This window comes from Bradyrhizobium sp. NBAIM03, assembly GCF_020194055.1.
Taxonomy (GTDB): Bacteria; Pseudomonadota; Alphaproteobacteria; order Rhizobiales; family Xanthobacteraceae; genus Bradyrhizobium; species Bradyrhizobium yuanmingense.
Map to the genome: position 1 here is coordinate 1 of NZ_JADYVS010000027.1, position 110,989 is coordinate 110,989.

The 110,989-nt window shown below is 58.6% G+C and carries 86 protein-coding genes and 3 pseudogenes; 58 read left to right on the top strand and 31 right to left on the bottom strand.

What is annotated here, in order from left to right:
• Both I6F21_RS30050 and I6F21_RS30055 read right to left on the bottom strand, forming a co-directional pair.
• Positions 1-376, bottom strand: a pseudogene (locus I6F21_RS30050) (transposase zinc-binding domain-containing protein); the annotation flags it as partial.
• 6 nt (positions 377-382) lie between these two features.
• The gene (locus tag I6F21_RS30055; protein ID WP_225129524.1) at positions 383-1,243 is read right to left on the bottom strand and encodes a site-specific integrase; all 861 of its coding nucleotides are present in this window, start codon (positions 1,241-1,243) and stop codon (positions 383-385) included.
• A gap of 725 nt (positions 1,244-1,968) precedes the next feature.
• Between I6F21_RS30055 and I6F21_RS30060 the strand changes: the two genes are divergently transcribed.
• Positions 1,969-2,154, top strand: coding sequence for a hypothetical protein (locus tag I6F21_RS30060; RefSeq protein WP_225129522.1), 186 nt, complete (start codon positions 1,969-1,971; stop codon positions 2,152-2,154).
• A 787-nt stretch (positions 2,155-2,941) separates the two neighbouring features.
• Here I6F21_RS30060 and I6F21_RS30065 read toward each other — a convergent pair.
• The 9 genes from I6F21_RS30065 to I6F21_RS30105 all read right to left on the bottom strand — a co-directional run bounded on the left by I6F21_RS30065 (position 2,942) and on the right by I6F21_RS30105 (position 13,177).
• Positions 2,942-3,340 (bottom strand): tetratricopeptide repeat protein, encoded by a 399-nt coding sequence (locus I6F21_RS30065; protein ID WP_225129520.1) that lies wholly within the window; start codon positions 3,338-3,340, stop codon positions 2,942-2,944.
• A gap of 217 nt (positions 3,341-3,557) precedes the next feature.
• Positions 3,558-5,675 carry a type III secretion system export apparatus subunit SctV gene (gene sctV / locus I6F21_RS30070; RefSeq protein ID WP_225129519.1) on the bottom strand — a complete coding sequence of 706 codons (2,118 nt, stop codon included), beginning with the start codon at positions 5,673-5,675 and terminating at the stop codon, positions 3,558-3,560.
• A gap of 8 nt (positions 5,676-5,683) precedes the next feature.
• Positions 5,684-6,112, bottom strand: coding sequence for a histidine kinase (locus I6F21_RS30075; RefSeq protein ID WP_225129517.1), 429 nt, complete (start codon positions 6,110-6,112; stop codon positions 5,684-5,686).
• Positions 6,113-6,114: 2 nt separating this feature from the next.
• A complete protein-coding gene (locus I6F21_RS30080) occupies positions 6,115-6,654 on the bottom strand; it encodes a hypothetical protein (protein ID WP_225129515.1) in 540 nt (179 codons plus the stop codon).
• Between the two features lie 33 nt (positions 6,655-6,687).
• On the bottom strand, positions 6,688-7,578 hold the full coding sequence (locus tag I6F21_RS30085) for an FHA domain-containing protein (protein ID WP_225129513.1): 891 nt from the start codon (positions 7,576-7,578) through the stop codon (positions 6,688-6,690).
• 114 nt (positions 7,579-7,692) lie between these two features.
• Complete coding sequence (locus tag I6F21_RS30090) at positions 7,693-7,926, bottom strand: nodulation protein NopA (protein WP_225129511.1); 234 nt, start codon at positions 7,924-7,926, stop codon at positions 7,693-7,695.
• 71 nt (positions 7,927-7,997) lie between these two features.
• Positions 7,998-8,291 carry a hypothetical protein gene (locus I6F21_RS30095; protein WP_225129509.1) on the bottom strand — a complete coding sequence of 98 codons (294 nt, stop codon included), beginning with the start codon at positions 8,289-8,291 and terminating at the stop codon, positions 7,998-8,000.
• A 911-nt stretch (positions 8,292-9,202) separates the two neighbouring features.
• Entirely contained in the window at positions 9,203-10,996 is a 1,794-nt protein-coding gene (locus I6F21_RS30100; RefSeq protein WP_276573629.1) for an HrpF/NolX family T3SS translocon protein, read from the bottom strand.
• A gap of 1,479 nt (positions 10,997-12,475) precedes the next feature.
• Positions 12,476-13,177 (bottom strand): secretin N-terminal domain-containing protein, encoded by a 702-nt coding sequence (locus I6F21_RS30105; RefSeq protein ID WP_225129507.1) that lies wholly within the window; start codon positions 13,175-13,177, stop codon positions 12,476-12,478.
• A 190-nt stretch (positions 13,178-13,367) separates the two neighbouring features.
• Here I6F21_RS30105 and I6F21_RS30110 point away from each other — a divergent pair, with 190 nt between their 5' ends.
• The 11 genes from I6F21_RS30110 (at position 13,368) to I6F21_RS30160 (ending at position 22,476) form a co-directional block, all read left to right on the top strand.
• Positions 13,368-13,889, top strand: coding sequence for a nodulation protein NolB (locus I6F21_RS30110; RefSeq protein ID WP_225129506.1), 522 nt, complete (start codon positions 13,368-13,370; stop codon positions 13,887-13,889).
• Positions 13,890-13,897: 8 nt separating this feature from the next.
• Complete coding sequence (gene sctJ / locus I6F21_RS30115) at positions 13,898-14,761, top strand: type III secretion inner membrane ring lipoprotein SctJ (protein WP_276573630.1); 864 nt, start codon at positions 13,898-13,900, stop codon at positions 14,759-14,761.
• Between the two features lie 21 nt (positions 14,762-14,782).
• On the top strand, positions 14,783-15,403 hold the full coding sequence (locus I6F21_RS30120) for a nodulation protein NolU (protein ID WP_225129503.1): 621 nt from the start codon (positions 14,783-14,785) through the stop codon (positions 15,401-15,403).
• Entirely contained in the window at positions 15,400-16,023 is a 624-nt protein-coding gene (gene sctL / locus I6F21_RS30125) for a type III secretion system stator protein SctL (protein WP_225129501.1), read from the top strand. Before I6F21_RS30120 ends, sctL begins: the two co-directional genes overlap by 4 nt.
• Positions 16,020-17,375, top strand: coding sequence for a type III secretion system ATPase SctN (gene sctN, locus I6F21_RS30130; protein ID WP_345944107.1), 1,356 nt, complete (start codon positions 16,020-16,022; stop codon positions 17,373-17,375). Before sctL ends, sctN begins: the two co-directional genes overlap by 4 nt.
• The gene (locus I6F21_RS30135; protein WP_225129499.1) at positions 17,351-17,887 is read left to right on the top strand and encodes a hypothetical protein; all 537 of its coding nucleotides are present in this window, start codon (positions 17,351-17,353) and stop codon (positions 17,885-17,887) included. The genes sctN and I6F21_RS30135 overlap by 25 nt, the downstream gene beginning before the upstream one ends.
• Before the next feature lie 54 nt (positions 17,888-17,941).
• Positions 17,942-18,997: a type III secretion system cytoplasmic ring protein SctQ gene (gene sctQ / locus I6F21_RS30140; protein WP_225129497.1), complete on the top strand. Its 1,056-nt coding sequence runs from the start codon at positions 17,942-17,944 to the stop codon at positions 18,995-18,997.
• Entirely contained in the window at positions 18,990-19,655 is a 666-nt protein-coding gene (gene sctR / locus I6F21_RS30145) for a type III secretion system export apparatus subunit SctR (RefSeq protein WP_225129495.1), read from the top strand. The genes sctQ and sctR overlap by 8 nt, the downstream gene beginning before the upstream one ends.
• A gap of 1 nt (position 19,656) precedes the next feature.
• On the top strand, positions 19,657-19,932 hold the full coding sequence (locus I6F21_RS30150) for a flagellar biosynthetic protein FliQ (RefSeq protein WP_225129493.1): 276 nt from the start codon (positions 19,657-19,659) through the stop codon (positions 19,930-19,932).
• Positions 19,933-20,626: 694 nt separating this feature from the next.
• Positions 20,627-21,442 (top strand): type III secretion system export apparatus subunit SctT, encoded by an 816-nt coding sequence (gene sctT, locus I6F21_RS30155; protein ID WP_225183946.1) that lies wholly within the window; start codon positions 20,627-20,629, stop codon positions 21,440-21,442.
• Positions 21,439-22,476: an EscU/YscU/HrcU family type III secretion system export apparatus switch protein gene (locus I6F21_RS30160; RefSeq protein ID WP_225129489.1), complete on the top strand. Its 1,038-nt coding sequence runs from the start codon at positions 21,439-21,441 to the stop codon at positions 22,474-22,476. The genes sctT and I6F21_RS30160 overlap by 4 nt, the downstream gene beginning before the upstream one ends.
• 196 nt (positions 22,477-22,672) lie before the next feature.
• Here the strand turns inward: I6F21_RS30160 and I6F21_RS30165 are convergent, their stop codons facing one another.
• Genes I6F21_RS30165 through I6F21_RS30175 form a run of 3 tightly spaced genes read right to left on the bottom strand, consistent with a single transcriptional unit; the run spans position 22,673 to position 25,488 of the window.
• Positions 22,673-23,305, bottom strand: a complete 633-nt coding sequence (locus I6F21_RS30165; RefSeq protein ID WP_225129487.1) for a CpaD family pilus assembly lipoprotein — start codon at positions 23,303-23,305, stop codon at positions 22,673-22,675.
• Between the two features lie 10 nt (positions 23,306-23,315).
• Positions 23,316-24,770, bottom strand: a complete 1,455-nt coding sequence (locus I6F21_RS30170) for a type II and III secretion system protein family protein (protein ID WP_225129485.1) — start codon at positions 24,768-24,770, stop codon at positions 23,316-23,318.
• A gap of 28 nt (positions 24,771-24,798) precedes the next feature.
• Positions 24,799-25,488: a response regulator transcription factor gene (locus I6F21_RS30175; RefSeq protein WP_225129483.1), complete on the bottom strand. Its 690-nt coding sequence runs from the start codon at positions 25,486-25,488 to the stop codon at positions 24,799-24,801.
• A 2,073-nt stretch (positions 25,489-27,561) separates the two neighbouring features.
• Between I6F21_RS30175 and I6F21_RS30180 the strand changes: the two genes are divergently transcribed.
• Positions 27,562-28,002, top strand: coding sequence for a VirK family protein (locus I6F21_RS30180; RefSeq protein WP_225129481.1), 441 nt, complete (start codon positions 27,562-27,564; stop codon positions 28,000-28,002).
• A gap of 1,085 nt (positions 28,003-29,087) precedes the next feature.
• Here the strand turns inward: I6F21_RS30180 and I6F21_RS30185 are convergent.
• Positions 29,088-29,885 (bottom strand): hypothetical protein, encoded by a 798-nt coding sequence (locus tag I6F21_RS30185; protein WP_225129480.1) that lies wholly within the window; start codon positions 29,883-29,885, stop codon positions 29,088-29,090.
• Between the two features lie 2,604 nt (positions 29,886-32,489).
• Between I6F21_RS30185 and I6F21_RS30195 the strand changes: the two genes are divergently transcribed.
• From I6F21_RS30195 to I6F21_RS30215, 5 genes are all read left to right on the top strand, one after another.
• Positions 32,490-33,971: a pentapeptide repeat-containing protein gene (locus I6F21_RS30195; protein WP_225183947.1), complete on the top strand. Its 1,482-nt coding sequence runs from the start codon at positions 32,490-32,492 to the stop codon at positions 33,969-33,971.
• A 202-nt stretch (positions 33,972-34,173) separates the two neighbouring features.
• Entirely contained in the window at positions 34,174-35,055 is an 882-nt protein-coding gene (locus tag I6F21_RS30200) for a pantoate--beta-alanine ligase (RefSeq protein WP_225129476.1), read from the top strand.
• Between the two features lie 332 nt (positions 35,056-35,387).
• A complete protein-coding gene (locus I6F21_RS30205) occupies positions 35,388-36,629 on the top strand; it encodes a cytochrome P450 (protein ID WP_225183948.1) in 1,242 nt (413 codons plus the stop codon).
• A 278-nt stretch (positions 36,630-36,907) separates the two neighbouring features.
• The gene (locus I6F21_RS30210) at positions 36,908-37,261 is read left to right on the top strand and encodes a hypothetical protein (RefSeq protein WP_225129472.1); all 354 of its coding nucleotides are present in this window, start codon (positions 36,908-36,910) and stop codon (positions 37,259-37,261) included.
• Positions 37,262-37,804: 543 nt separating this feature from the next.
• The gene (locus I6F21_RS30215; RefSeq protein WP_225183949.1) at positions 37,805-40,018 is read left to right on the top strand and encodes a hypothetical protein; all 2,214 of its coding nucleotides are present in this window, start codon (positions 37,805-37,807) and stop codon (positions 40,016-40,018) included.
• A gap of 827 nt (positions 40,019-40,845) precedes the next feature.
• Here the strand turns inward: I6F21_RS30215 and I6F21_RS30220 are convergent.
• Both I6F21_RS30220 and I6F21_RS30225 read right to left on the bottom strand, forming a co-directional pair.
• On the bottom strand, positions 40,846-41,055 hold the full coding sequence (locus tag I6F21_RS30220; RefSeq protein ID WP_225129470.1) for a hypothetical protein: 210 nt from the start codon (positions 41,053-41,055) through the stop codon (positions 40,846-40,848).
• A 646-nt stretch (positions 41,056-41,701) separates the two neighbouring features.
• Positions 41,702-43,048, bottom strand: coding sequence for an MFS transporter (locus I6F21_RS30225; protein ID WP_225129468.1), 1,347 nt, complete (start codon positions 43,046-43,048; stop codon positions 41,702-41,704).
• A gap of 1,744 nt (positions 43,049-44,792) precedes the next feature.
• Between I6F21_RS30225 and I6F21_RS30230 the strand changes: the two genes are divergently transcribed.
• Both I6F21_RS30230 and I6F21_RS30235 read left to right on the top strand, forming a co-directional pair.
• Positions 44,793-45,113, top strand: a complete 321-nt coding sequence (locus tag I6F21_RS30230; RefSeq protein WP_225183950.1) for a hypothetical protein — start codon at positions 44,793-44,795, stop codon at positions 45,111-45,113.
• A gap of 847 nt (positions 45,114-45,960) precedes the next feature.
• Entirely contained in the window at positions 45,961-46,269 is a 309-nt protein-coding gene (locus tag I6F21_RS30235) for a hypothetical protein (protein ID WP_225144526.1), read from the top strand.
• A gap of 1,276 nt (positions 46,270-47,545) precedes the next feature.
• On the opposite strand, the pseudogene I6F21_RS30240 reads toward I6F21_RS30235, so the two are convergent.
• Positions 47,546-47,812: pseudogene (locus I6F21_RS30240) on the bottom strand (zincin-like metallopeptidase domain-containing protein); the annotation flags it as partial.
• A 640-nt stretch (positions 47,813-48,452) separates the two neighbouring features.
• Here I6F21_RS30240 and I6F21_RS30245 point away from each other — a divergent pair.
• The 3 genes from I6F21_RS30245 to I6F21_RS30255 all read left to right on the top strand — a co-directional run bounded on the left by I6F21_RS30245 (position 48,453) and on the right by I6F21_RS30255 (position 50,803).
• Positions 48,453-49,517 carry a transposase family protein gene (locus I6F21_RS30245; RefSeq protein ID WP_225183951.1) on the top strand — a complete coding sequence of 355 codons (1,065 nt, stop codon included), beginning with the start codon at positions 48,453-48,455 and terminating at the stop codon, positions 49,515-49,517.
• A 100-nt stretch (positions 49,518-49,617) separates the two neighbouring features.
• Positions 49,618-49,980, top strand: a complete 363-nt coding sequence (locus I6F21_RS30250) for a hypothetical protein (RefSeq protein WP_225129460.1) — start codon at positions 49,618-49,620, stop codon at positions 49,978-49,980.
• 238 nt (positions 49,981-50,218) lie between these two features.
• Entirely contained in the window at positions 50,219-50,803 is a 585-nt protein-coding gene (locus I6F21_RS30255) for a hypothetical protein (RefSeq protein ID WP_225183952.1), read from the top strand.
• A 976-nt stretch (positions 50,804-51,779) separates the two neighbouring features.
• Here I6F21_RS30255 and I6F21_RS30265 read toward each other — a convergent pair.
• Both I6F21_RS30265 and I6F21_RS30270 read right to left on the bottom strand, forming a co-directional pair.
• Positions 51,780-52,238 carry a hypothetical protein gene (locus tag I6F21_RS30265; protein WP_225183953.1) on the bottom strand — a complete coding sequence of 153 codons (459 nt, stop codon included), beginning with the start codon at positions 52,236-52,238 and terminating at the stop codon, positions 51,780-51,782.
• Positions 52,187-53,194: a radical SAM family RiPP maturation amino acid epimerase gene (locus tag I6F21_RS30270; RefSeq protein ID WP_225129453.1), complete on the bottom strand. Its 1,008-nt coding sequence runs from the start codon at positions 53,192-53,194 to the stop codon at positions 52,187-52,189. Before I6F21_RS30270 ends, I6F21_RS30265 begins: the two co-directional genes overlap by 52 nt.
• Positions 53,195-54,120: 926 nt before the next feature.
• Here I6F21_RS30270 and I6F21_RS30275 point away from each other — a divergent pair.
• The 5 genes and pseudogenes from I6F21_RS30275 to I6F21_RS30295 form a co-directional block, all read left to right on the top strand.
• A pseudogene (locus tag I6F21_RS30275) lies at positions 54,121-54,341 on the top strand (transposase); the annotation flags it as partial.
• 659 nt (positions 54,342-55,000) lie between these two features.
• On the top strand, positions 55,001-55,309 hold the full coding sequence (locus I6F21_RS30280) for a hypothetical protein (RefSeq protein WP_225129451.1): 309 nt from the start codon (positions 55,001-55,003) through the stop codon (positions 55,307-55,309).
• A gap of 1,294 nt (positions 55,310-56,603) precedes the next feature.
• The gene (locus tag I6F21_RS30285; protein WP_225183954.1) at positions 56,604-63,053 is read left to right on the top strand and encodes a non-ribosomal peptide synthetase; all 6,450 of its coding nucleotides are present in this window, start codon (positions 56,604-56,606) and stop codon (positions 63,051-63,053) included.
• Complete coding sequence (locus tag I6F21_RS30290) at positions 63,050-64,471, top strand: MATE family efflux transporter (protein WP_225183955.1); 1,422 nt, start codon at positions 63,050-63,052, stop codon at positions 64,469-64,471. Before I6F21_RS30285 ends, I6F21_RS30290 begins: the two co-directional genes overlap by 4 nt.
• A 1,376-nt stretch (positions 64,472-65,847) precedes the next feature.
• Positions 65,848-66,543: a GntR family transcriptional regulator gene (locus I6F21_RS30295; protein ID WP_225131377.1), complete on the top strand. Its 696-nt coding sequence runs from the start codon at positions 65,848-65,850 to the stop codon at positions 66,541-66,543.
• On the opposite strand, the gene I6F21_RS30300 is transcribed toward I6F21_RS30295, so the two are convergent.
• From I6F21_RS30300 to I6F21_RS38905, 5 genes are all read right to left on the bottom strand, one after another.
• A complete protein-coding gene (locus I6F21_RS30300; protein ID WP_225183956.1) occupies positions 66,452-68,149 on the bottom strand; it encodes an ABC transporter ATP-binding protein in 1,698 nt (565 codons plus the stop codon). The genes I6F21_RS30295 and I6F21_RS30300 overlap by 92 nt on opposite strands.
• On the bottom strand, positions 68,136-69,767 hold the full coding sequence (locus I6F21_RS30305; protein WP_225131372.1) for an asparagine synthase-related protein: 1,632 nt from the start codon (positions 69,765-69,767) through the stop codon (positions 68,136-68,138). The genes I6F21_RS30300 and I6F21_RS30305 overlap by 14 nt, the downstream gene beginning before the upstream one ends.
• A 20-nt stretch (positions 69,768-69,787) precedes the next feature.
• Positions 69,788-70,144: a lasso peptide biosynthesis B2 protein gene (locus I6F21_RS30310; protein WP_225183957.1), complete on the bottom strand. Its 357-nt coding sequence runs from the start codon at positions 70,142-70,144 to the stop codon at positions 69,788-69,790.
• A 268-nt stretch (positions 70,145-70,412) separates the two neighbouring features.
• Complete coding sequence (locus I6F21_RS30315; RefSeq protein ID WP_225131368.1) at positions 70,413-70,559, bottom strand: hypothetical protein; 147 nt, start codon at positions 70,557-70,559, stop codon at positions 70,413-70,415.
• Positions 70,560-71,115: 556 nt separating this feature from the next.
• Positions 71,116-71,247 carry a hypothetical protein gene (locus I6F21_RS38905; protein ID WP_275945364.1) on the bottom strand — a complete coding sequence of 44 codons (132 nt, stop codon included), beginning with the start codon at positions 71,245-71,247 and terminating at the stop codon, positions 71,116-71,118.
• Positions 71,248-71,512: 265 nt separating this feature from the next.
• Here I6F21_RS38905 and ald point away from each other — a divergent pair, with 265 nt between their 5' ends.
• On the top strand, positions 71,513-72,625 hold the full coding sequence (gene ald, locus I6F21_RS30320) for an alanine dehydrogenase (protein ID WP_225131366.1): 1,113 nt from the start codon (positions 71,513-71,515) through the stop codon (positions 72,623-72,625).
• A gap of 446 nt (positions 72,626-73,071) precedes the next feature.
• Here the strand turns inward: ald and I6F21_RS30325 are convergent, their stop codons facing one another.
• From I6F21_RS30325 to I6F21_RS30345, 5 genes are read right to left on the bottom strand one after another with little or no spacing between them, the layout of a single operon-like run.
• On the bottom strand, positions 73,072-74,046 hold the full coding sequence (locus I6F21_RS30325) for an ABC transporter ATP-binding protein (protein ID WP_225183958.1): 975 nt from the start codon (positions 74,044-74,046) through the stop codon (positions 73,072-73,074).
• Entirely contained in the window at positions 74,033-75,010 is a 978-nt protein-coding gene (locus I6F21_RS30330) for an ABC transporter ATP-binding protein (RefSeq protein ID WP_225131362.1), read from the bottom strand. Before I6F21_RS30330 ends, I6F21_RS30325 begins: the two co-directional genes overlap by 14 nt.
• Positions 75,007-75,885, bottom strand: a complete 879-nt coding sequence (locus I6F21_RS30335; RefSeq protein ID WP_225131360.1) for an ABC transporter permease — start codon at positions 75,883-75,885, stop codon at positions 75,007-75,009. The genes I6F21_RS30330 and I6F21_RS30335 overlap by 4 nt, the downstream gene beginning before the upstream one ends.
• Positions 75,885-76,901 carry an ABC transporter permease gene (locus I6F21_RS30340; protein ID WP_225131358.1) on the bottom strand — a complete coding sequence of 339 codons (1,017 nt, stop codon included), beginning with the start codon at positions 76,899-76,901 and terminating at the stop codon, positions 75,885-75,887. The genes I6F21_RS30335 and I6F21_RS30340 overlap by 1 nt, the downstream gene beginning before the upstream one ends.
• Before the next feature lie 36 nt (positions 76,902-76,937).
• Positions 76,938-78,563 carry an ABC transporter substrate-binding protein gene (locus I6F21_RS30345; protein ID WP_225183959.1) on the bottom strand — a complete coding sequence of 542 codons (1,626 nt, stop codon included), beginning with the start codon at positions 78,561-78,563 and terminating at the stop codon, positions 76,938-76,940.
• Between the two features lie 52 nt (positions 78,564-78,615).
• On the opposite strand from I6F21_RS30345, the gene I6F21_RS30350 reads away from it, so the two are divergent.
• The 23 genes from I6F21_RS30350 to I6F21_RS30460 all read left to right on the top strand — a co-directional run bounded on the left by I6F21_RS30350 (position 78,616) and on the right by I6F21_RS30460 (position 102,355).
• Complete coding sequence (locus tag I6F21_RS30350; protein WP_225131354.1) at positions 78,616-79,485, top strand: IclR family transcriptional regulator; 870 nt, start codon at positions 78,616-78,618, stop codon at positions 79,483-79,485.
• Between the two features lie 44 nt (positions 79,486-79,529).
• Positions 79,530-80,606 carry a DUF917 domain-containing protein gene (locus tag I6F21_RS30355; RefSeq protein ID WP_225183960.1) on the top strand — a complete coding sequence of 359 codons (1,077 nt, stop codon included), beginning with the start codon at positions 79,530-79,532 and terminating at the stop codon, positions 80,604-80,606.
• Complete coding sequence (locus tag I6F21_RS30360; protein ID WP_225183961.1) at positions 80,603-82,186, top strand: hydantoinase/oxoprolinase family protein; 1,584 nt, start codon at positions 80,603-80,605, stop codon at positions 82,184-82,186. Before I6F21_RS30355 ends, I6F21_RS30360 begins: the two co-directional genes overlap by 4 nt.
• On the top strand, positions 82,168-82,488 hold the full coding sequence (locus I6F21_RS30365; RefSeq protein ID WP_225131341.1) for a hypothetical protein: 321 nt from the start codon (positions 82,168-82,170) through the stop codon (positions 82,486-82,488). The genes I6F21_RS30360 and I6F21_RS30365 overlap by 19 nt, the downstream gene beginning before the upstream one ends.
• Positions 82,489-82,551: 63 nt before the next feature.
• Positions 82,552-83,592 (top strand): LLM class flavin-dependent oxidoreductase, encoded by a 1,041-nt coding sequence (locus I6F21_RS30370; RefSeq protein WP_225131338.1) that lies wholly within the window; start codon positions 82,552-82,554, stop codon positions 83,590-83,592.
• On the top strand, positions 83,589-84,464 hold the full coding sequence (locus I6F21_RS30375; protein ID WP_225131336.1) for a xanthine dehydrogenase family protein subunit M: 876 nt from the start codon (positions 83,589-83,591) through the stop codon (positions 84,462-84,464). Before I6F21_RS30370 ends, I6F21_RS30375 begins: the two co-directional genes overlap by 4 nt.
• Positions 84,461-84,955, top strand: coding sequence for a (2Fe-2S)-binding protein (locus I6F21_RS30380; RefSeq protein WP_225131379.1), 495 nt, complete (start codon positions 84,461-84,463; stop codon positions 84,953-84,955). Before I6F21_RS30375 ends, I6F21_RS30380 begins: the two co-directional genes overlap by 4 nt.
• The gene (locus I6F21_RS30385) at positions 84,952-87,225 is read left to right on the top strand and encodes a xanthine dehydrogenase family protein molybdopterin-binding subunit (RefSeq protein ID WP_225183962.1); all 2,274 of its coding nucleotides are present in this window, start codon (positions 84,952-84,954) and stop codon (positions 87,223-87,225) included. The genes I6F21_RS30380 and I6F21_RS30385 overlap by 4 nt, the downstream gene beginning before the upstream one ends.
• Entirely contained in the window at positions 87,222-87,455 is a 234-nt protein-coding gene (locus tag I6F21_RS30390) for a MoaD/ThiS family protein (RefSeq protein ID WP_225131332.1), read from the top strand. Before I6F21_RS30385 ends, I6F21_RS30390 begins: the two co-directional genes overlap by 4 nt.
• Before the next feature lie 200 nt (positions 87,456-87,655).
• Entirely contained in the window at positions 87,656-88,318 is a 663-nt protein-coding gene (gene npdG, locus I6F21_RS30395; RefSeq protein WP_225131330.1) for an NADPH-dependent F420 reductase, read from the top strand.
• Between the two features lie 28 nt (positions 88,319-88,346).
• Complete coding sequence (locus I6F21_RS30400) at positions 88,347-88,823, top strand: Lrp/AsnC family transcriptional regulator (protein ID WP_225183963.1); 477 nt, start codon at positions 88,347-88,349, stop codon at positions 88,821-88,823.
• Between the two features lie 247 nt (positions 88,824-89,070).
• Entirely contained in the window at positions 89,071-89,835 is a 765-nt protein-coding gene (gene cofE / locus I6F21_RS30405) for a coenzyme F420-0:L-glutamate ligase (protein WP_225131318.1), read from the top strand.
• Complete coding sequence (gene cofD, locus I6F21_RS30410; RefSeq protein ID WP_225140371.1) at positions 89,832-90,839, top strand: 2-phospho-L-lactate transferase; 1,008 nt, start codon at positions 89,832-89,834, stop codon at positions 90,837-90,839. The genes cofE and cofD overlap by 4 nt, the downstream gene beginning before the upstream one ends.
• Complete coding sequence (cofC, locus tag I6F21_RS30415; protein ID WP_225183964.1) at positions 90,836-91,543, top strand: 2-phospho-L-lactate guanylyltransferase; 708 nt, start codon at positions 90,836-90,838, stop codon at positions 91,541-91,543. The genes cofD and cofC overlap by 4 nt, the downstream gene beginning before the upstream one ends.
• Before the next feature lie 68 nt (positions 91,544-91,611).
• The gene (cofH, locus tag I6F21_RS30420; protein WP_225172921.1) at positions 91,612-94,068 is read left to right on the top strand and encodes a 5-amino-6-(D-ribitylamino)uracil--L-tyrosine 4-hydroxyphenyl transferase CofH; all 2,457 of its coding nucleotides are present in this window, start codon (positions 91,612-91,614) and stop codon (positions 94,066-94,068) included.
• A 567-nt stretch (positions 94,069-94,635) separates the two neighbouring features.
• Positions 94,636-95,145, top strand: coding sequence for a nuclear transport factor 2 family protein (locus tag I6F21_RS30425; protein WP_225131310.1), 510 nt, complete (start codon positions 94,636-94,638; stop codon positions 95,143-95,145).
• Positions 95,146-95,371: 226 nt separating this feature from the next.
• Positions 95,372-96,157, top strand: coding sequence for an alpha/beta hydrolase (locus tag I6F21_RS30430; RefSeq protein WP_225131308.1), 786 nt, complete (start codon positions 95,372-95,374; stop codon positions 96,155-96,157).
• A complete protein-coding gene (locus I6F21_RS30435; RefSeq protein ID WP_225172920.1) occupies positions 96,157-97,074 on the top strand; it encodes a DUF1028 domain-containing protein in 918 nt (305 codons plus the stop codon). The genes I6F21_RS30430 and I6F21_RS30435 overlap by 1 nt, the downstream gene beginning before the upstream one ends.
• A gap of 149 nt (positions 97,075-97,223) precedes the next feature.
• Positions 97,224-97,964, top strand: coding sequence for a GntR family transcriptional regulator (locus tag I6F21_RS30440; protein ID WP_225183965.1), 741 nt, complete (start codon positions 97,224-97,226; stop codon positions 97,962-97,964).
• A complete protein-coding gene (locus tag I6F21_RS30445; RefSeq protein ID WP_225131302.1) occupies positions 97,961-98,749 on the top strand; it encodes an SDR family oxidoreductase in 789 nt (262 codons plus the stop codon). Before I6F21_RS30440 ends, I6F21_RS30445 begins: the two co-directional genes overlap by 4 nt.
• Before the next feature lie 23 nt (positions 98,750-98,772).
• Complete coding sequence (locus tag I6F21_RS30450) at positions 98,773-99,651, top strand: SMP-30/gluconolactonase/LRE family protein (protein WP_346656695.1); 879 nt, start codon at positions 98,773-98,775, stop codon at positions 99,649-99,651.
• Positions 99,652-99,806: 155 nt separating this feature from the next.
• Positions 99,807-100,739 (top strand): 3-keto-5-aminohexanoate cleavage protein, encoded by a 933-nt coding sequence (locus I6F21_RS30455; protein ID WP_225183966.1) that lies wholly within the window; start codon positions 99,807-99,809, stop codon positions 100,737-100,739.
• A gap of 404 nt (positions 100,740-101,143) precedes the next feature.
• Positions 101,144-102,355 carry a dienelactone hydrolase family protein gene (locus I6F21_RS30460; protein WP_225183967.1) on the top strand — a complete coding sequence of 404 codons (1,212 nt, stop codon included), beginning with the start codon at positions 101,144-101,146 and terminating at the stop codon, positions 102,353-102,355.
• Positions 102,356-102,458: 103 nt separating this feature from the next.
• On the opposite strand, the gene I6F21_RS30465 is transcribed toward I6F21_RS30460, so the two are convergent.
• On the bottom strand, positions 102,459-103,010 hold the full coding sequence (locus I6F21_RS30465) for a MarR family winged helix-turn-helix transcriptional regulator (RefSeq protein ID WP_225131295.1): 552 nt from the start codon (positions 103,008-103,010) through the stop codon (positions 102,459-102,461).
• Positions 103,011-103,340: 330 nt separating this feature from the next.
• On the opposite strand from I6F21_RS30465, the gene I6F21_RS30470 reads away from it, so the two are divergent.
• The 6 genes from I6F21_RS30470 to I6F21_RS30495 all read left to right on the top strand — a co-directional run bounded on the left by I6F21_RS30470 (position 103,341) and on the right by I6F21_RS30495 (position 110,504).
• Complete coding sequence (locus I6F21_RS30470; protein ID WP_225183968.1) at positions 103,341-104,861, top strand: porin; 1,521 nt, start codon at positions 103,341-103,343, stop codon at positions 104,859-104,861.
• Positions 104,862-105,159: 298 nt separating this feature from the next.
• Positions 105,160-105,894, top strand: a complete 735-nt coding sequence (locus tag I6F21_RS30475) for a GntR family transcriptional regulator (RefSeq protein ID WP_225131290.1) — start codon at positions 105,160-105,162, stop codon at positions 105,892-105,894.
• A gap of 215 nt (positions 105,895-106,109) precedes the next feature.
• The gene (locus I6F21_RS30480) at positions 106,110-107,735 is read left to right on the top strand and encodes an ABC transporter substrate-binding protein (protein WP_225183969.1); all 1,626 of its coding nucleotides are present in this window, start codon (positions 106,110-106,112) and stop codon (positions 107,733-107,735) included.
• A gap of 338 nt (positions 107,736-108,073) precedes the next feature.
• A complete protein-coding gene (locus I6F21_RS30485) occupies positions 108,074-109,129 on the top strand; it encodes an LLM class flavin-dependent oxidoreductase (RefSeq protein ID WP_225144543.1) in 1,056 nt (351 codons plus the stop codon).
• A 149-nt stretch (positions 109,130-109,278) separates the two neighbouring features.
• Positions 109,279-109,725: a hypothetical protein gene (locus I6F21_RS30490; protein ID WP_225183970.1), complete on the top strand. Its 447-nt coding sequence runs from the start codon at positions 109,279-109,281 to the stop codon at positions 109,723-109,725.
• The gene (locus tag I6F21_RS30495) at positions 109,722-110,504 is read left to right on the top strand and encodes an SDR family NAD(P)-dependent oxidoreductase (protein WP_225183971.1); all 783 of its coding nucleotides are present in this window, start codon (positions 109,722-109,724) and stop codon (positions 110,502-110,504) included. The genes I6F21_RS30490 and I6F21_RS30495 overlap by 4 nt, the downstream gene beginning before the upstream one ends.
• Positions 110,505-110,989 lie beyond the last annotated feature (485 nt).

The window sequence follows — 110,989 nt, forward strand, 5'->3', positions numbered from 1 at the left end:
CGCGCAGCGGAACAGAATGGCATAGACCACCGCCTTGTTCTGGAAAGCAATCTCTCTGGCCGGCGCCGGCAAGGTGAAGACGACGTGGAAGTATGGCACGGGAAGGAGTTCGGCTTGTCGCTCGGCAGGCCATTGCGCGCGCGCCGAGCCCTGGCACTTCGGGCAATGCCGATTGCGACAGGAGTTGTAGGCGATGCGGGTGGCACCGCAGTCGTCGCATTGCTCGACGTGGCCGCCAAGCACAGCCGTCCGGCATGCCGTGATCGCGCCCATGACGCGCCGCTCGACGCGGCCCAGATGCCCGGCACGGGCTTGCCGAAATTGCTTCGCCGTAGCGGCGGAAGATATCTGCCACTTCCAGAACCGGAGCCATCAGGTCCGCTCAGCCGGGCGGCACGACCTCCAGGCGGAGCCGGTCAAGTGGACTTGGGGTATTGCTGATGGTCTTTGTGGCGACTTGGGTATAGCGCGCCGTGCTGGCCACACTGGCATGGCCGAGCAGCACCTGGATGATGCGTACGTCGGCCCCGTTCTCCAGCAGATGGGTCGCGAATGTGTGCCGAAGCGTATGCACTGTCACCGACTTGCTCAAGCCGGCCGCAGCACAGGCTGAGCGGCAGGCGGCGTGCAGCACATTTGGGACGAGCGGACGCTCGTCGTCGCGGCGGGGAAATAGCCATCGTTTTGGCCGAGTGAGCCGCCAATATGTCCGCAGAATCCTCAAAAGCTGCGGCGAGAGCATTACGTAACGGTCCTTGCCGCCCTTGCCGTGCTCGACCCGGATCAACATCCGTTGGCTGTCAATGTCGACAACCTTCAAGAGGACCACTTCCGATACGCGCAAGCCTGCGGCATAGACAGTGGTCAACGCGGTACGGCTCTTGAGGCTCGGGATTGCTTCCAGGAAGCGGACGACCTCGTCGGCGCTCAGCACGACCGGCAGTTTGCGCGGTTTACGCGCATAGGCGATGCGCTTCGGAACGGTGTCATGACCAAGCGTCACAGCGTAGAAGAACCGCAGTGCGCAGACGATCTGGTTCAGCGCCGGCCAAGACATCCCCGTCGCAACCAGATGAACCTGGAAGGCGCGGATATCCTCCAGGTCGAGGCGGTCGGGAGAACGACCGAAATACCGGCTCAACTTCGCTACGGCGTTGAGGTAGGATTGCTGCGTCGCCGGCGACAGATTGCGGACCGTCATGTCCTCGATCATGCGGCGGCGAAGCGGGCTGATCTCAGCCATCGGAAAACCTCCTGTCTAAAGGGTTGGGCTTCGAAAACCCGCAATCCTCTCAGACAGGAGGCAATCCTTGCTATGCCTCCCTACATGCCGCGCCAGCGGCTTCGTTCAATCCCCGACGATTCAGTCAGATGGCCTAACGCTCTAAATCAAGTAAACCGAGCCGCGGAAGGTTATGCGATTACCTACACGACCTGGTAGATCGCCTAGGGTTGCGAGATTAAGAGGATCTGTCTCTAAGCAGCATTTCGGTTGTCGACCGGCGAGGTAAACAACTGCTCAGTCTCGCTAGCGTCGATGAGACGGAGGAAGTCACAGTTGCGTGCCGTTTGCTGTTTATGGAGGCAAAGGGATGCCGACAAAGCATCGGCCCTCTTCGTCCTTCAAATCACCAATAAACGGATTACTCATTACTTCTGAGGATTCGAAGACAGGCCAGATCACAGTCGTCTGATTGAGATTGCAAGCCGAAACGTGCTTCGTTGCCGTTAGCTATTTCTACATTCCGCTATCCAACCAATAAACTGAGACAACGGGGTGCAGAAGCGCCCGGATGGAGCACTGCCGAGCCGGGTGGATGTGCGCCTTGTGGAAGACGTTCATTATCGGTCCCCCTCATGCCGACAAGATTCTGCCAACCATTCACGCCTTCCACTCCGACTGCTAACGGATCGAAAACGGTTTTCGAGCAAGTTCTTGCCCGGGATAGCAGGGGAGGAGATCCACACATGACCGGACTGGCCGTTATGGAAAACGTGCGCCGCTATCGCGCGATAGCTTCGTTGTGCCGTCAGTCCGCCGCATTTCGGCCAATCCAACGGGACTCATTACTAGTGCAAGCTGCGGAATGGGAGGAACGCGCGATCGCGGAGCTCGAGAGATACTTTAGTTCCTCGGCCGCATGTTTTCGTTAACGGCAGCGGGCGCTTCGCAGATTTACGATCGAACAATAAGTAAGGTTCACGAGGGAGAACGGTGGCCAGGTGATCCGGTTGCGCAAGCCAGCCGTCGTGAAATCATGTCGGCGTTGGCGCTACTGTCTTCAGCTGCGGCAAAGATACAAGCTGCCTGCTGGCGCATTTGGCATCTTTGTTTCTTGTTCCACTTGTTGCCCTGCTTGGCGGGATCAAGCGCCATCATCGAGTCGCTTACCTCAGCAAAACCAAACGCTGCTGCGCGAGCTTTCGCTGGGCGATTGGATGAGGACGAGCGGTTCGTCGCCATTGAGCCGGAGCTGACGTTCCAGGAGGATATCGCCTGGGTTGTTGGCCAACGGTGAGTGACGCTGAGATCTATCGTCGAGGTGCTTTCATCTCATCCAGCAAACTGAAGACTTTGAGATATCAACCCTGGCGGCTTGGAAATGAGCGAGTACGGCGGGGTTGCCATCGAAGATCGACCCGGAGGAAGAATTCGATAGCGCCGAATTCTTAGTAGAGACTATGTCCTGGAAACGTTTGGCCATCAGTTCAGTACGAGACATTGTTCGTGAGTCACCTCATTCATCCGTCGCGGATACACTTGGCGTGTGGTTGGGTTACTGATCCTGGTTATACATGTCGGTTTCATTGTACGAAATGATGTCGCTTCGCAGGATATTTACGTCTTGAGCCTCCACGGCGGCTAATAATCCGCTAGCTGTCGGTAAGCTGACAGACAGGCACTGAGCAGCTGCGATCGGCTCTTGTTCGTTGACTACCTCTAACGGTACGGTGCGTGCCGGCCATCCGCTTGCAGTTGTGGGTCCGGATTGCCGTTCTGCGTCGTCCCTTCAAGGGCGAGCGACAGCTTGAGATTGTTGCTCAACATCGGATTTTCTGGGTCAATTGCCAGAGCTTGGCGGTATAGCGTTTGCGCCTCGTGATGGCGGCCCTCGTGATCGAGCACAACACCTTTGGCATTCAGTGCGCGCAGGTCGCCGGGTGCTGCAAGCAAGATGTTGTCGAGCACCTCAAGCGCCTCATCAGGGCTTTCACGCATCAGCAGGCCCCGCGCAAGAGGAATTGCCGCATCGACATTGTCCGGTCGTTGCTTCAGCGCATCGCGCAAAGCCTTCTCGTCAGCATCCCTACCGAGGGCGTGTGAGATGCGATCGCGCATAGCTGGATCGACCTCCTTGGCCCCAACGAGCTCTGCCGTAGACGTCGGCTGCTGTGAAAGTCCCGACGTGTGCGAGTTAGCGCAACCCGCGAGCAGCACAATAGCAAGCATGGGGAGAAAGGCCGAGCACGAATGGCGACGAAAGTTACGCCAGCGCCGCAGAACATTAATCTTACATGAATTCATAAGCGACCTCACGACCCCACACCTGTGCTCGTCAGCCGGCCGCAGGCAGGAGGTCACGATGCCCGCCTGTAGGAGTCTTGTCCTTGCCAGGCGCAAGTTTGACGGAGCCAATCGGCTGGACGGTGAAATCCGAGGCGAGATCCTGATACGAGAGAACAGGTAGGTCTATTCCATTGCGGGTGAGAAATCCGCGGACGAAGCGGCGGATATCCATCGAGCCCAGGATAACTGGCTGGTTCTGACTGCGCGCGATGCTCGAATGAATCTGGCGAAATTGTGCAAGTAGCATCTCGCTTTGCCGATCCTCCAAAACGAGGTAGGGACCGACAGCGGTCTCGCGCACCGCACCTCGCACGATATCCTCGGTCTCACGCTCGACGATAAAGGCCGCCACAACACGATGGGCGTTGGCATAGCGGTGACAGATCTGCCGCTTCAGAACGGAGCGCACATATTCGGTGAGCAATACGGCACTTTGCTCCCGTTCGCTCCATTCTGCAAGCGCCTCCAGAACCAAACGGGTGTTCCGGATCGGGATGCCCTCGTCCAGCAAGCGACGTAGCACATCCGCGATGCGAGGGATCGGTGTCGTGCGCAGCACCTCCTTCACCAGATCGGCATATTCCTGCTCCATCCGGCTAAGCAACTGACGCGTTTCCTGAATGCCCACCAGGCGCTGAGCATAGCGTGTCAACGTCGACTGGACGCGCAAGGCGATGATTTCGCTCGGACGGTGGTGCCCTATTCCGGCAGCTTTGAGAGCGGGCGCGTGGCCTTGTTCGATCCAGATCCGATTCGTGTCTGGATCCTGCCAAAAGGGGATCCCGCTCAGTTCAATGTTCGCCACGTCGTCGTTAAGTAAGAGTTGTGTCGGGTCAATGGCGCCCTCTTCCACCGGCACTCCTTCGACATCCACCCGGAATTGCGATTGGGCGAGGTGCTGTGCGCTTTGGGCGGGAATGCGTGGAATTGTGATGCCAAGATCAGCTGAAACCAGTGCCGAAACCCGTGCGACGCACTGCTCGAGTTCCCCTATGTCGATTGCCTGCATCAGGCTCGGCGCTAGCAACAGCGTAATCGGAAGTGCCTCCGCGGGCACGGTTTGCTTCTGACCTTGTGCGGAAGCGGCGGCCGAACCGGTGGGACCGGCGCCGGCCTTGGGAGCGGTCTTGCCCTCTTGCACGCCAACCTTGAGAAAGCTGGCGGCGGAGAACAGCGCGGCCAGTATGACAAAGGGCGGCAAAGGGAAGCCAGGAACGAACCCCATCACAAGCAAGACACAGGAGGCCAAGCGTAGCGCTTGTGTGCTGGCCGTAAGTTGCTTGACGATATCGGCGCCGAGATTGAGTCTAGAAGGACCGTTGACACGAGTGACAATGGTTGCGGCTGTAATTGACAGCAGCAGGGCCGGAATCTGCGAAATGAGCGCATCACCGATCGTCAGGATGGTATAATGATGCATCGCCTCCTCGAGGGACATGCCCTTGGAGAGCGATCCGATCGTGATGCCACCCAGCATGTTGATGCAGATGACTATTAGTCCGGCTATGGCATCGCCCTTCACGAATTTCATAGCGCCATCCATCGCGCCGTGCAGTTGGCTTTCTCGCTCCAGCGCGCCGCGCCGGCTGCGGGCTTCGTGCTGATCGATATGGCCGTTGCGCAGCTCCGCGTCGATCGCCATCTGCTTGCCCGGCAGCGCATCGAGCGTGAAGCGCGCCGATACCTCCGCCACCCGTTCGGCGCCCTTGGCGAGAACCATGAACTGCACCATGGTCACGATCAGGAATATGACAATGCCGACGGCGATGTTGCCGGATATGACGAAATCGCCGAACGTATGAATGATGCTGCCGGCATCGCCCTCGGCTAGGATCAGTCGCGTCGTTGCAACGGTAAGAGCGAGACGAAAGACGGTGGAGATCAGGATGACGCCCGGCAGGGACGAAAAGTCGAGCGGCGTGTTGAGATACAGGGCTACCATCAACAGCAATATGGCAAACCCCAGATTGAAGCCGATCAGCATATCGATCACGACGATCGGGATCGGCATGATCATCATTCCGATCGCCAGAAGAAGCATCAACGCGACCATCAAATCCGGGTGAGCCGGCGCGCGCGTGATGAGATTTCGTAGAAGGTTGGCCATGAGAAGCCTTATTGTTGTTTGACTGCAGCTGTGCTGCCCCGCAACAAAACATAGCGTTTGAAGGCGGCTTGCGCTTCGGTCATGCGGCCAGCGTGGCGCAGGGCGTGGCTGCGCATCAGCATCAAGGGCGGACACGAAGACGGCTCGTCATCCAGTTTGTCAAGCCTGTCCAATACCGACAGTGCTTCGTCACCGCGACGCTCCGAGATGAGAGCGTAGGCCAGGATGCGGAGCAGGCCGATGTCTTGAGACTGTTCGTGAGCGACCAGCCGCAACAGAGCCAGGCTCTTGGCGCTCTGTCCGCACGCAAGGTAGACATAAGAAAGCACGCAGAGCAAATCTCGCTCCGGCCCGGAGATCAGCTCGATAGCGCCGGGTTCGGAAACGATCGGCGGCTGTGTAGATGTGAAGTGTTGCACTTTGTCTGGCCCGACCATTGCTAGCCTTTGATCAAGCCGTTGTGACTCTGCCGGAGCAGGATTAAACGTTGCAGCTCCAGTTGGAGAAGGGCGGCCCCTTCACGTGGCACCAAATCCTCTGGCGCGGCTGATAGCGTATCAGCCAAACGCTCCAGAAGAAGGCCGTGTTGCTCTGGACGCAGAACATGCGAATGACGTAAGCGCGGCGTCACGAAGGAGAGCAGACTGTGCGCGAGATTGGGCTCGTTAAGCCAAGCGAGTTCCGAGCTTGGCTCGATCTGACCTGGCGGGGCGCGCGCCTCGTCTAGATTGATGCGCGAAACTGCATCGATCGAACTGAGCTCGAGCGCGCTCTCGATCGTGGCGTCCACCAACCGATCCAGCACGTCACTATGGCGAGAAATTGAGGTGTGGCTCTTGTGATCATTGCCGCGCGTCCGGTCGATCCCGATGGACTTGGCTCGAGAATTGACCCGCGTGATGGCAGATGCATGATGATCAACGTTTGGCTCCTGAAAAGAGGTGGCGGGCTCGACGGGATTGGGGGGCAGCCTAGTCATGGCACTTTGCTTCCTTACCTGCGGCCTAAAACGCTAATAGGGCAGAGTGGCAAGCCGGCCATCCCGGCTCAGCAGAACACGCCCTTCCTCAATCGCGTAGACGGTCCATCCATTGCTCAAGAGCGCGCCGACGAAATACTTTTGACCAGCAATGACAATATAGGGGTCGCTCCCGCGCCAAACAGCTTGGACCCCAATTGCGGGAGGCGTCTTCTCATCCTTGATAGCCACCGCATTGACGAGCGTATAAGCGCCATTGCTATTGTGATCAAACCGCTGCTGGACGTCTCGCCATGTGGCGAGCGAGGCGGGCGTAACTGAGCCATCGGCGGTGACAACGCCCGCCCCAGAGCCGACCTTGATGCCGACAAGTCCCGCTCTGTCAACTTCCTTTTGCAACCGTTCGGCAGCTGCATCGGTGGCCAGAGCATCAGGAGCGCTGAGCGCCAGCTTGGGCGCAATGTCCGGAGCAGGGGACGACGGACTTGACGCCACGGTGGTATCGGTCTGGACAAAACTGGATGAGACTGCGCCAACCGCGGCAGAGCTGATCAGGACCAAAGCGAGAAAGGCGAGCGATATATGCCGGCAGTCGATGGAGCCAGCTTGTTTGTAGTCCTCGATCGTCCAGCGAATGGACATCGCCCCGGCATGCAAAACGACAGGAAGAGGGACAACAATGGATTCGTTCGGTAAAACAGTCTCGTGCCCCTCGATCCTAACGTCCCTCGCAAGGGCCTCGATCTCGATTGAATTGGAATGAGGGGTGACACGAAGATGGTGCGGTTCGAGGCCTTGTTCGACGAAGATTAAGTCAGCATCGAGGCTGCTGCCAATCAGACACGATCCGACCCCCACTTTACTTGTCAGCCCGGAGTAACACCCCGACAACACTTCGAAATGCGGGCAATTTGGTTCATTCACGATCGGTTTCCTGAACAGCGAACGGAACCGTACGGCAAAACCGTACGGCCCGTGCGACTTCACAGACTAAGCAGCCGGGGAAAGTGGGGCGGCGACGTCGCCCCATCTCATCCCTTACTGCACCCGCTCATCGGCCGCTTTCTTGACGGTCGAGAGCTCGGTCGAGACGACGCGAAGTTCAACATCCCTCTCAGCAGCCTTTGTGCTGGTCAAGGTCAGAGCGGCGATTTGCCGTTGGAATGCCGCCTCTCCAGCAACTTCAGCAGCCGTGGAACCGGCTGCAGCAGTAGCGGTGCCGGCTGCCCCACCTGCAGTCGAGGTATGAGACGCACCAACGTTTTTAGACATACTATTCTCCTGTGTGCTCGAATTTCGCCGCGACGTGCGGCTCCTATTTCCTAACGTCGCAATATGCGACGTCAGGAATCCTCCTCTGTCTCGGCCATGACATCGTCGAAATGGCTCATTGCACTATTCGCAAATTGGAGAGCAACGGCTCCCAAAGCGACGCTGAACGCTTGCTGCATAGCGGCTTCTTGCGAGTTGCCGCCCATGGACGCGCCGCCATTTACGGGAATGTTTGCATCAGGCGATCCGGCATGATCGTCGCGCTCGCCAGGCTTGTGAGATCCTTTTTTGCCGCCGCTTTTGCCGCCAGCCGCATGGAGGTCAGCATCAACGTGCCCAGCGACGCTAGAGCTCGTAACGCGCATCGGGTTCTCCTATGTCAATTCGATCGTGCCAATGGAGGCAGTTTCCGCCCTCCACTATGCAAGTATTAGCTTTCGACAAGCTGACGAGTCGTAGAAAATGTAATGAGCCGATGGTCGATCATCATTATATGTCTTCACCAGCCGACCGTATTTGAACAAGTTGCCCGCGAAAGCTGGAGATCAGATGGTTAAGACAAACAATCGTTTGTGGAGCTTGATCGGGTGAGCACGTTGCTCATCGTTTCGAAAGCTTCAATAGCGAAATATCAAAGCCACCACTAACAAAAGCGTTTTGAGGCCGACGTGCTGCAATCTCGAACTCACGTCCCTTGCGATGCCTCCGAGCTCTTTCGACAATTTGCTTGGAGTCAGGCGAAGCGGCATGGAGCTTGACCTGGTCGGAGCGAGGCGGAAAGCCAGAGTGTTGACGGCCGATTCAGCGGCCAAGAGCGGTCTCTCGGTCCTGGCGGGCCCATAGCAGATCCGTCAATCGCGACTTACTTTCAGGGAGACCGAGCAGAAGCCCGCCACTCGAGAAAGAGCCCTTCGGACTTCTACCCGCTCTGGACCAATGTGCTCTCGATCCTTGCGCAACCGGCAGGCTCCGCGGCTGCGGCCGGTCTGTCGCGTAGTGTTAATGCATCGCGGTCTTGACAGGCGGCGTATGCAGTCGATGTGAACTTCACAGCGGCAGACTGGAGTTGAGGTCGGATTCGAACGATCGAGTGCGGCCAACATAGTTTGTACGCAGTGAAGAAGCCGAAATAAGTTCCTCGGATTCGGAGGCGGTCTCAAGTATGCTAGTAGAGCTTGCGCGACCTACTGCTCGGCAGAGAGGCCCAACCGCGCGGAGGCCGCGCAAGCTCGATTAGCGTTTCCAGCGTGATCCTGAGAAGATAGCGTCGCTCCGCCTAGGCATTAGCGCCTGCAGCTTGCAAGCGCTCGGATTCGATGCGAGCCTTCAGGTTATTCAGATAATCCTCCGCGTAGGACTGGGCCACCGAAACCGGCAGGTTGACGCCGGCCGTCGCGGCTTCTTGAATTGCCTGCTTCACCAAGCCTTCTCGCATTGCTAATTTGACTTCAGGTCCGGCGATGCAGCCCACCGCCTGTGCCGCAAGGCTCAGCCCGGCTTCTTCCAGCGCTTGCTTTATGTTGCCGCCACTGATGGCAGTGTGAAGAAGATTTGCAGCTTGCGCCTCGGCTTCGAGCACCATTGACGCCAGATCGGCCAATTCACCCAAGCCTGGAATGAAGCCAAGTACACCGACTGCTGTCGCGGCCCAGTCGAATACCTTAGAGCCAACTTTGAGCACGTCATTAAGTGCGTGCATGAAGGCGCCACCGTTCTTTTTGGGAGACTTGATGTCGGGCTGGTCTGCCACTCCCATCGTCATGTCCGCGACCGCGTCCTGCTCGGCAGGCGTTCGGACGGCATGCGTCTTCACTTGGTGAACGGTGCGGTTCGCACCCGACATGTTGTTGAAGAACTGGTTGAAGTCGGTGTTGCTGATGTTGCCGGAATCGACCGTATGGCCGCCGCCGAAGTCGAAGAACTTATGGTGGGTTTTGTAGCCCGTAATCGCGTTGTTCATCAACCCGAACAACACAGGATCGGAGAGCAGCTGGGAGGCCGCCTTTCGCACCTCGGGCGCGAGGCTCTTGTCATCCACCATGCTCGCCAGCTTTTCCCGGGTCAGATCACCCTTCCCGAAGAAAGCGTCTTGGTTCTTGCTGATCGTATTGAGCGTATCGAGCTCGGCTTGCGTGAGATTCATCGATGATGAAGCAACCTGCAGGAAGTCCTCTTTGTGGACCTTGTCTATCGAGCCTCCGTACAAGTGCTTCCATTCATCCGGGTGGTCGAGGAAGTATTGAGCGGCCGCGAGGACCTGTGGCGGGCATTTGCCGGTCTTAGCTTCGCCGTCGACGATCCGCTTGAAATCCGCAAGGCTCAGGTTCTTAGGCAGGTTGTCGGAATACCGATAGAGCTCGCGCAATGCATCGGTCTGGGTCATCACCGATGGCTCGCCATTCCGGGTGCCGTCGGAAGGGATGTAGTTTTGCGTATAGCTCTTTGCCCGCTGCTCCTGGAAAGCAGAAACCTGAGGGTGGTGATCGGAGAAGCCGGAGAGATCACCTGCTTTGATCTTCCCGCCGCAGCGGCCGTCACCTTGCGAGCCTATCGCATAGAAGAGCTCTGGGTCCTGTTGCAGAGCCTCGATCGCCGCCTTTAGATCCGGCGGTGTGGAGGGATCGTTGGCCAAATCTCCAAGAGATTTCCAATCCAGCGGGCATTTGTCTTTGTGTCGGTTCAGCACCGACACAATCTGCAGCTCGGCATCAGTCAGCGTGCCGCTGTTCCACGTGATCCTGGAGCTTTGTACGGGTGCCTCTGCAATCTTCGGGGCGCTCGCAGCGGAGGAGGACTCCGCGGAGGATGGCTCTGGGGCCTGCTGACATGCGTCCAGTGCAGCCTTGATCTCCGGCGGGAGGATGTTCCGCACCTCCTGCGTGAGTTCCTCCGTCAGCTGCTTGGCTGAGTCTGCAGCCGGCGGATCCTGTGCAGTCGAACGGTCATCGTCTTTCAACGAGAAACTAGCCAGCATCGCCTCGAAGTTTGAAAGATCCCGCGCCGATGAGGGTCCGGGGGCCAGCCCGGACAAGCTCGAGTTGGCGGTTAGTGACAGGTTGTTGACTGACATTATACGTCCTCTGATTTGAGATCGCACCACAAGCCGGTCATGTGGCGCAGCCCGAGAATCGCGACGAACAACGAGCAAGAAATGTCGATGGGCTTCGATGGCTCCTACCACTTGCTTCCGATTGCTCAGTGCGCCCCCAGCGCTCAGTTCCGCTACAATCTATAGGCACATCGCCGTCTAGATATTCACGCCACATGGTAGGTTCGATTAGCTTTCCAAAAGCTGACGGCGCTCAGAGGTTTCACAACGAGACGCGCAATGATGGTGTGAGAGGCGGTGATGGGTTCTCGATATCGGAATTGCCTTGCTTGTTATGCTCGATCGCTCGCCTCCGGGCCCACTAGCTCAAATTACAGAGGCCGAGTCTGCCGCTCTGCGGATGGTCACGTGCGATGATTCGTGAAACAAGGTCGCAGGTCTCCGCAGCATCTTATGGTGGAAATCACCCACGCGTAGCGACCTCGCGCCTGCGCCCCACCAGTTGGCGCTTGCGTAGATGCTCGAAGAGTCCGACGGTATTGTGCGGCCCCTATTGCCCCGAGCGGATCGAAGCTCAGCTGCACTCGGCATTCTTCATGTCATCATGCTTAGCCGCTTGGCGAGTGTTCGCTCGAACCCACAGGCCAAAGGGAAGGGTCCAGCGACGGTATGAGACGAATAAAACCTTCTTCTCGCCATTCCGCCGTGTGAGGCACACCCAGGATGGTGAACGTTGTTGTCCGGACACCCCTGGTAGGTATGAGATCGCGGCTTCTTAGCATTTCGATCTGAGCGGGCGTAGCTGTTTGGCCAGTGAAGACCCAGTCGTCCTTGGCGCGACGACCGTTCGCCATGGCGAAATCTCCAATTTCCGGCGGAGCAACCCCTGCGTGCAACGCGGGCCCAGCTTGAGACGGTCCAGCGTGAGGTGACCCGGCCCGCATGAGCCAAGGCTCAAGATCTTGCCAAACAAGGTCGTTGCCGAAATCGGAGGCGTCCGCGCGGTGTTGAGCGATCGGCTGTTGGGAATTGGACCGCTCGCCGCCGCTCAATGATGGCTCGACACGCGATGATCTGCCTCCGAGTTCCTGCCAAATTAGGTCCTGGCTGTATTCGGGTATTTCATGCAATGCCATTAGTTCACGCTCAAACTCCCTTGGACCGGCGGGCGATGAGGAGGAGTGGGACGCTGGGCTGTTGTCCGCCCGGCTTAGCGCGTTGAAGTCCATCCTGTTCCTCCTTTTGGACAGCGGAGTGGCTTTCATTCTTATGCGACGAAGCTCGTTTGCATGACGGACTTCGTGGAGTTGTTCAAAAGCTCGCATGAGGCGCTAAAGTGGAAAAGCACGCTCACCGATGCTGCTGGCATATTGCGCCACCCTGCGGCATCGGCCATCTACACATCCGCGCTCTGACAATGGCAGCAGTAGCTTTCGAAAAGCTGACAGAGGGCATAAGCAGACGCATTGCATCTCTTCGAGGCCATCTGTTGTCATCAAGTCATTTCTTACCTGCATCGGGTGTTTGGACCACGCCGTCTTGATGTGGTGCCTCCGGCGAAGGAGCGTCATTCGGTCGTCCTTCGCGAATGACCACGCTGGAGGATCCGCGAAACAGCATCAAAACCGACTCGTGCGGCGGCTTTTCGGCACCGCTCGGGTTTCGCCGTGCCTGTGCCTCCGCCGCAAGTCCTTTTACTGTTTGCTCCACAAGCGCGACAAAGCGGGGTGGACCAGAGGCGAAGACGAGGCCATCTCCCGGTACGGGTCTCACGATGTAACGCTCGTCGGAGATGTCGAGCGCATCGAGTGCCGCCTTGAACGCATCAAAGCTGATTGGACTCAAGACCAAAAGGCGGCTTTGCGCCTCATGCGCATCGGATACGTAGAGCACCAGCCCATCGTAGTACCATTGAAGATTGTAGAGATTAATCAGCCGTTCGAGGAACTCTCGCGGTGGTAGATCCGGCATTCGCCCCCGAATCCGACCCTTCACCCCGGTGCTGATATTGACTCTGATATTTAGGTTGTTGCCGAATTCCTGCAGTGCGGCCGCGAGGTCCTGATCCAGAACTGTGTAACTATAAGGCGTCGATGGCAGCGCCAGGGGAGCGCCGAGCGCCTCGACGACGCCAAAGCAAATGAAAACACCAGCATAGAGAACTTTCTTCAAGATGTGCAGCCTTGTGGATGGGATGAGCATTCCTGCTATTTTTACACTTGAGAACAAGCACCGGAATTTGTCCCAAAATTTGGAAGCCGATGCTTCGTCCCAAATTGGAAGCTAACCGTGATCATTAGATGACAGATGCTCGTCAGTTTTTGGTCAGCTTGCTTCTCTAAGGTGCGGCCCATTCGTGTGAACGAACGGCTCATCTCACCACGTGACAGAAATGATTTCCTCCATGTTGTTTGGCGTTACGTCGATCCCTGCCAACTCCGTAGAGTGTGCCTCTAACGGCTGTTCGCCGGCGCACACTCAGTTTGGCGAGAGTCTTGCGCAGGTGGCCTCGAACCAAGGTGTCGTCTCTTCTGTGACCGAGCACGCGCCAGCTCCATCGCTGCCGGAAGTGCAGCGCGCAGTAGCGCCGGCGAGCCCGCTAGGCGATCGCGTCCTTCAGAGCATTTCTGCTATCCACCAGGGCAAACCATTTCCGTCGGGTGCAGTTTCGCCGACGCTCGTCGGCGAGCCTAATCCTACCAAGAGTCTGCAGCTTGGGCCGGCCGCACAACCGGTCTTGCGTGTGCAGCAAGTGGAGGTGCATCCAGTGGGAAAACCGGAGGGTGCGGATCATTTCGACTCGGCGCTGGCGAATCTGCGGGATGTTTACAGCGGCGTCATCCAGGTTTCGCTCATCTCCAAGGGGACAGGTGCTGTCAGTTCGTCTCTGAATAAGCTTCTATCGGCGGGCTGAGCGGGCCGTTGGCTGTCTTGACGAAAGACAAGATCGGTAATGGCCGGCCCGCAAGAAAGCGGCTTGATGCTCTCGTCCTGTTGCTGCTTTTGCTGACCCTCGCCGGTTGCAAAGCTGATCTGTATACCAAAGTTCAGGAGCGTGAAGCCAACGAGATGCTTGGGCTGCTCCTGAGCAAGGGCGTCGATGCCATCCGTGTGGTCGGTAAGGATGGGACCAGCACGATTCAGGTGGAAGAAAGGCAGCTCGCCTACTCAATCGAGCTGCTGAATGACCATGGCTTGCCGCGCCAATCCTTCAAGAGTCTTGGTGAGGTGTTCAAGGGGGCGGGCCTCGTTGCCTCTCCGGTTGAGGAGCGAGCCCGCTACGTCTATGCTCTCAGTGAAGAATTGTCGCGCACGATCAACGATATCGATGGGGTTCTCTCCGCCCGTGTTCATGTCGTTCTGCCGAAGAATGATCTTTTGCGACAGGATGCAACCCCGTCCTCGGCGTCGGTTTTCATTCGACACGCCTCGAACGCGAAGCTCTCAGCCTTGCTGCCGCAGATCAAGATGCTCGTCGCCAACAGCATCGAAGGTCTATCGTACGACAAGGTGGCGGTCGTGTTCGTGCCGGTTGAGCGAGCTCAGCATGAGGTCTCCGTTGTGCCGGCGGCAGCTTCCGCCGCACCAACCAAATTCATCGCAACTCACATTGCGATCGGTGCAGGAGGTGCGCTCGCCGCGTTGGGCATTCTATCTTACGTGCTGCTGAGCACACGTGGGCGACAGCTTCGTCAATCCTGGCGCAAAGTGACAAATCTCGGCAGAGGTGCCAGCAAGCGAGCGGTCCAGTCCGCCGGCAAAAAACCGTCCTCCGATTCGAAATAGGCGGCAAGCAGGTCCGTATCGATGGCATCCACTGACCCAAATCATTCACTCAACCCGCATCCCGATCGCCTGCGCGAGCTTGCCGCTTTGATTCATCCCGGCCGGTTTGCCGGCCATCTTGATGAGCTCCTGTCGGCCGCCACAGTGCTGCAGCTGCAGAAGACTCCGAGACTGCAGCAAAGACTGGTCGAATTGCTAATGGGCAGTGAGCTGGTCTCGAACGGAACCGACTGGGGTAGGGACGTTCTGCTCGGGCATGATCCGCGTCGGGCGGCCCTGCTCGCCGGCAGTATCTGGCATGCCCGTTCGGTGCTCAAGCTTGTGTCAAAGCACGATGTAGCGATTCTGATCGAAAATATTGGTGCGGAAGCTCATGCTTTCGCAATCCGACACTCATCCATCGCCGTCGCAACCACATCGATTGACGATCCGCAGAAGCTCGCGAGCCAGATTGAACATGACGGATGTGCCTGCCTTGGTGCTTGGCTCAAGGACGCATCAGAGCTTGACCGTGTGCGCGTTCTTTTCCGCTTACCTGTGGGGACCACCGCCGAATCCCCAACAGCCGAACACCACAATTCAGCGGGTCAGTTACTGTCTTTGGTGGTGGCCCACTTGGCCACGGAGGAGCCAGCGGCATGACGGCCAACGAAACAGACTTGCCAGATAGCCCGCGGATACGGCCGCTTGGTCCGCTGATACCATGCGCGGAACTTGGTATCTGGTACGATGCGGTGCAGACGCTCGCGCTAGCCGAGCGATATCTGCGGAGGGTTCGCAGTTGGGCAAGGAGAGCCTATCAGCAGGAGCGGGAGCGCGGCCATTGCGAAGGTCTTAGGTCAGGCTCGGACGAAATGGCACAGCTGGTCGCCCGAGCTGCTTCCGATGTGGCCCGGCGAAAAGCCGTTCTGCAACAGGAGTTGCCACAGCTCGTGATTGAGATATTGACCGGTTTGTTGGGCTCCTTTGATCCGGGTGAGATGTTGGTAAGGACCGTTCGTCACGCCATCGAGCAAAGGTATGGCAGCGCAGAAGTATGCCTTCACGTGTCTCCTGTGAATGCTGATGCACTAAGGCGTGAATTCGTGGCGTTCGACGGAACGGATAGTCGGCCGAAAGTCAGAATTGATCCGGACCCGGCCGTGGGGCCTGACCAGTGCGTCCTGTGGAGTGAGTTCGGCAGTGTCGATTTAGGACTTGCCGCGCAGCTCCGCACATTGCGTCTCAGCCTTAATCCATCTTCTCAGGAAAGCGATCCGTGACGACGCAACGATCAGGCCATGATCAATCGGCCGGAGAAGGAGATGTGCATGCGGCGATAGCATCTCTAAGATTCGCAGCAAAGGATGTCGATACGCGTGCCGTGCGGGGACGGATCACGCGTGCGATCGGCACCTTGCTCCATGCCGTGTTGCCGGGGGCCCGTGTTGGAGAACTTTGCCTGTTGCAGGATCACGCTTCCGGATGGTCACTTCAAGCGGAAGTCATCGGTTTGCTGCCGGACGGGGTATTGCTGACGCCCATTGGCGATCTGGTAGGCTTGTCCCACCGCGCGGAAGTGCTCCCGACCGGGCGCATGCAGGAGGTGTCAGTCGGGCCCGACCTGCTCGGCCGCGTAATCGATAGCTTCGGCCGTCCACTCGATGGCAAGGGGCCGATAAAGACGATCCACACGCGTCCGCTCCGCGGCAAGGCGCCCAACCCGATGAGGCGGCGTGGCATCGAGCAGACGTTTCCGCTCGGCGTTCGCGTGCTGGATGGACTTCTGACGTGTGGCGAAGGGCAGCGGATCGGAATCTATGGAGATGCCGGTTGCGGTAAGTCGACGCTGATGTCGCAAATCGTAAAAGGCGCGGCCGCAGATATCACCGTGGTTGCGCTCATAGGAGAGCGTGGACGCGAGGTACGCGAATTCATCGAACGTCATATTGGAGATGCCCTCGCTCGCACGATCGTTGTCGTTGAGACATCCGATCGATCGGCAATGGAGCGGGCGCAATGCGCTCATATGGCGACCGCACTCGCCGAGTATTTTCGTGATCAAGGGCTGCAGGTCGTTCTGATGATGGATTCGCTGACGCGCTTTAGCCGTGCGATGCGCGAAATCGGCCTTGCCGCAGGAGAACCTCCTACCCGGCGCGGCTTTCCTCCTTCCGTCTTTGCGCTGCTGCCTGGTCTGTTGGAGCGTGCCGGTATGGGCGAGCGGGGCTCGATCACGGCATTCTATACCGTGCTGGTCGAAGGTGACGGCACGGGCGATCCGATCGCCGAAGAGTCGCGCGGCATTCTCGATGGTCATATCATGCTTTCGCGCGCGCTGGCCTCGCGAGAGCATTTTCCCGCCATCGATGTGCTGTCGAGCCGAAGTCGTGTCATGGATGCGGTCGTCTCTGGTCCACATCGCAAGGCGGCATCCGTCTTCCGCGATCTGCTCTCGCGCTACAATGAGGCTGAGTTCCTGATCAAGGTCGGTGAATACAAGTCGGGCAGCGATCCACTGACCGATCGGGCAATCGATTCGATCGAGGAACTGCGCGCATTCTTGCGCCAAGGACAGGACGAGCCGTCTAGCTTTGAGGAGACCGTTTCATGGATGTCGCGTCTGACGGCCTAAATCTCGTGCAAGCGTCGAAATTGCGGCTGGTGAAAGACATGAGAGAGCGAAGCGCGCTTCGTGAATTATCCAACATGGAAGCCAGGCGCCGAATTGCGGTCGAAGCGCTGCAGCGAGCGTCTGAGAATCTTGAAGGCGCGGAGAATCGTCGCGCCAAGGTCGAAGCTGAGCTTTATCAGGAGCTGGCGTCGCTCAAGACGATGTCCGTGACCGAGCTCGATCGTCGCTGTCAACTCGTCCTTGGGCGACTGGCAGCACAGATCGAATCGGCACGCCAGGCGCGTGAGCAGGCGCGCGTCGCGCATGACCAGGCTCAGCGGTCAGTGAATGAGGCGCGGACCATATGGGCCAAGCGTTCGGCGGCGAGCCAGAAATGGGAGGAGATTGAGGGCGATGTCCAGCGCACCACCGCTGTCCGTTCGGAGTGTGCAGCCGAAATCGATGCCGACGACGAGGTTTTGCTCCGATATCAGGGTGGTTCGCGCAGCCAAGCGGTCGGTGGCTCGAACTGATGGCTTGTTCTCTTATGACGTCGCGAGCTGCCGTGGAACCTGTCGGTAAATGCCGTGGGTGAACCCGCATTATTTCAGCCAGCGGTAAAGTTGTCGCATGGCGTGGTCTCGTGGCTCAACGAGGTCGCCGCACCACGCACGGTTCTGCAGAGCCGCCTTCGCGATAAGCCGCTATCGATCCGTATAAGCCGGCTTGTTTGGCAGGCCGAGCCATATGCCATGTCGATGCTCGACTGCGTATTTTGCGCCGGAGGCGAGACCGCTGTCTTGTCCTTGCCCCGCCTTCTCGTCGAGGCGCTGATTTCAATGGTCCAGTATGGCCTTACTTTACCTTCCGACCCAACCCGCTCGCTGCTTCTAGAACTTGCTCTGGAACCTTGGCTCGCTCGATTAGAGATCATGCTCGCGCGGAATTTGCAGCTGATCCGCATCGAAGACGCGACGGCCAAAGACCCCTATTTGGAGTTCGACGTTACTTTCGGACCGCTGGCAGCCAAGGCCCGCCTGTTCTTGTTCGCGCCACTTGACGGTCTGGTTCCGTCTGCGTTTCGTGTGTTAGGCGAGTTGATCGGCCAATTACCGCGAGACTTAGGCAAGATTTCTTCGGAATTGCCGGTCGTGATTGCGAGAGAGATCGGCTCGCTGCGGGCGCCCGTCAGGCTTCTTCGTCAAGCACAGGCCGGCGACGCACTGCTGCCCGACGTCATTCCATTTGCCCATGGCCAGCTCATCCTCGCTGCGGACAAGTTGTGGGCGCCGGCGCAGGTCGCGGCCGACAGACTTATCCTTCGCGGACCATTCCGCCTGCAGTCCCATCCTCTAAGGTATGCAAATATGACGATACGACCCCAAGCGGAGCAAGCAATCCCGCCCTCGGAAGCCGACATCGACAGTGTTGAGATCACGCTTGTGTTCGAATGCGGCCGCTGGCCCATCCCGCTGGGTACGTTGAGAAGCATCAGCGAGGGGCACGTGTTCGAGCTTGGCCGGCAGCTGGACGGTCCGGTCGACATTGTCGCCAACGGTCAATTGATCGGCCGCGGCGACATCGTACGTGTCGGTGAAGCGTTGGGCATCCGGTTACGTAGCAGGTTGGCGGTCAATGGTTGACATTCAACCGAGCATCCTTGCGCTTGTTGCGACGACCGTCGGCCTTGGCCTGTTGACGTTCGCAGTCGTCACAACGACGGCGTTCATCAAGGTTTCCGTTGTTCTCTTCCTGATCCGCAACGCGCTCGGCACTCAGTCCATACCACCGAACATCGTTCTGTATGGCGCTGCATTGATCCTCACCGTGTTCATAGACGCCCCGGTATTCGAGCAAACATACAACCGCGTGACCGATATGCAACTTCGTTACCAAACCGCCGACGACTGGTTGACCGCCGCCAAGGAGGGCAGCGAGCCGCTGCGCGCCCATCTCAAGAAGTTCACCACTGAGGAGCAGCGCACGTTCTTCCTGTCGTCGACGGAACATATCTGGTCGGCGGAGATGCGCGGCAACGCAACAGCCGATGATTTTGCGATCCTCGTGCCGTCCTTTTTGATCTCGGAGCTTAAGCGCGCGTTTGAAATCGGTTTCCTTCTCTATCTTCCGTTCATCACAATTGACCTGATTGTGACGACAATTCTGATGGCCATGGGCATGTCAATGGTGTCACCAACAATGATATCCGTTCCTTTCAAGCTTTTTCTGTTCGTCACAATCGACGGCTGGTCACGGCTCATGCACGGATTGGTCTTAAGCTACGCATCTGCGGGGAGTTGAGATGCACGAGGCCAGCATCCTCACCCACCTGAGCCGATCACTGGTCCTGTTCATGATCTGGGTTCTACCGCCGCTCCTGGCAGCCCTCGTGGCGGGATTGGGTATCGGCATCGTGCAGGCAGCAACCCAGCTCCAGGATCAAACCTTGCCGCTTACCGTGAAGCTCCTCGTCGTCGTCGCCGTGCTCGTTCTGTTTGCTCCGGTGCTGAGCGCGCCGCTGATCGAGCAAGCCCAGCAGATCTTCACTGAGTTCCCCGCGCTCACAGCGAGGTATTAGAGCGCGGAACGCACGGCTGTCTGAGTTTTAGCTATAGCGCGCGTTTGTCGGCCTTGATCGTGAACCACAAAAGGGCGAGTTCGTCAGCTTATCGAAAGCTCGCCTCACTAGCATGCGACGGATAGGTATCCGAACTGTCCTGTTCGGCTCCGTGAGCCTGCCTTATTCGGAGGAAGAATGACCCTATTTGGAAGTTCTATCCATTCGATTTGGGTTTTGCTTACGACGTGACGGAATTACCTGCTGAGACCTGGTCCTCGATGCATTGCCTGGCGAGTTGTCGACGCAGTGAACGGGCGAACTGCTTTGATTGCAAGCGGCCCCACGATTCTGGCGTTCTGGTGAATGAGCCTGCGAATGAAGGTGCCGCTCGAGCCGATCTCCATAGACTGCGAAATTGATGGAAGCTTTGAGGCCCTCAGATCTCCAAACCGCGCTGCGGCCGGTGAGAGCGGAAGAAGCGTGGCTTGTAGGCGCGCAGCGGCTTTCGCCGGTGCTCTCATCGAATGGTCATACCTCTGCGCCGGATGGCTGTAGTCATATGGATGGTTGAAGCCGAAGTCATCTGCCTTGTGGGAGACCTGTCGCTCTGCAACCGCTCGGACACGAGATCTGCAGAGTTCTTGACGTCTCACATCATGGCGACGTGAGTGCGACGGTTGCATTGGCTGAAGGAACGCCGAGCTGAGCTCAAATGGATGCCTTGTCACCTACCGAGACGAAAACTCTGATTCAGACTGCTGTCGAGTTCGTCGTTGCGGCCGGACTTGGTGGGGCCCGGGCCCTCGGCATTATGCTGGTTCTTCCGGTATTCACGCGACCGCACATTAGCGGGATTATCCGCGCAAGCGCGACGGTTGTGATTGGATTGCCTTGCTTGATGCAGATCAGGAACGGCTTGCAGACACTAGATCCGGGTACCCGTATGGTTGCGGTCTCGCTCCTCGGCTTGAAGGAGATATTTATCGGCCTGCTGTTCGGTTTTCTGCTTAGTATACCACTCTGGAGCATCCAGGCCGTTGGTGACATCATTGATACCCAGCGCGGCATCTCCAACCAGGTGGACGATCCTGCCACACGCAGTCAAGCCGCCCCGATGGGGCTCTTTCTCGGGACTGCCGCGGTTACGATCTTCGTTGTATCAGGAGGTCTGCAGACCATGGTCAGATGCCTCTATGGAAGTTATCTGATCTGGCCCGTATATCGGCTGCTACCGCCCCTGACCCACCACGGGGCAATGGAGTTTATCGGGCTTCTCGACCATATCATGCATACGACCCTCGTGGTCGCCGGGCCCGTGCTGGCTCTGCTGCTTCTGATCGACGTATCCCTCATGCTGCTCGGGCGCTTTGCGCCGCAAGTCAAGCTGAACGATCTCTCTTCGACCATCAAGAATGCCGCCTTTGGCATCATTATGGCCAGCTACGCCGTCTTCCTGATCGAATATATGGGAGCAGAGATCATTCGGTTCAACGGCGTGCTGGAGTGGCTCGAGAAGTTCTTGAAATGAACGACACGAGCGAAGAGAAAAACCTTCCACCAAGTCACAAGAAGCTGAGGGACGCGCGGAAGAAAGGGCAGAGCCCGCGGAGCGCCGACTTTGTTACCGCGGCAAGCCTTTGCGCTGGTTTCGGCTGCCTGTGCTTCAGGGCGGGCCCGATCGAAGACGGATGGCGCGAAGCCGTGCGGTTCACCGACAAGCTGCAGGAACAGCCCTTCAACAGTGCGGCCCGGCAGGCGTTGGTCGGATTGATGGACCTTTCTATAACAGCCGCGGCTCCCATCCTAGGTGCGGCGGTTGCTGCGGCGATTGTGGCCGGTGTCTTGGCCGGCGGCGGGCTGACGATTTCGGTTGAGCCGCTTAAACCCAGCTTTGAGAAATTGGACCCCGTCAAAGGGCTGAAGCGGATTGTCTCCCAGCGGTCGGTTGTCGAGCTTGGAAAGTCTATCGTCAAAGTTTTGGTTCTTGGCGCTACGTTCGTTTTCACTGTGCTCGCAAGTTGGAGGGCACTGGTATACTTGCCCGTGTGCGATTTGAGCTGCTTTGGTTTTGTCTTTAAAGAGCTCAAAGTGCTGATCGCGATTGCTGCCGGCGCTCTTCTGATTGGCGGCTTGGCCGATCTGCTCATTCAGCGTTGGTTGTTCTTGCGCGACATGCGCATGACGCAGAGCGAAGCCAAGCGCGAGTCCAAGGAACAGGATGGTAATCCGCAGATCAAGGGTGAACACCGCAGGCTCCGCCGGGAGTCGGCGAACGAGTCTCCGCTCGGCATTCATCGGGCGACAGTGATACTGACGGGGCGAGCGACATTGATTGGACTGCGCTACGTTCGGGGCGAGACCGGCGTCCCGGTACTGGTGTGCCGCGGCGAGGGCGAAACGGCTTCACAGTTACTGGCGGAGGCGCGCGCCCAACGTCTGAGCATTGTCGAGGATCATGTGTTGGCGCGTCAGCTGATCCGGAAGGGTGCGATGGGCAAGGCCGTTCCGATGGAGTGTTTCGAGAGGGTTGCAAAGGCAGTCTTTGCCGCCGGCCTAGTTTAGCGTCGCGCAAAACAGCGATGCGCTCAAATCTCTGGTCAACGACCCAACTGTCCCAGAACCTGATCGGCAAGCTGCACGATCCCAAGAAAAGGACCGGGCAAAGATTGGATTCCAGGAGGCTCGTCGGCCGATTCCAAGACTGATATGGACAAGAATGGCCAACCGATGTTCATGCTGCTCGGGTCTTACGAGCCGCTTATTGGATTTCTGGCGCAACCCTGCTATGCGTTTCATTCTCCAAATTGCTCCTGTTGCCCGCCGACGTGGCCCCAAGTGCGGTGAAGGGAAGCACTGCACGATCACCACTGGTCGGCATGACAGCGCCATTGCCTAACAAGTCGCCAGGTTCATTGACCATAACCGCAAGGTTATTCCGGACTGAGCAGCCAAGGGTTGGATTGAACGAATTGTCGTTCACTGTAGGAGCGACGATGGAGAGCGAGGGGCAGACCGGAGGATGGGCTTCGAAAGTGATCGCTTCAATCCTCCCCCCGGAACGAGCCGGCAAATCCACACGAGAAGCGGACAGGTGGATGTTGTAGGTGGCAACGCCCATGGCGCGAGCCTCGTGGGCCACCTGTGCAATGAGTCTGGGTGGGCCGATGACACGCACATGGAGGGCATCTCGCCGGCCGCGACTGGTCGCTGCAATAAAGCTTCGCAGCCGATGCCGTTCGGGGCCACGAAGGCTCTGCAGGAACAGCACGCTACTCTTCTGCTCGACCCGGATCTCTTGGTCAGCCGGCGCGGGCTGGATCGAGGCAGTATTTGCGCAGCCCCCCAATGTTGCTCCAATAACGATCGGGTAGCACAGATGTCGCAAAGTCATTTGGCGATCCTCATTCGATAATAAAGCCGGCGCTGCCGGTCAATCCTGGTGTGCTGGCGCGAGGCGCATCGCGATCTCGCGGCGGCCGGGCCACCGTGTTTGTCAAAATCCGCCCCGCATCTGAGGGCGGTGCGATGCGGTCGCTTGGCGCACTCATCTTGTTCGGGTTCGATGCGGGCCGTACGATGTAGGGCGTGACAATAATGACCAGCTCGGTTTCACGTTTTTGAAACGATGAGGAGCGAAAAAGCGCGCCCAGGATCGGCACATCGCCGAGCCAGGGAAACTCGCCGATATCAGTGTTGAAGTTGCGCCTGATGAGGCCGCCGATTGCAAAGCTCTGACCGCTGGCGAGCTCGACCACGGTGCTGGCCCGCCGAGTCGAGAGGGCAGGGACCGCCATGCCATTGATTTTGACCTCGCCTTCGCTCGACAATTCGCTGACTTCGGGCTTCACACGGACAATGATCTGATTATTGTTGAGAACCGTCGGAACGAACTCGAGGCTCACGCCGAACTGGCGAAATTGGACGGACACCTGCCGGTTGTCCTGCATCACCGGAATGGGGAATTCGCCGCCGGCGAGGAAGCTTGCGGCTTCGCCGGACATGGCCGTTAGATTCGGCTCAGCCAGGATTGAGGCGAGGTGCTCGCTCGCGAGAGCGTCGAGAACAGCGCTCAGGTTGGTATTGCCGGCGCTAAACCCAATCCCGATCGTGCCGCCGCCGCCGGCCGCGCCGGACCCGCCCCCTTTGCCGGTCACAAGGAAAGCGCCGTTTGGGCTCGAGGCCGTGAAGTTGATGTTGAGATCCTTGACGGCGCTGCGGGAGACTTCTGCCACCCGTACGCTGAGATTCACTTGCAATGAGCCGGCGACCTGGATCTTGTTGACAACCAGCGCGCCCGCACCAAGAAACTGCTCGGTGACCTTCCTGGCGGTCTCGACGACATCGGCACTAGGCGCCGTACCGCTAAGGATCGCGCCGCGCGGGGTATAGCTGACCTGAATTGGATAGTCGCCGACCTCGGCCTTAAGCGCGGCCCGCAGATCCTCGATCGGTTGGGTAACGACAACACGCAGCTCGGCGAGAGCCTCTCCGTTGTCGTTCAGGGCAAACAGGCTCGTCCGTCCGGCCTTTTTGCCAAACACGAAAATCGTGGTGTTCGATGGCGCCTGATAATCCGCAATCGCCGGGTCGGCTATAAAAATGCTCGCAGCCGGTCCGGTCAGATGAACTGTTTTACCCTGTGAGGAGGTTAGGTTGAGCGTGCCGGTGGTGCTGCCTGGCGCCGCGCGTGGCGGTTCTCCCTTGCCATCCCGCTTTGTCTGAGCTGTGACTGCAAGCGGAAATAGCAGAGCGACTGCGCACAGCACGTAGCAGAGGCGGGGAAAAGCGGCACACTGCAACCCGCTGGCGACCATCGACGGCTCATCAGCGCCGGCGGCATTGTTAATGACGTTCAAGGGAGTGTAGCTTTCAAGTTGGATCGGCTTAGGCAGCCGATGCTGCGCCAATGAGTTCAAGAGTGTAACCGACACCGCGCGCGGTCTTGATCCTTAGCGTTGCACCGGCCTGGCTCAAATGCGTGCGTAAGCGATAAATCCCGACTTCCAGCGCATTGGTCGAGACCTCGTCGTCAAATGCATACAAGCTATCTTCGAGCGATGCGCGCGGCACGGTACGGCCGGCGCGGTTGAGCAGATGTTCAAGAATGCACACTTCGCGGCGCGCAATTCTCAGTATTCGACCACCGACCGAGACCTGTCGCGCGATCGGATCGAAATGCAGATTCCCGAATGTCACTACCGGCGCCATCATCTGCGTTGACCGTCGCAAAATGGCCCGCATGCGAGCAATGAGTTCGTCGATAGACACGGGCTTGGGCAGAAAATCATCCGCGCCCGCATTGAAAATTGCAATCCGCCGTCCGAGATCATTGAGACTGCTCATCATCACCGCCGGCATTGACCGTCCCTCGCGCCGCAGCTGCTTCAGCCAGTCCAATCCGTCTCCATCGGGCAAATCCGTTTCGACCAGGACCATGTGGTAGTTCGCGCAATCGAGCGCGGCCGCCGCCTCATCCAGCGTGCGTGTCACGTCGACGGCGAAGCCGCAATTTAAGAGCGCTTCCTTCACGGCGCGGGCAAAGTCCGCATGATGATCAACCAGGAGAATTCGCATTTCATCGCCTCTCGTCCATCCACGTCAAGACCTGAGCGCGTCACGATTGACCATGGGCTCGATGGAACTGAGAGGCGGCTGGATTGGTGTGAATTTGAACAGCCCGAAACGAGAGGGCGGAACATGTTGACAGTCGATCCGTCTCTGCCGGTCCATTGTCGTCAGATGGACCACGGACCCCTCGGGGCTGCTTACGACCTCGGCGCCGCTCAACATGCCGCTCATGCGAGCAAGAGAGCTGATTCTGTTTGAACCGCGGCAGCTCGCTGACGCGTTCGCAGGCCGATCACAGCCGTTCTTGCGTGCACTGAGCCAACGCCTGCAGTGCGAATAGCGCCAGGCCGCGCAATCTTAACCAAAGCGCGGGAGACGATCGGATTTGTGACTGAACAGATGAGCGAAACCGACATTTGGAAACTTCCCCAATTCGTCTTGGTCTGCGGTCAGTCTTGCTGGGCTGTTGAGCCTGTCGTGTCGTGAAGTCACGACAATGCAAGTCTTTCCGCATTCGAAGACACATCACGCGACGCACCTGGCCAATGGCTTCACAGGCTGAGATGCTCGACGAAACGATCAATGCCCCTCCCGGTTTGAAGAACACCCTCTCGCAGCCGACTCTTTGCACGCAAGACGTCGACCGCCCTGAAGTTCCGTCGCGCCCGAGGTCCCCTCGTCCGCCGCAGCCCAGCGGAAGCTGCGAACGATCCAATCGAGCTCCTCGTGGTTGTCATCGCGCATAGATCCAGGTGACTACACCAGCACCATTTCGTCTTTCGGGGTGCACGGCGCCAGAATGTTCGGGTCTCGCCCAGTAAGGGCCAGATGGCGACCGCCAGCGTTCCGGAGAGGAGCAGTCCAGCAGCGTGAGGGACGGAGCGGCTTAGCATTGTGCTTTTGAGACGTTCGCAATTCTTGCTACCTGTCAGGAAGGGTACACGCGAGCTGGTTCTGTGTCGCGGGGCTGTCGGAAATCCTACAATCTGACGCTAGGTGAGATTCAAGTGCTTTGACCGCTGGTCGTAGCAGTGCTCTCGACCTCGCAAGCATTCTGAAACGATGGCGACCTCTGAAGCCAGACTATCGACCTGCGGAACGCTCGGCCCTCTCGCCAGGGTCATGAGCGTTTCGTCGGTCCAATAAGGCGTAGCTTGAGCCAAAGCCGATGACAGTGTGTGAAGGCAGTCGTCTTTGCTAGGCCTTAAGGCGTGACCTCACGGTCGTCAGAGATCTCATGCGTGTCAATCTAGCAAGGAGACGGTGGCGAGATGCCTCTATGTGACGCACAGGGACAGCTAACTTCTGGGATGCAGACGCCGGAGCGCGCAAGCCGATTTGACCGGAAAGGGACTGAAGAAGGAATCGATTGCCAAGGGACATTCTTGAATGCTGCCTCCATACATCACGAGAGATTATGGGGCTTTAGGCGCGATCGACAAAATCGATTGTTTTGATGGAACGCATCCAGGTAGCGAATAGCTTTGGAATGAGTCGAATAGATTCCGTCAACGACGCGAACGGTCAGCTGGACGGAAGCCGCGCGAAGCGACGGATCATAATAGGGTGCTACCTTGTGCCTTCCGACATTGGTGTTCGATCAGGCCGAGATCGGGTCCCCTGATTGAGCTTTTTCGGACCGCCGCGTCAGGTTCGCTCCACCACCTCATTGCGGACGCGTCATCTAGGGAGACGGTGCACAGCAAGGCGGACGAACTGGCGCTTGCGGCTGGTCGAATTTCTTTCCTGGATCGTCTCCTTATGCAGATGTGAGAACAGCATTCTCTCGCCCGTTAGGACTGCGACGGACAAGCGCAACCGGCTGCCGTTTTGTGGTTTCCAAGCGGAGGAGACGCTGCATCAAATCGTTCAAGTCGGCGCGCGAAGCTAAGTCACTCCAGCAAACCTGACCTACGAGGTTGTGATGTCGGAATAGCCATCACGGCGACTTGCGCCTCGTTGCGACAGGCTGCTTTTGTACCGGCGCGAGCGCGCGTGTGTCTGGAAGCAGACAAACGGCTTGCGAGCACGACGTCCTTAAAAGCGCAATCTGCGGTACTTATCGAGGGAGAAGAGCATATGAAGTTTACTGGCCGAGCACTACCGATCCTATTGTCCTTGCTTTCGGCCGCGAGCGTGAGCGCGCCGGCGAGAGCCGATGAGCCCTCGCCGAAATACACTGAGGTGCTCAGTGCCCTCCAGGCGGGGAAGAATGTAAAGCTCATACTGGACATGAGCCGCTGTACCACAGCGGAGGGTGTCAAGCCTGCGTCCGCGACGCAAGCCGGTCTGGTCATCACTGCCTTCAGGGTGACCGTCCATAACGGCATCAGCTTCGCCAATGCTCATCAAACGGTCGACAGCTCCGGGCATGCCGTGACCGAGTACATCCGCCATAGCCTTAGCCGCGAAGGCAAGCTGACGGTGCGAGCCTCGAAACTTGTCGTCGGGACCACCGAACTCGTGAACCAGGGAGAATTCATCTGCGAACTGCCGGATGGCGCAAAGTTCATCTGGTAACGAAGAGCACAGAGCAGGGGGCGCTTCGAAGACTTAATCCTTTCGTGCGGACACCTTCGCACGGATACCAATCCTTTCGATCGTCAGGAAAGATCAGAGTGTTTCTGACGGTCGTTTCGTCGGACGAGGATCAAGTTGTACGAACTTGCTGCTCAGGTAACTCATGAGGGCCGCCGATCTCCATTCCATCTCAGGGATTGGAAGGTCGGCGGTTCAGGTAGTCGTCTTATGGGCGGACCCAAGGCTCTCAGTTGAACGCTTCAGATGAGTTCGAAGGACGTCCTCACGGCTGCGGTTATCGTAAGAACATTATTCCCAAGTCGCTCCAGCCGCGGGCCCGCAATGATGACGACCTTAGGCCCGGGTGCGCTCTTATCTTTCATCCGCCTCTTTTTGGGATCCTTTCACCTGAAATCTCAGTACTGCCGAATGCAGCCACAAGGTGAATGAACGATCCCGCTTAAGATCATCTGGGCTGGCTGCTATGGGTTTGCTCACCGCTCGTAAACTGCGTTCGGGCGCAGATCTAAGCTCTCTGAGCAAACGATCCGTGGTTTCGAAAGCTTGAGCATCCGCCCGAGGTGCCGACGAGCACCTCGTTCAGCCAAATTGCGGCCAACGGAAGAGAAGAGCGCGGCCGTCGGTTGGGCTGATTTCGTTGTATCGATCCATGCTGCGGTCGGCGGGCATGACTACCTCGTTCTATCGCTACTCATGTTAGCTTCGCAAAACCTGACCTGGCCAGACGGAAAGCTAAAGTGAATAATGATCGGCACGGGCCCTTCCAACCCGAGGATAAGTGGGCGAACTTTAGAGACCATACAGGTTTGGGCTGAAACTCTCATTCCAAGCGCGGAACGCGGCCGGTCGCCCGCGCTGGCCAGTTGGACCGGAGTATTATTGGTAGCGCGAAACGCTGCGTTCGATGTTTCCGAGCGCCGGAAAAGGCAAATCACCCTTTCCGTAGCCCGTACCTCAGCCTTTTGTTCCTGACTTTCTATATGGATTAGATGCGCTAGCGGTCCGATAGTCGTCCAAGTTTCCGCCCAGAAATAGTACCTCACGCTCCTCAGTCGGGGTATCACTCATCCATGCCAGAGCGGGTTCATCATTCTCAGTCCGTCCTCGAGAATACTGACGATCTCTTCCGCCGTCCAAGTTGTGACCCTCGGCACCGTGTAGGTGTGCAACTCATTCGCGTTTTCCGCGATGACTTTGGCGCCATACTCGTTGTCATCGTCCGGCGAAAGGAGCAGTTGTGAGGCCTCCTCTGACAGCGACACAAAAGGCGAACAACTGGTATCGCCCCTCACGTGCTCTGCCGCTGCGCGACCCAGATCAAGTCGTTGGCCTCCCCAGATATTCCAAGGGGCGGCGTCGTAACGCAAAGCCGCCATGGAACGCAAATGGGCCATCGCGCTTAGACGGTCCAACGCATGTGGTTTGCAATGACTGGCGTGGTTTTGAAAGCGCTGCAGCTCCAGGTATGATGATACCATCACGTCGTCGTAAACGCGGCCAATATCGACGCGGTCGACTGACGATCCACTCACTCGTGACCATTTTGCTGATCTTTGCGCAGCGAGTTCGATTTCTCTTCTGAGTTCCGCAATGTTCGCGCACGTCAGCGTTGCGGCAAGTTGAGCGCGCGTTCTGACAAAGGATGGAGCCGTGCACCGTTCATTCTCCAGTATAGCTTGCGCTCTCTTGTTACCATCCGTTACCGTCCGGTTCGATCCAGCCACGGGTGAAGCCGATGCTGCGAGGATTGGCTGAGACTCTTTAAGCCGCTGCTCAAAGTCTGCTTGCGCTGTCTCTTCCTGTCGCGGCTCGAGGTGATGCATCCGAGCCTCGGATCGGTTGACGTCCTCAAATGGGTCCATGCCCTTCTCCCTTTGGTAGCCTTGTCAATATCATTCGTACGAAGTTGATCCGATAAGGATCAGAAACCGCGACCCGCGCAATGTCGATAAAACACACCGAGGCTGTTCTCGAGCGGATCGGTGTGTTGAGGGCGTGCGGGCCGGACTGACCGGGGATCCAAGTCATTCTTCTGTTCCAGAGTTTGGGCCATCAAGTCGGCCTCCTGTCCGGACAAAGTCTTGCCATGCTAGAAGGGTTAGCTGTCGAACACCTGACCAGCCTCATTGAAGAAAATTCGGGGCCCTTCCGACTATGCCAGCGAGCCTGTTGTTCATTGCAGAGCGGAGTTTGGAGATGGGGCCATCGTCGGTATCCGCTCCACGGCAGCGCCGTGTGAAGGTCCGGCAGAAGCAGCGCGGCGGAAGCGCGGCTATCGGTGGGCTTGAGCGGCGTGGAGAAGTATGCCTGGGCCAGCTTGCATCGGCTCCCAGTGGAGCTCCTTTAAATGCTCGTCAAGATGCTAGCTGTGGTCCGAACAGCTTAGTCTGGCCGCAGCCGTCGGGCTCGTGTCCGGGCTGGGATGGCTGAAGCTCATTGTCCTCTGTCGGGACCGCTGATGCGGGGCCTTGCGTCGGTACGCGGGGCGCTGGCCGTAAAACAAGAGCCGGGCGTGCGGCTCCGATCCAGGCATCCGCAACACACGGTTAGTGGCTTAACTCGCAACGTTAACAGGCTGTGCGGCCGCGAGACGTTGAACTGCCAACCAGACGTGGCTGGGGCCACAAACGATTCGGGTGTATAAAGAACGTGGCGGCAAGGACTGGCGCTCGGGCGCCTCAGTTCGGAAAAGAAAAATGGGGCGTTGACGCTTGCAGCCGATGCGCCACACAATGCACCACAACGTTAGTCGCGCCTTATAAACATCTCGCCGCGCAAGCCGTTGGTGTGACCTGCAGGCGCAGCTGAACAAAAAGACCTAGGGCAATCTCGCGGTCGGTCGTATCGGCCCCTCCTTCCTCCGAGCCCGGCGCGTTTCCGGTCAAAGTAGCGATAGATACCAGGCACCGACGCATGAAAATTTGACAAGCATCAGTCTTCCTGGGTTGATCCAAAGCCGGGATGGCCGAAGGAAGCGGCTCTTGGCGCTCGCGGGTTGCACTCCTGTTGCTAATGGCAGGACGGTGATGGCTTAGGTCAGAACGCCGGGGGTGCGGTCGGCCAAATCTGTCGTGTGTTCTCGAGCGCATCAATTCATGTTCCTCGCTTTGAGCCGGCGCCGAGCCTGATCAGAGACCATTTGGGCTAAGCGATGGACAGATAGACGTCGCAATAGAAGGGATGCCAACAGACGATAGTAGATTGAAATACTCAACTATTGCGTTTGCGTGGTTTCGACCTGTAAAGATCCTCTATCGATCCTTGCTCGCTCGCTCGCGAGTCCAAACGTTCCGATCGCGAATGGGCATCAGAACTCCTTCCTGAGAAGCAGCTGGCTTGTTGATGAATTCTGGAGCGCCGACCACCTCGGCATAAGTTATCTCTTTATCTCGCATGATCTTAGTGTTGTTCGTCATATCAGCGATCGCGTCATAGTTATGCGCCGGGGGAGAATCGTCGATAGTGGCCCCACTGAAGAGATATTTCGTAATCCACTGTCTGAATATACCAAGAGCCTTATCGCCGCCATGCCGCGTCTTGTGCGCGAGCAAGAGATAGGTCAGTTATCTACGATCCTCGAAGAAGGCATCGCGTGAATGCCTTCGAATTCGATCCTCTACGGGCATTCGCCTTGCGCGCCGATTTGGTGACGATTGCGCGCTCGATCATCGCTCGACGAGGACAGCTGTGGCCCGGGCTCCCATTTAGATGGACCGGCGGGCGCGCGGAGCAGGACTAGCCGAGTTCGAACACTCGCTAACCGTGAGGTCGGCGATCCGCAAGTGTTGCATTGCAAGTCATCGATGGGTGCCCGCAAGGATTCGCGGCTCTTGCTCTCCGGCAAACGAGCTCGGAATTGTCGCTTTCACGATAGCCTTGCGATGATGGTGCGGTCTCTGACAATGAGACCGTGTTTGTCAGGTTCAAAACATTCGGCGTCAATATCGATTTCATGACGCCTACTCAGCCATTAATACGACTGATGCGGCTGGCACGGTCATTGCTATCAAATTGATGTAATGCCGAGGAAAGGCTGAGAGCAGCGCTGTGAATGGTCACGTTTCAGCCGGCAAGCCGTGGGTCCATTTCTGAAAAAGAAGCAAGACCTTGAATTCTTCGCATTCGGTTTGATGGAGAGCGATGTGGATTTGCCTATAAGAGCTGACGAGCCAAATCGCAACTTCTGGACATATCGGCACTGTCAAACGACCGTTGCGCTGCCAGCGTTAGCCGGTCTCGGTAAACAATGGCAGCGAGCGGCAGTGGGGACGCAAGACGAGAATTCGGCTGACGTGCTCAAGCGTGCCGGCTGCGGAGGCCACCGACACAATAGGTGTCTCACCGACGCATCTTGTCGCCATTTCGCCGACGAGTTCGCCACAAATCGCATAGCGTAACTCCAAGGACTACCAAAAAAGAGGTCAATAACAGGCCCCCCCTAATCCGGGCAATACGGAATCGTCGACATGTCGCAAACAATCGGCGCTGATAGCGAGTGCACCGCGAATGAAGGGGCAGAGCACTGGTCAGAGTCGAAAAACAAACTTTCATCAGATGGCGAGTTTGTTCGGTACTGGAGCCGAGCTGCCGATCGGCTGCGCGCAGTGGCCGCTGTCGGGAGGCGAACCGAGGAGGCGATCAGAATGACTGGAATTGGTTTGCAGCTATCCTCCGAGAACTTTAACGGTCACGACCTGTCAGATTTCCCGTTGCGACGCTGTACCCTCAATCGTGCGCAGCTCTACGGAGCAAAGTTGGATCGGGCAGACCTTTCTGGGGCAAACCTTATCTGCCCAGGGCTAGAGAGGGCAAGTTTCCGCGGGGCCAAGCTCGATTTTGCGTATATGCACGCGATTGCAGCGCAGGTCTGCAATTTCGATGATGCCAGTCTGCGCAGTGTAATTGATGCAACCGGAAGTCTGTTTCACGGTTGCAGCATGAAAAGGACACGCTTTGACAAGGCGATGCTAAGCGGACTTCTCATTTACCAGTGCGACGCGAGTGATGCTGTATTTGATGGCGCGGAATTACAGGGTTCGACCATCAATGAATGCTTCCTTCCTTCCGCTTCCTTCCGCTTTGCCAAGCTGAGCCAAGTCACGATCACGAAAGCGCACCTGGCGGCTTGCTCGTTCTTCCAGTCAAAGGGGGACTGTTTATCGATCTTGCGTCCCACCTCGGTCGACGGTCTCACCCTAGAAGGCGCTCATCTTCCGTATCTGAGACTCTCAAAGGTGAGCGGCCGCATTGCGGCGAGGGCTCTGAGCGCTCCCTTCGCTGATGTTCACCTGTCAAATCTTTCAAGTGCGGAGCTTGAGCAGGCAGACTTGACCAAGGCGCGGCTTCTGTCCGTAAGCTTGTCCAACGCGAACCTAATCGGTGCTGTGTTGGACGGTGCCTCTATTCATTCCTGTCAGCTCGATGGAGCGGACCTGTCTCGGGCATCAGGCGAAAGCATTTCGATTACAGAGAGCACAATGCGAGCCTCCAAATTGACGGGCTTTCGTGGCCGCTGTGCCTTTGTGCGCGACTGCGATCTTGAATATGCCGACTTATCCCAGGCTTACCTCTACAGGTCGATGATGACCGGTGACCCCCCGCAATCAATGGCATTGGATCACGCAAATCTCGAAGGATCCAATCTCGTTCAGGCATATCTCGCCGCGGGAATGACCGACACCAACCTGGAGGCAACGCGCGTCGCATACGTTCGCATGAACCAATCGTCCTTGCGCGACGCGAATCTGAGTGGGATATCGCCGTTCCAGGCCAGCTTCGTAAAGGTCGACTTTTCGGGCGCTAAGATAACCACATTCGAGCCACCGTTTTTTGCCGACCGATGTCCGGGACTGCAGACCGCTTTGAAGGCTGATCAGCCGCGCGAGTCATCAAGCTATCTGGCTGAATTCTCATCGTTGATCAGACGTGGTCGAGAGGGCTCGACCTGACGGCTTTGGAAATCGCAAAATAGAAGGGCGTACAATGTCGGTGAGCTTAGAGCAGCTTGGTGCGGTGGTCCGAGCTGTGAGCGGGCGTTAAAGCTCTTTGGGGCTCGGAGGCGTGCGCGGCCAATACGACACCAGGGCCTACCTTCTGCGATCCGACCGATCAGACCACTCTTTCGGGGTCCAAAAGAACTGGAGTAAGAAAATGCATCTGGGATGTCTTTCCGCAGGCAAAGCGTTCATCCGGGAGGTGGCGAGAACAGGTCAGAGTATTGGGACGGTACACACCCTAGGCGCCCTGCATCATGGGCATGCAGAACTGATCAGAAGAGCGGCATCGGAGAATGACGTCGCGATTGTCACAGTCTACCCGAACAAGACTCAGCTTAGACCAGGTGGGAGCTACGATTTCGATTTGGACGCTGATATTGGACTTGCCCTACGTGCGGGAGCAACTGCCGTGATTTCCTCGAACGACACCGAAATGTTCCCGCCTGGCTATCGAACGTTCGTATCGCAAGGCGACTATCATTTGCGTTTAGATGGGCCTGAGGCGTACTTGAAGGAAGCCGTTACGGGGGCAATCCGCTGGATTTGTTATGCGCGACCAACTCGCAGCTACTTCGGTCTCAAGGATATCGGTCAGGCGATCCTGGTGAAGCGCGCTGTCGCAGACTTGCTTCTTGATTGTGAGATACGATTTGTGCCGACCGTGAGATACAGGAACGGAGTTCCCATTTCGTCGCGCTTGCGAAGATTTAGCCGATCCGAGCTTGATGAGCTTTCGTGTCTCTTCACGGCCCTCAACCATTCGAGAAAAGAGATCGCCCAAGGGGCGTCGAGCGTCAAGGATCTTGTCGCGTCGGCTACAACTCAAATAGCGTTCCGACAGTTTAAACTCGATTTTGTTCGCATTGTTGGCGCTGATAGCTTCGCAGACCTGGAGCAGGTCAAGCTCCCCTTCATAATTGTTGCAGCGGCAACGGCTCATGGCCTCAGGGTCTTCGATAATATCTACGTTCCGGATCAGGATACACTCCTGAATGGTGCTCCGGATATCTGGATCGATCTACCTGAAAAGTCCTAGCCAGACGATTATGAATGTCGTGATTTTGACAAAAGTAGTCACTCCGGCCGCGCCTGAACGCAGCGCCTACGTTATGACTGTGCATTCCGCTTTGCGCTGCCCAAGCGCACAGCCATCGTCCCACCAGCGGTGAAGCTCTCACGATCCACTGAGTAGATCAACTTGAAAAGTCAATCCATACCGAACTGCCCAATATGGTAGGGTCGGCTAGCCGCACGTTGAGATAGTCTGCTCGAGCGGCCCGTCGCAGCCAAACGTCACGGCAGCTCGAAAACGGTGAATCGCGACCTTTGGATCCGTAAGCTCTCGAGAGCAGAATCTGCGGAGATGATATGGAAAGGCGATTGGAAGATTATAGAGCTGACGACGCGTGTGTTGTCCCGCTAAGAAATCTGGATGTAAGCGAGGCCAAGCGCTTCCAAGACGACAGCATATGGGGGTGCTTCGAGCGGTTGCGAAGGGAAGATCCCGTTCACTACTGTCAAGACAGCCCTCATGGCCCATATTGGTCCCTGACGAAATACCGGGATATCGTAGCGGTAGACACAAACCACAAAGCATTCTCGTCAGAGCAAGGTGTCACTATTGTTGACGTGCCTGCCGAGCACTGGACCCAGAGTTTCATCAAGATGGGACCTCCTCAGCACGCCGAGCAGCGTAATACCGTGAGTCCAATAGTCGGACCGGAAAGCTTGGCGAAACTCGAAATCTTGATCCGCTCTCGGGTCAGGGCGATTCTAGACGGCTTGCCGCGCAATGATGCCTTCAATTGGGTGGAGATGGTCTCCATCGAGTTGACGACGCAGATGCTCGCCACGTTGTTCGACTTTCCATTTGAGGATCGGCGACTCCTGACCTATTGGTCAGACGTAGCTGTTGGAACTCCGAAAGCAGGGCATGCGATCGACAGCTGGGATAAGCGAAGCACAATCTTATCCGAGTGCCTGGATTATTTCACACGGCTTTGGAACGAGCGCATCAATGCCGAGCCGCGCCTCGATCTGATTTCCTTGATGGCGCATTCGCCCGCCACACGCCATATGGAGCCGAATGAGTTTCTCGGGAATCTGATTCTGCTGATCGTTGGGGGGAATGACACCACGCGCAACTCGATTACCGGCGGCCTCCTGTTCATGAGTCAGCACCCCTCCGAACTGAGAAAACTAACCGACAATCCCAAGCTGGTCTGGAGTGCCGTGTCCGAGATTATTCGATACCAGACGCCGATCGCACACATGCGCCGCACCGCCGCGACCGATAGCATCGTAGGCGGGAAGCAGATCAGGAAGGGCGACAAGGTCGTCATGTGGTACATCTCCGGCAACCGAGACCAAGAGATCATTGAGAACGCCAACAGTTTCGTCATCGACCGCAAGAATGTACGGCAGCATCTCTCGTTCGGATTTGGTATCCATCGCTGTCTTGGTCGACATCTTGCGGAACTGCAGTTGAGAGTCCTCTGGGAAGAGATTTTGGGTGCGGGACTGGAGGTCAAGGTTGTCGGCGAACCCGAGCGAATTGCGTCCAACTTCGTGCACGGCTATTCCGCTCTCCCCGTGCGGATTGCAGCCTAGGCCCTGGTCGCTCCCGGTCTGGCAGCCGGCACGCGGTGGGGTGGGCCGTCCTGAACCATCTTCGCTTCTGCAAGCAGCGAAGATGGTTTGGTCGGCGCGAAACAATGGCTGCATGTAGGAATCTATATCAGCCGGGCAGATGTTCGAAGTACACGTGAGGAGCGATAGTGTAGCGCGCGGACGACTTGCAAAGCGCCTGACGCCGAAAAGCCAACCGCCACGGTAACTCCGATGCCGCGTCTCCGGGCTGCCTTGGGTAGCCGGGACCGCAGAGACTGATGAATTTGATGTTGAAGATTGTAGCGGTGGCAGCGATTTTCCTTGGAGAAGCGCTTTCGATATTCGCCGAGCTGATTGCCTCACGGCAATTTGGAAAGGCCGGCGGTGATCTGGCAATGCTGTTGCCGATGTTTCTCCTGATATCGTTCGGCGGCATCCTCCTCGTGTTCGGATACGCGCTGGGCTACATGCATCTGAAGAATATCTGGATCATTGTCGCGATATCGATGGGAGCGATTCTGGTAGTGGAACCGATGCTCACCCTCCTGCTCTTTAGAGACGTGCCGACAGCCGGTTCGTTGATAGGTTTGATGTTCGGTGCGATTGGTACCCTCGCTGCCATATTTCTATGAGTGTGATTTAACCGGCCTGGGCGCGGCCCGGCTTTGGCGAGATGTAGTTTGAAGGCTGCGCAACGTCGATTCTGCTCAGTTCGGACCTGGAGAATGTTGTTGCTGACGGCCTCCGGCGTCTCGCCACGCCCGTGTATGGCTGGTGACTTGGTAAGCTCTTCGGTCGAAGTCTGTTTGCTGGATAGCGGGACGCGTGTTGCGAGCGCAGGTCTGCCGATAGACATACGCTAGCCATTCCTGCTTGGCCAAAATTGCCGTCCAGGAGGCCGTTGGGGATGACTTGGCCCAGTTCGCGTGCACCGAGGCACCGCATTGGGGCGGGACTATCTCGCGGGCAGGGCAGGTCGGGCCCCGGTCACGTCCTAGCTGATCACGCCGGCACTGATGCGGCTAGTTCAGCAACACGAGGAGCTGCGATGGAAGTCGAACACAAGGCGAGATCTTCTTTCTTGTGCATCCAGATGAATGCTCTTGGTCAGCTAGTCGTCAGCTGGGGGGCCTATCCAGACAGGCTGCGCACTCTCGACTATTCGGAGATGAAGTATGAAAGGTATTGGCCGAGCTGATTCATCACAGGGTGAGGCGGCGGGAGCCGACAGCGCCGGGGAATTGAGCCGTTCGAGCCTGGAGCCTGGTCTCTTCCCTGGGGAACGCGGTCAATCCTTCGATGCCGTCCTGGAGCGGATGCGCTCCGGGCCTCAAGACAGAACTGCGGCTTCAGATATGGCGGCGCCAACGCGCAACGAGATCAAGGCGGCAAAGCGAAACTTGGACAGCCTGCTTGAGAAGTTTGAAGCTTGCCGTCGAGCGGCCACGCAACGCTGCAACTTGGAAAAGGCGCAAGAGCTGATCGATCGAGTGGTCGAAGCAGGCTCAGCAGTTCTGGAGCATTACGCGAATCTGCCTGCCAATTTGGCGCGTCGTATCCTGCCTGACGATCAGGCTCGCCGGCTCCGCGACGACACGCTGGATGCGGGGAACCAATGTAACAAAGCGGCCACCCATATCATTTACCAACTTGAGAACAGGAGAGAGCAAGCAGCAGCCCTGCTCGACCATGTCAAAGACACCGCTCCGCCCGAGCAGCTGAGCCGCGTCGTTGCGGGCGTCGCCAACCAATATGCTGCCTGCATGGAGTGGTGGGGAAAGAAGGCGCTGCGCTTCGAGCGGATGCAGTCAGTCTGTGCGGCTACTGCCCACTTGCCAAGCAGCACGCCCGAGATGCGCAAGGCCGAAGAGGCGGAACTCAGGCTCAATACGGGCTGGGCGCTCACTACCAAGTGTATGTATCTGCAATCGCGGATCGCTCTCGCGCAGCTCTTGATTGAGTCGCAAGCGAGCACGTTAGCACCAGAGGCGCGAGCCGCCCTCATGGACGAGAGCGGGAGGGTGCGTCTGCTCGGGACTTTTGTTGGAGATGTTTTTCCGGCATTTGTTTCGACGGGCGACGCCGTTCGCGGAGGAGCGGTGCTCGACGCCGAGCACCGCGCCGTTCTGGAAGGAGTGATGGAACGGCTTTCGGAATTTGCATCCCAACTGAGGGGCATGCTTGCCCCCCTGAGGGAGGCTGGAACGCAAGCTGACCTTCCTTTGCAGTTGCTTGGCGAGATCGTGGACGGTGCGTGGGTGACGGCGAACGACGTCATGCGGCTGCTGGCATTGCAGCCAAAGACGGAAGTGACGATTGAACCGCCGGCTTGGGCTGCGCTGCCAGAAAACACTGCCCTGGTGGGTGAAGGCACTCCAGTGCGCAGAAAGGGCAAAGCAAGGCGCGGAGCAGCCGCAGGCGAGGGGAGTTCGACGGCCAGCCCGCCTGCGGCGCAACTCGCCAGGCCCGATGTCACGACGGCCCCCACGGGCAAGGTCATCGTGCTCTCGGATCTCGGTACAAAGAAACTCGCCATGCCGGAGGAGGCAGCTGCGTCATCCTCTGCGACCGATCACCTCCAGATGTGGCAGGCTCCGCCCTCCAGGAAGGCACTGCCGGGATTACTTGAGCGATTGGACGAGCTGCTGCAGTTCGATCTGCGGGCTCAGCAAAGCGCCGTCTCGCAAGCGCGCCAGATGAAGCCCGAGGACGCCGAACATGTCCTGAATCGCGTGATCAAGCGCTTGCAGACGCAGTCCTCCGAGATTGAGGCCTGTGTAGTCGCGCTGGAGGAGCCTCGCCGACGGGGCATGCTCACGGCTGCGCAGGTGCCCGAAGTGCACGAAAAGATAGTCCGGCTTCAAAGGATGGGGTCCGAGGTTCAGGGGCAGGCAAAGTCATTGAGCGCGCGAAAGGCAGCAATCACGAGCGATTGCATGAAGACCTATGCGTTTCCATCGCAGAAATACCTTGCACAGTTGCGGGCAGCGGGGGAACTGGCGTCAGTGGATCCACCTCGCGCCTTGAAGGGAGAGCCAGGGACGCTGTTCGAAATCAAGCTACAGCCCATGGCGCTGAGCAATGGCGGGACGCCAAGGCCGACGTGGGTACACATCCATACCAAGCGGCCGGTACATGCCTGGCAATTGGCAACGCTGGGCGATCGCGAATTCGCCGCTAGCCACGTGAAGTCTGACGAACAGCGCGGCTACAATCAGCACTGGCAGAACGCTCGAGCCGCCGAGGGGCACGAGAACGTCGTGGTCCACCGCGGCAAGCTTACTCCTGCGTTCTGTAGGTCCTTGTTGAGCACCGCCGCTGGCCAGCCGTGGCAGCCCCTTCCCGACCCGGAGCACGCTTCAGCTCAGATGGCTCGACTGGGGATCTAGTGAGCTGGTTGTCTTGCGGCGGTGAGCCGTCGGCGTGAGTTCATGCCTTTCGGACCGGCTCGGCGGATTGCCTGAGCTGCGCTGAGCGTCGTCGGGCTCCAGCTCACAGAAGGCTGGAGCCTGGGAGAGAACACTGCTTACGGGAGGGGTATCGGCTGGCGATCCGGAGGATGGTGGGTCGTCGTACAAGCAAGCTGCCATTCTCTGCTGTGGCGAACATCGGCGCTCGGACGAGAAGCTGGGCCGCTGACTATTGCAGGCGGGAGATATACCAGATGCTGGCGGCGATACGCCCGGTGTCACAGTGCTTTCACCAGCCTGCCCGCGGCGAACTGGCGCGCAAACTCTTCGGGCGAGCTTCAACGGATCGCGGATGGTCCGGATGTACGGGAGCTGAGCGTCCCGGCCGCTTTGACGAATCAAACCGGGCGGTGCACAACAACGCCGCCTGTTTGCTACTCTAGCATCAGCCTACGACGGCCCCAGCATCACGCCTCCTTGGCCCCCCCAAAAGATGCTGGGCTTGTCGTTCTTCGTTGAGCGTCTCAATCCGAGTAAGTCGGAGCTTCTTCGTTTCAACTGCAATGGCGCCGGGCGCCGCGGAGACAATTTCAGTACACCGGCGTATGGTCAGTCATTTCCCTGCTTTTTTCACTCGCCGCCACGAGTGAGCAACGGTGGCACCGTCGGAAGAGCAGGCTGCGCCGCACGATCAGCTTGGTGGGACTGTTCATTGTGTCATGGCGCGAGCTCGCGACAGCAATCCGTAAGACGGGCCTGGCCGAGCTTTTACAGCTGGATGCCGTGCTCCCTAAGCACCCGGTGCATCACCTCGCTTTTGATCTCGCAGGCGATCTCGTTGACGATTTAACCTCGGCATCGTCCGTCAGACCCGCTTCGGCCAGCCGTTGCTTCAGCCAAATTTGAAACTCGTCGCCCATCGCATCGATGAGCCGATCGTCGATTGCTGCATACTTATCCATTCGGTCAATAGATCTGATCAAGAAAATCAATTTTACCGCTTGCAGCGTGGTCATATAGACCCTCGAGGGCGGCTGGGGCTAACCTAGGGAAGCGATATCTCGAATGAAAAAGTCTGTGTTAGTGACTGCGAGCGCCCTCGCGCTTGCAACGGCGGTAATGCCTCCTTTTGCTGCAAACGTTGCCGCGCAGCCGGTTGCGGCGAGTGCGCCGGTAGCCGATACATCATATCCTGAGTGCGTGGATGACCCGTTGAATGGTATCTGCGATCTGTTTTTTTGCTTGACGGATCCCTCGTGCGTCCAGCACTGACAGCGGGAAACATATCAAGCAGAGATGAGGATTGACCCTCGTGCGGCCGCTGCTCCGACAGCGGCCGCATCCTCATGCCGTACTTGCGCTAGTAGATAGTACAAGCCGCGCCTTCTTGTTCTCTAAACGACGATCAGAGTGACGGCTCACTTACAGCCTTTCGGTGACATCCGCCGATCGTGCAACTGCCGCATCGACCAAGATCGGGTAAATGGGGAAAAGTCATTTCAGACGGAGACGCTGCGCTCCGACAGGAGCTGCTGCTCGATGTAAAGCTGCTCGAATTTTCAGGATAGATTCTCTTTTACGTGCTGGCCCCATACCCGTCCTCCGGCTCGATGTTTCGCATTTCGGACATCATAGATGTCATCCTTACCTGTTCGGGCATGACTAGGGCAGCGGTCGTGCCGGTACGGCCATTCGTCTATGGTCGGGCACATAATTGAGTGGCGCCGTCTCCGGCATCATAAGCATGGCACAAAGCGCGGCCGCGCCCGCGAAGAGCATGTACCAGGCGGGCACGAGTGCACTCCCGGTAAGGTGGATGAGCCAGGTGACGATCGGTTGAGCTGTGCCTCCAAAAATCGCTATCGCAAAAGCGTAGATCGTCGCGAACGCGCGACCACGAATGTACTTGGGCAAACCTTCGGCCATGCTCACGTAGAAGGCGCTATACGGAATCGTTCCGATCAGGGTGAGGACGCCGAGACCTCCTAGAAGTGCCAAGGCACTGCGGCTCTCTGCAATCCACAAGAATACCGGATAGGTCATCAGTAATGCAGTGACCTGCGGCCATATCATGATACGCCGACGGCCTACGCGGTCGGCGAGCAGGCCGCCCAGCAGTGCTGCAGAAATTCCGACCGTGTTGCTGATGAGCGTAGTAGCAAAGGCGAGAGGCGTGGAAACGCGGAGGGTGTTCAACGCGTAGGTCGTCATGTATCCCGTAACATAAGTCGTGATCGTGCAGCTGGCCAAGATGACAAATCCCAAGCTCATGATGCGGCGATCGGTAGGTGGTCGCCCCTCGGGCTGGGTGACAAGAACCGGCGCCTCGGGGCGGTGCAGCGTTTCGGGCAGGACGCTCCGCAACCAAAGTCCAAACGGCAACGTAGCCGCGCCGAGCAACAGCGCGACCCGCCATCCGTACGCATTGAGCGCTTCGCTTGTCATGGTGAGCGAGAGTATTTCTCCAACCAACGCTCCGGCCGTCGCAGCTACCTGTTGGCTCGCGGGCTGAAAGGAGACCGCAAGACCGCGGGCTTTGGTGGGGGCCGCCTCCATCAAGTAGGCTGTCGTTGGACCGACTTCACCTCCGAGAGCAAAGCCCTGCAGCAAGCGTGCGAAAATGGCTAGCAACGGAGCGGCAAGTCCTATTGTCTCGTACGATGGCGTGATAGCCAATAACAGGACCGCGGCGCTCATCATGGCAAAGCTGGCGGTCATCGCGGGTCGGCGGCCGGCCCGATCCGAATACGAGCCGAGCACGATGGCTCCGATCGGCCTGGTCACAAAACCTGCGCCGAAGGTTCCGAGTGACAGCATGAGGCTGACGAACTGGTCAGTTGCCGGGAAGAACGCCTGACCGATCTGTATTGCGAAAAAGCTATAGGTCCCGAAGTCGTAGAATTCGATAATGTTGCCGATGGTTGCGCCCAACACCGCGCGGCGTGTCAAGCGTTCGTCTGCCGGACCGAGGACCGGCTCCAGCCCCTCTGGAGTAAATTGCCTCGCCATCCTCGACCTGATCTGGAGCGCGATCCATGGCCCGAACATTTCGACCAGACAGGTCGCGCAAAGTTGCATTCCACTTGCCCGAGCTCGTCCTCACGGCCATCGCCTGTTCACATGTAGGCTGAAGCGTGTCACGACGAACCTCACGGTAAGCTCTGCAATAAAAATGCCCGCCTTTCGTGGCCCATTTTACCCTTGATCTGATCGCTGGCCTTCCCGGCAAGACAAATATGAGACCTGCTATAGTTGTCGGGCACCCAGACATCGCGCTGCTTTGGCGAGTTTGGGACAAATTGGCGGGCGCCGAACACGATTGGCGATGTCTCGCGCCCTTTCAGCCTCGGCCAGGTTGCGTCCGCTCCTTAAGGAGTCAGCGTGCCACGCCCTTCGTCGCCAAGGCGCTTGCCGCCGCTCAGCGCTCCTGCCGCTCTCTCTCGCGCGGCGGACAAGATCCACCAATCATCAGTGCTCCACCTTTGCGTCCCGGCCGGGTCGCCGGCGAGTGGGCGAACGCCTGCTCGCGGGACGCTCGCGTCTGGCGACCATCAAGACCTAGGTCGTCCAGTCATAACGTGCGTTCGGCGCCGCTCGCCCGCATCTTGGCTATCTCCTGCGCGAGGGCATCAGCCGGGACGGGGAGAAGGCCCGGCTATTCGGCCCCGACGCCGACGAGGCCGATCTCAAGTCGTTCGGGGAGCGCTGCCAAAGGTTCAGGGGGCGTACATCTTGGTCAACCACTTAGAGAGCTGTTAAGGCAAACCAGTGACGCATCCCCAGGAGCTACTGTTCGTGCGCCCGCAACGGGCGAGCACGAATGTGGCCTACGGTTCTTCGCCAACGGACGCTTGGAGGAAGCGGACATTTCAGCGGCGACCTCGCCACCGCGCGCACGAATTACGACGATTTTCCTTATTCAGGACACCAGTGAATTCTCTTTCCAACGCCCTGACACGAGTGCCATCTGCATGACGCAGAGCGTCGATAGCAGCCGGGACAAAGTTGGCGGTTCGTATTGCCTCACCTGAGAACGTAGCGTTCCGCTTGACCGATGTAGCTCCGGCTGTCACTCGGATGTTGTATCATGGCGCGCAGGGTTCGAGGCACTGGGGACTTCGCGGACTACCCACTACACGCAGCGGCGGCCGCAGTCCCCGGATCACCGGCACCGCCGCACCTTTAGCCGTGCTCGGGATGATCGTCTCGGCTGGTTTGCGTCTCAGCGATTTCGTTATCTCAGGTGAACACTTCGCTCCGCGCTTGCCGGACTCTCACGTAGGTCTCGCTCTCGTCTGTTCTCGCGCTCGCGCGACTATCGTGGCCATTCTGGTTAGCGGCCCCGAGCATAGGCTCGAAGCGTCAGCCAGAACGACGGGTCGAGGGCAGAGGTCGAAATGCACATGTTCGGTGCAAGACTGAGTCTGGTCGCGGTCCGCATCACCTGGACCTCCTAACCAGCTTTACGCTCAGGTGAACGCAATGCACGACGCAGACCCGCGCGCCGACTGCGAGGCCAGGCGGAATGAGACTTGGCCCGGAGATGATCGCATCAGAGGGGGCAGCTGCGGCCGCGGGTTTGTCTCCTTTCATGAATGAAGCTGGACCATCATCACCTGCCGCACCTGAGGAAGCGGTAGATGTCTCATTCGCCGCTCCACAGAGATTTTCACACGGTTCGCAAATCGCCCCTGACGCCATGGTTGAGAGGCTATTCCACCACGGTCTCTTGCCGGACTCGGACCAGCCGACGATGACCTATGAAATCCAAGGTCACCGCTACACGGCCGGTTTGGATGAGTCCAATCGCGTTCGTCTTGTTCATAACCCCGCGGAGGACCAAGTGGTTGGGGCCGGCCGGGCGGGAGTACCGGACTTCGGAGCCTTCTTTGCGGAGAAATGGCGCTACGGAATGCCGCTAGGACAGCAATGGGCCACACCTGCCCTAATGGACAAGCTGCGCGAAGAAGGTTTCATGCCGACCGCAGATAACCCCGCCACAATCCTACTTAACAATCGGGCCTACAAAGCCGAATTAGTGGAAGGAGGGTTCGTTAGGCTTACAAGGGTATGAGACGCAACCCGACGGTGAAGCGATCGCGCCGGACTGGAGGCCTGCGATCACTTCGGTTGTCCTTACCTGGAGAGACATTCGCCGCTTAACAGTGGACTGTTCGCGCCGCCAGTGGGTACGCATCATTGGACCCCCTGGCAGCCCACGAGATGCACGGTCATCCTTGCCATTTCATCTGCGTGGTGCCGGCCTGTCATCCGGCCTGCCATATTGCGCCCGTATTGCCTCCCCTGCCGGTGTGACTTTCGCTTAAACGATGTAGCTCCCGCTGTGGGCCAGTCCGAGATTCCACGATGGCGCGCAGAATCGGAGGGACTGGAGACGTCGCGGAATGCCCATTACACGCGGCCAGCGTCGCAGCTTTGCGCCGTGCGGGATGATCGTTTCGGCTGATTTGCGTCGGAGCCATCCCAACAAGCGCTGCACGATGGTGTGCTGCGGGCCGAACTGTTTGGGGCGTTGCTCAGCGAGGCGACCGAGAATTGCCAGCGCCCTCAGACGGGGCTCGGCCGCCAACCAGCGCTCGACGTCGGCTGGATTCGCGCAAATTGGGCAGCGAAACCGGTGACCGTGGAGGGCTTACTCGGAAACGGCGTAGGCCCTGCCTGTGCGAGCGTCAATAACTTGCGGACGCGGAGGTATTCTCAAGGAGCTCGCAGCAAAGGTCGCGTAACCGAGAACGACGGTCGCAAGTGGCTTTGCGTGGCAGTGCAATCGCGTGAGCGTATTTATCGGATGGAAATCCTATCAGTTGGCACTACCAGATCTGGGCGTTTTGCAAGCAGCACCTGAACCGTAGGATTACGACACAGATCGCATGCAGCTTCGAAACGCGGAAAAGAACGCCATGGCGAACATCAATCTTAATTCCGAATCTCTTGCAGGTGCACGCGCCGGACAGCGGGCCATCACCGCCCTAAAAGTCATTGAACGGAGAGCGCTGGCCCCGAGACGCCGAGGTTTCCAGATGATACGCGGAATGAACCCGATGGCGCGGATGGTCGCAGCAACGAGGCGCGCACTCGCCATGTACGATCTCGACCGGTGCTGCGCAATCTGGTGGCTCTATTGTCTCCATTTCGGATTCACCGGCGACGTGATGTTGGGGCTCGCCGCGGTCTCGGTTGCCCACGAGAGATCCCGCTGCGGAATTTAGAAATCGTGCATCGAGCGCATCCCAGCCCGATGGCGCGCGCAATCGACTTTGAATCGAGTTCGTCCGGAGCAGGCAGCGGCGTCAGCAAGCCCGTCTTTGCTCATTCTCGGCGGACGATGGTATCTCCCCGGGGATGAATCTGAGCGATCAGCTACGCCCTCAGTCTACCCTATCAGTCCAAGGCCGATTTCTCGTTAATACCCACCAGGCATTTCGTGTGAACAGCCCTCAAGGCAAAGCCGGTGCGTTAGCCTCTCGATCTCCTGGCTAACTTCATTGGCAGTGCGGATGCGGATAGGGAGGACATCGAGTAAGAAATCCGACACCGGCTGTGACGGTTCGGTGAAGAGCGGCGGTCTGGCGGCAGCCCCACCCACCGGCGCTGACTGAGCATCGTCTCGCATCTGCTGCGGTGTGTACGGCAGATCAACGAAAGAGTTGAGTGCTCGTCGAGGCGAACGCTGCGCTAGGCGTCTCCCCTGAACAGGTGGGTGGGGCTGCCGCCAGACCGCCGCGGTTCACCGGACCATCGGACGCGCCATCCTGCCAATCCTCGTCGAGTCGGTATCCGATGTCCTCAAGCTCCTGGAGTACGCCCGACCGCGCGACGAAGAACGCGGGTTTACCGGCGGGGCTGAGCACCGGCGCTGACTGAGCATCGTCTTGCATCTGCTGCGGTGTGTACGGCAGATCAACGAAAGAGTTGAGACCGCGGTAGATGTCTGATGACTGAGCTGGCGCGTCTGATGGTTCGGTGAAGAGCGGCGGTCTGGCGGCAGCCCCACCCACCGGCGCTGACTGAGCATCGGAGCTGATCCTATTATGGATAGGCTTTCCAGAAGCTGACGAGGCCGTCGCTCGTGAGGCAATGCATCGCGACATCTGCAGAACGAAACGGCCCTGCGGCTCTCGATCGTCGTGGGGCTTCATGGGTTTCAGGACCCGCCTTCCTCCCGGCCGATGAAGTCTTGCGGCGGCATGGGAGCCGACGACTGGTCATTGCTCGGGTTGCAAAACGGCATACCGGCGGCGCCGCAGGTGCACGCACGGGTGCCAAGCCACGGTTGATCCGAATCGTTCTCGCAAATCCGCCTTCCGCGATTCGTTCCTCGTTCATTCGCTCTCTCATCGGCTATTCACCAAGGAGAGGGTAATCCTTTTCGCCGAAGGGGCTCATGGCGCGAGCTTGTATTCACCCCCGACTTTCATGGCGAGTTTGATCTGAGCTATTTGGAGTTAAAATGACGAGGTCCAGATCGATTATTTCCGCCGCGGCTCAGGCCGCGGCGGAATTTTTGGCCTGAAACCGATACAGGAAGTCCGCCGCCCGCTGGACGAAGTTTGAAGATCGCGCGTTTGTCGTTCTTCAGCACCTTGATCTAAGAGGGCATATAGGAGGCGTGCCCCTCCCTCACCTCCGGTATCAGGCCCAATCGGCGGACAGAAAGGCCGCGCCAAGCTCTGCGACCAACTTTTCCATGGCATAGCCTTCATCGCCGAAGCGCTTGCGGCCGAACTCGCGATTCAGGCGGCTCTCGTGGCGGTATGTAGTGTCCAACGCCACTCATTGCGCGCGTCGCGGCAGAATGGAAGTACGTGGCCCTCACCTTTTCAGGTGATGTACCGACCTTCGCCAGAGTACCCGCGAAGCTTGTCGGAGATAGCAGCGGGATTGGTCGGGGCAAGATGTAGAAACAGTGCGGGCGCGGCTCGGTGCTAACCGACCCGGGGGCTGAAGCCAGGCCAACTAGTCCCTACCACATCCGCACTGCCGTTGAGACTAGCGGAAAAGTGACTCGGCGCCGATCGATCTGGAGCGATAACGCTGTCCCTGTCACATCCCGTTAATCCCAAGGGCTCTGTATCTGTCATAGCTTACCGCAAGCTGACAGGCCTTTTGCGCAGTCGGTCAATAATAATGGGCTATCAACACCCCTCAATCCGCCACGGAAATTCCTGCAACCACTCAGACGTGCTGTCTGTGCTGTCAGTCGTCACGACTTCAGGATCACCCGGACGGTTTAGGCTGCTGATCAGTGAGACATTGTCGGTTGAGGACCACACCATCGTAGATTGTCGGGCGACATGGGAAATTGCCCCCCATATTGCCTCGCTAAAAATGTTACCGGACAACTTCCCTGTCGTGTCTGGGGCGGAGCTGCCGAATCAGATCGGTGGCGGCTATGGCAGGGAAGATCAGCATGCGCGCAAAGCGCGAGATCACATCAGCGCTGGCCGAGCGTTATCGGGCAAGCGGGCGGCTCGAGAAGGGACGGATCCTAGACGAGCTGTGCGCCGTTGCGGGATGGCATCGCAAGCACGCGATCCGAGCGCTGTCAGCGGACGGGGCATCGGGGTCGGCCGTGCCGCGGCGGCGGGGCCGGACCTACGGAGCTTCCATTCGTATGGCACTGATTGTGCTATGGGACTCGTCTGACCGGCTCTGCAGTAAGCGGCTCGTCGCGATGATCCCGTTCTTGCTTCCGGCTCTTGAACGGCACGGCAGATTGAAGCTTTCTGCTGATGAGCGGTCTAAGGTTTTGAGGGTGAGCGCGGCGACGATCGATCGCCTGCTGAGCGACGTAAGGATCGCAGCAGCCGGAGGACGCCGACGGCGGGCGGGCTTTTCCAGTGCCGTACGGCGGCAAGTCCCGGTGCGTACATTCAATGACTGGGGATCACCTCCGCCGGGGTACTGCGAAGCGGATCTGGTTGCGCACGGCGGCATGTCCGTATCCGGGGCCTTCATTCAGACGCTAACAATGGTGGATGTCGCAACGGGGTGGACCGAATGCTTTCCGCTTGTTGTGCGTGAAGCAGCGCTTGTGGTCGAGGCCCTCGAGCGCGCCCAGAACCTATTTCCCTGGCCCGTTTGCGGGCTCGATTTTGACAACGACAGCGCCTTCATGAACGACACGGTCGTCTCGTGGTGCCGTTCTCACGATGTCGAAGTCACTCGTTCCAGGGCCTACAAGAAGAACGATCAAGCGTTCGTTGAACAGAAGAATGGAGCTATCGTTCGACGTCTGGTGGGCTACGGGCGCTTTGAAGGCATTGATGCCGCTCGCTCATTAGCTCGCCTGTTTGCCGCGGCACGGCTGCACATCAATTTCTTCCAGCCCTCGTTTAAGCTGAAGGAGAAGCACCGCGAAGGTGCCAAGGTGATCAAGCGTTATCTTCCTCCCGCTACACCGTACGAAAGAGCATTGGTCCACCCGCAACGAGGCATTCAAACGTCGGCTGCGTGAGATTTACCGCACGCTTGATCCGGTGGCATTGCTGGCACAGATGAGGGACGCTCAAAATGAGCTGGGCAAGCGTGTTGATCAGCGGGCCGGAAAGCCAGCCATGACCGTCGCGCCGGTGCAAAGCGACTTGACCGCCTTTGCCCGAGAGCTCGGCGACGGTTGGAAGCAGGGTGAGCAGCGCGGCATTCATCGGCGCCGCTATGTGCGGCGCAAACCTGCGCCACGTCGGCCATCGATGCTCGACCCATACATTCCCATGATCGAGGAATGGCTCGCCGCGGCTCCGCACTTGTCCGCCGTCGATCTCCTCTCCCGGCTGGCAGCGCATGCGCCGGGTCAGTTCAGTGGCCATCAGCGGCGTACGGTGCAGCGGTTGGTGAAGAATTGGCGATCAAAGGTCGCTCGACAGCTCATCAGCAGCACCGAAACCATACTATCGTTCCAAGCTTCCCTCGCTGTCTAAATCCCACGTGTTGCTTTGCCGAATCACCGCAAGCCGCTCTCTCGCTACGGCGCTCTGGAGGGCGCGCTTCGCGAGCGGCTTGCTCGGACCCGCGGGGTCCAATTCGCGCGACAGCTGGGGGCGCTCGGTAACATTGTCATCTGAGGCAATATGAGGGGGCAGTTTTCCATGGCGCGGCAGTCCAGAAGACAAAGACTATATTCACTCGGTGCTACAATACCCCCCAAACAGAGCTGACGTGACGGGCCGTCTTGTCTGTACAGCTTGTATCTCACAACGCCTCGCTATCTTTTTAAACGGACTGGAGACGCACGGTATTGGCGGCGTTGTGGCTGGTTGCTCGATAAGTAAGGAAGGGTTTCGATGGTCCCCTGACACGCTGCACGTGATACTCAGAGGACAGAACTATCAGCCGTCGAACGATCTTCTTTCGAACATTACGACCTGCACACGACATGATGTGTTGGTTGTTCGCAATAATCTCAACGACGATAGAGTCGACTGTTTTGCAACCGGCTTTGCCTCAAACTTTGGTTTAGAGCGAAAAGAAATCGTTCAGAAGATACTAGCTGACCAGGATAACCTACCGTCTTTTCACACCGGCATGAAAGTTGGCTATGTCGTCTTCCACGATGTCACCACTCAACTCAGTACGATCTTTGATGTTCGTTCAGGCTCACACCCGAATTTGACATTTTCTGTGCAAGAAATGAATGGGCGGCTCAATCTTCACTTCGCGGTTTCCGGAAATGGCCGGGGCGCTTTACGGCGATCGTCTGGGCCCGAGGGTAATATCGCCTTTGTACCGCTTGATTATTCCTAATCTAAAGGGTCCTGGCTGTGCTGAAAGCATTTTTAAGCGCGACGGTATTTTTTAGCAGCATTGTCAGCGCTACCGCGATTGAGGAGCGACTACCGCAGCCGCTGCAAACAGGCGTGGCAGGACGGCAAAATCAGTGAAGTCATTGAGACTACGGTGTTACGACCTGTCCCGCCCTTGTCATCAAGCTGTTCTGGCTCGCATCCGTGTACGGATCGTGATGATCATTTCGTGAATAGATCCGGTAGGGCGCAGCCGTTCGCTAGGGGCGTCTTGTGGATCACGATCCTGATGTACGGCTTAACTACCGGATTGGGAAACGCGAACAAATCTGTCGAGCCTTCGACGAACATGTTTGCTCCGACCGGCGTGAGGGACGGCAGATGATCTTCAAGATAATCCAGATGAGCTCGATTTGGAAGCAAGCCCGTCCGACGGATAGAACGTGTAGCGCCCGCTCAAATCGGGCGCGATAATCTCAGCCGCTACAAAGTACGTCTCGACCCCGTGAACATCCTGGGTAGCACCCGACGCGACTGCAGCATCTTTAAGATGCTTCCATTTTCCGCGACCAGGAATCAGTTCAGTCTCTCAGGTAATTGAGCATACTATTGCAGGCGTCCTCGGCCTCAGCCAAGCTCTGCAGCGGCGAGCCGAGCACCCTGATCGCGCCACGGCTCTGGTCAAGCGGACGCCACGAAGCGACGTAGCCGAACCTTCCGCGGAAGCCAGGACCGGTCGGGCTCTGCAAGCTTATAACGAACGAGTAGCCGCCGCTGCGCGCACTCCAAATTTCCATGTTTTCGACAGCGCGGTGGAACTGCAGGGGCATCACGCACCGTTCGCCTGGGCAACTCGAGAATGAAATTCTTCCGGCGGACTCACTGGCGTACAAAATCCGAAACTCTAACCGCTGCCCGATGAAAGCGCAGTAACAGGTGAGCTGGTCTGCCAGGCGAAGCTGTCGTCTAAGTCCTCTTCAATCACCCCCGGCCGTGCATAACTGATCGAGCAGGTCGGCTACTGCGAGCACGCTCGTTCCGTCAGTCGTGACCTGCCTAACCAGCTCCGACGCTGTGCAGTTGCCATAGGCGATTAGATGGCCAACGGAAGTCGGAGCGATGTCGTCCTGCACCCGGTGTTCCATGTTGCGTGACCGGAGATGAAAGCATCGGTTCCCAGCCTCGTATTGCAAGTCCCTGCGGAAGCGGATCGGCAATTTGGGAGCTGGAATCTCGAGCACATGCTGGTCGATCATGCGCTGCAGCCCCTCGCGGAACTCGTCAGACCTCCTAAAGAAGCGTTCACTCAAGACGCGGTAGCCAAGAGGCCAGCGTTCGCTACCGGGCACCGGCGTCACCAATTGTAAACGTCCCTGCAGCATATTTACGAGAAAGCCGGAAACAAAGGCGATGGTCGTGTGATCGCTCTCCAGCAAGGCGATTGCATCATCTTTGTTGCCAGCCCTAAGTTTCTCGCTCCGGGCGCGCGCCCGGCAAAAGCCTTTGCAGTCAGCGCCTCCTTGCCCTGCAGGACGAGTTCGACACCGATCAGCTCCTCAGGCGAAAACGCCATGTGAATCTGGTCGAGATGTGTTGTGCTCAGCACGGAGAAACGGTTCGTCACGGTGCGATAGCGCTGGAACAGTTCGAGCACGCGCGTGGTGAGTGCGCGATCCCTGAGCGGGGCCGCCGTCGTTGTTTGTGGCAATGCGCCCGTGATCTGATAATAGTCGAATAGAAAGCGGTCGTAATGGGGGTTGTCCATAGGCTCTGTGGCCCAGTAGCAGAAACCAGTACGGGCTGCCGAACCAAACATCTCGCTCGCAATACCGACCACGGCGCGCCAAAGCGCTGCATGCTCTTCGCTATATTCGTAATAGCCTTTGAAGCGGTCGGCCGAGAGGCCGCAGAACCAGCAACCGATGGTGCAGCCGTCGCTCAGCTCGAAAGCGATGATGGGGTACGTGACCGAGGCCGCCGTTCCGCCCAATTCGTCGTTGCAGCGCCGGATGTGGCGCTCACGCCAGGCATGAAAGCGAGGGTTGATCGTCGACATTTCGCCCTCTTCGCGCAGGAGGTCGCGATCGCGCAACATGTCGCAGATAAACTCGTCCCACATCATAGCCAGGGGCCAGGGCGTAGACTCCGGCTTGAAGCGATATTTCAGGTAGCCGCCGCGCCAGAGAGGAAGCATCTTCATTGGGGCAACTTCGATGCCGTAGCGCTCTGTTACCGCTCGAGGAGAATGAACGTTCTCCGAAAGCGCCCTGCGGAACTCCAAGTCACCGGCCAGCCGCTCCATGAAGCGCTTGACGTGTGACAACGTGCGCAGTTGCTCGGGGGTACGCCGGTCAAAAATCCGTCGGCAGTGTTCGGTGGCAGTGTGCGTCATACGGTACGGGTACGCCCTGAAGCCGCATCTCTAGGCCTGAAAGCAATGATCTCACTCCTGACGAGGCGTGCTTTCAGTTCTGTTCGCACCGGATCGTTTCCTTCAGGACGAGCCAATGCGATCAGAGTGAAAATACGTCAGGCCGTGACAGCGACAACAACTACAATAAGCAAAACGATAGCGACTAGGTCACGGCCCGCTTCCGCGGCTTGCACGGCGCTCGTAGGTGCCTCCGACGTGGAACTAGCCAACGCAGTGGTATGCACAATCCTCCTCAAGCCTACACCGCTCAAATCCTGCTTGCCGCCGACAATCGCGTCGAGCTGCATCAACGCATGTCGGCGTGGCACTCGGATGCTGCTCCTAACCTCATCAAGCGTGAAATCGTAGCCGTGGCTCTTTCCGATCGCGAAGACCTGTAGCACTCTGCTTAACGTGTTCGAGCAGACTACCCTCTTTCGCTAGATTCTTGACAAACCGTTCTACCTCAGCCTGCGACATAGCCCGGCCTCTGCTAAATGTTTCTACCTAGCCGTCGCCTTGGAAGCGATCGGTGATGACACCTTAACAAAGCAATCCGCATACCAAACTGACATCGCTGCTTTTGCGCTTTGTCTGAGCGTGCGTATCGTCAACTTTCCGACATTGGTCTCGAACATAACAAGCGCTCAGTCGAGCGGGATGAAAGCTCGTTGTGGGTAGCTAACCCAGCAGCAAGCGGTTACCATCTACAAAAGCTCGGTCAGAACCGTGCTCAGCAGCGTCTGCTTGCGGATTAGAAACGGCGCGCATTCCGTCCAATACGCCCGGTTCTGCGAGAGGCTGGAGGTGAAATCCCGCCGGCCTTTTCACCACACCATCCGTATCCCGGCGAAGGGCAAGGTACAACCGGGCGGTTCTGCACTTGTGTGTGGTGGCCGGCCACCGGGCCTGCGCCGGCGGCGGCAGTCTAGTACGCCTCGAGCAACCGACGAGGCGAGCATCTCCAGAAGAAGCTGGCCGCGTTCGCCGGCATGCTGTACGCCGGTGCTTCAGCGGGTTCGAACCGCTGTTCGACCCGCAGAAGAAGGTGCGGCCGATTACACTGGCGTTTTGCATTGCCCATGCGCGGCGGGGCTTCTTCGAGCTGGCTGACATGGAGAAGAATGAAGTAGGCGGGCAAGTACAGACTTCAACAGACCCGGTCATCGCGACCGGGAAATTGGTCTTAGAGCATGCGTGTGCCCACAGCATGATAATGCATTGGTAGTCTGTTCAGTTGAAGGATCGTCCTCAGAGAGTGGGTGGTGCGCGCCAAATTTGTATTCGCTCGGCCTCATATTCGAGAAGGCCGCAACAGGCTGCGCAACGTGCTGTCGACCGTACCGAACTAGTGTTGTGGGCGGGTAGCTTTGCTACCCTGGCTATGTCGCGTGTCAATCCGTTAGGTGGTCGGCTGGCGAGTTGTTCAAATGACGAATTCACATTCGTTGACTGCATCCCCACAGCGGCAGGAACTCGCAGTGCATCACCGTCTCTCTCAGGAGCTCTACCTGCCATCGATGAGTCGAGGCAATATCACATGGCTCCGGGCCGCGCCGCCCCGTTTTCCGAGGTGCAGCCAACGCCATCGACTCCGATCGCTTCGATGCGACAGCATCGGGTCTGCGAACTAACGCGCGCCACCGCGTAACTACCGCATAAGAGTGCTGTCAATTGTCGCTACCAGATCTGGGTGTTTGGGGAAGCAGTACTTGCCTCGTAAGATTACGGAAAGGCCGGATACGCATATGCGTGTTCCCATCAAGCTTCGAGACGCGCAATGCCATGGCAAACATGAATCTCAGCTTCCAATCCTTTGCCGACGCACGCGCGCGACAGCCGACCGTCACCGATCAAGAACTCACCAAATTTAGAGCACTGGTCCCGAGACGTTCAGGTTTCCAGACGAGACGTGTCATGAAGCCAATAGCGCGGGTCGCAGCAGCAATAAACCGCGCTCGGGCACTCTCCGATCTCGACCGGTGCTGCGCAATCTGGTGGCTCTATCGCCTCCATTTCGGCATCAACCGCGACGTGATGTTCGGCCTTGCCGCGGTCACGATCGCTCAGGAGAGGTCCCGCTGCGGCATTTAGGCCTCGTGACATCGGTCACCGTTCATGCGAGCGCTGGCACTGCCCCACCAAACCTGCCACCACGTTGTGTTGGCTGGCGGACAAAAAATCTCAGTCTAACGCCAAACGTCTCAAGTCTCCCCCAGGCCACTAAGGTCGCAATCACATCTAGTACCGGCGGACTGCCCGGGGGCACAAATGGCGCCTGGAAATACGCTGAGCAGACCGCACAAGCCGAACTAGTGCTCGCCGTTAGCAGCATCAGCAGGATGAGATTTGTGGCGTGGATGATGCTGCTCATGCAGCCCAACATCGTCAATTGACGGGCCCGAATAGCTGAGCGGAGAGCGCAAAATCGGAGTGCTTGATTGGTAAAGTCTGCCGATCGGGAGCAAGGACGCGACGCTCGCATTTCACCAGATGATCTTAAGCGGAAAGGAATTTGCCGCGCCCGAAACCGCAAAGGTCGTGGAAAATGGTCGAGTAGCTCATCAAGCAAGTCTGGCGAGCGCATTGCGATGGATTAATCCTCACGCAGAGGGCCCGTGGGCAGGCTGCGTCTCTGTCGATCGAAGTCTCTGTGAGCCATTCGTCGCTGCGGACGGCCAGCCATTCAACCGTTCGCTGCCCGGAAAATGTGCCCTCGGCGCCTATCCACACCAGTTTGGGCGATGACACGACGCCTCAATTTCCAGCTCGCGTTGTCATCGTCATAAATAAATCTCCGTTGACTAACGGCCAAATAAGCGGAGCTATTCGGATTTAGGTGACGAGGTGATCGGGCGCTTTGTTTGCCGGTGCCAGCACTTGGATGACCTCAAGGCCGTGCTTGGGACTGCTGCTGCGAGCTTCGATAACTCGTTGGAATGTTGAGGCGCCGCCGGGTCCCTGTGGCGACGATCACCGGCTTGAACACCATCGGTCTGGCGGTGGTTACGGTAAGAAGCCTTTCGTCCGTACAAGCTGTATCGCCGGGGTGGCCTACACGCTCTCGATGGGTTGGTGGTGCCGGCTCAAGTGCCGCGAAATCGGACAATTACGCTAATCACAAGCCGTAACGAGCCTGTGGGCGCGTCGATCGCGAGTGCCATGCAGACGATGGCAGGTCCATTACAAGAGTAGGTAGGTGCCAAAGTGGACGCGGGGTCCTAGCGTCCTCCTGTTCCTCTGCCGATCATCGAGCCAGAAGCGAACAGCGAGAAGGTCATACGGACAAAACCGACGTGCGGAATCAGGGTGGCTGCGCATGTCACCTCGATGACGAGCTCCGGCGTTCCGATTTGGGCGCCGAAGAAGGCGACGAATGGCGGGGCGCGTGCCTACGGAAAATCAATCAGGCAAGGAGCAGTCTATGGAACGTCAACCGGTTGACGCGGTCACGGCGATCGATCGGCTTGCAGATTCGGATCCGGAGAGAGTTGCGCTGAGGCACGGCGCAGACGAACTCACATATGAGGCGCTACGATCAAGATCGGATGCCCTTGCAAGGACCTTACGAGAGCAGGGTGCTCGCGGCGCGGTTGTCGGCTATTGGGGAGGGCGGGACCTCGACTGGGCGACGGCGGTCATCGCAATTTTGAAAGCTGGATCAACGTACCTACCGCTCGATCCATCGCTGCCGGCTTCCCGTACATCATTCATGATCGAGCAGAGCCGCTGCGCTTTGTTGATGGGCCGAGACCGGCCGGATTCGCTCAGCCTATTCCAGAAGAGCAGCAAAGCAGCTCCGCAATTTGTAGCTATAGAGGCGGCACTGCGCCGGGTGCAGATCTCGTCTGTTGTGCCATCCCCGAACGCGGATGGACTTGCCTATATTCTGTTTACGTCTGGTTCGACGGGCCAGCCTAAGGGCGCAATGATCGAGCGCGACGGCCTAAACAATCATTTGGCGGCAAAGATCGATGCCCTAAGTCTCACTCGGACGGATCGCGTCGCGCAAACGGCATCGCACTGCTTTGACATCTCGCTTTGGCAGCTTCTTTCTGGGCTTTGCGTCGGAGCCTCTACATCAATCATCGATGATTCGACACTGAGATCGCCCTCATCGCTCCTTCAAGCAATTCAACGATGCGGCGCTACGATCGTCCAACTCGTTCCGTCGATGCTGGCAGTGTTTGTTGAATATCTGCAATCGCTTGCCGCGGCAGAGCGAGCCATGGACGGCTTGCGGATTATTTCTACGGTCGGAGAACCTCTAACGCCCGGATTGGCGCGTGCGTGGCTGGCCTTGTATCCCCGCGTTTCCATTCTCAATCATTACGGGCCGACCGAGTGCGCCGACGGCGTGACGCATCATCTGGTTTCCGTTCCGCCTGCGCTGGCTGAGCCTTATGTGCCGATCGGCAGGCCAATTCAAAACGTTGAGGTTTATGTCGCGGACGGACCACGGCTCTGCAGTGTAGGAGAAGTCGGCGAAATCTGTGTTAGCGGCGTCGGTGTCGCTGCCGGTTACGTCAATGACCATGTCCGCACCAAGAATGCGTTTGGGCCGAACCCGTTCTCAAACGACCCGTCGTTCGGGCGCCTATACCGGACAGGTGATCTTGGGCGCGTTCGTTCCGACGGGCTTCTGGAATGTCTCGGTCGACGGGATCGTCAGGTTAAAATTCGCGGGCACAGAATCGAGCTGGGAGAAATCGAAGCTCGTTTGTCCGCTCATCCCTCGGTGCATGGCGCCGTCGCAGTTGCCTCTGTCTGCGCAGGTGTAAAGCTTACGGCGCGAGATATAGCTGGGTCGGAGGCGCAAGCCGAATCGCGGCGTCTGGTCGCGTATGTGTCGGCTCCAGCTGAACTGGCGGAAAGCGATCTTCGGAAGTTTCTTGCTGAGGCACTCCCCAGCTACATGCTTCCGGAAAGAATCGTCCATGTGGACGATATTCCACTGACCAGGAACGGAAAGGTCGATTTTGCAGCGTTGCCTGACCCGGCCAGTGTTCGGCCGTTATTGTCAACGCCCTTCGCGGAGCCGCAATCAGACCTCGAAGTCCGGCTACGTCAAATCTGGTCCGGCATTTTGCGTATCGAGAACATAGGTGTAAATGACCAATTCATAAGCCTTGGCGGAGACTCGCTCCGCGCAATGCTTATATTGGGACAATTGCAGACCTTGCTAGGAGTGAGAGCGGATTTCAGACTGGTCCTGAATGGCACAATTCGATCTCTTGCCGCTTCGATCGAGGGGCGCACTGAGCTCAATCCGTGTACGGCTTTGACATGCCGAAAGCTAAACCGATCACCTCTGACGCACCTCCAGGAGCACCTTTGGTTTTTGGCGCAGCTCGATCCATCTGCCCGGAACTACATCATTCAAGGCGGGCTGCGCATTAAGGGAAACATCAGTTTAGCTCGGTTCAATCGCGCCTGGACCGAGGTCATTCATTCCCACCAGGCACTTTCGGCGCGCTTTATCGACAAAGACGGTCCGGTTCAATGCTTTGATGCTCCGCCATGCACCAATCTTGAATTGATCGATGTATCTCATCTCACCTCCTCCGAGGCTGAGGAGCTCATCGCACAGTTTCGGCGAACGGAGCTGAAAAACAATTTCGATCTCGGACAGGGCCACTTGTTTCGCGCGCGCATGCTCCGGCTTGGTCCTGACAATCATCTCATATTGATCACCGCTCACGAAATCATCCTCGATGCCTGGTCGATTTCTGTTTTGCTCAGAGATCTTCAGCAGAGATATTTAGATCCCGTGGCGCCTTGGCAAGAGAACTGTGCGTCACTCTCGGGCTACGCGGTGTGGGAAAAACAACACGTTTCTCCAGAGGCGCTGGAGAACCAACGTCACTATTGGCGTCGTCAAATTGGTGATGATCCGCCAGCGCTTTCGCTTGGAAGGGCGCGCCCGCAAACAAATTCATACCGCGGCGCCTCGCATCCAGTGCTGCTTGGCAGTGATCTCTCCAGTCGCGTAAGAGAATTCGCGCGCCGAAATGGCTGCACCACGTCGACAACACTGCTGGCGTGCTTCCAGCTGCTGCTACGAATGTATAGCGGTCAGGACGATATTGTCATCGGCATGCCACACGCTGCACGGGATCAACCTGGCAGCGCCGACATCATCGGCTTTTTCCTGAATATGCTACCGATCCGTGCCGCGATCGATGCCGGTCAGTCCTTTTCTGCTCATGCCACGCGCATCCAGGGCCTGGTCAGCGATGCCATCGCAAATTCGGCCTATCCATTCGGATGGATGGTCAGGGATAGTCGGTTATGTCGCGAACCGGGGCGATCACCGATCTTCCAGGTCATGTTCAACATGTACTCCGAAGCTGCCGAACCCGTTGGTCGGGACGAGTTGGCTCTGACATTCCGCGAGTACGACACAGGCTATGTCAAATTCGACTTAACACTGTACGCGCAAGATCAGGGCGATGAAATTGCGCTCCAGCTGGCGTATGCGGAAGACATATTGTCGAGTGATCTAGTTGTTCGCATGGCCAACAATCTGCGCTGTCTGATTGCCGCCTGCGTTGACGAACCGCTTGCGCCCATTGAGGAGCTGAGCTGCCTCAGCGCGTCAGACGTCACTCTACTGAACTCGCTGAAAGGATCCAGGCAGCCATATGACTCTGAATGTCTGCTTGTTGAAGCTTTCGAGCAGATCAGTGTCTCCAATCACAGCAAGGTAGCATATTTTGGCGAGTTCGGGGAAGTCACATTCGGCCAGCTGCGTGAGCGCGTAGCAGCTATCAGGTCCTTCCTACGGGATTTGGACGTGGGCGCTGGCGATATGGTCGCCATGCTGGTCGACCGGTCGCCTGACGTTGCCGCTGTAATGCTGGCGGCGCGAGCTTTGCACTCTATTGTCGTGCCGATACCGCCGGATTATCCGCCTGATCGGATCCAATATATCCTGCGAGATAGTCAGGCAAAGGCTGTGGTTCACGCAAATAGCACGGAGACTGGCTTTGACATACCTTCGATTTGTCTATTGACTTTAGACAGGTGCAGGGCGCTGACGGATAATTTCGAATCCAGCGACTCACCTTCAGATCACCAAATTGCGAACCTTATATACACGTCGTCCTCAACAGGGCGGGCGAAGGGGGTTCTTATTCCGGAATCGGCCATTCTCAATCGGCTGAACTGGATGTGGCGACGCTTTCCCTTCGATGGTACCGACGTGATGGTTGTCCAGAAGTCCGCTTCCCTTGTTGCGTCCGCTTGGGAGTATTTTGGTGGGCTTCTGAGAGGTGTGCCCACGCTGATCCTCACCCAAGGGCAGGTGCTAGATCCCGATCTGTTGTTGTGCAGTTTGGCAAAACATCGTGTGACACGCTTTTTTGCCTCTCCGCCACTCCTGTCCGGTATCATTGGGTCCCAGGAACGGCAACCGCAAAGGACCGCCTTGAGATTGGTCACAAGCAGCGCCGAACCGATGCCTTCCTCGCTGCCCGCTCGCTGGCGCGGGTCTTTTCCGGGCGTGCCGTTGTGGAACTTCTATGGTGCGACGGAATGTGCGTCCAATGCAGCCGTGCACGAAACGTCGGATGCCAATGACAACTCGGCGCTTGTGCCGGTGGGGCGGCCAATCGACAACGTCAAACTCTACGTGCTCGATTCACGATTGAAGAGAGTGCCTGTTGGAGCCCCCGGCGAACTGTGCATCGCGGGCCGCTGTCTGAGCGCTGGGTACTGGCGGGATCAAGATCGGACTGACCGCTGTTTCGTGCCGAATCCGTATGATAGCGGACAATATGACGTGCTCTATCGAAGTGGGGACATCGCACGCATCTCAACCAGCGGCCTTCTCGAGATTTGCGGCCGATCGGACAACCAGATCAAGGTAAGGGGCTTTCGCATCGAGCCGGAGGAGGTCGAAGTTGCCCTTGAGTCTCATCCGGCAATCGCAAAGGCCGCGGTCTTCGCAGAAGGCATCGATGAGGATCGCCGCTTGACGGCGAGCCTGGAGCCCGCTCAGGAGAATCTAAGCTCTCGAGAGATTCTCGCCCACCTGCGCAACAGATTGCCATCTCCCATGGTTCCCACAGCCTTCAGATTGGTTGACAGTGTTCCCCTGACGACAAGCGGAAAGATAGACCGTGCTCGCCTATCCTCCGTTCCTTACCGCGAGATAGAAACTAGTCCATCTGCTGAGCCCCGCACCAGGAACGAGCGAGTTCTTGCTCGCATCTGGGAGGATCTATTAGGCGCCAAAGGGATAGGAATCGACAGCAGTTTCTTTGATATCGGCGGCGATTCTCTTCTCAGCGTACGTTGCGTCACGCTGGCGCGCAAGGCCGGGCTGAATCTCACCGTCAACCAGCTTTATCGAACACCGACCATCAGGGAGTTGGCGGCCGCGGAAGCGGAGGCGGCACCCCACAACGCGGCTTCCGCGGACGGCCTACTGCCTGTGCCCCCCGTAATATCGTTTTGGAATTCTCTTGTCGGCTTTGACGAGCATTTTAACCTCGGCGATCTGTTCTTCTTGCGCGGCGGCATCCTGGACATCAAGATCCTGGACCGCGCTCTGGCCCATGTCATCGAGAGGCACGAAGGCCTCAGGCTCCGCGTTGCCCGAACCCAAGATGGACTACGGCTGGGGATTGGCCCTTGTCCGGCCGAGCGCATCGTGGAGGAGATCGATCTCGTCCGGATGACCGGCCCAGACCAGCGCAGGACAATCGAGAGCGTCTCGGCAAGACGTCAACACATGTTTCGGTTTGACGGCCACACGCCTCTCGTTCACGTCGTGGCCTTCCGTGCTTCGGAAAGCGGCGATTATTATCTGCTGGTACTGGTGCATCATTTCGTAGTGGATGGGATGGGCTATCGGCTATTCCTGGAAGCATTGGAGGACGCATACAACGCTCTTGCTGCAGGCCATGATGTGAATGGTGCCGAGGCCGTACAAAGGCTCTCTCCCTGGTTGAAGCGGCTCGAGCACTACGCGAACAGCGAAGCACCAGACGAACTCAAGCACTGGGAAGGCATTGACTACGATCAATTCAACTTCCGTGTCAACGACGCGTCATCGGCCCGCACGAGTGTTGCCGAAGAAAGCGCGAGAGAGCTTCACGATGCAAGTCTTAAAGGTCGTCGCGAGGATGCGAACGGCCGTTCGCTTCGGGCCAAGTATCATCTTGAGATCGACCGGGAAGCGACAGCGAGTCTCCTCAGTATTGGAGCCAGATCAGCGAATTGTCAGGACTTTGATGTGTTTCTTGCTGCCCTGTCGGGTGCGTGTGGAGCCCTGTTCGGCAACTATTCGCTTTGGATTGATAGCCTGACCTCGACACGAGGCCGGCTGTTTGACGATTTCGATTCATCTCAGATCATTGGTCTTCTCAGCGAGCTCGTTCCGCTTTCACTGAATGTCACAGGAAGGGAGTCGCGTTCCGACCGGGCTCGTTTGATATACCGGCAGCGCAATGCGCTGCCGCGCGGGGGAATAGGCTTTCGGGCCCTGAAATTCCTAAACCGAGATCCAGCCGTGCGGCGTCGGCTCGATCGCCTGCCACTGCCCAGAATTGGGGTGAATTATCGCGCCCGCTTGCAGCGCCATTTCCCACGCCGTTTTCTAGACACAGAACCTTCTCCACTTTGGATCGGCGAACACATGCATCAAGCGGCGGCGATCCACGTCTTGTGGTTCGATGTCGGATATCAATCGGGCGATCTACAGATTGACACCACGTATGATCCGAGCATGGTCGATTATGAGGTGACCCGCCATCTTTGCACGGTCTTGCAACAGGAGCTGTTGCAGACGATCAATGAAATTCGGAAGATCTCGGGACACCTTCATCCATGAATGAGCCCGATGCGGAATTCGCCGCCGAGGCCGATCACGATGTGATGCCGAACAAGAACGCGCGCATCGATCTATCAGACCCCGGTCTGTTCAGACTTATCCTACGGCTCGCCATTCCGTCTGTTGTTGGCTTGTCGATCAACGCGTTGCAGCAGGTCGTCAACGCAATCTTTGTTGGCGCACTCGGCGCGCCGGCGATCGCAGCCGTCAGCATGACCTTGCCGATCGTGGTCCTGCTCGCGGCGGCCGGACAGGGGATAGGAGTTGGAGCAGCGTCGTTCATATCTCGTCATCTTGGTGCTGGTGAGTACCTAGAGGCGAGTCGAGGCGCCAGTACTGCTCTCGCGCTCGCCGCGCCAGTCGGCATCACGGTCACAGTCGCTCTGTTTCTAAACATGCGAGAGATCTTCCTAGCGCTCGGCGCAACTCCAACCATCATGCCCCTGGCGCTCGACTACGCGACCACACTTTTGTTCGGATGCACCCTGATGCTTCTGAATATCGTCAACGGCTTCATCGTCCGAGCCGAAGGCGATACACGATTTAGCATGTGGACGATGATGACCGCCTTCATACTGAACGCTGGCCTTGATCCAGTGCTCATATCCGTGCTGGACCTCGGTGTGCGAGGCGCCGCTCTCGCAACGCTTGTGTCTCAGACTGCGGCTATTAGCCTCTATATCGCGTATTTTACCAAGCGACGCGGAATGGTCGTCGTCAGGATGTCTCACATCTCGTTGCGAGCAGATCGCATCAGACAGATAGCGTTCGTGGGGGCGCCAGCGACCATGACCAGCATCTTATCTGCTATTACTGTCGTGCTCTTGTACGGAGCAGCTGCGCCCTTCGGCGAAGAGTCCATCGCGGCCGTGGGAATAGCGGTGCGACTCTTAACGATTGGCGCACTGCTTATCAGCGGTTTCTGTATGGGGTCTCAAGCTATCCTGGGTTTTGGCTGGGGCGCACGCGATTTTGCTCGCGTACTGAGGGCTGCAAAGGTCATGCTCTCTATCACGGTTGCGCTTTCCTTTGCGTATTCCGCGACCGTTATGGTTTTTGTCCGTCCTTTGGTCGGGCTGTTCAGCGATAGCGATAGCGTCAGGGAAATTGCCGTTTCTGCCTGCACCGTCTTCCATCTCTTTTTTGGACTGTATGGTATTGAGACTGTCGTCACGGCGATGCTTCAATCGCTCGGGAGAGCGCGTCTCAGCGCGGTTGTGTGTTTCGCGAGACATTATCTCTTCATTCCGGCTGTACTGTTCTTCCCTGCCATCTCTGGCTTCAGCGGAGTATTGGCCAGTCAAGCCATCGCGGAGCTAGGCGCCGGGATGATTGCACTGTTTATCATGCGCCGTCAGTTCGTTGAGCTCAGGCGATGCGGCCGACACATTCAGCCTGGAATCGAAAGTGCTCTTTGATCTGATCATCGGAGCCGGCATTTAAGCCTGCATGGCCGGCGACGGGATGGCTCCAAAATTAGGTGTGATGTGCAAGAGCGAGTCGCTATGTATCGGTCTATATCGCTGCGATTGCGATGAAGGCAAAGCCGTCGAACGTCGTGCGCGGGTGGCGCAGCGCGGCGAGGTCGACGTCACGCCTAGTCTTGGCGAGCACTCGAGCTCAAGCCAAGGATAAGAGAGACCGATCATGAGGAAGCTACATCCGTGGCTTATGATCTGAAATCCGACCGCCCTTCAGTGTCGTGTCGCTCATAGTGAGGCAAGTAGGCAGCCGGAATTTGCGGCTTGCAGTCTGAGAACGCAAAGACGCCTTCGGAGCGATATTCCCGGCTGTGGGCGCTCTGTTTCGATTGTGTGTACTCAACTACCGCGAGGCCAAGCGGCATGCACGCCGTAAGGAAAATCTACGTCTCCGGGTAGAACGAAAGACACGGCATCACGGGGACGACCTGCATTCGTGCCGAGTGCAAATTTCGAAAATCGAGGGATTAAGTCCGTTGTTAAGCTCCGAGCCGAGAGGATTCGGCGGCGAAAACTCTAGCCAAGAATGGTCCAGTTTGACGGCCTCAGATCCCTTGAATCGTACGTAGCGTCAAGTTGTATCTCAGATGGGTGGGACGGCCCCCGACCACGCCAAGGCTATCCAACGAGCGAAAAGGATTGCGAATGTTTCAATTCTTAGACTCACGCCGCAGGACTTCCGTGATCAGCGAAAGCAGGGCGGTTTGAACGGCACGCTCTTCTTTAGCGATGGTGGCGGTGTTGTTCACCCGATGCAGGCCCGTTCCCCTTCGGATGCACCTCGGAGCACCAACACGCCATTGCGCAAGTGGCGGCTTACGAATCGCCGATGCTGATCTCGTTACGAACGCGGCTGCGCGACGAGCGGAGCTGGAGCTCTCCACCGATCCAACAAACGACTAACATTTTGATGAACGAAATGGGAGCCATGATGACCGGCGAATCTATCCTGATTTTGGGCGGCGGACCGCGAGTGCGGACGCAATATCGTGAACAGCGAAACCAACATGTTGGCGCCGACGTCGGCACCAGTGGCAGCGACGCTGCTTCTTGGGCGGGTTGCACAATGGCAGAAATGCCGCTCGATCATCGCCTCTACCCGTTGCGACCGCCTATTCCGCTTTGGACATACCCACCTCCTACTCGGCAGCAGAGCTTCGTGGCCCTAGCGGACGGCCTGCCATGGCGGCCTATGCTAGCAGCCATTTCGCCGCGGACCGGACCGCGCATGGTTTCCGGGGCGGCATGAGCTATGCCAAGAGGTGAGGCTCCCTTGACCGCCTCAGTCAGGCCGCTTGAACGGGCGAGTAATCATGGCTTTTGAGACACAGCATCCAGTATTCCAGGCCTTGCGCGAGCGTCTATTACTGGGCCATTGGCTACCCGGCACAGCCTTGAAGCCTGCCGACATTGCCGATGAGCTTCGCGTCGGAATTTCGCCCGTACGAGAGGCTTTGATACGGCTGACTGAGCGCGATGTGGTGCAAAATGTCGACCACAAGGGGTTCAACGCCAGGCCGATCGACCCACATCAAGCCATCCTGTTCTGCAACATGCTGTCGCAAATGTATGTCGATAGCATCAGCGATTTCACCAAGGCGAAGCTGATTGATGAAGTGGCGGCAAGCTTCTGCGGTGAAATTAAGCCCATCTACGCAAGCAATGAGGATCCCGCCAAACTCTTCTTGAAAGCAGGCGAGTGCTATCGGCGCGCGTTGCTGGTCAAACAGCATCGCCACATTGCGGATCACGTCGCGGACGTCGTTTATGTCTACCTTTCACGCGCAATGGGAACACGTACGTACTACAGCGAGTTGCTTGTCGAAAGTCAAAGTATCAGTGCGTTGATGGTCGAAGGGCAGCACAAAGGCGCAGCCCGTGCCATCCAAGACTTTTTCAGGCGCCGGGTCACGGAAGTTATGCGAGCACAAGCGAGGCTCTCGCGGATGCCGACCACGACAAATCTAGCACGTAGTCACGTGGACTTATCACGCCCCGGCGATGCGTGATTGCTATGATCGTCGTGTCCGACGCGAGTTGCCGAAGTTCGTCGAAGATTCCGCGCTCGGTCTGCTCGTCCAACCCGGAACTGGCCTCGTCGAGGAGCAACAGCCGAGGCCTTGCGATGAGGGCACGGGCGATCGCAAGGCGCTGCCTCTCGCCGCCGCTTAGCAATTGGCCCCGCTCGCCGACGCGGTAGTCCAAACCGTCCCGCAAGGAGGTCACCTTATCAGCCAGATGGACGCATTCTAGTGCGTGGAACACGTCCGCATCGGGAAACGGGCGGCCCAGCAGAACGTTTTCGCGGATACTCAGATTCATCATCATAGGCTCTTGGGGCACGTAACCTACGTGCGCCAAGTAATCTTCCGGATCGATCGTGGCCAGGTCCAGAGAGCCAACGCGTACCAGGCCGCTGTAGCCTTGATGCATTTTTAGCAGGAGCTGCATAAGCGTCGATTTGCCGGCGCCCGAGCGTCCGATGATGAAGTTGATGACGCCGGGCTTGAACTCGCCCGTTATCCCAGAGAGAAGCGGCGAGGCGGCGCGCTCATAACCAAACGAAAGCGCGCTGATGGAAATGGCGAGTGAGCCCGATATCGGCATAGTACGCTTGAGCATAGCGGGTCGTGCCGCTGGGGCATGGGCATCAAGCAGCGCCTGCAGCGGCCGGGCCATGCCACGCGCAATGATGATGTCTCGAATTGACATGCCAATAAGCTCGAAGGGCCGGTTCAGTTGAACCAGGATCATGCTCACCATGACGAGCCCACCTATCTCGCCTGATCGGTCATAGAGCCACAGCGAAAGCCCCAAGATCGAGGCATACTGAACGAACAAGAGGGTCGCTTGCAAAGCGCCATAGTGCAACCGGGCGCCATAGAACGAGAGCCAGGCTCGGCGCGTGGCGGCGGCCTGGCGGTCATACAACTCAGCTATCCAGGGTTGAGCGCGGAACACCCTGATCGAAATGATGTTCTCGATTGCATTTCCTAAAACGTTCGAGCCCTCGTTACTTGAGGCCTGCGCCTCAGCCTGATACACTTTTGTAACTCTATTGCTCTTCCACGTTATCAACACGAGGACGGCGCCGTAGGCTAGAACGAACAGCGCCACAAACCAATTTGCTGCTCCACCGACGGCAAGGAACGAGAACGCAACATCGGCGACCCCGCCCATCAGCACCATCAAATAGAGCTGAATGTAGATCTTATTGGACTGGTGCCAACTCTCTACCATTGCCGAAATCTTGCTCGGATTGTTTTGAGAAAACAGCGAGCCCTCGGCGCTCACCAGAGCGGCCATGATCTTCTTGCTGGAGAGATTACGAACGTCCTGTTCCAGCCTGTTCGACAGAACCGCCTTGACCTCCTGCAAGCACCGAGCAAGTGCGGTCGTAACGGCAAACAGCAACAACAAACTGAGCGTAAGAAGCGGCGGCGCGCTGGCCAGCCGGGCGACGGCCCGTGAGAACAAGAGCGGCCCGGCGACCGTGCAGGCAGACGCTGCAATGGTCGTGAGCAAGAAGCCCGCGACAAGAACGCGGGAAGATTGCAGGCTCGTCTTGATGATGTCCCATTGGAGCGGGGGCAAGAGCGGCTTACCCCAGTTCATGAAGGTCCATCCAATCGGCAACAGCGCAGAGACGAACGAGTGCAAACGCTGAGTCGTATGACAAATTGTCGATAGCTGAACGGAGGAGATCGCGGGAGATCAAGCCTTGCCGATACAATGCACTACGCTCGACACGTGACACTAAGGCACCATATTCGTACCGCATTAGCATGTCGCGCCCGGCACCTTTGCCAACCCGATAGTAGATCACGTCGGGCAAATGTTCCCGGAAGGCCTCGCGCTCAAGTGCACGATCAATTCCATTTGAGTGATGATGTCGGCGAGCCGTGACGAGACTTGCCTTGATGAGCGGCCAGAACACAAACGCCTTTCGCTCTTCTACCGCAATGTCTCGTAGTGCGATGCGATTGAGCTCCGCATGACGCATGCCGAAGAACTGAAACAGTCGCGTCGTCGGCAGGTGGCGTAGGGACCTGGCGCCTGGTACGAGCTCTGCACCGAAATCCGGCCGCACTGACGCGACAGGCGACTGCGGCCGATGATCACCGAGCATATGGCGGCGTAAGTCCCGGCCGCTCCGACCGGTGATCACCTCGCGAAGAACACGCCAGACAGACGTTCGAGCCTGAATCGCAAGGCCGGCGAGCTCGCGCAATGCATCTTGTGGCGATCGGGATTCGGCAAGCAGCTCTCTGGCCATCGTCAAGCGGCGCATTCTGAGAAATAGTTGATCGCCTCCGTCTCCTGTGAGCACCAGGCGCGATCCTGCGGCCTGCGCAGCCTCGTGAAGTTGAGCCGTTGTGGCGATCGTGGCCGCTAGCTTACAAGGTCGCGGCGTTGGAGCCAGCAATTCTGACGATAGATGGGTCATCGACGAGCGAGCATTCGTTTCGACATAGGTTGGCGCGCCGCCCACCTGCTCGGCTAGCGCGGCAAAAAAGAAGCGTTCGTCACCATTGACGTCCGTCTCTGAGTAGCTGTTCAGGAGGGAAAGGGGCCTGCCTCGATGGAGGTCGGCCGCAGCCAGCGCCACTACCGACGAATCAAGGCCCCCGGAACATTGAATACTGAAAGCACCGCCATAGTGGCGGGTTTTGTGAGCGACGCTCGCTGAGATCAATTGGCGAAAACTGGCCACGTCATCCTTGAAAGAGAACGCCGAGGTGTTGAGCCTGGCTACGGCGCCCGCCAGAAAATCGACTTGCCGAAAAGTCCCCCTTGAGACGATGAGCGCCGCGCCACTCAGTAGCTCAAAAATCCCACACAACCCTGTTTCCGGGGTCAACCAAGACGCGTTGCGTATCAGGCCAGTCAAATAGCCAAAGTTGAAGGCGTGGCGTTGCGCCAAGGCGGCATCTGGCAGCTTCAGTCCTGCCCAGCACTCAATCTCATCATTTCTGACCTGGTAGAAGATGGAGATCTCCGAGAAAGGTGGGCGTACGATCGCGATGCCACTTGGCGCGCGAACAATGAACGCCGCGTCGCCAGCGTACCGCTCCTGCAGCAAGGCGACAATCTCCGGCAGAGACGTGTCTTTGAACTGTGTTGGTTCCAATTCAGTCGGCATGCCGGTCTCGGCGTCAACAATATCGTTGAGCACCGTGATTTCCACGCGGCCGTCTACAATGATGGTGGCAAGCTCCTTCGCTGAATCCAAGAGCCCATCTACATTGAGTCTCATTTCGCGAAGCTCAAGATGACGCTGTAGTCCTCCACAGCACGCTTCGCGTCGTTCAAAATGAGGTCACCAGATTGCAGCCAGGCGTGGGCTCTGAACGGGGGCTGCTTCACACCAACGAGGAGCTCGAGCGATGCGATGTAGGGATAGAAAAACAGATACCCCCCTACGGAATCCTCAAGGCAGCGCGGGCGGCGGAACCGAAGATTGCGCAGATGTTGGAATACGCTGGCGTAGTAATCGATTGTTTCGACTCCCATTGACGCCGGTTCCCCGACGCGAGGCACGTAAAAAGTCGAGTTGACGAGCGATGGTCTGGCTGCGAACGAAGCGAGCAGCATGAGCCGCACGCGCATAGTGCCACACCAGATGGAGGGGTGGGAGAAAGGCTGGCGGTGAACTCAGGCAATCGCGCAACTTGGCCGTCGTCTCGGTTAGCCGTTCACGCTCCTCCGGACAAGCTGCAGAAGTGCTCGCCATGCTGTAACGATTGGATTGCAGGTCGAGGCTGATCCAACGCCCGTTAGACCACGCATGAAATATGTCACTCACAGCAGCGATCCCTTGGCCACCGCCTCAAACTGATGGGATGGGCCGAAGCCCATCCCATCAAGACGGTCCGCGTCAATCGGACTCATCCACGAAATAATAATCGCCGGTCGTGTGTTCTGCGCGCCACGAGCCCCCAAAGCCTTTTGTGAGCTCGGTGGCGTCCCCGAGGTCCTGCACCGTGTCATTGATAGCGGTTTCATTGATAGCGGTTGTATTCATCCACTTTCTCCAGAGTGACCGGCATATCGCCAGCGCGCGGAAGCTAGCATCGTGATATAAAATAGGGCTTTTATTTTCTGAGTATGATCTCGAGCGATTTGAAAAATAGTTTGACGTTGCGGAGGATGCGGGATGGGCGACGAGGCAATTAGGTGGCGCGTTTGCGGCCAGCGGCCGAAGGGACGATGATTCAATCACCTATAGCGCCTGAGTAGAGTTACCGGCACGGAAGGCGTCTAGTTCAATGGTAGCAATTCCATGGCCAGCGACCGCTTCGCGCTGACAGACAGTACCAGATCCAGTGCAGGCAGCCGATCTGACTTAAGCAAAGTCTAATCCGACTTCGTCACCGCGCAATGCCGCGACAGTTTCCGTCGCCGTGCGAAAGCTTGCTCAAAATGATCGCGATATTTGCCGAATCAGGCACCATGCTGCTGGGCTTGCAAGCCGCCAACCACTTTTGGCTTGGCATCGGGTCCGGCGCAGCAGCGCACCGACCCGTCTAACCGAACATAGATCTCTCAGCCGGCTTGGCGTTCTGGTAACGCTGCGTGATTTACGGCAGCAACTCCCGCTGAGGCGCGTCACGTTGCGCTTTGAAAGCGACGACGAAGACCTCAAGCCCGGCCGAGGTTAAACCGTTCTCAGTGACGAGACCCAGCCGCATGAGGTTGACCGCTGTCTCCATACATGGAACCTCCGCCAGCCGAGCGGACGCCCAGCGGTCCGCTTGCAGGACGCCTTCCAACAATGATGAGAGAGCTTTTACTGATCGTGTCGCCCCCGTGCAGTGGATCGTGTGACTTTGCCGGGCTGGCCGCGTTTGTTTGGAATTCTGCAGAACGATCTCGGTCAGCGCATATTGTCGCCGTTATGTCGCCCATTCTTCGCGATTTTGCAGAGAAACAACCTGGCCTTTCGATTAAAAGGAGGGGCCAAACAGGAGATTGCATATGAAGGTCGGGGTCCCTAAGGAAATCAAGACGCACGAATACCGCGTGGGTCTGACCCCTGGCGCCGTCCGCGAATATGTGGCTGCCGGTCACAATGTACTGGTCGAGACCAATGCGGGTGCCGGCATTGGCGCGAGCGATGACACTTATCGCAAGGCCGGCGCGACGATTGTCGGCTCAGCTCGTGAGGTCTTCGCATCCAGCGAGATGATCGTAAAGGTGAAGGAGCCGCAACCTTCTGAATGGACTCAGCTGCGCGAGGAGCAGATCCTTTTCACGTACCTGCATCTGGCGCCAGACCCGGAACAGGCGCGGGGACTCCTCAAGTCTGGATGCACCGCTATCGCCTATGAGACCGTGACGGATGCGCATAGCGGGCTTCCGCTGCTTGCGCCGATGAGCGAAGTCGCGGGAAGGCTTGCGGTCGAAGCGGCAGGCAGCGCCCTGAAGCGCTATAGCGGCGGGCGAGGGCTGTTGATCGGCGGCGTTCCTGGCGTGCAGCCGGCCCGCATCGTCGTGATCGGAGGCGGCGTTGTTGGGACACATGCGGCCCGAATGGCCGCTGGCCTGGGCGCCGAGGTCACGATCCTCGACCGTTCGATCCCCCGCCTTCGCGAGCTGGATGAACTGTTCGAAAGCCGCGTTCGTACCAGATTCTCGACCATAGATGCCCTCGAAGAGGAGGTCTTTGCAGCCGACGTTGTCATCGGCGCGGTCCTCGTCCCCGGTGCAAGCGCACCGAAACTCGTGAGCCGCAGCATGCTAGGCTCAATGCGCAAGGGATCCGTCATCGTTGACGTCGCCATCGATCAAGGCGGCTGCTTCGAGACATCGCGCCCGACCACGCACGCCGATCCAACTTACGAGGTGGATGGCGTCATTCACTATTGCGTCGCCAATATGCCCGGAGCCGTCCCGCTCACATCGAGCCAGGCACTGAACAATGCCACACTGCCCTTCGGGCTGGCGCTCGCCAACAAGGGTTTCGCGGCGGTGCTCGAGAATCCGCATCTGCGGGCAGGCCTCAATGCGTATCGCGGCCGGCTTACTTACAAGGCTGTAGCCGAGAGCCTCGGCCTGCCATTCTCCCCGATCGAACAGGCTGCGGCCTGATCCCAGAAGTCCCTATGGGACGTTTCCTCCCTCACTTAAGGGCCGCTCCTTGGAGTGGCCCTTTTTTTGTGCCCGGCATGTTCGGCAGCTTGGAGGTGGAAGCCCTCTACTTTTGGATAGCTATGAAATCCCCCACGGGATCGAATCAACGTGAATCATCCCCTGAGCGAACTCGCGTGGATGACTAGTAAGTGCATTACAACCCAAAGATCCGAAGGAGACGCACTCAGACCAAGCCCACGCTTCGCCGGGGGTGTTACGGCTCGATACGTTCCGACCAGAGCGATATCGTCTTCGATTTACCCCGATACTTCTCGCTGGTCGATCAGTTCCTTGCCGGCGAGGGCGAGTTCAGCTTCGTAGACCGCGCGATCAGTCACCTCGATACGCTCGATATAGTCCCACGGGCTCCTCAGTATCGCGGCTCTAACGTAAAGACATCCGTCTCAGACCAGGTGGCAGGCGACGAACCGGCCGGGCGCAACCTCCTTCAAAGGCGGTCTTTCCGCGCAGACAGGCTTGGCTAAAGGACAACGCCCTCTCAGCTTGCATCCAGGCGCGATATCGATAGGGTTTGGAATTTCCCCGGACAAAGCGAAATCGTCGCGCTTTGCGTCGGGATCCGGAACTGGAATGGCCGCCAGCAAAGCGCGCGAGTAGGGATGCAAGGGCTTTGCAAACAGATCCTTTGTGCCCGACATCTCCACAATGCTGCCGAGATACATCACCGCAACGCGGCTCGCCAGGTACTTCACAGTGGCCAGGTCGTGGGAAATAAAGAGGTAGGACAACCCGAGTTGTTCACGCAGCTTCTCCAACAGAAGAATTGCCCGCGAGCGTAGTGATACGTCCAGTGCGGAGGTTGGCTCGTCAAGAACAACGAAGCGGGGATTCGTTGCAATGGCCCTGGCTATATTGACCCGCTGGCGTTGACCGCCCGAAAGCTCGTGCGGATAGCGGTCCAATAGATCGCGGCCGAGCCCCACCTCCTGCATGAGCTCCTCGATGCGGTCGCGCCGCTCCTTCGCCGGAAGCTTGGTATGAAGCGTGAGCGCCTCCTCCACCATCCGTCTCACCGATAGTCTGGGATTGAGCGAGGCAGTAGGATCCTGAAACACCATCTGGATGTCGCGGCGCAAAGGCTTCATGGCATGCGCATCAAGCCTCGCTATGTCCGTGCCATCATAGCAGACAGATCCCGCCGTCGGCTCGATTAGCCGGACCAGGCACCGCGCGACTGTCGATTTTCCACAGCCGGATTCGCCGACCAATCCAACCGTCTCGCCGGCTTCTATATAGAAGGAGACAGAGTCAACTGCCCGCACGACGGGCTGATCCTGACCTCGCAGGCGTGCGAGCGTCCCGGCCATCCCGCCGAGCGGAAAGTGCATTTGCAGATCACGTATCTCAACAAGTGCCACGGCGTTCCTCGAATCCATAACATGCTACAACATGGCCGGGGGCGGCCTCGATCATCGCAGGGCGTGCCGCGCGACAGCGATCCATTACCCACTCACAGCGTCCTGCGTAACGGCATCCGCTCGGCGGGTTGACCAGGGAAGGAACCGACCCCGGTATGGGCTCTAGGACGACGTCCCGATCGACCCTCGGTATCGATCGGACGAGCGCCTTGGTATAGGGATGGGCGGGATTATGGAACAGCTCCCGCACGGGGGCGCATTCCACCACTTGGCCCGCATGCATAACGGCAACGCGGTCGCATATCTCGGCAACGACGCCGAGATCGTGCGTGACCAGCATGATCGCCGCACCTGTTTTCGCGCTCAATTCGCGCAGCAGATCGAGAATCTTGGCCGCGATTGAAACGTCGAGCCCGGTCGTTGGCTCGTCCGCGAGCAGGAGCTGAGGTGAGGTTGCAAGAGCCATAGCGATCATGATCCGCTGGCACATCCCTCCCGAGAGCTGATGCGGGTATTGCTTGGCTCGCTTTTCCGGCGCCGGAATGCGCACAAGGCGCAGCATCTCGAGCATTTTCTTGTCCGCCTCTCGTGCCGACAAGCCGGCGTGGACCATCAGCAAGCGTGAGATCTGCTTTCCAACGGTCAGAAGCGGGTTGAGGGCGGTTCGCGGCGTCTGCGATACCATCGCGATCTTTGCGCCGCGCATGCGCCGCATCTGTTCCTCAGGGAGCGTACCCAGATCAACTCCGTCAAAGTGAACGCTTCCGGAGACGACGCGCCCTGGGGGACGGATCAGGCGCAGAATGGCGAAAGACGTGACTGACTTTCCCGACCCGGACTCGCCGACCAGCCCGAGAACCTCGCCCCGGCGGATCGTCAGGTTGATGTGGTCGACTGCTTCAATGGCACCCTGGTTTATCTGAAAGTGGACGGTCAGATCAGAAATCTCAAGCAGCTCGGTCATCTCAATCCCCTCATGCGCGGGTCAAGCAAGTCACGGAGTCCGTCGCCGATAAGGTTGAATGCGAGAACGGAAATCATGATGGCAAGGCCAGGAAACAGGAACAGCCACCATTCTCCCGTGACGATCTGTGAGGCACCTTCCGCGGTCATCACGCCCCATTCGCTCTGTGGCGGCTGAATTCCAAGGCCAATGAAGGAGAGCGAGGCCATCGTCAGAAGCGCAAAACCCGTCGAGAGGGTCGCCTGCACAATCAGCGGGGGAAGGCAGTTCGGCAGCAGGTGAATGAACACAATCCTCCAGGTCGGATTGCCGAGCGTGCGAGCAGCATCGGCATATTCCATCTCCCGGAGCCGAAGCATCTCTCCACGGGTCAGCCGCAGATAAGCCGGGATTTGTGTGATCGAGATGGCAATTGCGACATTGGTGGTGGAATTGCCAAGCCCTGCCGTGATGCCCATGGCCAGTACGAAGGCCGGGAAGGCCATCAGAGCGTCGACGACGCGCATCGCGATCGTATCAGCCCACCCCCGGCTGTATCCGACGACTGCTCCAAGCAACCCTCCGATTGAAACGGCAACAAACGTTGCTGCAAAGGCAACCAGCAGGTCGACCCGGGCCGCAAAAATGATTCGCGAGAGTTGATCGCGGCCGAACTCGTCAGTTCCAAGCGCATGCTGCCAGGAAGGCGGCTGCAAAGAAGCTGCAGGGTCGGTGGCATCGGGCGGGTAGGGCGCCACGATCGGCGCCAATATCGCAGCCGCCGCGATCAGCACGATCACGCACAGTGCCGCAAAGGAAACAGGATTGCGCTGAAGCCGCTGCCACACCAGAGATGAAGCCGGTTGCGAAATCGAAGAGGAGAATGATGAGGACATCAGCTGAACCTAATCCGGGGGTCAACGAGGCCGTACGCGATATCGACTGCCAAATTGACCATGACACACGTCACTGCGACGAAGAGGATGAAAGACTGGATCGGAGCCGAGTCCTTCGTAAGCAATGCAGTCACCGCGTAATTGCCAATGCCGGGCCATGAGAACACGCTTTCGACGACCGCATTTCCGGCCATCAAGAATCCAAAAACGATTCCGGAAATAGTGATGACAGGTATCAGCGCATTTCGCAGCGCATCCCGATAAATCACCGTTCTTCGCGGCAATCCGGCCGCCCAGGCCGCCTTGATGTAGTCGGACTCGAGGATCTCAAGCATGGTGGACCGCACCATGCGTGCGACTGGCGCGATCGCGCTGAGCCCGAGGGTCGCTGCAGGCAGCATGAGCTGATGCAGACTTGATCGTAAGGTGGTCCAATTGCCGGTAAGCAGGGAGTCGATCACATAAAGTCCGGTTATGTGTGCGGGAGGTTCTATGCCGGATCCGAGGCGCCCCAGCGGTGAGGGGGCCATGTTGAGCATGTAGAAAAAGACGTAAACGAACAGGAGCCCGGTCAGGAAGCTCGGCATGGCGACACCCATGATGCCGACCACTCGTCCGATATGGTCGATCAATGTGTCGCGATGCACCGCTGACAAGACCCCAAGAGGCAGTCCGATCACGATCGCGATGAGAAGGCTCGCCAGATTGAGCTCGAGAGTGGCGGGCAGGCGCTGCAGAAAGTCCTGAGACACCGGCCGTCCCGTCGAGGCACTCTCGCCAAGATCGCCTTTGAAGATGCCCGAGACGTAGCGGTAGTATTGCTCTGGAAACGGGCGATCCAGGCCCATTTGGTGCTCCATTTCAGCGAGATGTTCGGGCGTGGCAAACGGGCCCGCCTTGACCATGGCCGGATTGCCCGGGAGTAGGTAGGTGAGGGTAAAGCAGATCACGCTGACCCCGAACAAGGTCGGCAGAGCCAGCGCAAACCGTCGCATGACATAATTGAAGAAACCCATTGGAGCGCTCTCCCGTTTAATACGAAGATGACGTGCTCAGGCGAGCTTCATGCTGAAAAAGCGCTCATAACTATCCCAACGCTTCTCAATGCCAACGAGGTCGGATCGCATGACGCGGGTCCAGTTTTCGTACCAGAGGTGCCCCCAAACGGCGTCGCCGATGATGATCTCCTGCAGGCGTTTTGCCGCCGCCAGACGCTTGCTGGTGTCGGTTTCATGCATGTTCTCATCGATCAGCTTGTCGACTTCTGGATTGGAATAGAACGAGGTGTTCGTGCCCTTCGCTGTGCTGTGGAAGTTGAAGAACAGGTGATAGAAGGGATCGTTGATCCAGGACTGCCAGGACTCGATCGAAAGCTGGTGATCGCCTTTGGTTGCGATTTGGCGGAAGGTGGCTTCGGTTTCCTTGACGATGTTCACCTTGAAGCCGATCTTCTCCAGCTCGGTCTGGAGCCAGATCGAGGCCTGCTCGTGCGGCTGCCATCCAGCGCGTACCGCAAGGTCTATCGGAACCGGATCCTTGCCGAAGCCCGCCTCGCGCATCAACTCCTTGGCCTTTGCGATGTCGTACTTGTAGGGACTGATCGTGTTGTCGTAACCGGGCGTCAAACTAGGTACAGGGCTCTTCATCTCGGTGCCGAAACCATACAGCACGCTCGGGATGATCGCCTGGACCGGGATGGCGTAGTTGATGGCCTGCCTCACTTTGACATTGTTAAGCGGAGCCTTCTGCGTGTTCATGCAAAGCCAGTGACACAGGGTGTCCGGCACGGAGACTGTCTTCAAACCTGGCTCCGCCTCGAGGCTCTTCACATTGCGCGGAGACAGCGTTGATCTGCCGACGACCATGTCGATGGCTTTGCGCTTGAGCAGCAGCACGCGATCGGCTTCGTTCGGCACATATTTGAGAACGATCCGATCGAAATAGGGGTGACCACGCCAGTGATCAGCCTGCGCTTCCAGGACGACTTCGACGCCCGGCTGGTTCTTGACTAGTTGATACGGCCCGACGCCGGCCGTATTTCGCTTCAACCAGTTGGCGGCCCAGGGATCGTCTGCGTTCGCATTCGCCTTGACCTCATCCGGATCAAGCAGCGCGTTGTTCATAAGCGCCATCATGTCCAGCGCCATCGGGCTTGGCGAGGGCATATTGATCTCGATCGTGAAGTCGTCGCGCACCTTGAACTGCTCGGGCTTGGTTACCCCAAGAAGGCGCGGAAACAGGAGGCGCATATAACCCGGCGACTGCAGCCCGCGGTCGAGGAGATACTTCACGGTCGTGGCGTTGACGTCGCGGCCGCTCGGTAATTTCAGGCCTTTGCGGATGTTCAGCACCAGCGTGGCGTTGCCATTTTCGAAGGACCAGGACTGAGCGATGCCGCCCTCGATCTCGCCAGGCTTTGCTTGCGACACTCCCGGCTTTCCCTCGACCGGCTGCACCTTCCACATCAGCGGACTGTCGTAAACGTTTGCCTGCACCGTGTAGCCGGCCGACGTCTTGAACGAGGCCGGATCGAGCGTGTCGATGTCGGCATCCCAGGCGACTGTCAGCGTTCGCTTATCTTGTGCGGCAGCTAAACGAGCTGTGCCCGTGAATGTGAGCGCCGCGACGCTGGTTGCGGCGAACTTCAAGAAATCCCGACGGCGCGTGTCCCTGTTCATCTCATTCCCCTCCTGACTGTGCGCGAAAGATTTGCCGGTCGTCCGGTGCGCGATGGCTTGCATTATTGTCATCGTCCTGCTATTGTCAACTAAGTTTCAATATACGAAACTAGGTGATCAAAAAATGGGCGCAATTGAAAATGCCGCGCAAATCCTTAGACTTTTTGGGCCCGGCAGGCTTGAAGTCTCCGTGACAGAAGTCTCGCAGTTATTGAGTATGCCCAAAAGTTCAGCATCTCGTTTGCTGAAGACGATGCTGGTTGAGGGGCTCCTGTCGCGCTCGGAAAATCCTCCGCGCTACAAGGTTGGAAATTTGCTTTTTGAGATTTCGCGCCTCTACAAGCTGAACTCCTCCTTGATCGACGCGGTCGATGAGGCCGTAAAGGAGATCACCCGGGAGACTGGGCATACCGGTTATGTCTCGATCCTTGATGGTGCGGATGTTCTGGTCATCCGGATGCACCAGGGGTCTCATGCCTTGCGCGTATTCACGCCGCTGGGCCAGCGTGCTCCTGCATTTGCGACTGCGATTGGGCGCAGTCTGCTCTCGCGCTTTCCAGATAATGTGGTGCGCTCCCTTCATCCTGAAGGCGTCACGCCGCCTTCGCCGCGCGCCCCTCAAAATGTCGACGAGCTGGTGGCGGCGCTGGATCAGCCGCGCCGGTTCGGCTGGGCCGAGGCCCTCGATGAAGCGATCCCCGGGGTCGGCTCAATCTCCGTGAGCGTCTCCGATCCAGAAATCCGCGAGACGGTGGGCTTCTGTATTTCCTATCCAGCCTCGCACATGAGCGATGAGGAGAGGAATCGTGCGATCACGCTGCTTACGACTGCCGCTGAGCGTATCGCGCACCGCTTCGGCGATCAGTTTCTCATGCAGCGTGCGCAGCGCGCCCTTGGTGGTGGCGGCCCGGTTGCTGCTTGATCCGGTTTTTTGTCGCCGCAATTGACGCGGCTCGGAGGCTATAGATGAGACAATTGAGTCCGGAGGATATCGAGGCGCTCTCCGTCGGCGCCTGGATTCTCGGAACGGGTGGCGGCGGGAGTCCGTATCACGCGCTCTTGAGCATGCGGAGTTACTACAATGAAGGCGTTCGCGTAGATCTGATCGATCCCGACGAGCTGGACGATGATGATGCGATCGCGGTTGTCTCCATTATGGGCGCGCCGCTTGTTTTCCAGGAGCGTCTGGTCGACAGCAGGCTCATCGCGCGCGCCGTGTCGGCCATGGAGGAGCATCTTGGTCGCAAGTTCAGGGCGGTGATGGCAGTCGAAATCGGTGGCGGCAACGGCATGCAGTCCTTGCTCGCTGCCGTCCACCTGAAAATTCCAGTTGTCGACGCCGATGCGATGGGGCGTGCCTATCCTGAGGCGCAAATGACGAGCTTTGCGGTGGGCGGTCTCGCTCCCTATCCGCTGACCTCCGTAGACCCGCGCGGTAATGAGGCGATCGTTGGCAAAACCTCCTCCTGGAAATGGATGGAACGTGTGAGCCGAAAGCTTTGTACCGAGTTCGGGTCCATCGTCGCGACCTGCAAGGCGCCGCGCACCGGTGCTGAGGTGAAGAAATGGGCCATTCCCCGTACCACATCCAAAGCCATCAATCTCGGGCGGGCGGTTGCCGAGGCCAACCGGCAGCACGCTGACCCGATTGCAGCCATTCTGAAAGCGGAATCCGGCAGGTTCCTGTTCTCTGGCAAGGTCGTTGAAGTCGAGCGGCGGACAACGGAGGGCTTCCTGCGCGGCCGCACAGTCGTGGAGGGGCTTGGCGATGATCACGGCAGCCAGATCCGGATCGATTTCCAGAACGAGTGGATCGTCGTGTGGCGCGATGGGCGGGCGCTCGTCTCGATGCCCGACCTCATTTGCGTTCTCGACAGTGAATCCGGCGAAGCGATCGGAACGGAAACCATTCGCTACGGCCAGCGGACAACCGTGATCGCGCTGCCGGCGGCTCCGGTCTTCCTCTCGCCGCGCGGGCTCGACCATGTCGGCCCCCGCGCTTTTGGTTATGACATCGATTTCAAGTCGGTATTCTGCTCATGAGACGCATTGGGATTGACGTAGGTGGCACCAATACGGATGCCGTGCTGATCGACGGCGGAAAAGTCGTTCAAGGCGTGAAGGTCGCCACCACGGCCGACGTCACCAGTGGTGTGGCTGCGGCCATCGGGGCGCTCGATCTGAGTGCCGAGCATGCGAGCGGTCTCGACGCGCTGATGATAGGTACGACCCACTTCATCAATGCGGTCGTTCAGCGCCGTCATCTGACGAAAGTGGCAGTAATCCGAGTTGCACTCCCCGCCACGAGCTCCCTGCCGCCCTTTACCGACTGGCCGGCTGGGCTTGCCGAGCTCGCCAATGGCGGGGTCTTTCAAATCGAAGGCGGCCACGATTACGACGGGCGCAGGTTCGCCCCTCTGGATATCGCGGCAGCCAAGCGAATTGCGCGCGAAATCGGCAATCTCGGCCTCAAATACGTCGTGGTCAACGCACTGTTCTCTCCGCTTGATCCGTCCGACGAAGAAGCGGTCGCCGCCATCCTGCGCGAAGAAATCCCCGATGTGTCGGTGACCTGCGCACATTTGCTCGGCGGGATCGGATTGCTCGAACGTGAGAACGCCGCAATTCTCAATGCCTCTCTCATTGCGCTTGCTCGGGAGACCATCACGGCTTTTGAGCAAGCCAAGTCAAAGGTCGGGCTGAACGCGCCGCTTTTTGTCACGCAAAACGACGGCACCGTCGCGGAGGCCTCGCGTGCCGCCGCATACCCTGTGTTCAGCTTCGCCTCCGGTGCGACCAACTCGATGCGCGGTGCGGCCTATCTTTCCGGGCTCAAAGATGCGGTGGTGGTTGACGTCGGCGGAACGACGGCGGACTTTGGCTACTTGCGGAACGGCTTTCCCCGTGAAGCCAACACGGTCGTTCATATTGGAGGCGTCAGGACCCTATTCCGCATGCCGGACCTCGTTTCCATCGGACTTGGTGGCGGCAGCCATATCGACCTTGGAGCGGCAGCCATCGGGCCGCTCAGCGTTGGGTATCGCCTGGCCACGGAAGCGCTGGTGTTTGGCGGCAATCGCGTGACCTCGACCGACATCGGCGTTGCCGCCGGACTGATCGACCTTGGCGATCGCAAGCGTGTGGCACACATCACTGCCGATGACGTGAAGAGGGTTCTGTGCCGCTGCAAGGAGATGCTGGAAGAGAACGTCGACCGGATGAAGACAAGCGCTTCAGACGTCACGCTGATTGCGGTCGGGGGCGGCGCGTTTCTTGTTCCGGAAGAATTGCAGGGCGTCGGGCGTGTCGTTCGGGTTCAACACGGGGGCTGCGCGAATGCGGTTGGCGCAGCCATTGCGCAGGTCAGTGGTGAAGTCGATCAGGTGTTCCAGGGGCTGACGCGAGACGAGGCGGTTGCTTCAGCACGCAAGCTTGCCGATTCCCGGGCAGTGGAGGCCGGCGCGGATTCGGAATCGCTTGCCCTGGTCGAGGCAGAGGATACGCCGATCGCCTATCTGCCCGGAAATGCCATGCGCGTGCGCGTCAAAGTCGTCGGCAATATCCGATCAACCCGAATTGGGCAAACAGCCAAGGAGAAAGTCACATGCCAGTCCGTTTCCTGATCAGCACGCTCAAGGAAGGGGTCGACCCAGCGGAATATGAGGCCTGGGTCCGCGAGCGCGACTACGCTCTCGTGCGGAGCCTCGACAATTACGTGAGCTACAAGGTTCATCGCATTCGCCGCCCCATCCAGGGCGCCGAAAACTCGACGTGGCAATACATCGAAAGGATCGAGGTCAAAAGCCTGGAGCAACACGACAGGGACCTTGCCTCACCGGCTGGTGTTGCGCTGCGAGAGGAGCTCTATGGCAAGTTTCTCGATCGCTCGAAGAACATCTATTTCGTCAGCGACGAGATAGAATGATCTGTGCTCCGCGTTGAGCTCTGCCTAGTCCAAGAACGTAAGCGCAAACAGGACACCAACAAGATGACCCTCGACCTGCTGATTCTCGGCAACGCGCCAATGGCCAAGATGCTTGATCGCGTGAAGCTCGCCGAAGCGAGCGGATACGACACGGTCTGGCTTGCCGATGAACGGTTCTATCGGGAGGTCTATTCGTGTCTTGGATATTTTGCACAAAATACGTCTCGGGTCAGGCTCGGACCCTGCGTGACAGATCCCTACGCCAGACATCCGGCGCTGACGGCCATGGCGATTGCGACGCTCGACGAGATTTCCAACAAGCGCGCAATTCTCGGCCTCGGCGCCGGTATTTCCGGTTTTGCTGAGCTTGGCATCGATCGGAAGAAGCCGGCGCGCGCTATCAGCGAAGCGATCGAGGTCATTCGGATGCTCCTGCGCGGCGAGACCGTCACCTACGAGGGAGAGGTCATTCGGTTCAAGGAGGGCAAGCTGAATTTCACCCCTGTTCGCGCCGATATCCCAATCTATGTGGCCAGCAATGGTCCGCTCGGCCAACGGACGGCAGGCGCTTGCGCCGATGCCGCGTTCATGGAGGCCGGCGGCAATGCTCCGGAAATCAAGGCCTTCCGCGCGAGACTGGACGATGGGGCCAGGAAGGCGGGCCGCGATCCCAAATCCGTCAGGCTGATCGTTCGGCTCAATGCCTGTGTTGCCTCAGACGGTCAGGCCGCCCGTGACGCGCTTCGGCCGACGGTTGCAAGACTGCTCGGGGCAGGGCGTCTCAAGTTTGAAACAGCCGAAGAGCAGGGGCTGACCTTGCCGGAGGACGTGCTCGCCTCTGTCCAGGGCGCCCATTACGCCGCCGGGGTGACGCCTTACCTTCCTCTGCTGCCATACGTGACCGATCGCCATATCAACGCCTTCACTTTGGCCGGCAATGTGGAGGAGGTGACCGCGCGTGTGATCGAACTGCGCCAGGCCGGCGTCGACGGGATTATCATCATGCCCTTCGCTCCCGAAGGAGGTACGATCGAGGATACGATCGCCAAGATGGGCTCCGAGGTGTGGCCTGCCGCCCAGGCGCTGGAAGGGAGCAAGCCATGAGCTTTGATCTCCATCGGCCGGCCACGGTCACTGAAGCTATCGACCTTGCTCAACGCTTTGCGCCGACCGCGCGCTATGTCGCCGGCGGGACCGATACGGTTATCCAGATCAATCGGAAGAAGATCGATCCCGTACATCTGATCGATGTCGCCTGCCTGGCCGGAATGAGCGAAATCACCGAGACTACCGAAGCATTCACCCTCGGCGCGTTAACGAGGTACCGCACGATCGAAACGCATTCTGCGTTTCGGGGTAATCTGCGAGCGTTGGTCGAAGCTGCCAGCGTCGTCGGTGGCCATCAAGTACGAAACATCGCAACCATCGGCGGCAACATCGTCAATGCTTCTCCTGCCGCCGACTTTGTGCCGCCACTGCTCGCGCTCGATGCAAGCCTCGACATGACAGGTCCCAATGGACGGCGCTCCGTCCCCTTGCGCGACTTCATCGTCGGCCCGGGAAAGACTGATCTCTTGCCCGCCGAGATCGTGACCAGCATCCGATTTGCCAAGCTTCCGGCCGGATCCGCAACCGCCTTCCTGAAAGAAGGGCGCCGGCGGGCCATGGAGATATCGGTGGTTTGTGTTGCAGCTTGCTTGACGCTGGATGCCTCCACCTCGCGTTGCGCTTCAGTGCGCCTGGCAATCGGAGCCGCAAGCCCAAAGGCGTTCCGGCCCGAACAGGCGGAGAGTTATCTCATCGGCAGATCTGCCGGAAAGGAAAGCTTTGTGGAGGCGGGCAGGATCGCGGCAGAGGCTTCCAGTCCCATTTCTGATGTTCGCGCGTCGGCCGGCTACCGCCGCGGTCTTGTCGCGGTCATGGTCGAGCGCGCGCTCGGGACATGTTTGCAACGAATTCGGGAACAGGATCAATGAACCGGAAAATTCTCAATATCGTTGTCAATGGCGAGAGCCATCAGCTGCTCATTGAGCCTCATTGGACGCTGCTACAGGTCCTGCGCAACGGGATCGGCATGATGGGCACCAAGGAGAACTGCCTGGAAGCAGAGTGCGGGGTCTGCACGGTGCTGCTCGATGGAAGGGCCGTCAATTCCTGCATCCTGCTCGCGGGGCAAGCTGAGGGATGCTCGATCACCACGATCGAGGGGATCGGCGATCCTGAGCATCTGCATCCCCTTCAGGAAGCATTCATCGAATGCGGCGCCGTTCAGTGCGGCTACTGCATCCCGGGCATGATCCTGACGGCAAAGTCATTCCTGGACGAAAATCCGGGCTGCCGCCCCTCGCGCGACGAGATCAGGGAAGCTATCGCAGGTACCCTTTGCCGCTGTACCGGCTATCGCAAGATCATCGATGCCGTGGAAACCGCGGCAGAGCGCATCGCACTTTCGGGAGCCAAGCAATGAACGCTCAAACCCATCGCGTTGCCGGTCACCGCCTGCCCCGGCGGGATGGCGTCGGCAAGGTTACCGGAAAGCACGTTTACGCTGCGGATTTCAAGCTGCCCGGTATGCTCTACGGCAAGATCCTGCGCAGTGCTCGCGCGCACGCTCTGATCAAGAACATCGACATCTCGCGCGCGGCTGCGATCGCAGGCGTGCGTGGCATCATCACCGCCGCTGACATCCCGCAGGTCCGCTATGGAACGGCGGTGCGCGACACGACCGTGTTTGCAACCGATCGCGTCCTGTTCATGGGACATGCGATCGCCGCGGTCGCTGCCACGTCATGCGAGATCGCCGAGCGCGCGATTGAAGCCATCAAGGTTGAATATCAGGATCTACCGGCACTGTACGATCCGGAAGAGGCGCTCACAAGCGATATCCGCATCCATCCTGATTGGGAAACCTACAAGGCGCTCCCGATCATTTCGCGCAAGGACAACATCGCAGGTCACGCCCGTATTCACGTCGGCGATGTCGAAGGAGCCTTCGCAAAGGCTCATAAGGTCTATGAGCATCGGTTCACGACCTCGCTTCAGCATCCAGGATACACCGAGCCGCGCGTTGCGACCGCGGATTGGGATGCGAACGGGATAGTGACGGTCTGGTGCAACACCCAATTGCCGTTCGACACGCAAACGACATTGGCCGAAATCCTCGATTTGCCGGCCGCGCGGGTGCGCGTCACCGTGCCGGGAATTGGTGGTGGCTTCGGTGGCAAGCTGAGGATCGGTGTCGAGCACTTCGCAGCTCTCCTGGCGCGCAAGACTGCCCGCCCGGTCAAAGTGATGTCGACGAGCGAAGAGGAGCTTACAGCCGCGCTTCCGCGTCAGGCTTCCATGGTTCTGCTCAAAACTGCCGTTGACAAGGATGGGCATCTTCTTGCCCGAAGCGGTCGGGTCATCGTGGATTGTGGCGCTTATGCCGGCTCAGGTCCAGGCACGGCTGCTATCGCACTTCAGGTCATGGCAGGTCCGTACAAGACAGGAGCGCTCGCGTTCGAAAGCATCGCTGTCTACACGAACAAGGTCCATTCTGGCTCCTTCCGTGCTCCGGCGGGACCGATGGCGAATTTCGCGATGGAAAGCCAGATCGACATGATCGCAAAGGATCTCGGCCTGGATCCTCTCGAAATGCGCCTGCGCAACATCGTCAAGGAGGGGGATCCGGGCCCTTCGGGCGAGACGCACACCTCTGTGAGCATCGAGGAATGTCTGCGCAAGGCAGCCGATGCGATCGGCTGGCAAGATCGTAATCCCGAGCCAGGACGGGGCAAGGGCATCGCCTGCAGCTGGTGGATGACGACGGGTGGCTCGTCTGGTGTCTATGTCAAGATCAATCCCGATGGGAGTGCGACGCTCGTCAGCGGCGCCGTTGAAATCGGCACCGGCGCGATCACGGGAGCCGCTCAAGTGCTCGCCGAGGAGCTGTCTCTGGACTTGACGGACATCAACGTCACCGGGGTGGACACTCAGGCCGCGCCGTTCGACTACGGCGCTCAAGGCAGCCGTACGACCTTTTCTGTGGGCAATGCGTGCCTTGCGGCAGCTAAAGAGCTGCGGCGTCAGATGTTCGAACTCGCGGCCAAGCAGCTGGAAGCACCGATTGAGGATATGAAGCTGCAGGACAAGCACGTGGTCGTCGGCAACAAGTCGATTTCGATTGCGGAGCTGGCACGCATCTCGCGTCTTGCCGGTGGCGGGCTCATTGCGCATGGCACAGCCATTTCACCGGCACCAGCCTACGATCCGACACGCGTCAAGAACCATCCGCTCCCGGTCTGGAATACGCCGAGCTACCATGCCCACGCCGTCGACCTTTCCGTCGATCAAGCCACGGGCAAAGTGACGATCAATCGCTATGTCGTGGCCCAGGACGTCGGATATGCGATCAATCCGACCTATATTGAGGGACAGATCGAGGGTGGCGTGGCGCAAGGTATAGGCCAGGCCCTGTCGGAAGAGATCGTCTATCAGGACGGTCGCGTCATGAATGCGAACCTGACAGATTACAAGATGCCGACGGCGATGGATGTCCCGGAGATCGAGAGCATTATCGTCGAATGCCGATCCGCTGCCGGTCCTTACGGTGCCAAGGGCGTTGGAGAGCCACCATGCATCGAACCACCGGCTGCAATCGGCAATGCGATCGCGGCGGCGACTGGCTGCTGGCCGAACTCGCTGCCGATGACCGCTGAAAAGATTGCCGCCACAATGCGAGCCCCGCACTCATGATCCGCGTCGAGGTCAATATGCATGGAAATCTCCGTCGGTTCTTGCCCGGCGGGGTTGGATCCATTCAGCTTGACCTCCCCGAGGGAGCGACGATTCTCAACGTGATCGGCTCGTTGAGCGCCGAGCATGATGTCTGGCTGGCCTCGATTGGTGACATGGTCGTGCCGTTGTCAGCTGAAGTCAAAGACGGAGCCGAGCTCAATTTCTTTCCCTATCTTGAAGGCGGCTAGTATGAACTTCTTTGTTCGGCGACGGACCGAGAAGTGTTGACCCGCGATCGAGCCGTCTTTGAACTAATTCGTTCACGTGAAGGAGCGGTGCGACTGATCTATTGAGTGTTCGGCCTGGTGTGAATACGGTCAAGCACGCTCGAGCGAAGCAGAGTTTCACTGTCAAGGCGTCATGCCGCAAGCAAAGGAGTGTAAGCCAAATGTCGAACGCGCCCCTTCCGACTTTGTCGATCGTCGGCGGCACTGGAGATCTCGGATCCGGCCTTGCCCGCAGCTGGAGTCGCGCCGGATATTCCGTCATTCTTGGATCGCGCTCGATTGAGCGCGCTCAGGATGCAGTCGCGCTCTTAAAATCCGACGGGTTCGCCAATGTGACTGGCGAGGCCAACGCTGCCGCCGCGGCGAAGAGCGATATTGTTGTCGTTGCGGTGCCATTCTCCAGTTATGAGACAAGCCTGGCCGAGATCAAGGACGCGGCCAAGGGCAAGATTGTTGTCACCGCGGTCGTGCCGCTCGTGCCGCCGAAGGTCTCTGTTGTTCAACTCCCGAGCGCCGGGTCGGCTGCGCTGATCGCCCAATCGCAGCTTGATCCGAGTTCGCGGGTGGTCGGAGCGTTTCACAATGTCGGCTCACAGAAGCTCCATGCCGGAGGAAAGGCGGACTGCGACGTTCTGGTGTTCAGCGATGATCCTGAGGCCCGCAAGGAGGTGATGTTGCTGGCGGATGCGGTGAGCAATCGCGGGATCGATGGCGGTGCGCTCGCGAACTCCGCTGCAGCCGAGGCCCTCACCTCCGTCCTGATCGCGATCAACCGCAAATACAAGGTGAAGGGTGCCGGCATCACGATTTCCGGCCTGACCTGAATGGAAAACCACACGGGCGTTCGCAACGATGCTCACAGCCCTCGATCCTCTAGACCGCAAAATCCTAAGCGAACTCATTCGGGATGCCCGCATAAGCCAGCTGGCGTTGGCCGAACGGGTCGGCCTCTCGGCAACGTCTTGCGCAAGGCGCGTGCTGCAAATGGAGAAAGCCGGGATCATCAAAGGCTACTCGGCCGATATCGATGCAAACTCGCTTGGCTTTCCCCTCACCGTGATCGTCCACATCACGCTTGACCGCCAAAGCGAGGGCGCGCTCAGGGCTTTCGAAGCCGAAATTCAGAAATGCCCCGACGTGATCGCCTGCCATCTGATGTCCGGTACGGACGATTATCGGCTTTCGGTACTGGCGCGCGACATGGAGGACTACGAACGCATTCATAAGCAGCACCTGTCACGCCTGCCGGGGGTGGCAAGACTGCAATCGAGTTTCGCAATGCGCACTGTCATAAAGCGGTCAATTTCTCCGGCGGCGCTTCATGGCTAGCCTCTCCGTTGCGAAGCGGAGTTCGGAATAAGGGCAAGAGATAGCACGGAAACGCGCGTCAGCACGCTTGAAGGATGCGAACGTCGAAGACTTATCCAGGAGGTGTGCCAGGGTCTGCTTAAGGGAGAAGCAGATAGGATACAGAACTGATTTCGGGTACGGCGCGTAGAGATCGTATTCGAGGAGAGATGCCCCGCGCCAGAAACAACAAGACGTGTGGGCAGCGGCGAAGGAGGAAAAAGTCGCGATGACGAGGAGCATCACATACAGCGCCCTTCCCGGGATCCCTCTGGTGGGGCCTGGCGACGATCTGGTTGGTGTCATCGCGGATGGCGCGAAGACCGGAGAGATCGCCGTGGCATCTGGCGATATTTTTGTCGTCGCACAAAAGATCGTGTCGAAGGCGGAAAACAGGTACGTCTATCTCGATGATGTGAGGCCTTCCGACCGCGCTGTGGAGCTTGCAAAAACGGTCGGCAAAGATCCCCGGCACATCGAGGTGGTACTCTCAGAATCCACCGAGGTCCTTCGCGCAAGACAGAATGTGATCATCGTTGTTCACCGCCTCGGCTTCGTGATGGCGAACGCCGGCATAGATGAATCCAATATCGAGCAGGATCGCGGCCATCGCGTGTTGTTGCTGCCTGAAGATCCGGATGACAGTTGCCGGCACCTCAAGCGCGGCCTCGATCGACAATTCGGGGTCGATGTCGGCGTCATCATAAACGATAGCTTCGGCCGTCCATGGCGCAACGGCGTCGTAGGTGTGGCGCTTGGAAGTGCTGGAATTCCTGCCCTTCAGAGCATGATCGGCAAGCCCGATCTGTTCGGCCGGCCCATGCAGGTAACAGAGATCGCGGTCGCGGATGAGCTGGCGGCCGCCGCCTCGCTCTTGATGGGACAGGCGGCCGAAGGCCAACCAGTAATCCATGTTCGTGGATTCTCCTCTCGTGCGCCTATCAATTCGGCGTCCGCGCTCGTGCGTGCGAAAGAACGGGATATGTTCAGATGAACGGGCGGTCACATTTGCCGGGAAAAGGGCGTGTTGTGGCGCTCTGCGGGGGCGTCGGAGGAGCAAAGCTCGCTGTTGGATTACAGCACGTTCTCGGAGAACGATTGACCGTGGTCATCAATGTGGCCGACGATTTCGAGCATCTCGGACTCCATATCTCGCCGGACCTCGATACAGTCCTTTATACGCTCGCCGGTCTCAGCGATCCCGAGCGCGGCTGGGGCCGATCCGATGAGACCTGGAACTTCATGGAGGCCCTGAAGCAGATCGGCGGCGAGACCTGGTTCTTGCTCGGGGATCGCGATATGGCGATGCATATCGAGCGGACCCGCCGCCGCTTAAGGGGAGAAAGTCTCACAGCGATTGCGAGCGACATTGCACGACGGCTCGGGATCGCTTCAGCTGTGCTGCCCGTCACCAATGACAGGCTTTCGACCATCCTCGACACCACGGAAGGCGAGCTCGAATTCCAGCGCTATTTCGTCGAGCGTCGCTGCGAACCGGTTGTCAAGCAGATCCGGTTCAGCGGGGCGCAAAACGCTCGCCTGAGCGAGGAGGTGCTTGCGTCATTCGATGCCGAGGATCTCCGCCTCATCATCCTATGTCCTTCCAATCCTTATCTCAGCATCGATCCAATCCTGGCTGTTCCAGGGATGGCTGAAAAACTGCGTGCGACCAGCGTTCCCGTTGTGGCCATTTCCCCGATTATCGGCGGTCAGGCAATCAAAGGACCGACGCGCAAGATCATGGACGAACTCGGCCTTGAGCCGTCAAATGCAGAGATTTCCAGGCATTATGCGGGGCTGCTCGATGGCCTAATCATAGATATTGCCGATGCGGCAGGGGCGGGCGACCTGGGGGTCGATGTACACCCGGCGCCTACGCTCATGACAGACATGCAGTCGAAGTTCATGCTCGCAGAGCATGCGCTTGCCTTCGGCGAAAACCTTCGCGCAACGCACGAGCGGCGGGGCAGGGCCCCTTCAAAGGGAGGCGCATCATGACGACACGTGATGCATGGGTAGTCATCCCGGCAAAATCGTTCTGGTGCGCGAAGCAGCGGCTCTCCCCATTGCTGACGGCATCCGAGCGCGCCCTGTTGGCCCGGTCTATGCTGTGCGATGTTCTGAGCGCGGCATGTGGCGTGATAAAACTAAATCATATCGCTGTGGTAACAAATGCTGAGGATGTCGCTCAAGAGGCGGCTCGTCTGGGGACTGTCGTGATTGATGACGGCGGTGCGGACGGAACCAATGCGGCAGTGGCAGCCGGGCTCGCCGCGGTCGAAAATCGTGGGGACGAACTCATCCTTGTTCTGCCGAGCGATGTGCCGGCTATCTTGAGCGAGGACGTTTCGACGCTCCTCCAAGCCGCGCAAGGCAACGCCGTGATCGTGCCGGCGCCGCGCGATGGCGGCACCAACGCGGTTGCATTCACCGTAGCGCGAGCCTTGCAGCCGTGTTTCGGCCCCGATAGCTTCGCCCGCCACATCGCCGCAGCCGATAGGCTCGGCATTCAGCCTATCGTGTGCCGCAATGCAAGGATTGGGCTTGATCTCGATGCTCCCGCCGATGTCTTTGATTTTCTTGACCTGAACACGTCCACAGCCACCGATCGCTATTTGCGTTCGATTAATCTCGGCCAAAGGCGGCTGGGGATGGGAACGGACGGACGGGGCGCGCAAGCGTCGATGCGGCGGCCGAAGTGAGCTCGGGGTTGGTTGCCCAAAATGCAGAGAGCTCCGACGTTTTTCGCGGAGCGTGAGGAGTTCTGAGAATGGTGGATCGGATGCTTCTGGAATCCTTGAGGCGAAGTGACATTTCCGCTTCCGAGGCCATGTCTCTCGTCAGCGACGTGTCCCTTCCCGATCTCATGCGGATGGCGGCATCAAAGCGGGATGAGGCTCACGGCAGAAAGATCTCCTACTCGCGAAAAGTCTTCATTCCGCTGACCCAGTTATGCCGGGATGTCTGCCACTACTGCACATTCGCCCATCCGCCCCAAAAAGGGCAGCGTGCCTACCTCACCATCGATGAGGTGCTGGCGATCGCGCGTGCCGGTCGTGAGGCCGGCTGCAAGGAGGCGCTGTTTACGCTGGGCGACAAGCCTGAGCTGCGCTACCGCCAGGCCGAGCGAGAGCTGCACGAGATGGGCTTTGCATCGACGCTCGCCTACCTCCAGGAAGCCGCGCGCGTGGTTTTCTGCGAGACTGGCTTGTTGCCGCACCTCAATCCAGGCTTGATGGAGGCCGACGATATCGCAGCTTTGCGCAAGGTCTCCATCTCGCAAGGGATCATGCTCGAGAGCGCCTCGGCACGACTGTGCGAGCCCGGGGGGCCACATTTCGGCTCACCTGACAAGGAGCCTGGAAGTCGGTTGCGGACAATTGAACTGGCAGGCCAGCTCTCGGTCCCATTCACGAGCGGATTGCTCATCGGTATCGGCGAGACGCCGCTTGAGCGCATCTCCTCATTGCTTGCATTGCGCAATTTAGACGAAAGCTACGGGCACATTCAGGAAGTCATTATCCAGAACTTCAAGCCGAAGCCGGATACCCGCATGAGGGGCGCGGCGGCCCCAACAATGGAAGAGCATCTGTGGACCATTGCGCTCGCGCGATTGCTGTTCCGGCCCGACATGAACATCCAGGCTCCCCCCAATCTCAGCCCGGGCGTACTGGACAAGATTCTGGCCGCTGGCATCAATGACTGGGGCGGCGTATCCCCGGTTACACCGGACCATGTCAATCCGGAGGCGCCATGGCCGCATCTGGCACGTCTCTCCGAGGCCACCGTTCAATGCGGCAAGACGCTCGTCGAACGCCTCGCAGTTTATCCGCCCTATGCGCGTCAATATGCTCGCTGGACTGACATGTCGCTGCAGAAGAACCTGCTCGGTCTTGTCGACGGACATGGCTGGCCGCGCCGAGACGAATGGTGCCCTGGAGCGAGGTGCGAGCCGCCTGCCGGGGACCTCGCGATGCTGCGTGAAGATGCCAGCTCGCCCGCCGTCCTAACCGGCAGCTTTCGGAGAATCGTCGCAAAGGCTCATTCTGGGGCACGACTCGACGAGGCAGAGATCGTGTCGCTGTTCGAAGCCGAGGAGTGCGACTTCACGGCCGTGTGCCGCGCTGCTGACGAGCTGCGCCGCTCCGTCAATGGGGATTCCGTTAGTTATGTCGTCAACCGCAACATAAACTACACTAATATCTGCTACTTCAGGTGCCAGTTCTGCGCGTTTTCGAAAGGAAAGCTCGCCGAGAACTTGCGCGGGCGGCCGTACGATATTTCCATGGATGAGATCGGGCGGCGCGCGCGCGAAGCCTGGGAGCGTGGCGCGACCGAAGTCTGCATGCAGGGCGGCATCCATCCCGCCTACACCGGCGCAAAGTATCTTGAGATTTGTCGGACCGTAAAGCAGTTCACGCCCGAAATGCATATCCATGCTTTCTCGCCCTTGGAGGTGTTTCAGGGGGCCAAGACGCTCGGAGTTTCGGTCGATGAGTTTCTGCGCGAGTTGAAGGACGCCGGTCTTGGTACATTGCCCGGGACCGCCGCAGAAATCCTGGACGACGAGGTCCGCGCGATTCTGTGTCCCGACAAGATCAACACCGCGCAATGGCTGCAGGTCATGGCAGCGGCCCATAGAGCCGGATTGCGCAGCACCGCAACGATCATGTTCGGTCATGTCGACCGTTACGAGCATTGGGCAAAGCATCTGTTGCGCATCCGGGATCTTCAGACCGAGACCGGCGGCTTCACTGAATTTGTCCCATTGCCGTTCGTGCACATGGAGGCCCCGATCTACTTGAAAGGGCGCTCGCGCAAGGGACCGACCTTCCGCGAAGTCGTTCTCATGCATGCGATCGGGCGGCTCGTCTTCCACACGAAAATCTCCAACATCCAAACCTCTTGGGTGAAACTCGGCGAACAAGGCATTCGCGCCTGCCTTGAGGCTGGTGTGAACGATCTCGGCGGCACGCTGATGGACGAAACGATCTCGCGTTCAGCCGGTGCTCAGCATGGCCACGAGATGGCTCCAAAACAAATGGAAGAGCTCATCCGGGCCATGGCACGCCTGCCGCGCCAACGTACGACGCTCTATGGCGAAGTTGCTGACGCTCGTTATCTCGCGTCGCTGAACCCTCCGGCGCTCACTCCGATTGTTACGGGACTGGACGACCATCGCGAGGTGCGAAACATCCCTCGGTCCCGCGCGCTTGAAATGACGTAATGGGAGCGCGTCCCGCGCGAGCCTGAGACGATGCCGAAAGGCGTCGGCCGGGAATGCTTGACGCTGAATTTGATTTGTGATCACATATCGAGAACGGAGGGCCCCTAAAGTGAGCCGCATTATCGCGCCAGCGCACGCTTTCGGCCGGGCATTGATCGCGCATCCAGCTTCGATCGGCCGGCGCTTCGCGCCATCTCTTCGTGTTGCTCTCAGCTCAAGCTTGTTGTGGGCGCGCAATGCGCTGTGCCGCAAGAGTCATTGGATCAACTATTCCGCGGCCTATGAGTTGGCTCAGCGTTGCAGGCCATCCAAGTGCATTCTTGGCGTCGTCCGCGTCAGTGGATCACGACGAGCAGCGGCAACGCCCTGCTTCAGCGCTCGAAATTTCGCGTTTCTGGCGCGCGCTCAGCTGAACCGCTCAGAACTGCTGTCCAGAGCGACTGCTAGTGGCCGAGGCGTAAGCACAAGAATCTGCCTTGGTCTTTGACCCGAAGGCCGATGAGGTCGCCAATCTGAGGGGGATTTTCCCGGCGGCCAATTTAACGATCACACCAATCAGGAGCATTCATGCCGACTTTAAATGAGGACCGAGCAGCCATTTTGAAAGTGCACCGCGACTGGTGGGTTGCCAATCACAAGTGGGATATCCCCTTGATGCGAACCTGCTTCCCGAGTGGCACCGCGTTCTTGAATTTCAACCTTAGCGGCGATCCGTACTTTGGGCGGGAGGAACTGACCGCTTTTTGGGAGTCGTTCAAGGACAGGCCGCGATCGAAGCCTGCGGTCATGCACATCTGGCGTCTGGATCTCCATGGCGACATGGCCTACCTGCTTTGCGAAGGCAATTTCGAGGAAGCCGACAAACCGGACCAGTACCTGCGCAGCACCGAAATTTACGTGCGCAACGACGGAGAGGGAAAGCCGGAGTGGAAGATCTGGCACTTCCACTGCTCGGAGATGGCGCCCAAAGACAAGATCCGGCAGCCGTTCGGCGATAGCTACGCCAGCCGCGGCGTGGGTTATCTGCCGCCAGGCTTCGGCAAGAGCTTCTCGGTTACGGACGACCAAAAGCTGTAATCAAAGCGAGCGCCCCGCCGGGCTGGCCGCGCCGCCTACATCCGGCGGACAGGCTGATCCCGCCGGGGCGAAGAACGTCCAAAGAAGATTTTCCAGCTGAACTTGCCGCCCGATGTGACCGCCGAGAAGCGGATGGACCGTAGTGCGCGAGCCTCACTGGAAAGGGAGAGCACACGCAATCGAGCGTCCCTTCGGCCGTTCGGAACGTCATGACCGTGGAGGACTCATGAGGCGGCTCACTATCAAGCGACCGGTCGGTCCGATCGCCGTTTCTTACCATGGCGAGACCGACGCGAGCAGGCCACCAATCCTGTTCGTGCATCCTATCAATCTCAAGGGCGCGGCGTGGGCCGAAATTGTTCCGGCATTCGCCGACCGATTTACGATTGTCCCCGACATGCGTGGATTCGGTGACTCGCCGCCGGCCGAACAGTACGACCTTGCGCGGTGGGCGCAGGACTGCATCGATGCCGTGGACCGGGCAGGCATCGATCGCTTCCACGCCATCGGCGGTTCGCTTGGTGGAGCAATTTCGGTCTATCTCGCCGCAGCAGAGCCCAAACGGGTCCTCTCGGTTGTTGCGGTAGGCAGTCAGCTCTACTCGCGAGATTCTGACAATGCGGCTGTTCTAGCCACCCTCGAGTATCACACCGTCACCGAAATGTTTGAGCTTATCTTGCCGAAATATGCGCTGGGTCCACACGCGTCTGCCGAAGTGGTGGCCAAGACCATTGCGCTGCGCAATCCAAACGGAAAGGACGACATCCGTCGCGTGTGGAGAGCCGCCTGCGCGGCCGATATCCGCGCCCATGTGGCCAGCGTCAATTGCCCTGTGACGGTTCTGACCGGGGAGTTCGACCTGACTTGCCCTCCCGCAGCCGGCGCAGAAATGGCAGCCTCGCTGCATGCTCCGCACGTTCTCCTGCCAGGTATCGGTCATTTGCCGATGCTGGAGGATCCGCTGGCTTTGATCGCGGCGATCAAGGCGCACCTCGAGCGTGTGGAGTCTTGATGATGACGTACTCGATTGTCGCCCGGGATTCGGTTACGGGTGAGTTGGGTGTTGCGAGCCAATCGCATTATTTCGCCCTCGGGCGCGTTGTGCCGTTTGCGCGAGCCGGCGTTGGTGTTGTTGCGACCCAATCGTTCGTTGATCCAGCTTACGGGCCGAACGGGCTGGATCTCATGGCCTCCGGCGTGTCGGCGCCGATGGCGCTCACGAGCCTGCTTGCGAAGGACGAGGACCGAGAGCTGCGCCAAGTCGCCTTTCTCGATGCCGCTGGCGGCAAAGCCATGTTCACTGGCGATCGCTGCGTTCCCCACCGCGCTCAGCTCGAGGCCAGCAACGTTGTGGTGCTGGGAAACATGCTGGCCAGCGACGCCGTGGTTCCCGCCATGCTGGCAGCTTACGAGGATACTGCCGGCCCACTTCTCGACCGCATGCTCGCGGCGATGGATGCAGCTGAAGCCGCTGGAGGTGACGCCCGCGGCCGGATGTCGGCCGCGCTCCTCATTGTGTCCGCCGAAATCGCTCCAGCGCCCTGGGCTAACCGGCTCATCGATGTGCGAGTTGACGACCATCCGGAGCCGCTTGCCGAATTGCGCAGGCTCACCAAGCTCTCTCAGGCCCACACGATCTTCGGCGCATCTGTCTTCACACCCGGGCTGCTCTCGGGCGAGACGGCAGCGACAGGTCCGCAGCTTGCAGAGGCGCTGCGCATGCTCACGGACGCCCAGGGATTGATCGGCTTTGATCCAGAGCCAACCTTCTGGAAGGGCGTGCTGCTGATCCGCGCCGGCGAGATCGCTTCAGGGAGGAGACTCGTTGCCGCCATCGTTGCGGCGCGACCGCAGTATCGGGCCTTCGTCGATGGGCTCTACGCAGTCGGCATCCTTCAGCTGTCATCGAACGAACTCCTCGGTGCGTGAAAAGCTCAATCCTCTTGCCTCCTCTGCGAGGCATTCTGCCGCCGCCAGCCGGGCGGCAATTGCCTCAACGCGCGATTCGGGAATCCCCGCCGACGAAGCTTGACGGGTTTTTCATAATGTGATCACATATCTCATATAGGAGAGGGAACTTGGAATCGCGCAACCTCATTGCCCTGCTGCCGTTGCCGTCCCTCGTCCGGGACTCGATGGCGGATCAGGTTTACCGGCATTTGAGAGATGGTCTGATGGCCGGACGCTTTGCGCCGGGTCAGAAGTTGACAATCCGGGGCCTTGCCGAGGCGCTGGGCTCAAGCCCGACGTCGGTACGGGAGGCGCTCCGCCGCCTGCAAGCCGAGGGCGCCTTCGAATTCCGCGATTCGGCGCGACTGAGCGTTGGGAGCCTGTCCGAGGCGCAGCTGCGGGATGTGCGCGATGCGCGCGTGGCGCTCGAGGGGCTGCTGGCCGAGCGCGCGGCTTCGCGTATGACGCGTGTCGACGATGCCGAGGTGGCGCAACTCTACGGCCGGCTGCAGAGCGCCGCTGATGCAGTCAATGGACCCGCTTATCTCTGGACCAACTTCGCCTTTCATCGGCGGATCTACCAAATTGCACAGGCACCGGCGATTCTCGGCGCCGTCGAGCATTTTTGGCTGCTCATTGGTCCGTGCTTCGTGCTCGTTGCTCCCGACGCTGCCCACCTGCAGCGTTCTATGGACGCGCACCGCCAGATCCTCGATGCGCTGTTGAACCGCGATGCGCCCGCCGCTCGTGCCGCTGTGACAGACGACATCATGCAGGCCGCCAATTGTCTGTCCCGCTTTCTCGACAATGCGGGCATTGGGCGCTCCGTGGCCGTTCCGAGACGCGGCCGGGCAGGTGCACCGGCATGAGCGTGCTGCAGCGTCTTGTGCCTCATCCCGAGCTGCGCGTCCTGATCTCGGCGGGCGCATCCGGCATTGGCGCCGCACTTGCGGGTGCCTTCGTTGAGGCTGGTGCGTATGTGCATATCTGCGACGTCAACGACGATGCGCTTGCAAGCTTCTGCAATCAACATCCGCAGGTCCTTGCCACAAAGGCCGACGTATCGGACCGCGGTGCGGTCGCGGCCGTCTTTCGCGCGCAGGCTGCGCGTTGGGGTGGGCTCGACGTGCTCATCAACAATGCAGGCATTGCCGGACCGACGGGCGGAATCGATGCCATTGCAGAGTTCGATTGGCAGCAAACGATCGATATCAATCTCAATGCACAGTACCGCTTCGCCCGTCATGCGGTCCCGATGCTTCGCCAATCTCGCTATGGACAAATCCTCTGCATGGCCTCCGTTGCCGGCCGCCTCGGTTATGCCTGGCGTACCCCGTACGCGGCAACGAAATGGGCTATTGTTGGGCTCGTCAAATCGCTTGCTGCCGAGCTCGGTCCTGACGACATCCGCGTCAATGCGCTTTTGCCCGGTATCGTCGAGGGCCCGCGCATGGAGGGCGTAATCCGCGCGCGCGCCGAGCAGCTCCATACCAGCTACGAGGCGATGCGCCAGGAATACCTCAAGAAGATCTCGCTGCGTCGCATGGTGACGGCTGAGGACGTTGCGGCCATGGCCTTATTCCTCTGCTCGCCAGGTGCACGCAATGTGACTGGCCAAGCGATCAGCGTTGACGGGAATGTGGAATACCTGTGAAACGTGAGAATGGGGGGATGACTTTGCAGATCGAGATCGTGGCGGATCTGAAGACGACGCTTGGCGAAGGCCCGCTTTGGGACACCGAGCAGCAGCGTCTGTACTGGATAGACAGCATCGATGGTCGCGTTTTTCGTGCGACCGCAGATGGACGCGAGCTTCGCGCCTGGGATGTTGGAGCGAAAATCGGCTCGATGGCGCTTCGTCGCGACGGTACGCATGCGCTCGTCGCGCTGCAATCGGGCGTGCATGATCTCGATCTGGAGAGCGGGGAGCTGAAGCTGATCGCGGCCCCTGAGGCACATTTGCCGCGCAATCGATTGAATGACGGCAAAGTCGATCGCCGCGGGCGTTTCGTGTTCGGTTCCATGGATACACTGGAGGATCAGGCCTCCGGCCGTCTCTACCGGCTCGATCCCGATCTCTCGCTGCACGTCCTGGATGAGAAGATCATCGTGTCCAATGGCCCGTGCTGGAGCCCGGACGACCAGACCTTCTATTTCGCCGACACCTGGACTGGAGAAATCTGGGCCTACGACTATGACATCGAGACCGGCGCTGCGACCAAGCGGCGCCGTTTCGCGCCAGTAGATCGCTCAAACGGCGGTGCTGCCGATGGCGCCACGGTCGATGCAGAAGGATTTCTTTGGCAAGCGCTTGTTTATGATGGAAAGCTCGTACGCTACGCGCCCGACGGCAGCGTTGAGCGCGTTATTCAGATGCCGGTGCGCAAGGTCACGAGCGTGATGTTCGGTGGTCCCAACCTCGACATTCTCTATGTGACCTCCATGGCGAAGCCGCCCTTGCCGCGATTTCCCGATGACGGACAGCAGCGCGGGGCCCTATTTGCAATCAAGGGGCTTGGCGTCCGGGGCATACCGGAGCCGCGGTTCGCCAGCTGACCTCGCGAAAAGCTGCCTCGTCATCAATTGGCAGGCGAGGAGATCCATCGTGCACAAGCGCGATGGGCACTCCTGATCCGGCTGTCCTGCCATCAAAGCCGAAAATTCCGCGGCCGCCGCCGCTTACCGCTACCGATTAGCTCTTGAGGTTTCACATGGCCAGGTCTGGCAAGGTCATTCTCACTTGCGCCTTAACCGGCGCGATCCACACGCCCTCAATGTCCGCGCACCTGCCGGTGACACCGGAGGAGATCATCGAAGAGGGCGTGCGGGCTGCGGAAGCGGGAGCTGCGATTCTGCATGTGCATGCACGCAACCCGAAAACTGGTCAGCCGGACCAATCGGTCGAAGGATTTGCGAAGATTCTCCCGGAGTTGAGCCGCAGATCGGGGGCCGTGATCAACATCACGACCGGCGGCAGCCCATTCATGACAGTCGCCGAACGCGTGGAGCCCGCCCGGCATTTCCGGCCTGAGCTGGCCTCGCTCAACATGGGCTCCTTCAACTTCGGCCTGTTTCCGATGCTCGAGCGTTATCACGAGTTCACCCATCAGTGGGAACGCGAGCACCTGGAGTCCTCACGCGACCTCGTTTTCCGTAACACCTTTGCCGAGATCGAGCAGGTCCTCGCATTGTGCGCGCCCAGTGGCACGCGATTTGAATTCGAATGCTACGATGTCGGCCACCTCTATAATCTTAAGCACTTTGTCGACCGCGGAGTGGTGCGGCCGCCGTTCTTCATCCAGTCCGTCTTCGGTTTGCTCGGCGGGATCGGGGCGCATCATGAGGACATCGTCACCATGCGCCGCACGGCCGAGCGGCTGTTCGGCGACGACTATGTCTGGTCGGTACTCGGCGCGGGCGCCGCGCAGATGCGCATAGGCGCCATGGCTGCGGCAATGGGCGGCAATATCCGCGTGGGACTCGAGGACAGCCTTTGGGCGGGGCCTGGCAAGCTCGCCACCTCCAGCGCCGAGCAAGTGAGGCTAGCCCGCTCGATCCTGAAAGGACTCGGATTAGAGGCAGCAACCCCGGACGAGGCTCGTGTCATGCTGAAGTTGAAAGGGACGAGCGATGTCGGCTTCTGAGTGCGATCTTGTGGCGACCTTTTGCGAATGAGACCGGCGCCAGCTCAGCAAGGCAGCCAAGGGCCACCGATCAGCGTTCGGGGCGAAGACAGGAGAACTCGGTGAGCTGTGAATAGCGTCCGGCTCTCTGCCGTGAGCGCGTGCGTCGTCGTCGCCTAGACTCCGCTGGGCATAGACGAACACGAAATGGTCTCACGTTCCGCAGGACGAGCCGATGGCGGTTCAATGTGACCAGCCGGCCTAATCGTCGCGTTTTCGGGTTCGAGCATGAGTTCAAATAGCATTGCATGCGCGCGCCGCACCATACGACATATCGCCACGTGTCAATTCGGCGCTTGGACGAAAAAAAGGTGATCGACCGCAAAGAACAGAGACGTTCTACGCGGCTTAATAGGGAGGGCAGGATGATGCGAGAACAGGCGAAAAGTGTCCACCGCTCGCCCAGATATGACGCTGACGGCTGGACCCACTGGCCGGATCATGAGGTCGAGAGCACCCAGCTGAGACGCCTGCTGGGAGATGCTCAAGAGGGCGCAAGCTTCGTGTCCGAGTGCCTCATGATTGCCGGCAAGATCGTTGTCGGCGACGACGAGAGCTGGCTCGAGGAGTGGCGTGCCCTGGCCGACCGGATCGCAAGGCGCGCGCGCCTCTCAAGCGCAGAAGGCCACTTTACGACGGCAAGGAACGAATGGCTGCGCGCCTTGAACTATTATCGCACAGCTTCCGCCTTTCTTGTTCGCAGCGATCCGAGAATTCCCGAACTGTCTCGCATTGCCAACTCATGTGCCGAGGCCTTCCTGGAAGTGCTGTCTCCGCGTGGAGAGGTGCTCGAGATCCGCTTCGGTACCAATTTGCTCCAAGGCTATCTCATTCGTTCATCGGCCGCGCCGCGCAAATCCCCGGTGGTCGTGGCCATCGGCGAGGAAAGAGATACGAAAGAAGACCTATTGGTGAGATTTCAGTCTCATGCCATTGCGAACGGCCTGTCATTGCTCGTTACCGACCTGCCGCGAGAGATCGAGCGCTTCCAGGATCGACCGGTCCACCATTATCAATGCGTGGCTCTACGTCGCTGGTTGGATTATCTACTCAGCCGCGATGACGTCGATCAGAGGCGAATCGCCTTGATAGGCGATGGTCTTGGAGGGGCCCTTGCCACACGCGTGGCGGCAACCGAAACGAGGTGGGCTGCTGCCGTTTGCGACGGCGGATTTTGGGATGATCTCGAGCACAGATATGTCACCGCCAGCCTCTTCGGTCCAGATATAAAACTATCCCCGTTCTGTAAGCTTGCCCGTCAGATCAAATGTCCATCCTTGGTCGTTGTGGGAGAGCACGACTATGTCAGCCTGGAGGATATCACTGCCTTGCATGAGCACTGCCGCGCCGCCGGCGTACCCATGGATCTCAAGATCTTCAAGGGCGAGGAGACCGGTTCATCGCACCGGCAACTCGACAATCCGAGCATTGGGCGGCAGTTTATCTTCGATTGGCTCAGAGACAAACTGCGCATCGACCGAAACGACCAGGCGCCTAGCATTCCAACGCGAAAGAATTGCGTAAAGAACGCTCGGCCGCTGGCGCTCAATGATACCCGCACGGCGTCGAGGGCCTAGGGCGCGAATTCAATTGGGATCAATCGCTCTCGCGCTCGGCGTCCGGTGCGCACAATCTGCTCATAAATCCTTCGGAGCCGAATGGCTCCTGTAATATAGCCACTCACACGTCCGGCTTGCTTGCATCCAGCTCGAGCTGAAGGGCCACTTTCTCCATTCTGCGCTTGATGGTCGAAAGCACTTCTCTGAAATCTTGCAGCCTTTCGTGCCCAAGATCTGCAAAAATCGTCTCATCCAGTTTTCTGCGCTTGGCTGCAAGGCTCGTAATTGCCTTACGAGCCTTTTCGGTCAGCGACATCAAAACGACCCTGCCATCCGCCGGAGAGGCAGTGCGAGATACGAAGCCCCCCTTTTCCAGCATTTTGGTCTCTGCGGTCACGAACGGGGAGCGGACGTTGATCTTCGCCGAAACATCTCCGACGGACACGCCTGCACCCTGATCCAGATCGGCAATCGCCATTAGGATCAGCCATTGGGGGCCGCTGACGCCAAGTGCCTTTGCCCAGGTCCGCCGAATGTCCTCCAGATGCACATTGATGGCCGCAATGTCCCAACCGACTTCTCCTATGATTCGGTCCGACGGAGCGGTTTGTTTGCTTGTCCTGTGACCTTTCGCGCTCAGCGAGGGCTGCTGCCGGGTCGTATCTCGGGACATGATCCGAGACCTCCTCTTCATTATTTCGCCAACTTACCTAACCCGGTTTGCAACACGCAGCAACAATGCGGGTGCGGTGGTGTGTTGCTCGAATACCACGACTCTTTCCCGAATCGACACTTCGCTAACTTATATCGGTTGCATATATAAGTAACTTATATAATGTCCATCCCGTGACGGAGCGGCCCCTCGGTCGCACGTCAAGCAAATCGATCCATTCGCGCGTGGCGAAGACGTCGAGGTGCGCGAAACGAGAAGCAACAGTCGTGAACTTGGGATCATTCTTCGGCAACCGCCCATAAGGGCCGCAGAAGATGTTGGAGGGCTTTTATGAAGACGTTTAACCGAATGCTCTGCGGTTCGGCCGCTGCGCTCAGCTTGATGGGTGGTGCACAGGCGGCCGACCTGCCGGCCAAGGCAGGGCCGATTGAATACGTGAAGGTCTGCTCTCTCTATGGCGCCGGGTTCTATTATATCCCCGGCACCGACACATGCATCAAGCTCGGAGGTTATCTGCGCGTTGATGCGGCCTTCAACACCAACTCGATCTACACGCAGGGCGCGGTGAATGGTGCGCCTGGAGCGGGCAATCGCCTGCGCAACTACTATTCCACCAATGCCCGTGAAGATCTGACGATCGATACGCGCACCGCAACACAATACGGTATGCTCCGCACCTTCTTCGATGGTGTGCTCGACTGGGGGTCGGGCGGCTATACCGGCGTTGGGACCAGCGGTGTTAACGGCTCGACGGTTTACGGCGGAACTGGCGTCGCTGGTGGATCGGTTGGTGTCTATCTGGCCTTCATCCAGTTCGCAGGGTTCACGATAGGCAAAACCATCTCCCAGTTCTCAACGCCCTGGATCAATTACCCCGCGAACAACTTTGACGGTCTGCCGGGCGGCGGCGGTGCGGTTACGGGTGTGAATCAGTTTACGTACACCGCTGACTTCGGCCAGGGTATCACGGCATCATTCTCGGCGCAGGATCAGGTCCAATACTACACGACCAACATCTGGAACATCAGCGGCGCGACAGTGGCTGGTCTTGCGACAGGCGCGTACGGCGCGAGCGACATTGCCGGTGCAAGCTCTCCTGACCTTGTCGCTATGCTTCGAGTCGATCAGGCTTGGGGCCTCTTCCAGGCGTCAGTCGCGATGCATGACAATCATGCCGCTTACTACGGCGCCGACGAGACGACCGGTCATCCCGGCGACAAGTGGGGCTGGGCGGGTCAACTGGCCTTGTCAATCAAGAATCTCCCGACCGGTCCGGGTGACACAATCAACGTCCAAGGCGTTTATACGTATGGCGCAAGCCGCTATAATTTCCAGGACCTCGTACCCACCACCTACGCGATGTACGGGGGGGCGGGACTTGCGGGGGTCTACCAGAGCGTCGGCCTTGCCGGTCTCGCCGACTCGGTCTTCGTGGCGGGCTCCGGTCAGGAACTGACCACCACCTACGGCTTCCGTGGCGGCTATACCCACAACTGGGATCCTTACTGGAACACTGGCATCTACGGTGCGTGGGCTGCTGCGCGATATAATAGTGCAGCGAAAGGCTACATCTGCGGTGCATTCGTCGCGGGCCTTGCGCTCTCGAGCGGCGCGGCCGGCTGCAACCCCGACTTCAACTATGCGGTCGCAGGCGTGATCACTCGCTGGACTCCGGTCAAGAACCTGACCTTCTCGGCCGATCTGGCATACAGCGTGCTCGACCAGAAGTATGCGGCCGGCGGCACTGTGGTGTTGCCGGCGCAGACGGGTATTGCCAAGCCCGGAGTGACCTACGAGCTGAAGGACCAGAGCACGGTGAGCTTGCTCCTGCGAGCTCAGCGCAATTGGTGATCTGTTTTGGCAACTAGCACGAAGGAGAAAGGAAGAGGCTTTTAGAATCGAGTTTGACCTCCAGAAGGCCTCCGGCATGCCCGCCGGAGGCCTTTCTAAGAACCGGTTTTTCAGGCCCATGATCCGCGGGACGAACGGTGCTCCGCCGCTCGCGTCCCATCTGAAGTCTCACGTTGACCGAACGACCCGACAAGTCTGCAACCTTAAGTCCAAAATCAAGAATGGGCTGAGCAAACTTGACGTAGGGGCGAATTTGTGATCACATATCCGAAATTAAGACTTGGGGGGACCCGCGAAGGTGAAGGACAAGAAACCGCTGCCGCTACTGCCGTCCGTTGCCCGGGACTCGATGGCGGATCAGGTTTACCGGCATTTGCGTGACGGCGTAATGGCCGGCCGCTTCGCGCCGGGCCAGAGGCTGACAATTCGAGGACTTGCCGAGGCGTTGGGTTCGAGCCCGATGCCGGTGCGCGAGGCGCTCCGCCGCCTGCAGGCTGAAGGTGCATTCGAGTTCAGCGACACGGCGCGCCTGAGCGTCGTTCATCTGTCAGGCGCGCAATTGCGCGACGTGCGCGATGCACGGGTGGCGCTTGAGGGGCTTCTTGCCGAGCGCGCGGCAATCCGCATGACGGGCGTTGACGATAGTGAGGTCGCTGAGCTCTATGATCGTCTCCAGGCGGCGGCCGATGCAGTCGATGTGCCCGCTTATCTATCGGCGAATTTCGCCTTTCATAGGCGGATCTATGAGATCGCTCAAGCACCCATCATCCTTGGTGCGGTCGAGAATTTCTGGGTTCTGATTGGCCCGTGCTTCGTGCTCGTTGCGCCCGACGCCGCGCACCTGCGTCGCTCCATGGATGCTCATCGCCGCATCCTTGATGCGCTGACGCATCGCGACGGCCCCGCCGCCCGCGCGGCTGTGACCGATGACATCATGCAGGCGGCCAATTGCCTCTCGCGCGTTATCGACAAACCCGTAAAGAAGCGATCGGCGGCCGCTCCGAAAGGCAGGCGCGGAAACGCCTCTGCCTGAGGATCCTGCAGCGGTTCATGCCTTATCCCGAGCTGTGTGTCTGAACACGTCAGGCGCATCTTTATCTCCGCGGTCGTCGATTGTGCGGACGCAAGCGGAACTTCCTGGGTCGCTCCTTTGCGGGAGCGCCTTCGAAGACTCGTGCGCACGAGACAGAGCTATCCACGTCATTCGAGCTTGTTCACGCAAATCCAGAACCTACGCAGGGGACTTGAATGTTGGGAAATCAATCACGCCGCAGCTTTCTCAAGCTGGCGGCGAGCGGCAGTGCGATGTTCACGCCGGGCCTTTTTACCGGGTCTGCAAATGCACAGGGTGGTCCGACGCTCACGGTGGCCTGGGGCACGGATATCGATTCCTTCGATCCGGCGCAATTCAAGTCCGACGGCGCTTATATCGTTCAGGCAAACATCTACGACACGGTGCTGAGCTGGGGTGCAGAGCCAGTCGCCGGATCGCCTAACCTTGCGATTTCCAAGCCCGCTGTTTTCGCAAGCGGCATCGGCGAAAGCTGGACGTATGAGAACGACAACAAAACCCTTGTCGTCAACATCCGTCGTGGCCTGAAATTTCCGAGCGGCCGGCCGGTGAATGCGAACGCGGTGAAATATCTCTTCGACCGTGGGCTGCAATCTTCCGGCTACATGCGGCTCATCTTTCCAACCATGATCGGGGTGACGGAGGCAGATCAATTCGAGGTGCGCGACGATAGTGCCTTTGCGATCAACCTGCCGGCGCCGAGTGCCATGTTGCTCGACGTGCTGTCCTTGTCCAACAACGCACTTCTTGATCCCGAAGAGATCAAGCTGCACGCGACCGCCGACGATCCTTGGGCCTCTCAATGGCTTAAGCGCAACACGGCCGGGCTCGGGCCCTATAAAGCCGTCAGAAACGAGCCAGGCGTCGAGGTGGTCCTGGAAGCCACACAAGGCTATTGGGGGGCGTCACCCTATTTCAAGCGCATCGTCATCAAATCAACGGCGAATGAGGCTGACCGGATTCTCCTGCTTAAGCGCAAAGCCATCGACATGGTGATCGGACCCAACTCGATGTCGCCGAAGAATCTTAAGAGCCTTGAGGGCGAGCCGGGTCTCAATGTCGTGTCGTTGCCCGACACCAATTGCAATTTTCTCTGCATGAATCTGAAGAAAAAACCGTTCGATAACGTGAAAGTTCGCCAGGCGATCAATTACGCGATGCCGATCCACGCAATCATCCCGAACGTCCTCTACGGTTATGGCGAACAGATGAAAAGCCCGATCGCAGCTCAAACGCCCGGCCATGATGGTTCGCTCTCGCCGTACAATTACGATGTCGCCAAAGCAAAATCACTGATGGCGGAAGCTGGGCTCGGCTCGGAGCCGATCCCGGTCAAGCTCGCGGTGCGTGTTGGATATGCGCCGCATGAGCAAGCAGCGATATGGATTCAGCGCGAACTGGAGAAAATCGGATTCCGGGTCAGCATCGAGAAGGAGACTGACGCGACCTTCCGCCAACTGTCATCGAGCGGCGGGCACGAGCTGTCGATTGAAACGTGGCAGTCCTGGATCAACGACCCATTCTATCACCTCTATTGGAATTTTCACAGCAAAGCCAGTGCGACCAACAAGGGGGGCTACGCCAATCCTGCCCTCGACAAGATCATCGACGAGAATATCCGAGAGGCTGATCCAGCCAGGCGCATGGCCGCAGTCAAGGACGCGCAGAAGATTCTTCTGGATGACGCGGCCTGGGGTCTGCTTTGGTATGACAATTGGGCGAGGGTGACTCGTTCCGAGCTCGCGGGCGTTGCGAAGTACTGGGATTCCTTCGAGCGCTTCAACAAGATGAAGCTGAGTTGAGAGCGGCCTGGACGCGCTGACAAGATCATGTCGTTCTTCGCTTTCGTGCTTCGCCAGTCACTCTTTGCTGACGCCGACCCTATTCGGCGTCAGCGTGACCGGCTTTCTTCGTCTATCTGTTGCCCGGTAATCCCACCCTCGTGAAGGCCGGCGCCATGGCGACGCCCGAATACGTGGCTCGGCGTCATCGCGCATTCGCCCTCAAGGATCGGATGCCTCGGCTGGTTAGGGACCTGGCCGCGGACCGGCGAGGCGGCAAGTCAAGCCCTTTTTCTTCATCACCTCTCGGCCGGGTCAGCTCGCTTGAGCGCGGAGGGAGGCAACTGTCGGAGACGTTCATGTCGATAGAACTGTTGATGCTCGGCGACCAACCGGTGTCCCGCCTTGCCGCTCGTACCAGGCTTGCCGAAGAGAGCGGATTTGAAACCGTCTGGCTTGCGGATGAGCGCTTCTACCGCGAAACCTACTCGTGTCTGTCCTATCTGGCCGGGCAAACCTCACGCGTCAAGCTTGGTCCCTGCGTGACCGATCCGTTCGCGCGCCACCCGGCTTTGACCGCCATGGCCCTGGGCACCCTCGATGAAATCTCGAAGGGGCGCACCATTCTCGGCATCGGCGCGGGTGTCTCCGGCTTCGCCGAGCTCGGGATCCAATCGCGCAAGCCGCCTCTCGCCATTCGCGAAGCCGTCGATCTGATTCGTCAGCTCATGGCCGGGCAGGAGGTCGACTACCAGGGCGAGATCATTCGATTTCACCGCGGCCGATTGAATTTCACGCCGCCGCGCGCGCGCGTCCCTGTTCGCGTCGCAAGCAATGGTCCGCTCGGTCAGAAAATGGGCGGCGCAGTCGCCGATGGCGTGATGATGGAAGGGTGCGGCTCTGTCGACGAAGCAAAGGCCTTCGCGTCGGCCGTCGCTGAGGGGGCGACAAAGGCCGGCCGTTCTCCGGGCGAGATCAAGCTTGTCGCGCGCCTTGATTGCTGTATCGCCAATGACGGTAAGCAGGCGCGCGATATATTGCGCCCTTCAGTGACGCGGATCATTGCGCAAGCCACTTCGCGGTTCTACACGCTTCAGACACAGGGACTTACATTGCCAAAAGAGGTCGTCGATGCCATTGGTCCAGTCCCTTATGCTGCCGGCGTCGCCCCGTTCGCCGCATTATTTCCTCTCGTCACCGACCGCCATGTCGATGCTCTCACCCTCTGCGGGACTGTCGAAGAGGTGACCCAGCACGTCATTGACCTCCGCCGCGCCGGCGTCACCGGCTTCAACATCTTTCCGGTTCCGGCTCCTGGCGTCAGTTACGAAGACGTCATCATGCGCTTCGGAACGCAAGTCTGGCCGGCCGTCGAGGCGGCTTTCGCGAAGGCGTCGAGCGATCGGCAGGCATAAGCCTCGAGCCAACTTTTTTCCCAAAAGAGGACTGGCAGTCTCCTCGCGGGCTCTTTGCGCCGCGCTGATCGAAGCCCTGCCAGGGATGTGTCGGATGACGCGTGTAGCTTGGCGTCGGAGACGAGCGGGATGGTGAAGACGAGTGGCTCGTGCTTGGCGGACAGCGGTACTTATCGGCGCCCGATTATCCCAAACATAAGGATCTGCCGAAGCTTGGCCTTCAGGCTATCAAAGCTCGTTCGTCCTCTCTGAGCAATATTCATAAGGAGCAAATGATGACGACGGTCGTCTATATCCTGACCGCCTTGAAAACCGGTGTCGACCCGGACGAATATGAACGCTTCGAGCGCGAGGTTGACTATCCGTTTACAGCAAAGCTGAAGACGATCATCAGCTATCGGATTCATCGCCTGACGGAGCCGGTGCCGTTCGACGGCGGCCCCTGGGATTACATCGAGCGCATCGAGGTGACCGATCGCGCCGCCTATGAGGCGGAGCTCGCCACATCCGCCAAGGATCTGATCGACCTGATACACAACAAATATCTGGACGAGTCGAAGCTGAAGTTGATCTGGTCTAGGAGAATCGATCCATGAGTGCGGGCGAATGTGATCTCAACGGCAAGGTCGCCCTTGTCACCGGCTCCTCATCAGGCACCGGCGCTGCAATCGCAGTCGAGCTCGCGCGGCGTGGGGCGCGTGTCGCGGTGCATTGCCGGCGTGCTTTGAGCGAGGGCGAAAGCATTGTCGCTCGCATCGCCGCGATCGGTGGAAAAGCGATGCTGTTTCCGGTTGACCTAAGAGACCCAGAGGCGGCGGCAGCGCTTGTATGCCGGGTCACAGAGCGACTGGGAGCCTTAGGCGTCCTAGTCAACAATGCGGGTCCCTATTCAGATACACCGTTTCGGTCGCTATCCTTGTCGGAGTGGGAGACGGTCATGGCGGTGAATCTAAGGACCCCGTACCAGCTTGCTCAAAGCGCGATCACAGGCATGGAGCGAATGGGCTGGGGCCGGATCATCAATGTGAGCGCAACCTCGGCCTATGCGAGGTCGCATTCGGTATACGGGCTTGCCAAAGAGGCTTTGATCCATTTGACGCAGTGCCTCGCGCTCGAATTTGCGCCGCTCGTCACGGTCAACGCGATCGTACCCGGCCAGATCGCCAGCGAGCGTACCAATATGATGGCCGACTACAAGGCCAGCGTCGTCATGGAAACACCGATGGCGCGACTGGTCACCGAACAGGAGGTCGCCCGGATGGTGGCGTTTCTCTGTACATCGGAGTTTTCCGCGGTGACGGGACAATCAATCGTCATGGACGGCGGACGATCGCTGCCGCGCACGCTGAAACTCAACCTCACGACGACCAGTTAGGTCTCCGGCTGCGCCAGAGCGCGCGACATTCGGTGCGGGTGCTTTCCGATGCTGATTCGTTCGCGCGTCAAAATCCATCGTATCTTGCAGGAATCATTCACTTACCTCCAGTCTTTCGTGGAGTATCACCGCTAGTTTCCAGCGAAGGCAGTCAGATCGCCGAGAAACGACGTCTTCCCGGTGCTAGTTTGCCCGTAGACCCGAGGGGAAATGCAATGGGGCGGGATCCTATGTGAGGCCAATCGGCAGCTGGCCGCAGTATTGGCGCCTGACCTTGAGCCTCATCCGCGGCAAGTGTGAGCTAGCTTTCGTTGCACGGGTGACACGAAGGACCGTATCTCAGCGCGGCGCAAGGCGGGATGTCATGGAATGACGCGCGGGCAACATTGCCTATTCATTCGGACCAGCGGATTGATTGCGGTCGGCGGATCGGGCTGACTGGGAGAGCGGCACAAAGTCGATCTTGGTCGAGAGAGCTTGAAAGG

Excerpts from the sequence above, each read along its gene's own strand:
- I6F21_RS30055 (WP_225129524.1), bottom strand. The coding sequence starts at position 1,243 with ATGGCTGAGATCAGCCCGCTTCGCCGCCGCATGATCGAGGACATGACG.
- I6F21_RS30060 (WP_225129522.1), top strand. The coding sequence starts at position 1,969 with ATGACCGGACTGGCCGTTATGGAAAACGTGCGCCGCTATCGCGCGATA.
- I6F21_RS30065 (WP_225129520.1), bottom strand. The coding sequence starts at position 3,340 with ATGCGCGATCGCATCTCACACGCCCTCGGTAGGGATGCTGACGAGAAG.
- sctV (WP_225129519.1), bottom strand. The coding sequence starts at position 5,675 with ATGGCCAACCTTCTACGAAATCTCATCACGCGCGCGCCGGCTCACCCG.
- I6F21_RS30075 (WP_225129517.1), bottom strand. The coding sequence starts at position 6,112 with ATGGTCGGGCCAGACAAAGTGCAACACTTCACATCTACACAGCCGCCG.
- I6F21_RS30080 (WP_225129515.1), bottom strand. The coding sequence starts at position 6,654 with ATGACTAGGCTGCCCCCCAATCCCGTCGAGCCCGCCACCTCTTTTCAG.
- I6F21_RS30090 (WP_225129511.1), bottom strand. The coding sequence starts at position 7,926 with ATGTCTAAAAACGTTGGTGCGTCTCATACCTCGACTGCAGGTGGGGCA.
- I6F21_RS30095 (WP_225129509.1), bottom strand. The coding sequence starts at position 8,291 with ATGCGCGTTACGAGCTCTAGCGTCGCTGGGCACGTTGATGCTGACCTC.
- I6F21_RS30100 (WP_276573629.1), bottom strand. The coding sequence starts at position 10,996 with ATGTCAGTCAACAACCTGTCACTAACCGCCAACTCGAGCTTGTCCGGG.
- I6F21_RS30105 (WP_225129507.1), bottom strand. The coding sequence starts at position 13,177 with ATGCTCATCCCATCCACAAGGCTGCACATCTTGAAGAAAGTTCTCTAT.
- I6F21_RS30110 (WP_225129506.1), top strand. The coding sequence starts at position 13,368 with ATGATTTCCTCCATGTTGTTTGGCGTTACGTCGATCCCTGCCAACTCC.
- I6F21_RS30120 (WP_225129503.1), top strand. The coding sequence starts at position 14,783 with ATGGCATCCACTGACCCAAATCATTCACTCAACCCGCATCCCGATCGC.
- sctL (WP_225129501.1), top strand. The coding sequence starts at position 15,400 with ATGACGGCCAACGAAACAGACTTGCCAGATAGCCCGCGGATACGGCCG.
- I6F21_RS30135 (WP_225129499.1), top strand. The coding sequence starts at position 17,351 with ATGGATGTCGCGTCTGACGGCCTAAATCTCGTGCAAGCGTCGAAATTG.
- sctR (WP_225129495.1), top strand. The coding sequence starts at position 18,990 with ATGGTTGACATTCAACCGAGCATCCTTGCGCTTGTTGCGACGACCGTC.
- I6F21_RS30150 (WP_225129493.1), top strand. The coding sequence starts at position 19,657 with ATGCACGAGGCCAGCATCCTCACCCACCTGAGCCGATCACTGGTCCTG.
- sctT (WP_225183946.1), top strand. The coding sequence starts at position 20,627 with ATGGATGCCTTGTCACCTACCGAGACGAAAACTCTGATTCAGACTGCT.
- I6F21_RS30160 (WP_225129489.1), top strand. The coding sequence starts at position 21,439 with ATGAACGACACGAGCGAAGAGAAAAACCTTCCACCAAGTCACAAGAAG.
- I6F21_RS30165 (WP_225129487.1), bottom strand. The coding sequence starts at position 23,305 with ATGACTTTGCGACATCTGTGCTACCCGATCGTTATTGGAGCAACATTG.
- I6F21_RS30175 (WP_225129483.1), bottom strand. The coding sequence starts at position 25,488 with ATGCGAATTCTCCTGGTTGATCATCATGCGGACTTTGCCCGCGCCGTG.
- I6F21_RS30180 (WP_225129481.1), top strand. The coding sequence starts at position 27,562 with ATGAAGTTTACTGGCCGAGCACTACCGATCCTATTGTCCTTGCTTTCG.
- I6F21_RS30185 (WP_225129480.1), bottom strand. The coding sequence starts at position 29,885 with ATGGACCCATTTGAGGACGTCAACCGATCCGAGGCTCGGATGCATCAC.
- I6F21_RS30195 (WP_225183947.1), top strand. The coding sequence starts at position 32,490 with ATGTCGCAAACAATCGGCGCTGATAGCGAGTGCACCGCGAATGAAGGG.
- I6F21_RS30200 (WP_225129476.1), top strand. The coding sequence starts at position 34,174 with ATGCATCTGGGATGTCTTTCCGCAGGCAAAGCGTTCATCCGGGAGGTG.
- I6F21_RS30205 (WP_225183948.1), top strand. The coding sequence starts at position 35,388 with ATGGAAAGGCGATTGGAAGATTATAGAGCTGACGACGCGTGTGTTGTC.
- I6F21_RS30210 (WP_225129472.1), top strand. The coding sequence starts at position 36,908 with ATGAATTTGATGTTGAAGATTGTAGCGGTGGCAGCGATTTTCCTTGGA.
- I6F21_RS30215 (WP_225183949.1), top strand. The coding sequence starts at position 37,805 with ATGAAAGGTATTGGCCGAGCTGATTCATCACAGGGTGAGGCGGCGGGA.
- I6F21_RS30220 (WP_225129470.1), bottom strand. The coding sequence starts at position 41,055 with ATGACCACGCTGCAAGCGGTAAAATTGATTTTCTTGATCAGATCTATT.
- I6F21_RS30225 (WP_225129468.1), bottom strand. The coding sequence starts at position 43,048 with ATGGCGAGGCAATTTACTCCAGAGGGGCTGGAGCCGGTCCTCGGTCCG.
- I6F21_RS30230 (WP_225183950.1), top strand. The coding sequence starts at position 44,793 with ATGACCTATGAAATCCAAGGTCACCGCTACACGGCCGGTTTGGATGAG.
- I6F21_RS30235 (WP_225144526.1), top strand. The coding sequence starts at position 45,961 with ATGGCGAACATCAATCTTAATTCCGAATCTCTTGCAGGTGCACGCGCC.
- I6F21_RS30245 (WP_225183951.1), top strand. The coding sequence starts at position 48,453 with ATGGCAGGGAAGATCAGCATGCGCGCAAAGCGCGAGATCACATCAGCG.
- I6F21_RS30250 (WP_225129460.1), top strand. The coding sequence starts at position 49,618 with ATGACCGTCGCGCCGGTGCAAAGCGACTTGACCGCCTTTGCCCGAGAG.
- I6F21_RS30270 (WP_225129453.1), bottom strand. The coding sequence starts at position 53,194 with ATGACGCACACTGCCACCGAACACTGCCGACGGATTTTTGACCGGCGT.
- I6F21_RS30280 (WP_225129451.1), top strand. The coding sequence starts at position 55,001 with ATGGCAAACATGAATCTCAGCTTCCAATCCTTTGCCGACGCACGCGCG.
- I6F21_RS30290 (WP_225183955.1), top strand. The coding sequence starts at position 63,050 with ATGAATGAGCCCGATGCGGAATTCGCCGCCGAGGCCGATCACGATGTG.
- I6F21_RS30295 (WP_225131377.1), top strand. The coding sequence starts at position 65,848 with ATGGCTTTTGAGACACAGCATCCAGTATTCCAGGCCTTGCGCGAGCGT.
- I6F21_RS30300 (WP_225183956.1), bottom strand. The coding sequence starts at position 68,149 with ATGAACTGGGGTAAGCCGCTCTTGCCCCCGCTCCAATGGGACATCATC.
- I6F21_RS30310 (WP_225183957.1), bottom strand. The coding sequence starts at position 70,144 with ATGCGCGTGCGGCTCATGCTGCTCGCTTCGTTCGCAGCCAGACCATCG.
- I6F21_RS30315 (WP_225131368.1), bottom strand. The coding sequence starts at position 70,559 with ATGAATACAACCGCTATCAATGAAACCGCTATCAATGACACGGTGCAG.
- I6F21_RS38905 (WP_275945364.1), bottom strand. The coding sequence starts at position 71,247 with ATGGAGACAGCGGTCAACCTCATGCGGCTGGGTCTCGTCACTGAGAAC.
- ald (WP_225131366.1), top strand. The coding sequence starts at position 71,513 with ATGAAGGTCGGGGTCCCTAAGGAAATCAAGACGCACGAATACCGCGTG.
- I6F21_RS30330 (WP_225131362.1), bottom strand. The coding sequence starts at position 75,010 with ATGACCGAGCTGCTTGAGATTTCTGATCTGACCGTCCACTTTCAGATA.
- I6F21_RS30335 (WP_225131360.1), bottom strand. The coding sequence starts at position 75,885 with ATGTCCTCATCATTCTCCTCTTCGATTTCGCAACCGGCTTCATCTCTG.
- I6F21_RS30340 (WP_225131358.1), bottom strand. The coding sequence starts at position 76,901 with ATGGGTTTCTTCAATTATGTCATGCGACGGTTTGCGCTGGCTCTGCCG.
- I6F21_RS30345 (WP_225183959.1), bottom strand. The coding sequence starts at position 78,563 with ATGAACAGGGACACGCGCCGTCGGGATTTCTTGAAGTTCGCCGCAACC.
- I6F21_RS30350 (WP_225131354.1), top strand. The coding sequence starts at position 78,616 with ATGGCTTGCATTATTGTCATCGTCCTGCTATTGTCAACTAAGTTTCAA.
- I6F21_RS30355 (WP_225183960.1), top strand. The coding sequence starts at position 79,530 with ATGAGACAATTGAGTCCGGAGGATATCGAGGCGCTCTCCGTCGGCGCC.
- I6F21_RS30360 (WP_225183961.1), top strand. The coding sequence starts at position 80,603 with ATGAGACGCATTGGGATTGACGTAGGTGGCACCAATACGGATGCCGTG.
- I6F21_RS30365 (WP_225131341.1), top strand. The coding sequence starts at position 82,168 with ATGCCAGTCCGTTTCCTGATCAGCACGCTCAAGGAAGGGGTCGACCCA.
- I6F21_RS30370 (WP_225131338.1), top strand. The coding sequence starts at position 82,552 with ATGACCCTCGACCTGCTGATTCTCGGCAACGCGCCAATGGCCAAGATG.
- I6F21_RS30375 (WP_225131336.1), top strand. The coding sequence starts at position 83,589 with ATGAGCTTTGATCTCCATCGGCCGGCCACGGTCACTGAAGCTATCGAC.
- I6F21_RS30380 (WP_225131379.1), top strand. The coding sequence starts at position 84,461 with ATGAACCGGAAAATTCTCAATATCGTTGTCAATGGCGAGAGCCATCAG.
- I6F21_RS30385 (WP_225183962.1), top strand. The coding sequence starts at position 84,952 with ATGAACGCTCAAACCCATCGCGTTGCCGGTCACCGCCTGCCCCGGCGG.
- I6F21_RS30390 (WP_225131332.1), top strand. The coding sequence starts at position 87,222 with ATGATCCGCGTCGAGGTCAATATGCATGGAAATCTCCGTCGGTTCTTG.
- npdG (WP_225131330.1), top strand. The coding sequence starts at position 87,656 with ATGTCGAACGCGCCCCTTCCGACTTTGTCGATCGTCGGCGGCACTGGA.
- I6F21_RS30400 (WP_225183963.1), top strand. The coding sequence starts at position 88,347 with ATGCTCACAGCCCTCGATCCTCTAGACCGCAAAATCCTAAGCGAACTC.
- cofE (WP_225131318.1), top strand. The coding sequence starts at position 89,071 with ATGACGAGGAGCATCACATACAGCGCCCTTCCCGGGATCCCTCTGGTG.
- cofD (WP_225140371.1), top strand. The coding sequence starts at position 89,832 with ATGAACGGGCGGTCACATTTGCCGGGAAAAGGGCGTGTTGTGGCGCTC.
- cofC (WP_225183964.1), top strand. The coding sequence starts at position 90,836 with ATGACGACACGTGATGCATGGGTAGTCATCCCGGCAAAATCGTTCTGG.
- cofH (WP_225172921.1), top strand. The coding sequence starts at position 91,612 with ATGGTGGATCGGATGCTTCTGGAATCCTTGAGGCGAAGTGACATTTCC.
- I6F21_RS30425 (WP_225131310.1), top strand. The coding sequence starts at position 94,636 with ATGCCGACTTTAAATGAGGACCGAGCAGCCATTTTGAAAGTGCACCGC.
- I6F21_RS30430 (WP_225131308.1), top strand. The coding sequence starts at position 95,372 with ATGAGGCGGCTCACTATCAAGCGACCGGTCGGTCCGATCGCCGTTTCT.
- I6F21_RS30435 (WP_225172920.1), top strand. The coding sequence starts at position 96,157 with ATGATGACGTACTCGATTGTCGCCCGGGATTCGGTTACGGGTGAGTTG.
- I6F21_RS30445 (WP_225131302.1), top strand. The coding sequence starts at position 97,961 with ATGAGCGTGCTGCAGCGTCTTGTGCCTCATCCCGAGCTGCGCGTCCTG.
- I6F21_RS30455 (WP_225183966.1), top strand. The coding sequence starts at position 99,807 with ATGGCCAGGTCTGGCAAGGTCATTCTCACTTGCGCCTTAACCGGCGCG.
- I6F21_RS30460 (WP_225183967.1), top strand. The coding sequence starts at position 101,144 with ATGATGCGAGAACAGGCGAAAAGTGTCCACCGCTCGCCCAGATATGAC.
- I6F21_RS30465 (WP_225131295.1), bottom strand. The coding sequence starts at position 103,010 with ATGTCCCGAGATACGACCCGGCAGCAGCCCTCGCTGAGCGCGAAAGGT.
- I6F21_RS30470 (WP_225183968.1), top strand. The coding sequence starts at position 103,341 with ATGAAGACGTTTAACCGAATGCTCTGCGGTTCGGCCGCTGCGCTCAGC.
- I6F21_RS30480 (WP_225183969.1), top strand. The coding sequence starts at position 106,110 with ATGTTGGGAAATCAATCACGCCGCAGCTTTCTCAAGCTGGCGGCGAGC.
- I6F21_RS30485 (WP_225144543.1), top strand. The coding sequence starts at position 108,074 with ATGTCGATAGAACTGTTGATGCTCGGCGACCAACCGGTGTCCCGCCTT.
- I6F21_RS30495 (WP_225183971.1), top strand. The coding sequence starts at position 109,722 with ATGAGTGCGGGCGAATGTGATCTCAACGGCAAGGTCGCCCTTGTCACC.